Origin of the sequence: Ructibacterium gallinarum (assembly GCF_014982785.1) — a bacterium.
In the GTDB taxonomy this organism is placed as follows: Bacteria; Bacillota; Clostridia; order Monoglobales; family Monoglobaceae; genus Ructibacterium; species Ructibacterium gallinarum.
Map to the genome: position 1 here is coordinate 1 of NZ_JADCKB010000013.1, position 96130 is coordinate 96130.

Genomic DNA, 96130 nt, shown 5'->3' on the forward strand with positions numbered 1-96130 from the left:
GAAAGAATACAAATAAAAACAAAACTGACTCCGCTTGAAAAACGAAGTCAGTATATTGCTTAAATCTTTAATTTATCCTACCATCAAGGGCGTTTTTGTACTGTCCGCACAAATTGGGGCAGTCCAATAGTTCATTTCTATCCGGAGGATGTAAAATAAATTATAAAATAATACAGATCATACCGCCGCTGCCTTCGTTAATGATCTTTTGCAGTGTCTCTTGCAGCTTCATTTGGGCATCATCAGGCATACGGTAAAGTTTGTTATGAAGCCCTTCGTTAACAAGTTCATGCAAGGATTTTCCAAAAATATTGGATTCCCATATTTTTTTGGTATCATTTTCAAATTCATTAAGCAAATAATGAACCAATTCTTCCGACTGACGTTCGGTACCTACAATTGGACTAACCTCTGTTTCAATATCAGCTCGGATCATATGGATGGAAGGAGCGCTTGCTTTTAAGCGAACGCCAAACCGGCTACCTTGTTTTACAATTTCCGGTTCTTCCAGGGTCAATTCTTCAAGCGAAGGAGTCACAATTCCATATCCCTTTTGTTTTACCGCTGTTAAGGCAGGCGCAATTTTATCATATTCTTTTTTCATTTCAGCAAGCTTGCACATGAGTTGTAAGAGGGCTTCTTTGTCATTTATATCAAAACCAGACTGAGTTTTTACTGTTTCATAAAATAGTTTTTCTGGTATCATAATATGAATTTCTGCTGTGCCTTCTCCTGCGTCAATGCGAGCAACATCGGCTCGGTTGACATATTCGCATTCCTGAAGTTTGTCAGGAAGGTGCATCAGATCTGAAATTTTTATCATGTTTTCTGATGCTTGAAAAACAGCATCACAAAGGCCTGAACGAAGTGGATTGCCGGAAGGAAGCGTTAAAATCCAGCTTGGAATATCAATTCCAACTTCTTTTAATGGAAATTCGTACAGAATTTGCTGCATAACCAGGTCAATATCCTGTTCGCTTGCTTCCATACAATTTAAAGGAATAACGGTAACGCCAAATTTTTCTTTTATCTCCTGACAGCATTTTTGAGCTTGTGCGGAGTTAGGCTGCGTACTGTTTAATACTACCACAAATGGTTTATTTAGTTCCTGCAGTTCTCGAATAACGCGAGATTCGGCGTCTTGGTAGTCGCTTCGATCAATTTCCGTGATACTGCCGTCAGTTGTAACGACAATGCCTACGGTGGAATGGTCTGCAATGACCTTTCTTGTACCAATTTCGGCGGCTTCTGCAAAAGGAATGGGCTCATCCGCCCATGGGCTCATGACCATTCTAGGCATTTCATCTTCGATATACCCTCTGGCTCCTTCTACAATATAACCTACGCAGTCGATCATACGCATTTTAAAGCTGGTAGAATCTCCCACTGAAATTTCAACCGCTTCATTTGGAATAAATTTAGGTTCTGTTGTCATAATGGTGCGGCCGCCAGCACTTTGCGGAAGTTCATCCATTGCTCGGGCGCGTTTAAAGTCGTTATCCATTCTGGGCAGTACAACCAGGTCCATAAATTTTTTTATGAATGTTGACTTGCCGGTACGAACGGGACCTACAACCCCGATGTAGATATCGCCTTGTGTTCGATTGGCAATATCTCGATAAATATTATTGTAGCTATCCATACACATCCTCCTCAAAATTCGTACTTCATTTTATACCAGTATATTGTGTGCTTGTTTCCTTTATGCCATTTTTAAAAGATTTTTATCCTTTTTACTGTACTTCCTGTTTGACAAAAGACAGCCCTATACGTATAATATTATTATAAATTTGGATAAGGTATAGAGGAAGAATATATGAATAAAATCATTGGTATTACAGCGCATGTTGATGCGGGAAAAACCACTTTGTCGGAGCGGCTGTTATTTCTAAACGGAGCACTCCGCAAGGCAGGAAGAGTGGATCATGGTGATACGCTGCTTGATAGTCATTACATTGAAAAAGAACGCGGCATTACTATTTTTTCGGATCAGGCTTTATTTTCTTATGGCGGTGATACTTATACCTTGCTGGATACACCAGGACATACAGATTTTGCTGCCGAGACAGAACGGTGCCTTAAGGTTTTGGATTTTGCGATTTTGGTGATCAGCGGCGTAGAGGGAATTCAGGGACATACTTTGGCTTTGTGGAACGTATTGCGTCAATTCCATATTCCAACAGCGATTTTTGTGAATAAAATGGATCGTGAAGGGGCGGATGTGGAAAAAGTTTTTGAGGATATAAAAAACAGATTGAGTAAAAATGCATTTAAAATGTGTGAAAATGCAGCTGTATGGACAGCGCCTACGGCAGAATTTCTGGCAGAACGAGACGAAATATTGCTGGAAAAATATTTGATTGGTTCTGCTGAAGAGGAAGAGTATTTGAGTGCGGCACAGAAATTGTTTTGTGCAGGAGAAATTTTCCCCGTGTTTTATGGCTCGGCCTTGAATGGGGCTGGGGTAGAAAGTTTTTTGGGGGCATTTCATTTATTGGCACAGCCCTCCGTAATAGAAAACAAGGACGATGATTTTTCCGCGTTTGTATATAAAATACGAAATGACGGGAAAAATCGCCTTGCTTTTTTGAAAATATTGTCCGGTACACTGCAGGTGAAAGATAAAATTCTTTCACGGAATCGAGATGAAAAAGTGCATGAGATGTATCGTTTTCGGGGAAATAAAGCGGTAAGCATTTCACGGTCTGAAGCAGGAGAACTATGTGCTGTTACGGGTTTGAGCGTTAAATGCGGACAATATATAGGTAAAAATTCAGGAGAAGAAAATTGGCATTTTCGTCCGGTTCTGTTTTCTCGTGTGCGGTGCAGTGCAGCGGTTCCCGTTCAAACACTGCTCTCCTATTTGAAAATCTTGGAAGATGAAGAACCAATGCTTTCGGTGGAATATGATGCTACCCTCAATCAGTTGAGGGTTTGCTTGATGGGAACAGTGCAGATGGAAATTTTAAAAGAGTTAATGGAAACTCGTTTTGGAATGAAAATTGAATTCGAAGCGCCGGAAGTACTTTATTATGAAACCATTACAGAGCCTGTGATTGGTTCCGGACATTTTGAGCCTCTTCGGCACTATGCCGAAGTGCGATTACTGCTCGAACCCGCCCCGGCAGGAAGCGGGATTGTTTTTGAAAGCCGGTGCTCTGTGGATGTTTTGGATGTTTCTTATCAAAATTTGATTCGCACACATATCTATGAAAAAGTCCATAAAGGTGTTTTGACTGGAATGCCTTTAACAGACGTAAAGGTAGTGCTTTTGACGGGTCGGGCGCATTTGAAGCATACTGAAGGAGGAGATTTCCGCGAGGCGGTATATAGGGCAATTCGCCAAGGCCTTTTCAAAGCAAAATGCAGAGTTTTAGAACCTATATATCAATTTCGTATTGCCTGTCCATCAGAGTGCATTGGAAGAATCATGTCGGACATTCAAAAATATTGTGGTGATTTTCAGTCTCCGGAGATAGCAGGGGAGGAAGCTGTTATCACTGGAACGGCACCCGCTTCTGAATTTATGCAGTACAGCACGGAATTGGCAGAAATTACAAAGGGAAGAGGACATCTGTCTATGGAATTCGGCGGATATGTTCCATGTCATAATTCTGAAGAGGTTATAGAACGATTCCATTATGAACGGGAAAGAGATGTAGAGAATACGCCGGATTCTGTTTTCTGTTCTCATGGAGCCGGATACACGGTGAAATGGAATGAAGCGGATGCCGCAATGCATTGTCCGCTTCCTCGAATGCAAGAAGTCAATCAGAAAACGTAAAATATTTTGCTTAAGAATTCATTAAAAATTCCCCATCCATATCAATAAAGGATGGGGAATTTTCAGCCCAGGGTTTTCCAGGTTTTGAGAATGGGCATATTTTAGTTTGCAAGGGAGGTTTGGGTTTTATATAGCTTTGCATATTCTCCATCCAGTGCCAGAAGTTCTTCATGAGAACCTTTTTCTATAATTCCCTTGTTGCCAATGACCAAAATAACATCTGCAGATTTAATGGTGGAAAGGCGGTGGGCAATCACAAAAGAGGTGCGGTTTTTTAAAATTGCGGCAATACCCTCCATGATTTTGATTTCTGTTTCGGTGTCAATGCTGGAGGTGGCTTCATCCAGAACCAGAACTCTGGGGTTTTTCAGCATGGCGCGTGCCAAAGAAATCAGCTGGCGCTGGCCGGCGGAAAGCATGCTTCCGCGTTCGCTGACAGCGGTTTGATATCCGTTTGGAAGCTCTGAAATAAAGTCATGGGCATTGACTGCTTTGGCCGCGGCAATGACTTCTTCGTCTGTGGCCTCCAGTCGCCCGTATCGAATATTTTCCATAATCGTTCCGCTAAACACAAAACTGTCCTGTAACATAAAGCCAAGCTGTTCCCGAAGGGATTTGATGGTAACACTTTTGATATCAATACCGTCAATGGTGATTCTTCCGCTTTGGATGTCATAATATCTTCCCAGTAAATTGGCAACCGTAGATTTTCCGGCTCCTGTCTGTCCCACTAGAGCCACCATCGTTCCAGCAGGATAGGAAAAGGAAAGATTTTCTAAAATATTTTCGCCTTCCTCATATCCAAAAGTGACGTGCTCAAAGGCAACATCACCTTTTACGTCCGGCATCACAGTGGCGTTGGGCGCATCCTTGATTACAGTGTCTTCCTCGATTACCTCAAAGATGCGTTCCAGATATGCCATATTGGTCATAATTTGATTGTAAATGTTACTCATGTTGTTAATTGGTGTCCAGAAACGCCAGATATAGCTTATAATTGCGATAATGACACCGACACTAAGTTCTTCGCGGGCGATGGCGGCTGCACCAATAAAATAAATCACAATGACACTCAGCTCTGAAATGATGGTTGAGGTAGGCCAGATAGAAAATTCAATCAGTTTTGCACGCATCCATGCCCGTAGTGTATCGCTGGACAAGCGGGAAAAAATACGGCTGTTGGAACGCTCTTTAACAAATGCCTGTGTGATACGAACTCCGTTAATGCTTTCGTGAAGATATGCGTTTAAATTGGAATTTTTGTCGCTGTATGCCTGCCATGCCCGGCGGTGAATGGCTTTCAGTTTAATAATAAAGAATACCAAAAGTGGAAAGCCAATCAGCGAAATTAAGGTCAGTTTTACATTGATGGCAAACATGAATCCGAGAATAACAAACAAAGATACCATTTCCATCAGTGCATTGACCAGACCGTTGGAAAACATGTCGGCCAAAGAATTGATATAGTTGACAACCCGAACTAGAATTTTGCCGTGAGGACGGGTGTCAAAATATGTGACCGGAAGTTCCTGCAGATGTCCGAACATATCACAGCGCAAGTCATGAATAATGCTGTGACCCACATAATTCATCAATTTTGACCGTGCGCTTTGTGCCCAGATGGAAAAAATAAAAATGACAAAACAAAGGATCCCGATGAAAATAAGCCCTTTTACATCTTTGTTTGGAATTTTCTGATCCAGTGCGATCTGAAATAGATACGGTGTTGACATAGATGTAACTGTAGCAAGTAACATGATTCCAATGGTTAGGATAAATTCCTTTTTATATGGTTTAATATAGCTGACCGCACGATGAAGTTGCTCCTTGCTCATGTGGATTTTCAGGTCTTCATCGCTGTCGTATGTATTTACTTTTGCCATGCAGGTTCACCGCCTTTCTGTGCGTCTGCAAGTTCACTGAATTGATGTCGGAAGACTCGGGAATAGTATCCGCCAGCGTTTACCAGATCTTGATGCTTTCCTCGCTCGGTTATATCTCCATTCTCCAAAACCAGAATCTGGTCACAATCTTTTACAGAGGAAATCCTCTGGGAAATAATAAATACTGTCTTGTTTCCAAACAGTTCAGAAAGGTTCCACTGAATATCTCGTTCGGTTTCTGCATCCAATGCTGAAGTTGTATCGTCCAGTACCAGAATAGAAGGATTGTGAAGTAAAGCCCGTGCAAGCGTTAGCCGTTGTTTCTGTCCGCCGGACAAACCGACGCCGCGTTCGCCTACAATGGTGTCATAGCCTTCTGGCAGTTCCATAATAAAATCATGTGCTTTCGCTGCTTTCGCGGCTTTAATGATATCTTTATCCGTCGCCCAGCTAGTACCAAAGGCGATGTTTTCACGAATTGTGTTGGAAAATAGAAAAACATCCTGCTGTGCCACAGCGATACTGCCTCTTAAAGTATCCAAATCAATGTTTTTGATGTCTTCGCCGTCAATGAGGATAACCCCGTGATCTACATCATAAAACCGGCTGATCAAATTAATGATGGTGGATTTTCCGGAGCCGGCGGATCCAATCAATCCGATGGTTTCCCCGGCTTTGACATGGAAGGTCGCATCGTGCAGTGCGTGTTCTGCTCCGTCATAGCCGAAGCTGACACTAATGAAATCAATGTTTCCATCAATGCGTTTTTTGATTGGTGCGGCTTTGACTGGTTTAATTTCAGTATCGGTGTTTAAGAGATCAATGAGTTTGTCAGTTGAGGCCAGACAGTTTGCCACATCGTTAGCAAGAAATCCGTATTGCGTTAAAGGTCCGGTTATCATCCAGACCATGCCGTTAAACATGACAAGATCGCCCATAGACATTTTGCCTGTCATAACCAGAATGCCGCCGACTACAATATTATAAATGGTAAAAAGCATTTGAATGTTTGAAAGAAATGGCATGTAACGGCGCCAAATACGGTTTACGTTAAATTGTTCCAGTTTAAAGTTTTCACTTGCGATGCGCATTTTTTCCCGTTCCAGATCTTCCCGGACAAAAGCCCGGACGACTCGGTTTGCTTCAATGTTTTCCTGGGCAACTGTATTCAGCACAGCACGGAGTTCCCGAACTTTTCGGTATCTGGGTTTCACACTAAAAGCCAGTTTGACTGCCATGTATATTGCCAGTGGCATAACGATGGCGGCCATGACAAGAAAACTGACATCTGCCGCCGTCATCATAAAGCAAAGGGCGCCCAGAAAAAATACGGATTGCTCAATAAGTGTATAAAATACATGAGAGAAAAAATGCCGGATAAAATCTACATCGGCGGTCATACGTGTCATAAGATCTCCGGTCCTGGTTTTGTCAAAAAAACTGAATTCCATGGAAAGCAGTTTTTTAAACCCTTGATTCCGGACATCAAGCATGATTTTCTGACCGGTACGTTCAATGACATAATGGACATAATACCAAATGCTTACCCTTGCCAGTGTCAGACAAAAAAGAGCAATTAAAATGGGTATTAACAAATTATTTCGGCCTGCGACAATGACATCATCGACAATGACCTTGACCAGGTAGTTGTTGGTGAGCGGAATCAGTGAAATCACTACTCCTAAGGCAATAGCAGTGTAGTAGCGAACGCGCTGCCCTTTCAAAAGACCAAATAGAAATTTTACTGTTTTCATACCTACTTCCCTCCTCACGTAGTTATGTTACAGTTCTTCTATAGATTGTAATCACTTTGTTTTGAAAATCAATATTGAATAATTGATAATTTATATAAAAATTTTAACATTGCACAAAACTCATATTGGAATTTTAACATGATTGTAACATTCCGGTTGTTGCCGAAAGGAAGTTAGTTGCTTTTTGAAAAATTTGTGCTATACTAATAAGGAAATCAGAGAAAACCGAGGGAATGATATGGATTATAAAGAAACCATTGCTTATATTCACGCTATGCCAAAATTTAGCCGGAAATTGGGCAATACGATGTTGCGCCGCCTTCTAGAATGTTTGGGAAACCCACAGGATGAACTGCGCTTTATTCATATTGCAGGAACCAATGGCAAAGGTTCCGTTGCTGCTATGCTGGCAAAAATTTTATCCTGTGCTGGATTTAAAACTGGATTATTTACTTCACCTTATATTGAACGATTTAATGAAAGAATTCGTATTGGAGATCAGCAGATTTCTGACACAGAACTGTCCGAGATTGTAACTGGCATTCGAAATGTGATCGAGAAAGAAAAAACAGAAGTTTCAGAATTTGCTTTGGATACAGCGGTGGCATTTTGTTATTTTGCAAAAGAGAAATGTGATTTGGTTGTGCTGGAAACCGGTCTTGGAGGGCGTTTAGATGCCACCAATGTGATTTCCAAAAATCTGGTGACTGTACTGACTGCGATAGGGCTTGATCATACGCAGTATCTTGGGGATACAATTGAAAAAATTACAGCGGAAAAATGTGGTATTTTTAAGCCTGGATGCCCGGTAGTTTCTTCTCCGGGACAAGAGGTAGAGGTATGCCGCGTTATTAGACAATATGCGGATGAAAAAAATGTCCCGCTTTTTTTTGCAGCAATGCCGGAATGGGAAGATGAAAAGGTGCTTTACGGCGGCCATATATATCAATTAGGCCTGGAGGGAACTTTTCAGGCAGAAAATGCTGCGGTGGTTATAGAAGCCGTACAACAGCTTCGTAAGCAAGGGTTTATTATATCGGAAGAGGCACTTCGGCGAGGACTTGCAGAGACAAAGCATGTCGCAAGATTTGAAAGATTTGGGGGAAATATTATATTGGATGGGGGACACAATCCGCAGGCGGCTGAAAAGTTATGTGAATCCTTGCGGCAGCTTAAGAAACCGGTGTATTTTTGTACAGCAATGATGGAGGATAAGGATTATATACACTGCGCAGAAATTTTTGCCGAAATTGCCGCTGGAGCGATCACCACGCAAATTGATATGCCGCGATGCTGTCATGCCCAAAATCTGGCTTTTGCTTTTGAAAAATACGGGGTACGGGCTATTCCTGTCACTGATCCTGAAAAAGCTGTTTTAAAAGCCCTAAAAATGGCCGAAAAAAATGGAATTGTATGTATATGTGGTTCACTGTATTTGGCTGGAAATTTGCGGCCATTCCTGAAAAAAATGTTTACATAAAATGAAGAAAACCTGTCTGTTTGCTGCTTAAATACAGACAGGTTTTTTATGTAAAAATTTATGGTAAGAAAGGAAAAAAGAAACTTACTGCCCAATAAAGCAGAAGAATGGAATATCTGAGAAGAAAAGTTGCAAACTAATTTATGTAGAAAAATGAATTTAAGATGAAGGAGAAAAACAATGAAAAGATATTTCTTTCGCTTTACAGCAATTTTTATTGGTTTTTTGCTTGCGGCGTTTCCGTCTGGAGCAACCGCTGATACAAAAAAGCAACAATTATTGCAAGAAGTGCAGGTGAATGAAACGAATTTTCCAGATGCCCGTTTTCGGGAATGGATTTTAAACCGAAATAATTTAGATGGTGCCGGCACAGATGCGATTTTAACTTTGGAAGAAATTGAAAAAATTAAAAGTATTGATGTGTCGGGCTTGGCAATTGAAGATTTAAAGGGAATAGAGATATTTTCTGCTCTTACTACCTTAAGGTGCAGTCGTAATAATCTTCAGGAATTGCATGTAGATCAAAATACGCAGTTAACAGGATTATATTGCAGTTATAATCAGATCCGTGAATTAAACCTGGTTAGTAATACGCTTTTAAACAGCTTAAATTGCAGCTTTAATAAATTAAATTCTTTAGATCTTTCCGGTAACTCTCAGCTTACCGTGTTAAACTGTGAAAGCAATTATTTAGAAGAATTAAATCTTGCAAGTTGTAACTCTTTGATTAGTCTGTACAGTAGAAATAATTTGCTCAAACAGCTTGATCTAAACGATTGCATTAAGCTGGAAAGCATTGATACATCCAGCAATCAACTAACCTCTTTAGACATTCAGGCTTTATCGGAATTAAAGTTTTTATATGCAGATGTAAATCATTTGCAAGCATTGGATGCCAGTCAAAATCAAAATTTAGAGGATCAGGGTTTAGTAATTCGCGAAAATGATTTAACGGAAATCCACTTGCCAGTGCAAAATAAATTAATTATGCGCCCGGAAGATTATGCGCAGCAGAACCCTCAACAAGGATATGATTTGGTTGAATGGTATTTTGACAGTCTTGGAGGACAGAGAGTAGAAGGAGAATTTCAGGCAAATGGGCAGGTGCTTTATGGAAAACGTATGCCCAATCAATATACTGTTTATTTTTCCGGAAATAATGGAAGCGGCAATATGTCTTCCATTGCTGCCGTTTATGATCAGGAATTTACGCTTCCTCAGTGTACTTTTACTCGATATGGGCACAATTTTAGTACTTGGAATACAGTTTCTGGCGGTTTTGGCGATTCCTATACGGATCAGCAAACGGTTCATAATCTGGCAGGAAAGACGCAGGGAAGCAGAGTTACGCTTTATGCACAATGGCAGCCAATTCAATATAAAATTGCTTTTGATCCAAATGGCGGTACAGAGACTTCAGAAATGCCGGAGCAGAGTGCAGTCTATAACAGAAGTTTTACTTTACCGCCCTGTACCTTTGAGAGAGAAGGATTGGAATTTGCAGGATGGTCGCGCAGTCCTGAAGGAAAAGTACAGTATACAGATCAAAGTGTGGTTTATAATTTGACAGCAGAGGAAGGTGAAACAGTTACTTTATATGCTATTTGGCGAACACCGATATCAGAAATTCAAAAACCGTATTTAGAGCGATTGGAAACTGCATTTCGACAGTTTGCATCAGAAAATTACACTTCACAAGATTGGGAAGTTTTGTCAGAAGCATATGCTTCGGCATTAGATGATATACAAAACTCTGATGACTCGTTTATGATGAATTTATATTGTGAAACAGGAATTCGTCAAATGGAAAAAGTTATTACTAAAACCCAAAGAGTAGATGAGGTATTGCAGGGGTGGCAGACATCTCACAGTATGGTATTAAGTATGTTGGTTTCTGATTCTTTAAATGAAAGCAATGGCACGTGGACATCAGAACAGGCTCTTTTGGCTTTAAAGGAGTTGGAAGGAGAAGGATTATATCAATATTCAGATTTGACCCGGCCTGAAGATCTAGAGGAGGTCTGTGGTGCTGTGGTGAAGCGCTTGGAAGAAACCTCCAGCAAATTAATCGAGTTAAAGCAAGCGGCAGATTGGATTGTACAGCTTGGTGATGCAGCTACCAAACCAATGGAGCAGGTAACGTCATCCGAAATGAGTGTATATCAAAATTGGATGACCCAGTATGAAGCTTTTAGTGAAAATCAAAAAAAATGGATTGATGCAAAGGTGTTTGAGCGATTAAATGAACGAAAAGCATTGTCGGAAGAAAAACAAGGGGCAGCTACAGCATTGAGAACAGCTTATGAAGCTTTTGACCTTACTTTATATTCCGAACAGGGCAAAGCAGCACTGCTTTGGGCTTTTCAGGATGGTATCGAGGCTGTGGAAAAAGCCGTTTCTAAAGATGAGGTGCAAAACGTGTTGGATGCGTGCTGGAAAGCGATGAACGATGTCCCGAAGGCGGATGAAGAATCCTCCGGTGGCTCGGGCGGTTCTGGTGGTTCAGGCGGTTCAGGTGGCTCCGGTGGCTCGGGCGGTTCTGGTGGTTCGGGCGGTTCAGGTGGCTCCGGTGGATCCGGTACGGATAATGACACTACAGACATTGTTACTGATTCAGAAACTGGGGCCAAATTAGAAATAACAAAGCAGGAGAATGGAAGTCTTGCGGTTAAAATTTCAGTTCAGATACCAGAAGCTCTTCAAGGTATTTGGATTACCATACCTTGCCAGGCCAATGCAGCTTCTGCAGCATTTTTGCTGGAAGAAAATGAACAAAAAGTGATACGCAAATCGGTAGTGACACCGCAGGGACTTCGTGTGTGGATTGAAAAATCTGGAAGTATAATTATTGCTGAGAAAAAGCAAAGTTTTATTGATGTTTCAGCGGATGCATGGTATGCGGATACAGTCCAGATGGTTTCGAACCGAGAAATCTTTAAAGGAACGCATGAAACAAAATTTTCTCCTGAAGAATTTATGAGTCGAGCAATGCTTGCGGCGGTACTCTACCGCTTAGAAGGAGAACCATCAGCAGAAATAAAAAATATTTTTGAAGATGTGGTTTCTAATGCCTGGTACGCAGAGGCTGTATATTGGGCAGAGGCAAATGGCATAACCCAGGGAACTGCTCCCGAAAAATTTGAACCCGAACTTTATATTTCCCGGGAAAGTTTTGCGGTCATGTTATACCGATTGGCAAATAAACTAAATATAATAACGGAAGCAGATAGTGATATTTTAAAAGAATTCAAAGACCGGGAAACTATATCAACTTGGGCAGAAGAGGCGATTGCATGGGCATGCAATATGAAAATACTTGAGGGAAGCGATGATGGCAGATTGTACCCGGGTATGGATTGCAGCCGTGCAGAAGGCGCTGCAATGTTGATGCGATTCTTAACTGTACTCAGTGAGCAGCAGTAAAATGACATTTTGATTCAGAGGTAATGCTAGCAGTTTTGGGATTCCTTCGGGGATCCCTATTTTTATGCAAAGTAGAAGGTTGTTCATAAAATAGGCGATTGCAGAATAGATATGGACTATGAAATATTTTTGGAGGTATGAATATGGAAGAAGAAAAAAGACATTTTATTACCATGGAAAACCGGGAAAAACTTACAATTACGGAGGTGGAAGACGTAGAAAGTTTCGATGAAGAAAAGGTGGTGGTTTATACCTCTATGGGAACAATGACGGTGATTGGCAGTGAGTTTAGAATCCATAAATTAAATGTGGAGGATGGGCAGTTGGTCATTGAAGGAGAAATCGATGAAATTAAATACAGCCAAACCAGAGAAACGTCAAACCAGGGAGGATTTTTTTCGCGATTATTTCAGTAAATATATGCAGATAAAGGGGGCATCATTATGGAACTGTCCTATCATATCGGCATAGCGTATTTTTTATGGTCGCTGCTGGCTGGATCCGTTTTAGCGCTGCTCTATGATGTCCTGCGGGCAGTGAGAAAAATGGCAGGAGGTTCAGGATTTTCTGTTAATACAGAAGATATTCTTTTTTTTCTGTTTGCGGGAATTATTTTATTTTGGATGGCTTTTTATAAAAATGGCGGGCAGCTTCGCTGGCAAGGATTTTTAGGTACAGTGGCAGGATTTATTATTTATCGATGTATTTTTCGAGATTTTATTACAAATGCTATGATCCGATTCTGTGGCATTTTTATCAATATCTTGACCTGGATATTAAAAATGGTTTTATTGCCATTACGTTTGGTTTATCGTATCATAAAAAAACCATTTGTTGTTGTGGGATGGTATACTAGGCAAAGTGCACAGAAAGCAGAGGGAGCAATGCGGCTCCGTTTTGAGCGGCGGAAAATGAGAAAAAAATGCCGCAAAGCCGAAAAGAAAAAAAGATTGGCCGAGCAAAAAAGAAAAAAACAACAAAATAAAGAACAGTATTTATCAAATCCGCAACAGCGAAAAAATAAAACACGGTGAATATAAGCCAGGAAAATTAAGAAAAGAATGAATTTTTCGTTGACAAAATACCTGCTTTAGAGTATAATCAAAATATATCTTTGTATATAATTGCAGAAAGGCGGAGTTGGCGTGAGCAAGGTGCTGCATGGAAAGCAGGAGAAACATCCTTCTCAGGCAAAATCGGGAGTCGGTTCAGGAAGCAAACGCAGACTGAATTTACGGCGATTTTTGACAGTCTTATTGGTATTTGGGTTTGCGGTCTATTTTGTTTATATTATGATTTGGCAGCAGGTGACTATTTCGCGTAAAAATAAGGAGATTAATGCTCTGGAGGAAAAAATCAGCGCTGCAAACCAACAGACAGAGGAGCTGCAGCAGCAATTAGATCATTTAAATGATCCGGAGTATTTAGAACAGATCGCGCGTGAAAAGCTTGGACTGGTCCGGCCGAATGAACGGGTCTTTGTTGACGCAAACAAAAGTGAAGCTAATCAAGGGGATTAGACCCTTTGAAGGAAAGACCAAAAGAAATGGGGAGCTAGGGTTCCTGATTAGTGAGAAGAATGATTAAATTTACATAGGAGGATTTTCCTCTGGGAAGGATTATGGAGAAGCATGCAAATTGAAGTTGGTTCTATTGTAGAAGGCAAGGTTACAGGGATAGCGGCATTCGGTGCTTTTGTTGAATTGGAAAACGGAAAAACCGGATTGGTACATATTTCTGAAATTGCCTCTGAGTATGTCAGCGACATTAAACAGCATTTAAAAGAGGGACAGAAAGTAAAAGTAAAAGTCATTGGGATGGATAAAGGCAAAATCAGCCTTTCTATTAAACAGACTGAGACGGAAAGCGGCAAAAGGGAAGAACGTAGAGGTGCGCAGAAGAAACGTTCGGAAAGACGCGCGGCGCAGAATAGTGGCCCAAAACAGCCACCGGAAGAGTTTGAATTTGTCCGGAAACGTACGGGGGATATGAGTTTTGATGATATGCTCCAGAAATTTAAGCAGGACAGTGATGAAAAATTTCAGGATTTGAAGCGAAGCAATGAAGGCAAGCGTAGCGGAGGATATAAACGGGCTTATTAAACGGTAAGGATGGAGAAATAAGGTGAGTTTATGGCAGGCGCAGTAATTGTATGGCTGGTAACAGCGGTGGTTCTTGGAATTATCGAAGGCCTGACGGTTGCACTGGTTTGCATCTGGATGGCTGTGGCAGCGGTTGCGGCGGCGGTAGCGGCCGCGCTGAATGCCAGCATTATGGTACAGATTTTGGTCTTTGCGGTTGTTTCGGTTGTATTGCTGATTTTGACTGCCCCGCTCAGCAGAAAGTTCCGCCACGGAAAACGTATCCGTACCAATGCGGACAGGCTTTTTGGACAAAAAGGGGTTGTGATTCGCAAAATTGATTCGGTCGAAAACAAGGGACAGATTAAGGTCATGGGACAAGTGTGGTCTGCCTCTGGTAAAGATGGACAGTCTTTTGCATGTGGCGAGGAAGTGTTGGTGGATCACATTGAGGGTGTTCATGCTGTGGTAACGGCTGTTTCGGATAAGTAAAGCTGATATCTTCCATCAAAGGAGAATGATGTATGTTTATTTTTTTGATAGGGATTTTGATCGTTATTATTTTAGTCTTGTTGTCCTGTATTAAGATCGTTCCCCAGGCCCATTCTTATGTCATCGAACGGCTGGGAGCATTTCATGCTACATGGGGTGTAGGACTTCATTTTAAGCTTCCGCTCATTGAGCGGGTAGCAAAGCGGGTTAGCCTTAAGGAACAGGTAGTAGATTTTCCGCCTCAACCGGTTATTACTAAGGATAATGTTACCATGCAGATAGATACTGTGGTTTATTTCCAAATCACTGATCCAAAGCTTTATACTTATGGTGTGGATATGCCAATGTCTGCAATTGAGAATTTAACAGCAACTACGCTGCGTAATATTATTGGTGATATGGAATTGGATGAAAGTTTGACTTCCAGAGATGTGATCAATACGCAAATGCGTTCTATTTTAGATGAGGCTACGGATCCCTGGGGAATTAAAGTCAATCGTGTTGAGCTGAAAAATATTATTCCTCCAGCAGGTATTCGTGAGGCCATGGAAAAGCAGATGAAAGCAGAACGGGAACGTCGGGAGGCGATCCTTAGAGCTGAGGGCGAAAAGAAATCAGCCGTGCTGGTAGCAGAAGGTGAAAAAGAGTCTCGAATTTTGCAGGCAGAAGCTGAAAAGCGGTCTCAGATTTTACAGGCAGAAGCCGAAAAAGAAGCTGCGATCCGTATTGCAGAAGGTGAGGCACAGGCAATTTTAGAAGTACAAAAAGCAACAGCGGAAGGATTACGGATGCTCAATGAAGCAAGTCCCACACAGCAGGTCATTGCTATCAAGAGCTTAGAGGCATTTGCGAAAGCGGCAGATGGCAAAGCAACCAAAATTATTATTCCTTCAGAGATTCAAGGACTTGCGGGTCTGGCAGCTGGATTAAAAGAGCTTATCGTTGAGGAAAAAGCAAAAAGCGAATAACAGAAGGCAGTCTTGATTCCATGCGGGAGGGGGAATTTTCCCCTCCTGCTTTGGCGTCCCGGTTTCGGGACAGAATACAGAGAGTAAAGAGTTTAGGAGGTTTTACATTTATGTCAGGACATTCCAAGTGGGCAACTATCAAAAGGAAAAAAGGTGCCATTGATGCAAAAAGGGGTAAGATATTTACCAAATTGGGCAGAGAACTTATGGTCGCCGTGAAAGAAGGAGGACCGGATCCGGATTCCAATTCCAAGTTAAGAGATGTGATTGCCAAAGCGAAGGCAAACAACATGCCAAATGATACCATTCAGCGCAGCATTAAGAAAGCATCAGGCGAAGGCAGCACCAATGAGTACTTTGAAATGGTTTATGAAGGCTATGGCCCCAGCGGAATTGCCGTGATTGTAGAAACACTTACGGATAACAAAAACAGAACTGCCGGTGATCTTCGGCATTTTTTTGATAAGAATGGCGGAAATCTTGGACAAAATGGCTGTGTAAGTTTTATGTTTGATAGAAAAGGCGTGCTGGTGGTGGAAAAAGGCGATGGCATAGATGAAGATGCGCTGATGATGGACGCTTTGGAGGCCGGAGCAGATGATTTTAATGTGGAAGACGATTGTTATGAAATTTTGACTGCGCCGGAATCGTTTAGCGCGGTGCGTGAAGCACTGGAGAAATCAGGGTATTCTTTTGTTCAAGCGGAAATTAACTATATTCCTCAGACTACGACAGTTTTAGAAGATCCGGAATCAGTAAAGAAAATGGAAAAACTTATTGACATGCTGGAAGAAAACGATGATGTACAAAATGTTTATCATACTTGGGAGATGCCGGAAGATTCGGAAGAATAGGAAGAAAAAGGACGTTTTTTGACGTCCTTTCTTGCTTCCCAAAACAGTTGGAATAAGAGGAGGTATTGTTATGCCATCGTTTGTTCATACAGCAGATCTCCATTTGGACACTCCTTTTTCTGCCAGATTTACGCAGAGACAGGCAGAACTGCGCCGTCAGGAAATGCTGCAGACTTTTCAGAAAATTGCGCAGCGGGCGTCAGAGGCAGATCTTTTTTTTCTCAGCGGGGATATTTTTGACAGTGAATTGGTTTCTGGTGATACGATTGCGTTTTTAAAGCGATGTTTTTCAAATATGCCTCATACATTGATCTTTATTGCAGCGGGCAATCATGATCCATTTACCGAAAATTCCATTTACCACACATTGCAATGGGGTAAAAATGTTCATATTTTTTCTACTGAAATGGAATACGTTGATTTGCCCCAGTGGAATTTACGTGTACATGGACGTAGTTTTCGCGAAGAGCATGAACCACGACCGATACTGACTGTTTTGGAGAAGAAAGAAAATTGGAGTAACGTTCTTGTCCTTCATGGTGATGTCATTGCCTCCGGGGAAAGTATGTATGGGCCTATATTAAAAGACGATCTGGAACGTAGTGGAGTAGAATATGCAGCACTGGGACATATCCATCAATACAGCGGTATTCAAAGAGCTGGAGATACATTTTATGCATATCCTGGAATCCCAGAAGGCAGAGGGTTTGATGAAACAGGCCGGAAGGGATTCATTGCAGGTGAAATTTCCAAAGGAAGAGTAACGGCAGAATGGATTCCAGTGAACCGGCGTAGTTTTTGGGAAATTACCGTTGATGTAAGTATGGCTGAAGATCGGATTCATGTTTTGGAAACCGTAAGAAATAAAATGAAAGAAAAAGGCAGTACAGATGATATTTTTCGAATTATCTTAACGGGAAAGCTGGATCAAAATTTGATTCAACCTGAATTGCTGGAAGATCAGCTGAAAGACAGTGCATTTTATTTTAATATTTTGAATCGAACCCGGCCTGCTTATTCTTTGCAGGAGATCGCAGAGGAACCCACTTTGCGGGGCGCATTTGTACGGGATATGCTGGAAAAAATGAAGAATATGCCGAAAGAGGAGCAGGAAATAGGATTTTTGGCTATAGAAATCGGATTGCGGGCAATGGAGGAACGATAGTATGGTTTGCTTAACGGAGGCGGTTTTGATTCGCTTTGGGAAATTTAAAAATTGTTCCTTAAAATTTCAGCCTGGGCTGCATGTCATTTATGGAGAAAATGAAACGGGAAAATCTACCCTTCAGCTTTTTTTGAAAGTGATGTTTTTTGGTGCAGCCACACGAAAAAAAGCCGATGAAATGCTAAAAGAGCGAGAAAGAATGATTCCATGGGGTGAAAAGAATGCCGAAGGTATCTTACGTTTGCATGTGGATGACAGAGATTTGGAAATCAGACGTAGATTTGGAAAAACGGCAGCAGCGGACAAAACGGAGATCTTTGATCTGCACACCGGAGAGGTTCCGGCTGGGTTTACCGCGGATTCGATAGGAGAAAAACTGTTTGGTGTTAATGTTTCTGTATTTGAAAAAACCTTTTGGATTCGTCAAGATGGCGTTCTATTTGCGGGGAAGGATGAAGAATTAAACCGTCGACTGATGAATTTGTGTTCGTCTGGGGATGAAGAAATTTCAGCAGAACATACCATTGTGTTACTTGAAAAACAGAAACGGATGATTAAAGCAAAGGACAAACGAAGCACGCCAGGAAAACTGGATGATTTGTATGCTGAAAAAGATAATTTGCTGCTAAAATTGAAACAGATCCAAAATGATACGGATAAAAGGGAAGCCGCAGAAAGGGAATTGAAAGTTGCGCAAGACCGGCTTTGTGAAATTGAAAAGGAGATGGAAGAATTAACACTGGAAAGCAAGGCGCAGGAACGACTGAAAAATTTGGAAATACGGCTTCAAAAATGGAAGCAGGCAGAGATACTTCAGCAACGAGAAACCGAAGCAAAAAGCCGGGAGGAATATGAAAAATTTGTTGGATTAGAGGAACAGATGGTTTTGCAGGCAGAAGAACAAGAAAGACGAATAAAAACTCTTGACCAAAACGTACAGATAGGGTATGATAAAGAGAGAGCAGAGAAAACTGCTGCAGAAGAAAGAGGAAAATTATGGATTGGTCTCTTTTTTATGGCGGTTGGATTCATCGTTTTTGCCCTAGCTGTGGTACTGGCCATTCTTCAGCATTTGGCAGCCGCTGGCGGGACAGTCGTAATTAGCATTATGTTCGCATGGATCGGGGTCTGGTGGTATTTTCGTTGTAAGCAGCATAACTTGGATGCTATGCGAAAATATTATGCCTGCGAAGCCGAAATGGATAAAATGCGGAGGGAAAAGGAAGAGTGCGGCGTGCGTCTGGAAAATATACTTCGTCCATATGGATGTGGGAGCGCATCTGAACTGCGCTGTGGAATGGAGAAATGCAGAAAAGCGATTTTGGAAGCAGAAAGCTTTCATAACGCCCGTTGTACTTTGCTGGAAATGGAAGATGAGGAAGCACTTCGAAAAGATGCTGAAGAAGCTAAAGCTCTTTTAAAAAACGATTCTAGTTTGCTGCGGAAAAATATTGCAGGGCGCATAGAACAGCTCCAGCAGTCAAAGACCGATATGGTCGTGAATATTAGTGATTTGAAAACGAAAATAGATTTTGCATTTCAAAATCAACAAAGACCAGCAGACATTGAATCATGCCTGCGGTTTTTAGATGAAGATATTGCAGAACAAAAAAAGCTGCTGCGTGCTGTTGAAATGGCCCAGGAGGTATTCACGGATACCGTCCGTAGAAGAAAATCTGACTTTACTCCTCAGATTAATGCAAAAGTGAATCAATATTTGGATATACTTACAGTAGGAAAGTATCATGAAACACGTGTCTCGGAAGAATATCGAATTCAGATTTCGCCGCAGAATACAGGACTTTATTCATCGGAGTATTTTAGCTTTGGTACTCGTCAGCAGCTGTATTTAGCGCTCCGACTTGCTCTTGGCAGTTTAATAGGGCAAGGAAATGAGCCGCTGTTTTTGGATGATTTTTTAATTGCCTATGATGATGCGCGGGCAGAGGCAGCAATTACACTTTTAAAACAGATTTCATTAAAACGTCAGATTATATTATTTACCTGTCACAACAGGGATGTGGAATATGCGGCCAAGGCAGGCGCCGCAATCAGTCATTTAGAGGAGGAGATAATCAATGTCTGCTGAAGTGAAAAATGAACGTGGAGTAATTCGGATTTCCAATAATGTCATTGCAAAGCTGGCAGGTTATGCGGCAACCAAGTGCTATGGCGTGGTGGGAATGGCCACTAGAAATAGTAAGGATGGCCTTGCCAGTTTACTTAAAAAGGAAAGTATGGACCGAGGTATTAAAATTAAAGTTGTTGAAAATGCGTTGTACATCGCATTGTATGTAATTATGGAATATGGTGTAAATATCGGGACAGTAGGAGATATTGTGAAAAACAGCGTGAAATATCAGGTGGAGGAAATGACGGGGCTGGAGGTGCGTTCTGTAACCGTTAATGTGGAGAGCATTCGCGTGCACCGGTAGAAAGAAACGGGCAGAACGGCTTGCCAGAAGGAGGAAATATTGTGGAAGTGATACGCAGCGAAGAAATTCGGCAGATGATTGCATCTGCTTCAAATCATTTACAAAATAACCGTAAACATATTAATGATTTAAATGTGTTTCCTGTTCCAGATGGAGATACAGGAACCAATATGGGAATGACATTTGGTGCAGCGGCTGAAGAAGCACTCTCTTCTCATAAGGATGCGACTGCTGGAGAGATATTGGATGTTTTGGCAAAGTCCTCTTTGCGAAATGCCAGAGGAAATTCTGGTGTAATATTGTCCCAAATTCTACGCGGTCTTGCTGCTGCGCTGCATGGACATTCCAAGATAGGAAGCGCAGAAATTGCTGCAGCAATTTGTGAAAGCCGGGATACAGCATACCGCGCTGTGATGAAGCCCACGGAAGGAACTATTTTAACAGTAGTGCGGCAAACCGCTGAATTCGCAGAGGAACATGTTCAAAATTTTTCAAATCCGGTGGAATTTTTAAACGCCCTGCTTCAGGCGGCGAAAGAGAGCTTGGATCAAACTCCTGAAATCTTGCCTGTACTGAAGCAGGCCGGCGTAGTGGATGCTGGAGGAATGGGCGTTGTAACGCTTATGGAAGGCGCCGTAGCGGCTTTAAACGGCCATCCAGTGGCATTGAGTAGCGAGGCAGCTGCACAGCAGCTTTTGGCTGGGCAAACTACGAAAATACCGGATGAAGAAATTAAATTTCTCTATTGTACAGAATTTTTGATTCATAAAACACCGGAAAGGCAGACAGCGCAATTTAATGCAGCCATTCGCTCTAAAGGCGACTGTATGCTTGTGATTGAGGATGAGGAGGTCGTGAAGGTACATATTCACACCAACCATCCCGGATTTGTTATTGAACAAGCACTGAAATTGGGTGAATTGACCAATCTGAAAATTGACAACATGAAATATCAACATGAAGAGAGAATTGGAAAAATGGAACAGAAACAGGCTAAACCTCAAAAGCAAACAGGGTTTGTGGCGGTTTCGGCAGGGGATGGCTTGGATGAGGTTTTCCGCAGTGTGGGTATTGATGTGGTTGTGGAAGGCGGACAGACTATGAATCCCAGCACGCAGGATCTTTTAAATGCAGTGCAGCGTACAGGAGCGCAGACGGTGTTTATCTTTCCAAACAATAAAAATATTATTTTGGCCGCAGAGCAGGTGGATGAGCTGACGCCTCAGAAAGTAATTGTGATCCCCACCAAAAATATTCCTCAAGGTATTTCTGCTATGTTGGCATTTGACGAAGAAGCAGATATAGAAGAAAATGAAAAAGCCATGCTTGCGGTGATTGATACTGTAAAATGCGGTCAGATTACCTTTGCTGCCAGAAATTCCGCTATTGATGGGTTTGAAATTCATAAAGGGGATATTATGGGCATGTTAGGCGGAAAAATTCAAAAGATAGGCAAAGATATTAATGAGGTCACACAGGAATTGGTGCACGGTATGATCGATGAAGATAGTGGTATGATTACCATCTATTATGGTAAGGATGTTGACAGGAAGACGGCAGAAGCATTAGAAAAACTGCTGGCTGATAAGTATGAATATCTGGATATTTCTCTGATTTACGGTGGTCAGCCGGTATATTATTATTTTGTTGCGGTGGAATAAAATGAAACTGAAAGACAGTATTCGTTATTTAAAAGGAATAGGAGAAAAACGCGCCGAGCTGTTTCATAAGCTTGGCGTGTTTACTATACATGATTTGCTTCTGCATTTACCCAGAACCTATGAAGATCGCACCCGTATCTGCACGGTTGAAAATCTGGAAGAAGGAGACAGTGTTTGTGTGCAGGTGTCGCTTGCAGGAGGAATCCGGAATTTTCGCGCCAGAAACGGCGCACAAGTGATACAGGCTTCTGTAACGGATGGTACCGGTGTGCTGAAGGTCATGTGGTTTCATGCAGCATATATCAAAAAGACTTTGCAGAGTGCGGAAGAATTTGTACTGTTTGGAAAGGTGAACTTTCGTGGATTTCTTCCGGAAATGATTAATCCTGTTCTGGAGGTATCAGACAAGGCCGGGAACAGAACTGGAAAAATTCTTCCGGTTTATCCATGCACGGCAGGATTGAGCCAGAGAGATATCCGCAATGCTGTTCAGAATGCGCTTACTTTGCTTTCTGAGCCGATACCGGATGCAGTTCCGCTTTGCCTTCAAAAGAAATATCATTTGATGTCGGAAGAGGAAGCAATACGACAGATTCATGCTCCGGAAAGTTTAGAGCATTTTTGTGATGCCCGGCGGCGGCTGGCGTTTGAAGAGTTTTTGATTCTTCAAACCGGGATTGTGGCGGCAAAATCCCAGCGTAAGATGGGGTCTGCACCTTGCTTTGAAAATGTGAAATGTATTGCAGATTTTGCAAAAGGTCTTCCTTTTGCGTTGACCAATGCACAGAAACGGGTCATTAACGAGATCAGTGCCGATCTGCGCCGAGAGATACCTATGAATCGTTTGGTGCAAGGGGATGTGGGTTCGGGAAAAACGGTTGTGGCTGCTGCTGTCATGTTTGCTGCTGTGCGTTCTGGATTTCAAGCCGCCATGATGGCACCTACAGAAATACTTGCAAAGCAGCATTACGAAAATTTAAAAAAGTTGTTTGCCCCGTGGAACATTACCGTCGCATTTTTAAGCGGCGGGCAAAAACAGGTAGAGCGTAGCGAGAATCTGCAAATGATTGCAGACGGAACGGCAGGTGTCGTGGTAGGAACGCATGCATTAATTACCGACACCGTTGCTTTTTACCGCCTAGGGCTAGCAGTAACAGATGAACAACATCGGTTTGGAGTGCGCCAGAGAACTGCGCTTTCGGGGAAAAGCGATAAAATTCATACATTGGTTATGACGGCCACCCCAATTCCGCGAACTTTGTCTTTAATCCTGTATGGAGATTTGGATATTTCAATTATTGATGAACTTCCGGCAGGACGAAAAAAAATTGAAACCTATGCAGTGGGGGAAAGCAAACGCAGTCGAGTGGAACAGTTTGTTCTTAACCAGATGAACAGCGGAAGACAAGCATATTTTATATGTCCGTTGGTGGAAGAATCTGAGGTGATTGAAGCAAATGCTGTGGATGAATATTTAAAATATATGCGCAGCGGCGCATTTAGAGGAAGAAAAATTGAAGCGCTCCACGGACGGATGAAGACGGCGGAAAAAGAAGATGTGATGAACCGTTTTGCAAAGGGTGAGATTGAAGCACTGGTTGCAACGACAGTCATTGAAGTTGGAGTAGATGTTCCCAATGCCAGCGTGATGGTGATAGAAAATGCAGAGAGATTTGGCCTCTCACAGCTGCATCAGCTTCGTGGACGAGTAGGACGCGGAACATGGCAGTCTTACTGTATTTTGTTTTGCAGCAGCGGTGGCTCTGTTGCGCGGGAACGAATGAAGATTATGTGCGAGACAGAGGATGGATTTAAAATTGCCGAAAAGGATTTAGAATTGCGGGGACCAGGAGAATTTCTTGGAACCCGTCAGCATGGATTGCCGCAAATGCATGCAGGAGATTTGATGACAGATATGCAGTTGCTGAAAGAAGCACAAAAAGCTGCGGAGGAAGTTCTGGAACGGGATCCCGAATTGAAAACCCCGGAAATGGAGGAATTGCATAGGAGAGTGGATGAGAATTTTGAAAAGGCTGGCAGAATTCTAAATTAACATGCAACAATGATTGACAGCATGGTCTAGAGATGATATGATACAAAAAACACATATTATATACACAAAAAGGGGTTTATTTTATGCAAGAGAAAGAAAGAGCCAAACAACGCGCCAAAGAATTGGTGTCCCAAATGACGGTAGAGGAAATGGCAAGCCAACTGCGATATGACGCACCCGCTATTGAAAGGTTAGGAATCCCTGCCTATAACTGGTGGAATGAGGGACTGCACGGCGTTGCCAGAGCTGGAACAGCAACCGTTTTCCCGCAGGCAATTGGCTTAGCGGCAACATTTGATACACAGCTGATTCATCGGACGGCAGATATTATTGCTACGGAAGCACGGGCCAAATATAATGCGGCAGTAAAAGAGGGTGACCGTGATATTTATAAGGGACTTACTTTATGGTCGCCCAACATTAACATCTTCCGTGACCCGCGTTGGGGCCGCGGACATGAAACATATGGAGAGGATCCTTTTTTGACCGCTGCACTGGGTGTTGCTTTTGTAAAAGGTTTGCAGGGCGATGGAGAATATTTAAAGTGTGCAGCGTGTGCAAAACATTTTGCTGTCCACAGCGGTCCGGAAGCGTTGCGGCATGAATTTGATGCCCAAGCAAGTGAAAAAGATATGGAAGAAACCTATCTGCCTGCGTTTAAGGAATTGGTGACCAAGGCGGGAGTGGAAGGTGTTATGGGTGCTTATAATCGTGTAAACGGAGAGCCGGCATGTGCAAGTCCCTCTTTGCAGAAGAGGCTTCGGGGAGAGTGGAAGTTTGATGGATATTTTGTTTCAGATTGCTGGGCAATCCGTGATTTTCATGAGCATCATATGGTGACAAAAACAGCGCCGGAAAGTGCCGCTTTGGCTATTAAAAACGGGTGTGATTTAAATTGCGGCAATACCTATCTCCATTTGTTGACTGCACTCCGGGAAGGATTGATTGAAGAAGCGGATATTCGTCAGGCCGCCGAACGCGTTATGACGACTCGGTTCCGCCTTGGACTGTTTGACCGGACGGAATATGACAATATTCCTTATTCTGTGGTAGCTTGTGAAGAACATCGGGAAGCAGCATTGCAAGCTGCCAGGGAATCGATGGTGCTATTGAAAAATAACGGGATTCTTCCGCTTAAAGCGTCAGAAAAGGTAGCGGTAATCGGACCGAATGCGGATAGCCGTGATGTGTTGCTTGGCAATTATAATGGAACGCCAAAAAAATATACTACTGTTCTGGAAGGAATTTATGAGCGTGTTGGAATGGAGAGAGTACTTTACAGCCAAGGGTGTCATTTGTACAAAGAAAAGGTTGAAAATCTGGCAATGGTTCAAGATAGACTTTCAGAAGCGGTTACAACAGCAAAAGAAAGCGATGTTGTAATTCTTTGCCTTGGCCTTGATGCTGGCCTTGAAGGAGAAGAAGGGGATGCCGGAAATGCCTATGCTTCCGGTGATAAGGCAGATTTGGAATTGCCTGCCGCTCAAAGAAAACTGCTGGATGCAATATTAGCGGTCGGAAAACCAGTTATTGTTGTTTCCATGACTGGCAGTGCAATTAATTTATCTCGTGCGCAGAAGAGCGCTGACGCTGTGATTCAGGCATGGTATCCAGGGGGTGAAGGCGGTAGAGCTGTTGCTGAACTGATTTATGGAGATTATAGCCCGTCAGGAAAGTTGCCGGTTACCTTTTATGCGAAAACAGATGACTTGCCGCCATTTACTGATTATTCTATGAAAAATAGAACGTATCGGTATTTTCAAGGAACGCCGCTGTATCCCTTTGGCTTCGGTCTTAGTTATACAACTTTTACCTATGAAGCATGCATTAGGGAACATTGCCTTTACGTTAAAGTGGCTAATACTGGAAATATGGATAGCGGGGAAGTGGTGCAAGTGTATGCGGAAAATCGATTGTGCGGTTTTACGCGTATTTTTATTCCCGCTGGCACAGTTCAAACGACTTCTTTTCCTTTAGAAGAAATGAATTTGAAGACGGAAAAGCGTCTTTTGGTGGGTGGTATTGGCTATCAACCGGAAAAATTACTGTCAATTTCTCTATATTAAAAAGAGGCGTGCTGACATTTTTGTTCCTTAAGATACAATAACAGTAGAAGATACTTTTTCAGTAACACCGAATACCACATTTTCTGGTGTCAGGTCACTGCTGATAGTATCTTCTTTTTATTATATAATGAAGTATTTTTAAAAAGTGTATTGAAATTTTTTTTTAAGTATGTTAAGATTATTTGTTAGGATAAGAAAATATGGAGGAAGCACGATGAGTGAGCATCAGAAGCATATAAGAAATTTTTCAATTATTGCCCATATTGATCATGGTAAAAGTACGCTGGCAGATCGATTGCTTGAAGTAACAGGCGCTTTGACACAACGTGAAATGCAAGCGCAGATCTTGGATAATATGGACTTGGAGCGGGAACGTGGAATTACAATTAAAGCCCGTGCAGTTAAGCTTAGATATAAAGCCAAAGATGGACAGGAGTATATACTCAATTTGATTGATACGCCGGGACATGTTGATTTTAATTATGAAGTCTCCCGTAGTCTTGCAGCCTGTGAAGGAGCTGTCCTTGTGGTAGATGCGGCACAGGGAATCGAAGCTCAGACCCTTGCCAATACTTATCTTGCCCTTGAGCATGATTTGGAACTGGTTCCTGTTATCAATAAAATCGACCTCCCTTCGGCACGTCCCGAAGAGGTGAAAAAGGAAATTGAAGATGTAATTGGAATTGACGGAGAGGATGCCCCTTGTATTTCAGCCAAAAACGGAATCAATATAGAGGCTGTTTTGGAAAAAATTGTGGAGCTGATTCCGCCGCCCTCGGGAGATGAAAATGCACCGCTGAAGGCTTTGATTTTTGACTCTTATTACGACCCTTATAAGGGTGTTATTGTTTATGTGAGAATTATGGATGGAAAACTGCGCCCTGGAATGAAAATTCGTATGATGGCAGCTGGTGCAGAATTTGAAGTGGTAGAAACCGGATATTTGCATCCTGCGGGCATAGTGCCTGCACAAGAAATCTCAGCCGGAGAGGTTGGCTTTATTGCGGCAAGCATTAAAAATGTCCGTGACGTGCATGTGGGTGATACAGTAACCACAGCGGAAAACGGTGCCAAAGAACCGTTGCCTGGCTATAAAGAGGTGAAGCCAATGGTTTACTGTGGTATTTATCCGGCAGATGGCGCACGGTATGATGATTTGAGGGAAGCCCTTGAAAAGCTTCAATTAAACGATGCTTCGCTTCGATTTGATGCAGAAACATCGGTGGCGCTTGGCTTTGGTTTCCGCTGTGGTTTTTTGGGTTTGTTGCATATGGAAATTATTCAGGAGCGATTGGAACGGGAATATAATTTGGATTTAGTAACAACAGCTCCATCGGTGGAATATAAAATTATCAAAACTGACGGTTCGGAACTTTTTATTGATAACCCTACCAACCTTCCTGATCCATCTGAAATTGATCAGATGATGGAGCCAATTGTCAAAGCTTCTATTATGACTCCTAAAGAATATGTAGGCAGTATTATGGAACTGTGTCAGGATCGGCGCGGGACTTATATTGATATGACATACCTGGACGAAACACGAGTATCCCTCAATTACGATTTGCCGCTGAATGAAATTATTTATGATTTTTTTGACGCTCTCAAATCCAGGACTCGTGGATATGCTTCATTTGATTATGAATTTAAATGTTTTGTGCCCGCGGAACTTGTCAAATTAGATATGCTTTTAAACGGTGAAATGGTGGATGCTCTTTCATTTATTGTGCATAAGGACCGGGCATATGCCCGCGGTCGGAGAATGGCGGAAAAATTAAAGGAAGTGATTCCAAGACAACTCTTTGAAGTGCCGATTCAGGCCGCAGTCGGCGGTAAAATTATTGCTAGGGAAACTGTGCGCGCCATGCGCAAAGATGTGTTGGCAAAATGCTATGGTGGAGATATTACAAGAAAACGCAAGCTTTTGGAAAAACAAAAAGAAGGAAAAAAGCGTATGCGTCAGGTGGGATCTGTTGAGGTGCCCCAGGAGGCGTTTATGTCCGTTTTGAAGTTGGATTGACGCAAAATGTCGGCCTTTTTTGGCCGGCATTTTATCTTTCGAGAAAGGAAACCAAATATGTGTCTTGGAATTTATGTTCATATCCCGTTTTGTGCTTCAAAATGCAATTACTGTGATTTTAATTCTTATGCAGGCATTTTGGATAAACAGCAAGAATATTGCGAAGCTTTATCTCAGGAAATCCGTAAGTTTCACATGCGAAGAACGGTAGATACTGTGTACTTTGGCGGAGGAACACCTACGTTGCTTCAACCGGAGCGGTTGGTGAATGTTTTTTGTGTGCTAAAAGAACACTTTCCTTTCACCCAAAGTTGTGAGGTTACTGCAGAGTGTAATCCTGGTACGATAGACTTTGACGGATTAAAAAAATTGCGGGATGCTGGGTTTAACCGGCTAAGCATAGGCATGCAGTCAGCCAGTGATGAGATACTCAAGCAGTTAGGGCGGATTCATAACTTTGAAGACTGTAGATCTTGTGTTGAAAATGCCCGTAGAGCAGGATTTCAAAATTTATCCGTCGACTTGATTTTTGGACTACCGGAACAGACTAAAGAAGATTGGATGCATACATTGAAACAAGCGACCGCACTTTCTCCCCAACATATTTCGTGTTATGCACTGAAAATCGAACCTGGCACACCTTTTGCAGACATGTCATTGAAATTGCCGGATGATGATTTGTGCAGGATGTTTTATGATTATGCTGTGGAGTATCTTGATTCCATGGGATATATTCAGTATGAAATATCTAATTTTGCTTTCCCGGGATATGAAAGCCGTCATAACTGTAAATACTGGCAGTGTGATGATTTTGCCGGCTTTGGAGCAGGGGCATATTCCTGCATCAATACCAACCGGTACAATAATGTATTGGATGTCAGCCAATATTGCAAGAAAATCTTTTCGGAAGGATCTGCAGTAAGAGAAACTGTTTTATTGACACCGGAAGATCGGATGAGTGAATTCTGCTTTTTGGGGCTTCGTATGAACCAGGGAATTGATATAGGAACCTTTCAAAAACGATTTCATATGCCGCTGGAACAGATTTATGGAGAGGTATTGCAAAAAAATTATCTGCGCGGAACTTTGAGGCGGGAGAAAAACAGAATTTATATTCCGAAGCAATGGTTGTTTGTATGTAACAGTATTTTAGTGGACTTTGTATGATAAAAAAGAAATGGTTGTAATATGTGAAAGGATATTAAGGCTTGTTTTATTTCCTTTTTGACGAAGTTTCAAGTGATTAATTCGTTTTTTATGAAAAAAACAGTTGAAAAGTACAGCGTAATTTGGTATTATAATATAATAGCTGATTTATATCTTTATTCGTCCGGAAATGAGGCGGGAAAAATGGAAATTGATATTGCAAATAATATTAAGGCAGTAGAATTGCTGAAGGTGGAAATGCTTCAAAATATAACCGATCTTTTTGGAGACATTACTGCAGAAGCGGATAATGAAACACGCTTTCGTATTACACAAGATGCGGCACGTTTGATTGGGCAGGCTTATCTTTTGTGCGGCAGGCTTGGAATTGAATATGAAGAAATAGATGATGAAATAAAGGCTTTGCTGAGAGACAGTATTGCAAAGCGGCATTTGCTGGAACGCAGGTTTGGCGATTTAAGCGCATTACTTGCTTGTTTGGAAAACAGAAAGGACAGATATGAAAAATACGAAGGTTAAAATGATCATGGATACAGCGGTTTGCATCGGTATTGCATGTCTGTTTATGGTAATTTCGCTTTATGTTCCGCTGTTGGCACTTTTTTCATCTGTTCTCGGTGGAATGCCGATGATTTATCTGGGGGTAAAATATCGTGCAGGTGTTTCGGCTGTAGCTGGTATTTTAGGAGTCCTGATTCTGATTTTGCTAACGGGTAATCCTTTCTCTGCTTTGCTGGTTGGTATAGCAGCTTTGCTTCCAGGATGCGTTGTTGGATATGCTATTCCGCGTAGAGCGATGTTTAAAACCACGGTTTTTGCGGCTGCAGGCGCTGTAATGTTTGGACTTTTAATTCAATTGATTTTGCTGAATGCTTCCGGGAATGGTTCCGGAATTGAGAATGCAGTCAATGTAACGCTTGATAATGCAAAAGATATGATGCAACAACTAACAAAAAGTTTTGCGGAAGCAGGAACGCCCAATCCGTCTGTCTTTGCAGCTTTTGATGTCGCAGTCAATCAAATAAGGGAGATGATTTTTCTTTATCTACCTTCTTTTGTGATTGGTGCATCCGTTGTGCTGGGATATCTGACAGTGATGGCCGGAATCTATGTGCTGCACCGTTTTCGGATATGCAGGATATTATATCCCCCGTTTAGCAGGTTTCATGCATCGCGGGCAATGTGCTGGGCTGCAATGATTATGTTTTTGGTTGCTTCTTTTTCCAATGATTCTACAGTTTATACAGCTGCATTGAAAAATATGGTGACTTTGCTTTACGCTTTTATCGGCGTATGTGGCTTCTCCCTGATTGATGATAAATTCAGCAAAAGGCTGCCTGTTGGATTTTTGCGTGCAGTGGTTTATTTTGCAGCTTTTTTTGTTGGCTATCTTATGATTGGATTTATTGTACAAATTTTGATTCTGATTGGATTGATTGATGGCATGTTAAATTTCAGGCGTTTAGGTAAGGTGGGTGAAGATCATGTCAAACACAACTAAAGGAGTGACGGCAGCGGAAAAAAGTTTTTTGCTTAGAAACAGTATAATTGTAGCTGCATGTTTTTTTGCCTTTGGCCTTTTGACCTTTTTATTTGCTTGGAATCGTTGTACAGAAATGCTTTTCCTTGCTTTGATGGAAATGATAGCTGCCGTTATTGCTGGTGCCGCTGGAATTTTTGCAGCGAAGAAAAGGAAGCGAGTACTGGCGGAAAAACTTGAAAATTTTGCGTTTTGTATTGAAAGTACCACGAAAGCATCAATTATGAATTTCCCGTCACCTATGGTAGTTACCACTGCGGGAGGGGCGGTGCAATGGTATAATTTACAGTTTGCTGACATGGTAGGCCGAAGTAATCTTTTTGGAGAATATCTTCAAGATCTTTTTCCTGAACTTCAGTTCAGCAGATTTGTGGAGGATGAAAATCCTACGCCGGAAGAATATTCTTATAAAGATAAAGACTACATTATTACGGGTAGCGCCGTACGAATTAACCAAGAGACGGTAATCGATACCATGGTGGGTTTGTATTTTACTGACTGTACTGCAGTTCGGAATCTTCAGCGGAAGCTGGATGATAAACGTATTGTAGTTTGTTCGGTATGTATTGATAATTATGACGAAGTTTTTAAAGGGACACCAAATAGCAGTCATGGCGCCTTAATCGGATCTATTGAGCACTGTGTGAATACCTGGGTGGATCGTGGCGATGGTGTGGTGATTCGATATGAAAGGGATAAATTTATTGTTTTGTTTGAAGAAGCCCATTTTAAAGTTTTGCTAAAGGAAAAATTTAGCGTTTTAAATGAGGTAAAAAAAATACAGCAGGGAAATCGGTTCCCGGTTACTATAAGCATCGGAGTGGGGCGTGCAGGTACTGATTTGAGAGAAAATGAACAGTTATCCCGGGATGCTTTGGATATGGCACTTGGCCGCGGCGGGGATCAGGCTGTGGTGAAAACGATTCGTGGTTTTCAATTTTATGGCGCGAAAAGTAGGGAAATTGAAAAGAGTACAAAAGTCAAAGCACGCGTTGTAGCGCATGCGCTGCGTGATCTAGCGGATCAGGCTTCCAATGTTATCATTATGGGGCATCGAAGCGGAGATGCAGATAGTGTTGGTGCTGCGGTCGGAATTTTTCGTGCTCTTTTTAACCGCAAAGTGGATGTGTACATTGCGGTGGATCGAACTCGCAATAACGCTCGGATGATTCTTGACGGACTGCTGGAAAAGGAACTGTATCAAAGCCGTATTATCCATGAAGACCGTGCTTTGAACTTGATTGATAGCGGTACACTTTTAGTCATTGTGGATACGCACCGTCCCAGCATGGTGGACTTTAAAGATGTTTTGAAAAATGTCAAAGATATTGTTTTGATAGATCATCATCGGCGGAGTGAAGATTTCATTGAAAATACAGCTCTTACTTATCACGAACCTTATGCTTCGTCTTCCAGTGAAATGGTTACAGAAATGTTGCAGTATATTTCTGATGGAATGCGGCTGGAACCGTATGAGGCGGAAGCATTGTATTGTGGTATTTATATGGATACCAAAGGGTTCACTTTTAAAACCGGAGTACGGACTTTTGAAGCGGCATCCTGTCTTAGAAAACTGGGAGCAGATCCGGTAAATGTGCGTAGATTGTTCCGCAATGATTTGAATGTTTATATACAAAGATCCAGAATCATAAGCCGCGCGAAAGTATATCGGAAAAATATCGCCATTGCTGTGTGCGACGATCTGGGTGAGGACACACAGATTGTTGTAGCGCAGGCGGCGGATGAGCTTTTGAATATTCGTGGAATTGAAGCTGCTTTTGTACTTGCTTCAGTGGGAAACCGTATTATTATCAGCGGTCGTTCTTTGGATTCTGTAAATGTACAGGTGATTTTGGAAAAACTGGGCGGTGGTGGACATATTACCATTGCCGGTGCGCAGTTGAGGAATAACAGTTTGAAATTGGCCGAAATGCGGCTGTGCGCCGCTATTGATGAGGTCGTTTTTGAAGAAGCTCCTATGGTGGAAGCCTGAGGAGACTGATATTTTATGAAAGTGAGGAGCAAAATTTATGAAAGTTATTTTAACACAAGATGTAAAATCCCAAGGAAAAAAAGGGGATTTAATCAATGTTAGTGATGGATATGCCAACAACTTTTTGCTGCCGAAAGGATTGGCAAAACTAGCCACCAAGCAAGCACTTAATGAATTGGAAGGAAAACGCGGTGCAGAACAATATAAGCGTAACCAGGAAGAAATGAAAGCTGCAAATATTGCAGAACGAATGAAAGACATTAAGGTAAAGCTTACGGCCAAGGCCGGGAAAGAAGGAAAACTATTCGGGTCTGTCACTTCAAAAGATGTAGCCCAAGCCTTGAAAGATCAGTTTCATATTGAGGTGGACAAGCGTAAAATTGATTTGCCGGATGGTATCAAGGTGTGTGGTATTCGGGAAGTGTCGGTAACCTTATATCCGGGGATTGTAGGAACTTTCCGGGTGGAGGTTACGGAACAGCAGTAAACAATTAGTAAGGTCATAGGAATTGGAGGGATTACGCAGTGAAGGAAGAACCATTGTTTTCGGAACAACAAGCTGAAACAGGATCTTCTGTGGATATGGCAATGCCCTTTAGTAATGAAGCAGAACAATCGGTGCTTGGCGCTATGTACCTTGACAGGGATTGTATACCTGATGTCTTAGGAAAAGTACGTGGTGAAGATTTTTATATCAGTAGACACAGGGAATTGTTTGAAGCGATGGTGGAATTGTATAATTTGGGAACGCCCATCGATTTGGTTACTTTAAAAGAGCACTTAACTTTGCGGGGGACGCTTGAAAAAATTGGCGGGATTTCGTTTGTTGTTGAAGTGGCAAACCTTGTGCCATCTACAGATAGCGCAGCGTATTATGCCGGTATTGTAAAAGATAAGGCTGTGGGCCGACGTTTAATCCATATGGCGGACGAGATTCGGGGAAAGTGTTATCGGGGCAATGAGGAGACCGATGATATTTTAGCTACGGCACAGCAGGAAATGATCAATATCTCTCAGGACCGCAGCAGCCGTGGGTTGATTCATATTGGAAGATATTTGGATGAAAGTCTGGAAACTTTAGAGATTTTGTCAAAAAAATCAGATGTTGTCACAGGTATTCCTACTGGATTTATTGATATTGATAGACGAACTTCCGGACTTCATGCGGCGGAATTAATTATTTTAGCAGCACGGCCGGCTATGGGAAAAACCAGTTTTGCACTGAATATTGCCCAGAACGTTGCGGTTAAGGCAAAAAAGAATGTAGCAATTTTTAGTTTGGAAATGCCTGGTATTCAGTTGGCGAACCGATTGCTCAGCTGTGAAGCAAAAATAAACTCTGAAAAAATAAAAAAAGGAAATATTAAAGATGATGAATGGGGAAAAATAGGCAATGCGATTGCGGTTCTGGCGCAGGCGGGAATTTATGTTGATGATACCTCAAGCATTACCGTTGGTGAAATTGGTGCCCGATGCCGAAAGTTGATGCTTGATAAAGGCCTTGACTTGGTTGTTATTGATTATTTACAGTTGATTTCTGGTTCATCACGTGGCGCGAATCGCCAGCAAGAGATTACTGAAATTTCTCGGACTTTGAAAATTTTAGCGAATGATTTGAATATACCTATTATTGCGTTATCTCAGTTGAGCAGAGCATCAGACAAGGAAAAACGCGAACCTATTTTAAGTGATCTCCGTGATTCCGGTGCAATTGAGCAGGATGCGGATATGGTAATTTTTCTCCATAGAGATGGATATTATCATGAAGATGCAGAAGAACCTAATAAAGCAAAGTGTAATTTTGCAAAACACAGAAACGGTGAAGTCGGATATGAATATTTGACATGGATTGGAGAATATACCATGTTTACGGACTGGAGCGGCGAACATGCAATGTGATATCAATCATAAAGTAGTAAAAAAGGTGCAGAAGACAATAAGCCGGTATCAACTGCTGCCTTCGGGCAGCAGAGTACTTGTGGGTATTTCCGGTGGCGCTGATTCCGTTTGTTTGCTGCATATTTTATATTCCTTGGCGGAGGAAATGAAGCTTAAAATTTATGCTGCGCATCTGCATCATGGAATTCGTGGGAAGGAAGCAGATAAGGATGTGGCGTTTGTCCAGAATTTGTGTCAAAAATGGCAAATACCGCTTTTTATGCAGAAGACGGATGTACCCATGCTTGCACAAGAAGAAAAGGTTTCTTTGGAAACAGCCGGGCGGCTTGCAAGATATCGCTTTTTTCACCAAGTGTGCGAAGAGCAAAAACTTGATGTGATTGCAACGGCTCATAATCAGAATGATCAAGCCGAAACCATGCTGATGAGGATATTGAGGGGAACTGGAATAGATGGACTGTCTGGAATTCGGTTTCAGCGTGTTGATGGTGTGGTTCGCCCTTTGCTTGATGTTTCCAGAAGTGAAATTGAACAATATTGTAGTGATATGAGCCTGAAATATTGTCTTGACAGCACCAATGGAGAAAACAGTTATACCAGAAATCGGATACGGAATGTATTGATTCCTATGTTGGAAGAACAGTTTAATCCGCGTATTTCAGAAACGCTTTCCCGCATGGCTCAGAATATGGCTGAAGATGGTGATTTTTTAGATCATTATGCACAGCGGTTATATCGGCGTATCAATCATCCAAAACCAAAGGCAAGACCCATCGTCTTAGACATTGCATCTCTTGGTATGGTAGAGCCGAGTATCAAAACAAGGTTAATCCGTATTGCGGCAAAGGAGGCCATGGGTACAGATTATTATCTGGAGCATCGGCATATAGAGGCAATTAAGGCGCTATTGGATAAAGAAACCGGGGCTTGTACAGAGTTGCCCAACGGACTGACTGTGGCCGTTCGTTACGGCTGGCTGGCTTTTGAAACGCCGCAGGAAATCAATAAGCAGCAAGCGCAAAAAGAATGTTGTGGTGAGATTCAGTATGAGGCGGAAACTGGAAAAATATTTGATTTTCCTGAATATGCGGTAACGCTTAAAATGGGTGTTCCGGGAGAAAAGCTGAAAAAGAATGAAATGATATTGGATTACGATAAGATAAAGAATTTTACGCTTACTGTTCGGAACCGGCGGCGCGGAGATCGGATTGCGGTATACCGGGATGGAAAAACGCGGAAGCTGAAGGATTTCATGATTGATTTAAAAATCCCGGTTTGGAAACGCGGAAATATTCCTTTGTTGTGCAGTGAAAACAGCGTGTTAGCTGTTGTTGGTTACCGTATTGCAGAACCTTATAAAATAGATGAAAATTCAAAGAGAGGATTGGTGATTTCCTATGACACAATCGATGCGGGTTGGTGAAATTCTACTGACCCAGGAACAGATCAATCGCCGCGTAACGGAACTTGCGGAAGCGGTAAATCGTGACTATCCGGGCGGTGATTTAATTGTAATTGGTATTTTGAAAGGCTGCTTTGTATTTATCAGTGATTTGGTGCGCCAGCTGTCTGGTGATGTACAAATTTATTTTATGCAGGTATCCAGTTATGGAAATGGCACGGTTAGTTCGGGAACTTTAAAGATTCAAAAGGATATTGAAGTAGATATCGCTGGTAAAAATGTTCTTCTTGCAGAAGACATTGTAGATTCCGGTCATACACTTTCTCAGTTGGTGCCGCTATTAAAAAAAAGGAATCCAAAATCAATCCGTGTCTGTGCGCTGTTGAGCAAACCATCCCGGAGACAGGTTGCGTTTGAGGCGGATTATACCGGATTTGAAATTCCCGATAAGTTTATTGTAGGATATGGATTAGACTGTGGCGAACGTTTCCGGCAGCTTCCCTACATAGCAGAGGTGGAACTTGGTCCGTCGGAAGAAGAGAATTAAGACGAAACAGGTATGAAACAGTTTTGTGTCCCTTATTAGTATTTTCCGCAGATAAGGGAAGTGTTTTTTGCCGAAGCGGAACGGCAGAATGGAGATATTATGAGCAGATGGCAGGACTATAAAGAAGAAGCGATCAACTTTGCTGCTCCATATGTGCGGCAGGCGGGAGAACATGCGGAAAACGCTGCAGAAAAAATAGGAAAAAGCTATCGGAAAAACCGTAGAAAAATTAAACGCGAATTTCGCCTGCTGCGGATAAAACGAATATTGGAAATTGCAAGCAGTATTGTTATGATTGCAGCGGCAGTTGTGGCTTTGCTTTTGTTGGCGGCAAACTGGCTGAAAGAAAAGAATTAGAAATAACACTTGTGTTTATTTATGGAAATCAGATAAAGGAGATCAGATAAAATGAACGATATACAGACAAAATTTTCAGATAAGGTAAAACATTTGGAAGCATCGGCTATCCGAGAGATTTTTAAGATTTTGGCCAAACCTGGGATTATTTCTTTTGCTGGTGGCGCACCAGATCCGACTTTGTTCCCCAAAAAGGAACTCTCAGAAATTGCCGCAGATGTTTTGCTGAATCAGGGGGAGATCGCTTTACAGTATGGCGTGACAGAGGGATATGCTCCCCTTCGGCAATGGGTGAAAGATCGTTTAACCAGGCAGGGAATTTTAAACGGGCAAGACGAAACCATTATTGTCAGCGGAGGACAGCAGGGAATTGACTTGGCATCTAAATCTTTGCTAAATCCTGGTGACGGCGTAGTTTGCGAAGAACCTAGTTTTATTGGAGGATTGAATTCTTTCCGTTCCAATAATGCAGAAATTTATGGTGTGCCAGTACAGGAAGACGGCTTGGATACGGACAAGCTGGAGAATTTACTGAAAGAGCATTCTAATATTAAAGTGTTATATACCATAGCGACGTTCCAGAATCCTTCAGGAATTACTATGTCGTTACAAAAACGTAAAAAGCTTCTAGAACTTGCAGAACGTTATGACTTTATTATTTTTGAAGATAATCCATACGGCGATCTGCGTTTTGCCGGTGAAGATGTGCCAACCATAAAATCGATGGATCATGACGGACGGGTGGTTTATCTGGGATCCTTTTCCAAAATTCTTTCTCCTGGGCTACGACTTGGATTTGTAAGCTGTGACCCTGCACTAATGGAGAGAATGATTATCTGCAAACAGGTTCAGGATGTACATACCAATGTTCTTTCCCAAATGATTGCATATGAATTTGTAACGCGTTGTGATATTGATGCCCATATTGCAAATCTCCGTCAGGTTTATGGAAAAAAATGTCGTTTGATGATGGAATGTATGGATCGGTATTTCCCTGCATGTGTGAAGCATACTTGTCCGCAGGGTGGACTGTTTTTATTCTGTACGATGCCGAAACAGTATGATAGCAAAAAGGTAATGGAAAAAGCATTGGAAAAGGGAGTCGCTTTTGTGCCTGGGGCGACAACGATGATAGATGCTTCTGCGTCTTACAGTACCTTTAGAATGAATTATTCCACGGCTTCTGAGGAAGAAATCAAAATCGGAATTCAGACATTGGGTGAAGTTTTAAAGGAGATTGTGGGGGAATAAGATGAGTGATAAAAAACGTATTTTAAGTGGGATTCAGCCTTCCGGTCCATTGACTCTGGGAAACTATGTTGGAGCGCTTCGTAATTGGGTAGAACTACAGAAGACAGATGAGTATGAATGTTTTTTTATGCTGGCGGACATGCATACCATTACGGTGAGGCAGACCCCCAAGGATTTCCGAAAAAACGCCATGGATCTTTTGGCACTGTTTTTGGCTTGCGGATTGGATCCTGAAAAAAGCCCAATCTTTTTCCAATCCCATGTTCCTGCCCATGCCCAGCTGTCTTGGGTTTTGACATGTAATACTTATATGGGTGAGCTTTCGAGAATGACGCAGTTTAAGGATAAATCACGTAAGCATTCTGGTAATATCAATGCGGGCCTTTTTACCTATCCTTCGTTAATGGCAGCTGATATTTTGCTTTACCAGGCAGATTTGGTTCCAGTGGGAGAAGATCAAAAACAGCATTTAGAACTTACCAGAGATTTGGCAAATCGTTTCAATAATGCATACAGTGAAACTTTTAAGGTGCCGGAAGGATATATTCCCAAAGTAGGTGCGCGAATCATGAGCCTTCAGGATCCGAGCCAGAAAATGTCGAAATCAGACCCAAATGAAAACGGCTATATTTTGATGCTGGACGATCCGGATGTCATTGTTAGAAAAATTAAAAGAGCGGTTACTGATTCTGGATCCGACGTATGCCGCGGCGAAAACAAAGCGGGTATTGAGAATTTGATGAATATTTATTCGGCTGTCACTGGAATGTCCTTGGATGAAATAGAAAGAAATTTTGCCGGTAAAGGATATGGAGATTTTAAAAACGCTGTGGCTGAAAGCGTTGCAGAAGCGCTTCGACCCATCCAGAAACGTTACCATGATTTAATGGCAAATAAAGATTATCTGGAACAGGTATATCGAAGGGGCGCGGAGATTGCTTCCCGGACAGCAGGGAAAACACTTTCTAAAGTTTACCGTAAAGTAGGATTTATTCAGATGTAACAGGCTCCTTGGCGGGGCTTTCCGTACCATGCGGGAATACAGGAGGAAATGCTATGCTTTTCAATAACAATCTTTATGTTTTTTTGGCCTTGGCTGTTGCTTTCTTAATTTCATTTGCTGCAACGCCAATGGTCATTTCTCTGGCACATAAAATTAATGCGATTGATGTTCCAAAAGATGCCCGGCGGGTTCATACTAAACCGATTCCGCTGATCGGCGGATTAGCCATTTTTTATGGTTTTATTGTCAGTGTGCTTTGTTTTGCTACGATTGACCGTGAAACCATGGGGATTTTAATTGGCTCCGTCATCATTGTCACGGTAGGCGTGATTGATGATATGATGGATATGAAAGCAATCGTAAAATTGCTTTGCCAGATTGTGGCAGCAGCGGTGGTCGTTTATTCCGGGGTTCGTATTGAACATTTTGCAAATCCGTTTTCCGGATGGTTTGGACCGCCGTATATTGTTATGAATTACTGGATATCTGTTGCAATAACCATGTTCTGGATTGTCGGTGTCTGCAATGCCGTTAACCTAATTGATGGATTAGATGGACTTGCGGTTGGCGTTTCATCCATTGCTTCTATGTCTTTGCTTGCGCTGACCTTAATCAGTAATAATTCAAATGTTGCTATCCTCACAGCCGCAGTTGCAGGTGCAGGCTTTGGCTTTTTGCCATATAATTTTAACCCGGCCAAAATATTTATGGGAGATACCGGGGCATTGTTTTTGGGCTTTATTCTGGCATGTATTTCCGTACAAGGCTTTTTAAAATTATCGGCACTCATTTCTTTTGCAGTTCCGATTTTGGTTCTGGGCCTTCCTATTTTTGATACGATGTTTGCTATTATCCGTCGACTTTTGACTGGACGTTCTCCCATGTCCCCTGATCGCGGACATTTGCATCACCGGCTTTTGGATATGGGGTTTTCTCAGAAGAAAACGGTTGCGATTTTGTATACTATGACTGCTGCTTTGTGCCTAACGGCAGTGGTGATATCCATTAAAGGTTATATGCGCGGCCTTTTGCTGATTTTTGCTGTTCTGCTGATTATTTTAGTTTCGCTCCGCTTAATGGGAGAATTAAAAGATCCAGCACAGCACAGTGATTATATCAATGATTTATCTGCTATGGAGGAAAAAAATGATGAGCAAAATTAAAGTGATGACCATTTTCGGCACCCGGCCGGAGGCAATTAAAATGGCCCCCCTTGTAAAAGAATTGGAACGGCATTCCGATAAAATTGATTCCATTGTTTGTGTAACGGCACAGCATCGCCAAATGTTGGATCAGGTATTGGAAATATTTTCTATTCTTCCGGATTATGATTTGAATATTATGAAGGAACGCCAGACGTTGGTCGGAATTGCTACCCGTGCTTTGGAGGGACTGGATCAGGTTATGAAAGAAGCACAGCCAGATTTGGTTTTGGTTCACGGGGATACTTCTACAACATTTGCGGGCAGTTTGGCGGCCTTTTATAATCAGATTGCGGTAGGGCATGTAGAAGCTGGTTTACGAACTTATGATAAATATTTTCCCTATCCCGAAGAAATAAATCGCCGAATTACCGGTGTGATAGCAGATATGCATTTTGCCCCTACGGAACGAAATCGTCAGAATCTTCTTCAGGAGCATACTGACCCCAGTACAATTTATGTGACGGGTAATACTGTCATTGACGCACTGAAAACAACGGTACGTAATGATTATGTGTTTAAGGATGAAGGCCTCCGTTCCATGCATTGGGATACCAAACGTGTCATCGTTATGACGGCACACCGCCGTGAAAATTTGGGAGAACCTTTGCGAAATATTTGCAATGCTGTGCGGGAGCTGGTGGAGGAATTTGAGGATATTGAAGTGGTATATCCGGTTCATTTGAATCCGGCTGTTCGTGAAACTGCATATGAAATTCTGGGCGGCTTGGATAGAGTGCGGCTGATCGAGCCGGTGAATGCGGATGAGCTGCATAATGCCATTCAGCGCGGCTATCTTGTTTTGACAGATTCGGGCGGTTTGCAGGAGGAAGCACCTTCTTTAGGGAAACCGGTTTTGGTACTTCGTAATGAAACAGAACGGCCTGAGGCTGTTGAGGCAGGGACGGTCAAAATCGCAGGCGTACAAAAAGAGAATATTGTGAAATTGGCACGAGAATTGTTGACAGATGAAAATGCTTATCGAAAGATGGCAAAAGCGGTCAACCCTTATGGTGACGGATTTGCATCTGGACGTATTGTAAAGGCAATTTTGGAGAAATTTATAAAGTAGAAGAGCCTTTACAGACAAATGTCTGCGCCAAAATCATAACTTAGAATTTTCTGAAAGGGCGAGGCTCTGGAAAGGAAGTGATTCTATGCGTTGGAACGGGCGGAAAGCCTGGGCATACTCTTCCACAGCCATCGTCCTTTTGTTATGTACGCTTTTTGTTGGAATGTGGTATGCGAATGAAAGAATGTTTGATGAGATGGAAACAAAAAATTATATGGAAGCGCAGCCGGTACAGGATGTTTTTGAAGCTTCATTACCAGAAGAAACAAATGTTTCTTCAATTGAAGAACAACGGTATTGGAAAGGCACATTGGCTTCGATTGTACTGAAAAGTCCTAATATATGGACGGCGTGTGTTTGGAATCTTGAAACGGGAAAACAGGTGCCGCTGTATTCTCTTTTGGCTTTTTCTACAGAGGCAGAAGCAAGGGAATATATCCTTACTTCATTTATAACCTTAATTAACGAGGAACCAGACCGCTATTATCAGGATGCGGTGAATTTGCTGAAAGGTTTGGTAGATCAAACAGGATATTATGTTACCGAAGATGGCTTGACAATGTTTTTTAATCCTGGCATATTAGGGCCGGAAGAAGAAGGTGTAGTTGATGTGACAATAACGTATCAGGGAAATCCAGAATTATTTTCCTATAATTTTCAGACAGGAGAGAAAAAACAGTAAAAAAATGCAAGAGTAATCCTTGCATTCAATAGAAAATTATGCTAAAATAGAAACAGTTAGGGGGGATAGTATGGATACGACGGTATTATTTGATTTAAGTTATGGAATGTATCTTTGCGGAAGTGTAGATGCTGAGGGACGTAAGGCAGGGTGTATTGCAAATTCGGTTTTTCAGATCACCGCGGAGCCCATGACAGTTGGAGTTTCACTTCACAAAGATAATTATACTGAAGCCTGTGTGCGTCACAGCGGTTATTTTACGGTGTCTATTCTTTCAGAACAGATACCGCAGGAAATCATTGCCCAGTTTGGATTTCAATCCTCAAGAACAACGAATAAATATGAGAGATTGGAATGTCAAATGGTCGGATCTGGCTATCCAGTAATAAAGCAACATGTCCGGTCATGGATTTTGTGCCGCGTGGTGCAAGAAATTGATGTGGGTACTCATACGTTGTTTATTGGTGAAGCTGAGGATATGGGACGCTTGCAAGATGAGACGCCCATGACTTATGCTTATTATCATATGTACAGGAAAGGCAAGACAGCAAAAAACGCTCCTACTTATGTAGAAACTCCTGTGGAGCAGCAGGATCAAAAACACTATGTATGCGAAGTATGTGGATATGTTTTTGAAGGTTCTCCAGAGGAATTTGAAGCTTTGCCTGTGGATTGGAAATGCCCGGTTTGCAAAGTAGGGAAGGAAAAATTTTGCTTGCGTTAAGGTAGCTGAGGAGGAGAAGTATATGAAACCAAAAGTATTATTATATCAGATACCGATCGAAAAAGCAAAAGTGCTAGCACAGGCTCTTTCGGCTATGGGAATTCGTACTTGTCAGGTTGCAGCATCTGATATTGATCAGAGCGTTGGCTATTTGGCGGGTGCAGATGGGTTTGAAAGAGAGGAAACGAATACACAAAACGAAGAAAATACAAAATTATTGGCTGGAGAATTATTGGTCATGTGCGGCTTTTCGCGTATGCAGTTTGAAATGTTTATGAATTTTCTTAAACGGAAAAAAATTTGTCCTGGAGCAGTGAAGGCAATGCTGACTGACACCAATAAAACTTGGACTTTTTCTCGCTTGGTTCGTGAGGTAAATGCCGAGCATCTTTACATGTCTCAGCAGAAAAACAAAAAGTAGAATAAAAAAATTTAAAATATATATTGACAAATTTTCGTGATTGTGATATAGTAGTTCGGTAACCGCACAGAATAGGTTTGAAGTTTTCCACTTTGGAAACACCTCTTTTGGCGAGTCTTGGGTAATAGGAGGGATTACGAATATGTACGCAATTATTGAAACCGGCGGTAAGCAGTATAAGGTACAGCAAGGCGATGTTGTTTTTGTTGAAAAACTTGATGCAGAAGCCGGAAGTGATGTTACTTTTGATAAAGTGCTGGTAGTTGGCGGTGATGATTTGAAAGTGGGCGCCCCCTATGTAGATGGCGCAACGGTTACCGCTACAGTTGCAAAGCAAGGTAAGGCAAAAAAGGTCCTTGTTTATAAATACAAGCCTAAAAAAGGGTATCATAAGAAACAGGGACATAGACAGCCTTATACCAAAGTAGAAATTACTGCAATTAATGGTTAATTGTTTGTTTTGAAGATGGCTGTAAAGGAGTGAAAAAGTTATGGCTCATAAGAAAGGTATGGGAAGTACCAAAAACGGTAGAGATTCTGAGTCCAAACGTCTTGGTGTAAAAAAAGGTGACGGACAGGCCGTTTTAGCTGGAAATATTCTGGTTCGCCAGAGAGGTACTAAAATTCATCCTGGAATTAACGTCGGCAAGGGCAGTGATGACACACTGTTTGCTTTGATTGACGGTCGGGTGAAATTTGAGCGCAAAGGCAAGGATAAGAAGCAGGTATCTGTTTACGAAATCGCTCAATAATAGAAACATGATTGGGGCGGACATCAGTCCGCTCCTTTTTCGTACAGACAGGAGGAAGATATATGTTTTCTGATTTTGCGAAAATTTATATTAAAGCTGGAGACGGCGGCAGAGGTGCAGTCACTTTCCATAGGGAAAAATATATTGCTGCCGGCGGCCCGGACGGCGGGGATGGCGGCCGGGGCGGAAACGTAGTCTTTGTTGCAGACTCTAATGTAAATACATTAATGGATTTCCGTTATAAAAGAAAGTATATTGCTGAATCTGGAGAAAATGGACGTGATGCGAAACGAAACGGAAAAAACGGCCGGGATTTGGAAATTAATGTGCCTGTAGGTACATTGATCCGCGAAGAAAAAACAAATTTGGTTTTATGTGATTTAAAAGTGGATAAACAGCGATTTGTTGCCGCAAAAGGCGGAACGGGAGGATGGGGAAATACGCATTTTGCGACCGCGACCAGGCAGACACCCAAATTTGCAAAATCAGGGACACCTGGTGAAGAATATGATGTCACTTTGGAACTTAAAATGATTGCCGATGTGGGACTGCTTGGGTTTCCTAATGTGGGAAAATCTACCTTTCTTTCTATTATCAGCGATGCGCGTCCAAAAATTGCAAATTATCACTTTACAACACTGAGTCCAAACCTTGGCATGGTAGACTTAGGTGATGGTCATGGTTTTGTAGTCGCAGATATTCCAGGAATTATTGAAGGCGCCCATGAAGGTGTTGGCCTTGGCCATGCTTTTCTGCGTCATGTAGAGCGAACCCGGTTGCTTTTGCATATTGTGGATGTTTCCGGTTCTGAGGGGCGGGATCCAGTGGAAGACTTTTTGACGATACATCGTGAATTAAGACTTTATAGTGAAAAATTGGCCGAGAAACCTCAAATTATTCTTGCAAATAAGGCGGATATCCCCGGATTTGAAGAGAATTATTATATTTTTAAGGAAAAAATGGAAGACATGGGATATCCTGTATTTCCCATTTCTGCCGCAACCAAACGAGGAATACCGCAGGTTTTGCAATACACATGGAAACGGCTTGCTGAGATCCCTAAGGATATGGGAGACGAGAATTACGAAATGTATGATCCGGCACTGTATGCTCAAAAAGAGGGGATAACGGTGAAACAGGAAGGGGAAATGTTTGTTGTGGAAGGACTGCCGGTCCAAAAGCTGGTTGGGTCGACCAATTTTGATGACTATGAATCCTTACAATATTTTCAACGGTCGTTAATACGGATGGGCGTGATCCGTATGCTTCAGGAAGCTGGCGTACAAGAAGGAGATACGGTACGTATGTATGGTATAGAATTTGATTTTATCCTGTAAATTTTATTAAAAAAAGGAAAAAACTCTTGACAACTAGAGGAAAATAAGGTAGAATATTATATTGTGTAAAGGAAAATTGCTTTACAATGTGAAAATCTAGAACGCTAAGAAGGAGTGTACGATGAAAGAGCCGTTAGCTGCTGAACATATGGATAAAAATGTAGAAATTTGTCTGTTATTCTCTTTCTATCGCAATATGCTTACGGACAGGCAGGCGGAATGCGTGGATCTTTATTATAATGAAGATCTTTCGCTTTCAGAAATTAGTGAGCATCTAGGTATTACCAGGCAAGGTATCCGTGATAACATTAAACGTGCGGAGCATAGTTTGCTGGATGTTGAGGGTAGACTTGGCCTTGCACAACGTTTTCTTCAAATCAAGAAAAAACTTGCCTATATTGATGAGCTGATTCGTGATATTGAGCAATCTCCTAATGTTCGTTATTTATCTGATGATATCAAACGAAAAATAAATGAAATCCTTACGATTGTTAGCCAAATCAATGAAGAATAGCATAAGAAAGACGGAGGTGCGGTAATGGCGTTTGAAAGTTTGGCGGATAAATTACAGAATACCTTCCGCAAACTCAAAGGAAAAGGAAAAATTAGCGAAAAAGATTTAAAAGATGCTATGCGGGAAGTGAAACTTGCATTATTAGAAGCAGACGTTAATTTTAAAGTTGTCAAAGATTTTGTGCGTCAAGTCTCTGAACGTGCGTCTGGCGCTGAGGTAATGGAGTCGTTAACGCCTGCACAACAAGTGATAAAAATTGTGAATGAAGAATTGGTTCGGCTGATGGGCGGGACGGAACAAAGGCTTTCCATTTCTTCCAAGCCGCCGACGGTAATTATGATGGCAGGACTGCAGGGTGCCGGTAAAACCACCACTGCGGCCAAACTTGGAGGATTGCTAAAAAAACAAGGAAAACGTCCTTTGCTTTGTGCTTGTGATGTATATCGCCCAGCCGCGGTGAAACAGCTTCAGATTGTAGGAGGAAAACTGGATTTGCCTGTTTTTGCCGAAGAAGGATGTACGGATGCAGTGAAAATTGCTAAAGACGGCTTAGCCCATGCGCTTGCGCATGCTAATGATATTTTGATTATTGATACTGCTGGTCGTTTGCATATTGACGAGGCGCTGATGAATGAGCTCAAAGAAATAAGCAAGGAAGTCAAGCCTACAGAGATTCTTCTTGTTGTTGATGCTATGACTGGTCAGGATGCTGTAAATGTTGCCGATGCTTTTAATAAGGAATTGGAGATTGGCGGGGTTATTCTTACAAAATTGGATGGTGATACCCGTGGTGGCGCCGCATTGTCTGTGCGTGCAGTTACCAATAAGCCAATTAAATTTTGCGGTATGGGTGAAAAACTTACGGATTTGGAGGTATTTCATCCTGATCGTATGGCTTCCCGTATTTTAGGCATGGGGGATATGTTAAGTCTGATTGAAAAAGCGGAACAGGCTTTGGATATGAAAAAAGCCGAAGAACTGGAACGCAAACTTCGGACACAGCAGTTTACCTTTACAGATTTTTTGGATCAAATGGAACAGATGAAAAATATGGGGCCTCTTCAAAATGTTTTGGGTATGCTACCGGGTGTGAACGCTGCAGCACTGAAAAATGTGGATGTGGATGAAAAGCGACTGGCCCGGATTGAGGCAATTATTAAAGCTATGACTCCACGTGAACGAGATTTGCTGGATAAGTTGACTCCTTCCCGCAAAGAGAGAATTGCGCGAGGAAGCGGCACTGGAATGAACGAGGTGAATGCCTTGATAAAACAATTTGAGCAGATGCAGAAAATGATGAAACAGCTTTCTGGTGGAATGAGTAAAAAAATGAAGAAAAACAGGGGCTTTTTTGGAAAGATGCCGGGAGGATTTCCCCGATAATTGTTTTGGAAAAGAATAAGACGAGAGTCTAAATCTATATAGTAATTTATTTTTGGAGGTTTTAAAATGGCAGTAAAAATTCGTTTGAGAAGAATGGGTGCGAAGAAGGCGCCTTTTTATCGTGTTGTGGTCGCAGATTCTAGATATCCTAGAGATGGACGCTTTATTGAGCAGGTGGGAACTTATAATCCTATGACCGACCCATCTACATCTGAGTTTGATGCGGAAAAGGTTCAAAAATGGATAAAAAATGGTGCACAGCCTACCGATACGGTAAAACGTCTCTTAAAAGAAAAAGGTATTATCTAATCCTGTATAGGGAGGTATGGTCATGCGTGAGCTTTTGGAGTTTATCGCAAAATCAATGGTGAATCACCCGGAAGCTGTAGAGGTAACTCTAACGGAAAAGGAAACTTCTATCGTTTTGCAGCTGCATGTCGCAGAAGATGATATGGGCAAAGTAATTGGAAAGCAGGGCAGAATTGCCAAAGCGATCCGCACTGTTATCAAGGCTGCGGCAAGTAATGAAAGTAAAAAGGTCATTGTTGATATCGTGTAATACAGCCGTATGGCAAAAGAGGCGCGTGTTTTTTCGCGCCTCTTTTATCTTTAAAATCCGGTTTAGGACCGGTAGATAGGAGACAAGTATGAAACAGCAATATCTTGAATTAGGAAAAGTCGTCAATACGCATGGAATCCGCGGAGAAATAAAAATCCAGCCATGGTGTGATGACCCGAACCTTTTTGACCAGCTTTCTTATTTTTATATTGATGGTGTACGGTATGAAATCAAAAAAAACCGCTTGCATAAAAATTGTGAAATTGTTTTGGTTGAAGGGATTACCAATATAAATCAAGCTGAGCTTTTAAAAAATAAAATTGTCACGATTGAACGTGAGATGTTGGGTGCATTGCCGGAGGGAACTTATTATATTGCTGATTTAATAGGACTTTCCGTACGCACTAAGGATGGGCAGACTCTTGGCAATATTGTTGATGTGCTAAAAACAGGAAGTAATGACGTTTATATTTTGGACAAGCCAAAGGAAAAACCAATTCTGATTCCTGTCATTGATCAGGTTGTGAAAGAGGTCAATATTGACGGTGGCTTTGTCACTGTGGAATTGATGGAAGGACTGATTGACTGATGCGTTTTGATATACTGACGCTTTTCCCGGAAATGTTTGAGGCTGTTTTAAACAATAGCATTATCGGACGGGCGCAGGCAAAAGGAATTATAGACTTGCAATACATTCAGATACGTGATTTTGCGTATAATAAGCATCGGAAGGTAGATGATTATCCATACGGCGGCGGCGCGGGAATGGTGATGCAGGCGGAGCCTATTTTTCAGGCGTATGAAAGTGTGTGTCGCAATTTGGACTATAAGCCCAAAACGATATATTTATCTCCGCAGGGAAAGGTTTTTCGCCAGAGTACAGCAAAGCGATTGGCCAAAGAAAAACATTTGATTTTGCTGTGCGGGCATTACGAAGGTGTTGACCAGCGTGTATTAGATGAGATTGTGGATGCGGAGATTTCGCTGGGAGATTTTGTATTAACAGGTGGGGAGATTGCTGCAATGGCGGTCGTAGATGCGGTAGCCCGTATGATTCCGGGAGTGCTGAAAAGTGCAGAAGCATTTTCAGAAGAATCGCATTTTCATGGACTTCTGGAATATCCGCAGTATACACGACCTGAAATATGGCATGGTAAATCGGTACCGGAAATCCTCTTGAGTGGGCATCACAAGAATATAGAGGCCTGGAAACGCGAAACTGCCATTCGTACTACATTTCAAAAAAGAAAAGGTATGCTTGGACGTGCATCTTTGAGTGATGAGGAGAAAAAAATGGTAAATGAACTCAAAAAAACACAAAACATGTGAAAACATGGTTGTAATTCTTTTAAAATTATGGTACAATATGAATAATAATGTCTAAGTGAGAATAGACTCTTGTACAAAAAACAGCGGCATTATATAGTAAATTCACATGAGAAAGGCAGTGAAGTTTCATGAAATGTCCCAGGTGTGATATCAGTTTGCCAGATAATACGGAGGTTTGTCCTCTTTGTCACACTCCGCTAACAACAGGCAGACAAGATGGAGAGAACAAGGAGAAATCTGTCCACACACCGGTTGCTCAGGATACCGGCCGGTTCTCTGCCATAGATCCATCAAAGGATACCTATGACTTTGATCTTCAGTATACCTTAACTTTTAAAGATGCCGGAGAGATCCGGCAAGCCATTGCCGATATGGAACTCGGTATTGGAAAGGACCACGCAGAAGAGCTTTTGCATCCAGAAAAGGCTGCTGCTGCGGTCGAAAAGAAACCGGAGCACCGCCAGCGCACCCGCGAAGAGATGGAGGAAGCGGCACAGCGTGCGGCTTTGCGCCGGGAACGGCGTAACAAGCAAAGAAAGGGTGGACACAATTCAGGAAAAAGGACACATGTTGTCCGTATGAGCAGAACGGAAAGAGAAAAGGCGGCAGCGCTTCGCGCTGCAAAGGCAAAATCGGAGCGTTCCCCAGAAAAATCGATGAAAAACCGCCGGTTTGTATTTAGTGCTGGGGTGGCTGTTATTGTTGTAGCAATTATCATTGGAGCCATTAACCTGTTTGCGGGTATGATAGACGGCGATGTACACTATCCGACTGTTTACACAAAAAATAACCAGCTTTATATGGTTTACGATAAAAAACCGCAGCAGCTGAGTCAGAATTTCATTAGTGCCTATGCGGCACCGAAACCGACGGCTACTGCTACCACGAAACCTTCCAGTACGCAGAAGCCAAAGACAGAGGATCCTAAAAAATATAAAAATGAAACTGCAACGGAAAAACAGTTGATTTCAGTTTCAGCAGATGGTCTATACACTTTCTTTTTGGAAAATGTAGATTTAAATAATGGCTGTGGAGATTTGGTATATTATCAAAATGATACACCAAAAGAACGCACTGTTATTGCCTCTTCTGTATATTATAAAACAGTAATCAGCAAAGATGGGAAATCTGTTTTATACCTGAAAAATACAGATGAAACCGGCTATCATGGTGAACTTTGCTATTGGAATGCTGCCCAGAAGCAAGAAGTTTCTGTTGAGCAAAATATTTGTTCGGAGAATTTTGTATTTACGCAGGATGGGCTTGCTGTTTTATATATCAAAAATTTTAACCCTATTGTCAATACGGGAGATTTGTGCGTACGCTCTTTTGCAAAGGATGCCTCTCAGGAAAACAAGGTTATTGATGAAAAAGTCGCCTTTGTTTTCGGAAGTACGCCTAAGAGTAACATTTATCTATATGCAAAAGATTATAACACGGAAACCGGAGTATATAACCTTTATGTTTTGAAAGAAAATGAAGCCCCAGCGGTGTATGCGGAAAATGCGTTTTTGCCTCCTGTCATTTTAGAAAAAACAGAAGGAATTTATGCTTACAGCAATTACCATGATAATTTCCAAACCATTAGTTATATTGATTTTGCCACTGGGCAAACCAATCAAATGGCTGAAGATATTACACGGATTGAGCGTGTCCGCAAGGATGAAGGTGCGGTGATTTATACAAAAACATACGAAACCAATAAAAGCGATTATTATTATATTGCAGCATCGGAAACAGCCTCTCAAAAAATAGCGAACGCTGTGGTGGAAGTTCAGGAAAATCCACAGGGGAAAATTTTATTTGATGCAAGCGATGATTTTTCACGGATTGCATATATTGGCGGTTATGATGAAGAAAATTGTAAAGGAGCTCTCTTTACTTTAAACATTATTAATGGCTATGCTGGCACAGAAAAGCGGATTTCTGATGATGCTTATAGCTGCGATGTTTCAGCAGATGGTGCTATTGTGCGGTTTGCGTCAAGTTATAACCGTGATGCCGGAACCGTTAATTTGGTTTCCTATTCCAATTCTAATACTGTAACACTAACTGAAGGTGTAAGTGCGGGAGCATTTACCTATGATAAAATAGGTGAAGCTATGGTTTATGCAAGAAATGTTCAAATGACGCCAACAACTTCGGGAGACGTTGAGTGTGTGAGCAGTAAAGGAAAAATTCGTCAGGTAGATACGGGCGTTAACTCATATGGATTAAAACAGGATGGAACGATTTTGCTGCTGAAAAAGGATGGTGAAGGAGAAAATCCTGTAGGAAAACTTTATTATTCAAATCAAAAAGGCAGTAAGATTCGGTTGATGGATGAAGGCGTCAGTGCAGTGGTATTGTATTAAAAATGACAGAGAAAAACATTGGAATCATGGGCGGGACATTTGACCCGCCCCATATGGGACATTTGGTTATGGCAGAATATGTACGGGAAGCACTTTCGCTGGATGAAATTTGGTTTATTCCAGTAGGAAAAATCCCGCATAAGGATAGCAGCCATACTGCATCGGCGAAGGACCGACTGGCAATGGTACGGCTTGCTGTAGCAGATAATCCGTATTTTACCGTGAATTCTATTGAAGCAGATGTACCTGAATATAGTTATACCTGTGAAACTTTGGAAAAGTTGAAACAGCAGTTTCCGGAATATTGTTTTACATTTATTGTTGGAGCCGATTCTTTGGATTATATGGAGCGCTGGAAAGAGCCGGAGCGTATTTTTCGTGCCTGCACAGTTGCTGCGGTGCATCGAATGGGTTATAGCAATGAAGAGACAGGACGTAAGAAAGCAGAACTTGAAAAACGTTATCATGCCGTGATTTCCATAATTTCGGTACCTTGTATTCAGATCTCTTCTACGGAAATTCGAGAAAGAATTTCCGTAGGGCTTTCCGTTCGATATTTGGTGCCTGAAACGGTTTTGCAATACATGGATAGACATTTACTTTACAGAAAGAATTTTACGGAGATAAAGAGGTAATAAGGGTCATGATGGAAACAGAAAAAATATGCCGTTATTTGCAGTCTATGTTAAGTGAAAAGCGATACCGTCACTCTTTAGGGGTTGCAGAGGAAGGAAAAAGACTTGCCCAGTACTATGGTGCAAATCCGGAAAAAGCATATTTGGCAGGCTTGGTGCATGACTGTGCTAAAGAAATTGATTTTGGTCAGGCAGCGGAATTGTTGCGAAAACGATACGGTATTACCCCTGATAGTATATCGGTACAGCAGCCTAAATTGCTTCACGGTCCTCTAGGAGCTTGTGTGGCACAAAGTGAATTTGAGATCTATGATCCTGAGATACTGGATGCCATTCGCTATCATACCACAGGAAAAGCCAATATGAGTTTACTTGCAAAAATTATTTATATTGCAGATTATATTGAGCCTAACCGTGAATTTGATGGTGTGGATCAATTGAGATCAACGGCTTATTCCGATATTGATCAGGCCATCATAGACGGACTGGATTTTACTATTTGTGATTTAATAAAGAAGCATTTTACGATTCATCCTGATACAGTGCATTGCCGCAATGATTTGCTGATGGCACGGCAAAAACTTAGGAAGGATGAGACACAAAACGGAAAGGAGTATTTATGAGAATAAAATCTCCCCTTCGGTTTACGATTTTAATTGTTACAATTTTGATTGTAATCTGGATGTTTTATAATTTTATTATTGCTTTGCAGACAGGTGAGAAATTCAGCTTTTTTGGTAACGGTCTCAGCGAAAATGTACATACTTTTGTTGTTGCCGGTGTAGACGAGGACGGTTATAGAACGGATCTTATTTTACTCTGTCAGGTGAACCGAAAGGATAAAAAGGTTTCGGTGCTTCAAATTCCCCGTGATACGAAGATAGATAATAAACGAAATGATAAAAAGATTAACTCAGCGTATTATTCCGGTTTTGATGTCATGAGTGGTGAAATTGAGCAGGTAACGGGTTTAGAGCCGGAAAATTATGTTATGGTTGGATTTGATGGCTTTTGTGATATCGTGGATGCCTTGGGCGGTGTTACTGTTGATGTGCCTATTCGGATGCAATATGATGATCCCGCACAAAATTTAAAAATAGATTTACAGCCAGGAAAACAGAAATTAGACGGCGAACAAGCGGAAATGTTTATGCGGTTTAGAAAAAATAATGATGGGACAGGATACCCTGAAGGTGATGTGGGGCGTTTAGCTGCACAGCAGACATTATATGATGCTGTAGCTGATAAACTGCTATCACCGGTGGGATTGTTCCGGGCTCCGGCGGTTTTATCTGCTGTAAAAAAGAATACAGAAACAGATTTTTCCGGATTTGAAATTTTTGGAATAATGAAAGATGTAATGATAATTGGAAAGGATAATATTGAAATATTTACACTTCCTGGACAGGGAAAATATATTGGCAATATTTCTTATTTTGTTCATGATAAAGCTGCAACCCAGCAGTTGATACAGGAAAATTTTGTTTTAGATGAGGAATAAATAAAGGAGTTAGAACATGGCTTGTGAAAATAAAACCGTAAACATCATTTTTCAGGTGTTAGACAGTAAAAAAGCAAAAGATATTGAAGTCCTCGATGTACGTGGGTTGACAACGTTGGCTGATTATTTTATTATTGCAACAGGAGGTTCTGACCGACAGGTCCAGGCCTTATGTGATCATGTAGAAGAGGAATTGGAAAAACAAGATGTTTTTCCTGTTAATAAAGAGGGGTATCGTTCTGGAGAATGGGTTCTTCTGGGATATGATGACGCTATTGTGCATATTTTTCAGCAAGAACCCAGAGATTTTTATGATTTAGCACGAATTTGGAAAGATGCTGTATCTGTTGATATGTCCGATATTGCTGTACAGTAGTTTTTTAAAACAGATTTAAATAGTTTGAACGGAGGAAGGTCCAATGAGATACGATTTTAAAGAAATTGAAGAAAAATGGCAAAAAAAATGGGAAGAAGAAAATGCTTTTCACATGGAAGAGGATGCTGAAAAACCTAAATATTATGCTTTAGAGATGTTTCCTTACCCTTCTGGGAATCTGCATATGGGACACGTCCGTAACTATTCCATTGGGGATGTAGTTGCGCGTTGTAAAAAAATGCAGGGATATAATGTATTACATCCTATGGGATGGGATTCTTTTGGGTTGCCAGCAGAAAATGCGGCGATTAAACATGGCACTCCTCCTGCCGAATGGACCTGGTCTAATATTGATAATATGCGGCGGCAGTTAAAGCGCTTGGGCTTCAGTTATGATTGGGAGCGTGAAATTGCAACAGCGAAGCCTGATTATTATAAATTTACACAGTGGATGTTTTTGCAGCTTTATAAGCATGGTTTGGCTTATAAAAAGAAATCATATGTTAATTGGTGCCCTTCCTGTCAAACTGTTTTGGCCAACGAACAAGTTGTCAACGGAAAATGTGAGCGCTGTAAAAGTGAAGTCGGGAAAAAAGACTTGGAACAGTGGTTTTTTAAGATTACTGATTATGCGCAGCGTTTGCTAGATGATATTGATAAGTTGTCTGGTTGGCCGGATAAAGTAAAGGCGATGCAGGCAAACTGGATCGGCCGCAGTGAAGGTGCGGAGATGAAGTTTCAGATTGCAGGCAGTGATCAGTTTTTAACTGTTTATACAACACGGCCGGATACTATCTTTGGTGTTTCCTATATGGTTATGGCACCGGAACATCCTATGGTGGATCAACTGATCTCCGGAAAACCAGAAGAAGAAGCGTGCCGAGCCTTTATTAAAAAGGTGCAAACGCAAAGCGAAATTGTGCGTTCTGCTACCGATACGGAAAAAGAAGGCGTATTTACAGGCTGTTATATGATCAATCCTTTTACCGAAGAGAAAATACCGCTATATCTTGCAAATTATGTCTTTTTGGATTATGGTACTGGTGTTGTCATGGGTGTTCCGGCACACGATCAGCGGGATTTTGATTTTGCTAAAAAATATCATCTTCCGATTCGAATTGTGATTCAGCCAGAAGGTCAGAATATGAAATCGGAAGAAATGACAGAAGCTTTTGCTGCGGAAGGTATCATGGAAAACTCGGGCTGCTTTAATGGGTTGAGTAATCGGGATGCCCTAAAGAAAATGATTGCTTATGCTGAAGAAAAGAGAATTGGTCAGAAAAAAGTTAATTTCCGTCTGCGTGATTGGCTGATTTCTAGACAGCGTTATTGGGGTGCACCTATTCCGATTGTTTACTGTCCACATTGCGGCACGGTGGAAGTCCCGGAGGAGCAGCTGCCTGTTTTGCTTCCAGAGAATGTTAAATTTACGGGACAAGGAAAATCTCCGCTTAGCGAATGCCCTGAATTTGTGAATACTGTTTGTCCAAAATGCGGTGCTCCGGCGCAAAGGGAAACCGACACGATGGATACTTTTGTATGCTCATCATGGTATTTCCTGCGCTACACAGACCCGCACAATGATAAAATGCCATTTGATAAAGCAAAGGCAGATTATTGGATGAATGTTGACCAATATATCGGTGGTGTGGAACATGCGATTTTGCACCTATTGTATGCACGCTTTTTTACAAAAGCGCTGCACGATTTTGGCTATATCGACTGCGAGGAGCCATTTGCCAATTTGCTGACACAGGGCATGGTACTGAAAGATGGAAGCAAGATGTCCAAATCGGTGGGCAACGTGGTAAGCCCCGAAGAGATTATTGCAAAATACGGTGCTGATACAGCTCGTTTGTTTATTCTTTTTGCCGCCCCGCCGGAAAGAGATCTTGATTGGAATGACACGGCTGTGGAAGGTGCATACCGCTTCCTAAATCGTGTGTGGAGAGCGGTTGATGAATTAACTCCATATCTCTCAGAGGAACCGCTGGATAAAAACAGTTTAAATGAAAAAGAGAAAAAGCTTCGTTTTGCGGTGCACGCTTCCATAAAAAAAGTAACAGAAGATTGTGCCCGTTTCAGTTTTAATACAGCCATTAGTTCTATTATGGAAATGGTTAATGCTTTATATGTTTATAAAGAAAATACCAAAACGGCGGAGTATCATTCTGCACTTTTGACAGAAGCTGTAGAAAATTTGATTGTTCTGTTATATCCATTTGTTCCGCATATTGCAAGTGAACTGTGGGAAATCAGCGGCAGAGAGGGAAAGCTTACGGAGCGTGCATGGCCGCAAGCGGACATGGAGGCATTGCAGGTCAATGAGGTGGAAATTGTGATCCAGATTAATGGGAAAATACGTGAAAAAATGATGATTTCGCCCGAGGCTTCCCCGGAACAAATGAAGGAGACCGCCCTTTCAAATGAGAAAGTACAGGCTTTGATTGCAGGAAAAAGCATTGTAAAATGTATCGCTGTGCCGAAAAAATTGATTAATATAGTTGTAAAATAAAATTATTTATCAAAAAGGAGTGCTGATATTGAAGCACTCCTTTTTTGATGCAATTAATTCTTATGTGATTTATCATTATCTGTAAATTACAAGCACTTGGCATTCCACATATCGGGTTACAGCCAGTAGTTTGTCCGCTTGTGAAGGATTATGAATATAATTGATAATTTCATCTGCAGAAGCAGGATAAATTTTTTGTAGTGTTGAATCATAAACAACAGTAAAGGTTGGTATTTTTAGACAATAAGTGACCGTATTCATATCCTCAATTAAAGAAGGATCTATTGCTGAAGATACCAATTGCTGATTATTTACTCCATTGTACGCTGTACCAAAATAATAACGTAAGTTTTCGTTTTCTCCATTTCGGGTATAGAGCATTGTAAGTGAACTTGCATCAAAATCTTTTGCAATGTTAATAATGTTGTTTTTAGAATCAGCTACAAATCGCAGATAATCCCCCATGGCAAGAGGCAGTTCACCAGCCTCTTGGTTTTCATCTGTATACAAGTTTTCTAAAAGTGATTCATCTTCCAAATAAAAAGTTTTAAATGTACGATTTTCTGTATAAATATCAAGTTGTAATATTTTGAAACCCTCAGCGTTCATTCCGTAGGAAATGGAATTTAGAATGCCTTTGGAAGAATTGGCATCTAGTAATCCATACTTGCTCAGAATGTCAGTTTTATAAACAATTGCACGGGCTACTCCGTTAGAACTTACATTATATGCTTGCAGGGCAGATGCATTAAAAGGATAGTCATTTGTTAGTCCAGAAGAAGACGTAAGGAAGCATCTGTCTTCATCCGGTAGATCAGTATCATCTATAATAATGAAGATAGGCGCTGAAGGTGCAATGAAAAAGTGAGAGCCAACTGATTCAAGCGTAGTCTTATAATATACATATCCGGATGTAGTGTTTTTTCTCCAGGGATACAGCGTAAGATTATCGTATTCATCCATACTTTCATCCCAATATCCAGTGCTTTCTGTATCAGGCTGTTCCTGGCCATACAAAGTATCGATAAAGCGAATTTCATTTTCTGCATTCACAGAAAAACGGATAAGTTGTTCCTTTACCTGACCTCCTGGGGCAGCATATTTTTCATAAAATTGTTTTGCCTGTATATTGGGTTTGCGGTCTACGGTTACTTTGGAAGCTAAGGAATATTCATTGAGTACACCGTCCGAAGTAAATATACGTAATAGATATGTTTCACTTAATCCGCTAATTGCTGCTGCATTGATTAAATATCCATATTTCATTATACTTGTATCAGTGGTATATGCTGCTGCCCGGCCAGACGAATCCAAAAAGAGCGTAATTGTTCCGCCGCCTGGATTTGATGAGCCATACCATTGTTCAAAGTAAGGAGTGAATTCATATTTTTCTTCACCTACTGAAATTATATTTTCATCTGCGTTATAAGAAGTTAGTACTCCGCTGATATATTTATCAGATGCATCTAGATAAATATATTTTCCATCTTTTGAAACATAACATGTAATGGTCATATTTTCTGTCAGTGCAGAAAAGTCTGCTGTTTCCCCATTTAAAATGATATTTAATACAATATCATTATCAGAAGCATCAATCATGAAAGTACTATTTTTATCATATATTTGTTTGTTGCGTTGGTCAATGGATTGTACTACCATGGTTTGTGCACTTTGAATCTCCAGAACATCATAGCTGTTATTTTGACCCCGATCAATAAGCCGTAGCGCTCCATATTGAATTTGAAAATCATCTATAACAGGCTTGGGTAAGGCTTTTCCATTATACAGAACAACAGCGTTGCTGCTAAGATTTATCGTACGAATTCTTCCTTGCTCATCTAGATATTCTATAGTTGAAGAAGAGGCACTCACGATGTCTTGATAACTTATAGAGAGTTCATTGTTTTGATAAGCTTCCAGATAAACAATAGAAAACGCGCCATCTTCATCTTTGATAAATCCGCGGACTTGCTGACCAAGCAAAGAGTCGTAGCCTGACGAGGCATAAGAAATAGAATCAATTTCTATATACCCCTCTCTGCCGCCTTCTGAATCATATAAAGAAGTATACGCATTGGCTGTAACGATTCCTTTTACTTCTGAAAGGTGAAAATATTCGGTTAAGAAGGTGTGACCGGATTGTTGGGTATAAGTATAGGTGCTGCCGCCATAGGTGCGGATAACTCTAAGATCAATACTCAATGCATTGCCAAGTAAGGTCCAGAAGGTTTCAAAGGATAAGATATCCCCCGATATGTCAATATTGTTGGTAAGTCCAAGTTGTTGGGCAGTCATGCGATATCCTAAAGGAAAACCACCTTTCTCACCTGCTTCTAGTGCATAGCCGCATGCAACAACCAGCATTTTCAAGGCCTCATCTGGAGTAACGGCAACATCGGGATTGAATTGTTCGGCGGGGGAAAGAATTCCTTCACTTAATGCAGCATTGACAGCACTACATTCTTTCCGTGTAACTTCTATGTCAGAAAAGGATGATTCCGCAGCAGATGGAAAGGTATTTCCTCCGGACATTATTTGCATCAGAGTGTATACAAATTGTGCTCTTGTAACGGAATCTTCAGTACTTTCCGGCAAATCAAGGCCAAGAATGTTTAGCAATGTATAGGCATTACTTCCAGTTAAGACAAGATTGGATGCGGCAGATGCAGGCAAAATACCTAGTCCGGTCATTAAAAAGGAAAAGATAAGTATAGTGCAAATTATTTTTTTCATTATCTAACCTCTCCTTCCAAATAATCTATAAGACGACACACCAAAGCAGTGGTTTCGCCTCTGGTAATCGTATTTAAGGGACGGAATCCGTTTTCATCTCCGGTCATGATTTCAGCCTGGCTCAATGCGTTGACAGCCGATATGGCATAATCACTGATTTGAATATCATCGGTGAAAGAAGAAACTATATTCTCTTCAAGTAAAATATTGTGGTCTTGTAGAATACGCATACTTATGACGGCTGCGTCTTGCCGAGTTAAATTTCCATCCGGAGAAAACAACCCATCCGACCCAAGTATAATTTGCTTTGCAGCAAGCCCATAAACATATGGAGCGTACCATTCTGTGGCGGGGACATCTTTAAACATATCTGCATTACCTTCACTGGTGGAATATGAAAAAGCCAATGAAATTATTTTTGAAAATTCACAGCGGCTTACATTATTATCTGGATAAAAATTTCCGTCTGGAAAGCCATTTATAATACCTGTATCCCAAAGTCTGGAAATGTAGTCTCTAGCCCAATGATTTTTGGCATCTGCAGGTAAATTGTTAGAAACATTTTCTTCAGGTTTTAATATATTGGTATCAGCCTCCATCGAGGAGGGATGAATGCCTCCGCCCCCGCTGCTGCCGCCGCTTATTCCCAAATGTCCAGAACTGGAACCTGTTCCGGAAGTGGAAATGTTTTCTGTTAAATTAGATACTGCTTTATAAAACAGATTTGCTGCGTCAGAAAGAGATTGCACTGATTTCATTGAGCCGGCAATAGTGGTAAAAACTTGATTTTGTTGATTTTCTGACAATTGTAAATAGCCTGAAGAAGATAAATTGATGTTCAAAATTTCACTATTATTCAGCATTAAATCTTTTAAATATCCCCAGCCGCTGCAGGTGCGAAGTTGTGCAAGCAGACAGCAGTCTGCATATATTTGCTGCAGCGTGCCTGTTTGATATGTCTGATCAGCTAACAGAGCTGCTAAATCTGCACGAGTGTCAGCAGATAACTGATAATATTCTTCATAACTTATTCCAAAATAGGAAGCATAATTTTGAAATACGTTATCAGCAGCCATGCCACTTCTCAGCATAGCGATTGCAGTGCCTCCTAAAAATGTATTAACAAATCCAGGCAGATCGTAACTGCCGGTATTTAATTTTTCTGCAATCGAAGAAGCTTCATCTATAAAAGTGTTTACTTTCTCTAGATCAATTCCCAAAAGTTCTGCATTATTCCCATCTGTTAATATCTCGGAAATTTTCTCTCCCTGATTGATGCGGGTAATCAAAGCTGCGGTATTTGGGTCGTGTGGATTGGCGTAAAAAAAAGAATTTGATGCATGAAATAGGCCATTATTGGTTTGTGCATAAAAATAGATACCATATTTTCCACTTTTAAATTGGTCTGAAAAAGGTATTTTTTCAGAAATCAATCCATTTTTTGTTGTCAATATTAATTGAGAAACAATAGGAAGATGTTCAGGAGAAAAAGCAGGACTTTGTTCTGACCAAGAAGCAATGTTTACAGTTACGGCTGTCCCGGCTTCAGAACCTACAGAACCAGAAACTACCAAGGATTGATTTTGAACATCAAAAAACACACTAATCTCATCATTTGCATAACATGAAATCGCAAATAAGAGAAGTGTTGAAAATAAAGAAAGAAGAATAAATTTTTTCATTGTCACACCTCTTTGTTTTCAAAGAGATGATCAACTCACACCGATATAATAACGTAAAAAAATTAATTTGTCAAGAGTCAAATTGATTTTTATTATTTTTAAATTCTTTTTTTGATGTGTTTGATCCATCTTGAAAACTTTTTCTATACTCAGAAGGTGTCATATGATAAATCGATCGAAACATATTTACAAACAATGATAGGTTAGAAAAACCAACCATGGTAGCTATTTTGGAAACCGAAAAATTTGTGGCTTCAAGATAAGTACGTGCGTTATCTACGCGTATATGATTACGAAAAGCAATGGGAGAAAAGCCATATTGCTTTTTAAACTCGCGGCAAAAATGATATTTGCTAAGTCCGCACATAGTAGCATAATCATCCAAGGAAAGGTTAAGTTCTGAGTCGGTATACATACTGATTGCTATTTTTGTAACTGCATCAGAGGATAATTTAGTCTGTTTTTGATCCTTTTCATAAACAGCGCGATGCAAGGATACGAGTAAATTTATAAAATATGAAACAGCCGATACACCGGAAAATGGACCTTTAAAATAAAAATTTTCAAGAATTATACTTTCCAATTTTGCTGCTATAGACGTGGTAAAACGAATATGATAAATTGTATTGAGTTGAAATTGAAATTTTTTAAAAATCTGAGGATTTTTACATTTAAAGTTAATATAATAGTTTTCCATGGTTTCGTTATGTGTGTTGCATCTCATGGGTGATGATTTTGAATTAAAAAAGAAAAAATCACCTTCTGAAAGTGTAATGGGTTCTGCGTTATTTAAATAAAAAATTTCGTTTCCTCGTGCAATCATCATGAAGGTATAGCTATCATCACTGGGGACAAGTTGTGAAGAATGATCTGCAGGAAAAAAGCCTTGATCTTTGGGAACAACATTATGCCCTGCACTATCAATTATCAAAAAATATCCAAAAATATCTTCAAATTCCATTAATTTTTCATTCCTTTCATACATTAAATAGCAATTTATAGACGTAATTCAGCAATATCTGAGTTGACTTATTTTTATTATATCTTTAAACTATAACTAAGTCAAGAAAAATAATATAAAGAGGACGATCAACTCACAAAAAAGTCCGATGTTAGGAGATGAAAAGTATGGGAAACAAACCAATACATCGTCAAACAAAAAGGATAACAATTTTTTTTCTTGCTGTAATGTTTTTATGCACTTCTATTAATTCAATTTCAATTTACGCGGCACAGCAAACAGAAATGGTTGTCAGTTATTCTTTTAACGATTTGGTAACTAATGCAACAGCTACTTCTCTTAATATAAAGGGAGACAGTTATTACGTAAAAAAATATCAGGATCATGAGAAAGGGTTATATATCAATTTAAACGGAAGCAATACTTCCATTGAAGTGCCGGCTTCTTTAAAGGAAGATTTTTTAGTCGCTTTTGATATGCAGTCGGTAGGTACAGAGGTTACCGCCACTGTACAGCTGAAAAGCAGCTCTAAAACTTTTAATGCTCTCCAAATTAAAAATTCACATAGCGTTTGTACTTATGATAATAACAACATTGGATGTTTATCTGCTAATCAATTAAACCGTATTGAATTGCTGTTTCATGGTGGTTCGCTATCTTATGATATATATATTAACGGAAAAGCGGTTGCTGCAAATTATTATGCGGGTTCTTATATGCCATCAAGTATTGCTACGGTTGTATTTGGATTTTCTTCAGATCAGGAGGAAAGCGGTGTATTGATTGACAATATTAATATGGCACACACCAGCGTGATCCCTGATCAGTATCCATATGCTGCATGGAATGATGAAGAAATACCTCTTGATTTGTCACCGCCCAGTGTTGGAACAGCTATCATGATGCAAAATGATTTTTCAAAAACAACAAGTGGGATGGGAATTACCAAAAATGATCATATCTGGGAAATTACAGAACGGGAAGACGGAACTAGTTGCCTTTTAATCGAAAAAACAAATGATGAAAGTTCCCGTGCAGATGTTTCAGTCAGCGGAGAACAATACCGTTATATTGTTTTAGAAACTTCTATCCAATTGATTGATGCAAAGAGCAGATTGCTCCTAGGTGTTATGAAAAGCGATACATCAAAATGGGAAACACTGGTAAATATAAATGGAAAAAGTGTTTTGGCAAAAGGCAGGCAAATTGCCACTTTATCTACCAGTGAATTTACTAAATTGGCGTTTGCGTTGGATACTACTCAAATGACATTTGATGCATATGTAAACGGCGAACTGGTTTTAAAAGACGGAGATTATAATTTAGACGGCAACCTCATTCAATTACGTGTAGAGGTTCCGGCTGATGGATCCTGTAAATTGTATATGAATGAATATAATATTTATGAAGGAAAAGAACCCAGAGACTTGTCAACAGCAGGAGACGCTCCGAGTTATGATACCAGTGTAAATATGTTCCACGATTATACAGCACAGGAAATCATGTTAAAGGATAAAGTGGGATTACATATACGCAGTGGCGTTTTAACATCCAACGGATCGCGTAAAATCCTGAATCCTGCTCCCTATGTGGAGGATGGACATACAATGGTTCCAGTACGGGCGGTGAGTGAAGCATTTAATTTGCCAGTAAAATATGATGAGACAACTAGCACCGTGACAATAGATGAGAGAATTTCTTTTACTGTTGGACAAAACATTATGATTGTAGATGGAAATGAAATAACCTTAGAAATTCCAGCTGTAGAAAAAGAAGACAGAACTTTTTTGCCGTTGCGTGCTTTATGTGAGCAAGGATTAAGTAAGCAGGTATATTATGATGATACTACAACGAGTTCTGGGATGGTCATCATTAGTGATAAAAAATTTAATGCTCCTGAAGACCCTGATGCGTTGCAGCAATTAAATAACTATCTCTTTTATTATCGCCCATCCGAAGAAGAGCTCTTGGCAATTTTTAAACAGAATAATGAAACTTATGAACATCCACGACTGCATACTAACACCGAACGTTTGGAAGAGATGAAGATGGCAGCGGAACAGAGTGAAACATTACAAACATGGCTCAATACCCTAATTGCATCGGCAGATAGTCGTATTGCTGGTGAATTTGTTCCTTTTGATTATGATGTTTCTTCTGGGCGTCTTAATTATTCTACAGCTGAAGGTCTTCCTTCCATTGCAATTGGTTATCTTTTGACAAAGGATTCTAAATATATTGATCGGGCGTGGCAGATTATGAGCACATATTGTTCGTGGGATAATTGGTTTCCAGACCATTATCTTGATACTGCCATTACAGCGAATGCAATTGCAATTGCTTATGATTGGATGTATGATGGTTTTACTCCGGAACAGCGTAAAGTTATTGAAGACGGCCTATACCGTAATGCCCTGCGTGAAGCCTTGCTGTGGCAATATGGCGTTAAGAGTTCGGGAAGCAATAACAGCTGGCCATATATGTATAATAACTGGAATGAAGTATGTAATGGAAGTATGATAACAGTTGCTCTTGCTTTAATGGATGTATATCCTGAAGAGGCTAGCCGCGTTTTGGCAAATTGTTTTAAAGGTTTGGAATTCAGTCTATTTTACTATGCTCCTGATGGCGCATGGTTCGAAGGTCCAGTATATTGGGAATTTGGTACTTCATATTTGATAAGCGCATTATCAACATTAGAAACGGTAATGGGAACTACTTTTGCTCTGGATAAAGCCGAAGGAATTTCTAATACTGCTGATTATGGGCTAGATGGACAAAGCAGTCTTGGAACATTTAATTTTGCAGATGCAGATGAATATGACAGTAATACGGATTACCAATTCTGGCTTGCCAGACACTTTGATAAGCCGGAAGTTACAAACGCTGTCCTTCATAACACAAAAGGTGGTATCATTGGACTATCGCCCCTAACACCGCTATTTGCGGATTGGACTTCCTTGGAAAAAGAAACGGAGCAACGTCCATATGATGCTTATTTTGGCGGTAATACGCAAATTATTACAATGCGCGACAGCTGGGAAAGCGAAGAAACCTATTTGGCTACAAAAGGCGGAGTGGAAGCACACTCGCATGGGCATATGGATATCGGTGGTTTTGTTTTTGATTCAATGGGTGAACGATGGGCAGCCGAGTTGGGCGTGGAAAACTATAGTGTTCCTGGTTTTTGGAACATTGAAGGAGGAAAATGGAAATGTCTGCGTAATCGCGCTGAGGGGCATAATACATTAATCATCAATCCAGATGGAACCGGCATTGATCACACCTTATATGCAGAATCAGAAGCAGAATTGAGGGAATCAAAACCGAAAGGCGCGATAGGTGTTGTAGATATGTCCGAACCATTATCGGCTTATACCGAAAGCGCTCGTCGCGGATTCTTCTTGACAGATTACCGAAAGAGTCTTGTAGTTCGTGATGAATTAGAACTTACGGATGCTTCGGAAATCTATTGGATGATGTATACGAAAGCCATGGAAGGCAAAATTGATGGAAATAGTGTAATACTTACGCAAAATGGGAAAAAATTACGCATGGATTTTTTGACCAATGGTAATCTTACCTTATATTATGAAGAAGCCAAGGCAATGGAAGGAATGCCAACAGTTTTGGGCGAAACGGATAATAGCGCTTTTAGAAGGGTTCGGGCAAAAATCACAGGAAGCGGAACAATTCATATAACGGTTAAATTGACTCCAATCGGCATTTATTCGACTGATGTCTCTGAGTATAATATTTCCATTGATGACTGGCATGTACCTGATGGTGAGATCACTGAAACACCTACCATTGATAATTTGATGTTGGATGGAGTACCCGTAGAGAATTTTACTCCTTCCCAAACAACGGTGACTGCCAGTTATATTTTAGGAGATACGCATGTTCCCCAAGTAAATGCGACGAGTGAACAGTATCGCATTGCAATAGACAATGCGGAATCATTGGATGATGTTGCGGTGGTGAAAGTGTACAGTAATGAAGACGAGAATTATTATAATGCGTATATAGTTGGCTTTATTGGATTAGCTCCCGCTCCAGACTTTACGGCGGAGGGGGTACAAACCTGGCAGATTTATAATGTCACTGCCAGTGCGGAACCACAACCGGTCAATAAAAAGGAAAATGCATTTGACAATGATTTTAATACACGCTGGTCGGCACAAGGTATCGGAGATGTATGGATTCAAGCCGATTTGGGTGAGGTGCGCACTGTAAATCAAGTATATTTAGCAACTTGGCTTGGAGCAGCAAAGGATGGAAGAAAAATGTTCTTTTCAATTTCGTTGTCTCAAGATGGAGAAAATTTTGAGACCGTTTATGATGGAAGTACCAGTGGAACTACCGAAGACTATGAATTATTTGAATTCGAACAGCGTGATGCAAGGTACATACGAATTAATTGCGGCGGTACAACCACAGGAGATTGGAATAGTATTTTAGAGCTGGTAGTAGGATATAAAGGTTAGAGAAAGGAGTCGGCTTTTTGCCGGCGATGGGCAGAGCTGCTTTCATGCAGCTCTGCTGGAAAGGATGGTGGTGTTTTTTGAAAAAGTGTTGGTTTATGTTTTCAATTGCAGTTTTGTTGTTTATCGTTCTCCTCTCAGGCACTGTTTTGGCTGAGAACATCGAAAACTGGGAATTTGATGATACAGAATTGCCAAAGGAGATGACTGTAACTTTAATGCCGGATAATGATCCTTCTGCCGCAGAAGTCCGGACTGAGAATGGCAGACTTTTACTTGCAACAGATAGCACGGGAGAAAGCGGTACGTCAGCTCGCAGAATTGCGCGTGTGGATACCAATAAGGTATACACTGCTGAAAATGGCATTATGGTTTGTTTCACTATGGAAATAGATGAATCTGAGATTGGAAGAAATATAGGCTTTAGCGGTGATACAGATATTCCTGTAATAACGGCAAATGGATTGAACTTGACTGTTTTGGGACAGGAAGCTGGAACGATGAATGCTGGACAGGAATATACGATCTGTATTTACTCTGGTGAAAAAACATGTATATCAATAGATGGTGCAATCTATGAGCAGGAAGGAAGAATCTTGGATATAAGCAATGTTTGGGGGATTTACTGCAATTCTGTTGGAAGAGAAGCTGATATAGTCTCAAAAACTTACTTTGATCATTTTAATATTTACACAGGTGGAGAATACTCCTGTTCTGCCAATGTACAGGAAGGTGAAATGTTATCCGAATTAAATACATTGAATTTTTCGTTTGGGATTCCACTAATGAAACAACCACAGGTGCTGATAGAAAATGAAGATGGTACGGTTGAGACTTTTGTTAATTTTCTGTTTGACAATATCATGATTCAAAGTAGCCAAGGATTTTCAAAGGATAATTTTTATACAGTAACAATATCTGATATTATTTCTGCTGACGGTACACAACAGCCAAATGTTATTCTTCATTTTAGTATCGCTCCTGAGGGGTATAAGAAGCCCGAGGTATCATTGTCAGAAATACCTATGTTGGTTCGCCCAGGAGGTGAAATAACCGCGCAGCTACAGGCTGTGTCAACTTATCCGATTGAAGAAATGGTTGTGTATGTAAATGGAGCTTCTTCTCCTGTGACTAATGGAGTATGGAAGTATACGTTTGCACAGGAAGGAAGCTATACTATTTATGGATATGCTCGGGATACACTGGGAGGAATAGGGACAACTGAGCCTATTGTAATAACCGTTGCTAACAACAGAAATCCGGAAATTCAGCTGTTAAATGTTAGCGATAGTATGTCTGTTGAGAATATGCGTCAAATACAGTTCGACATTTCAGATGATACGGGCATTCAAAACGTTTTTTTCTGGATTAATGGTAAAGATGTGACAAACTTTGTTGTACAAGCCGAAAATATTTATATTCTTTCAGGATATGAAGCGTGTTTGGGAGATATGAAGATTGAAGCGAAGGCGATAGATGTGGATGGGGCTGAAACTGTTTTTTCAAAAACTGTTTTGGTACTGTCGGATTCCATGGAAAGTAGGCTAGGTGTTTCAACCGGGTTTGATAGTGGAATGTCAGCTTCCGGCATTGGTTATATTACCAACTCCATACTGGCAGAAGTAATCAAACTAGACGCAAATAATGTTCTTTCTATCCATCAACCCGAGAGCGGTGATGCGACAAACTTTAGAATATATATGAGTTCTTCCACCTCGGATTTAATTGGCAGTGGTATGGACATATATATTCCAGATATGGTGGATGGAATGGAAATTAGAGGAATTGTTAAAGGCGATGGCGCAACCGAGTGGCCAACGGTATATCTTGTTCAGGGTTCCTCTTTAAGTTTATCAAATGGAGCGGGAAATATAATTATTCCAAATTGCTTTCAAGCTAATACATGGTACCGATTGGAAATATGTGTAGACCCGATACAGGGAATTTACTGGTGCTGGCTGGATGGCACAATGGTAACACCTCCTGAAGGATATCATTTTGAAGGACTTGTCTCACAAAAAGCAGCAGAAATGCGGTTGGAATTTAAACCGCAAAATGGACAAAGCGTATATGTGGATAATGTAGAAACACGATGGTATTCCCGATGCCCACAAATCAGTTCAATTTGTGCCGAAGATCAAAGCATAGTTGTTTATTTGGATGCAGCAGTAAATAATCAAGATTTCAGCGGAATCATAGTCAACGGATATGGAAAAGAGCTGGAAATTGAGAGCACCGTTTATGATAGTGCAGCCCGGAGCTTAATTATTACACTAGCTGCTCCCTTGAATAGCTCGAGTGAATACCTAGTAACATTGCCGGAGGGATTAACATATGGAAGTAGTGGAGAAACAGAATATCCCATTACGAAATATTTTACAACGGAAAGTCAGGCATTTGATGTGCTGCGTGTTAATTTTACACAGAAAGATTTAAAAGTTGGAGCTTCAGCGGTGGTACAAAACCTTAGTACAGATAATCGAACGATTGTAATGGTTATGGTGGAAAAATCAGAAATCGGTGCGGTTGAAAAGGTTTTTTCGTCTCAAGTAATCAATATAGGACCTTCAGAAACAGCACAGGTAAGTATAGAGGCCTTGGCTGATATTGCTAAACAGACGGAAGTCTTTTTCTTGGAAAATTGGGAAACATGCCTTCCGGTCAAAGCGGTTGTATATAGCCGCGATTAATTTAAAAAAAAATAATTAATATAAAGGGGGAACAATTATGAAAAAGATTTGTTCGGTATGGATTATACTTTCGCTGATGATTTCAATAGTTTTGTGGGGAGTATATCCAGTTTTTGCTCTGGAAATTGTATCAACCGATGCTAACATTGAAGTGGATAATGCCGGACAGACAATTTATGTGTATGACAGTGAAACAACGGTTGCGCAATTAAAGGCTGCTTTAAGTGGATATGAGAATATTGTATACAAAAAAGGTGGAACCGTACCTGAAGTTGATACCGAAAAAGTAAGAACAGGAACGGTAGAGGCAGATGGGGAGATTTATACTGTAGCTATGAAAAAGATAATTCAGCAGATTGATATGTCCGAAGAACGCCATTCTTTAGGACTTGGTGGCACGAGGCAATCGGCTGTGGGCGGTAAAAGTGGCGACGATTTTTCTTGGGTTATTTCTACTGCGGGTGGCTATGGTATGCAGGCGACTTGGCCTGCATATGGAGATAAGAATGCGTCAACCATTCGAACTTATACTATGAGTATATATATTCCTGAAACGGTTTCGACTTCGGGAAACGAAGGGAATGATGTAGCGAATGGTATTGATAATATTAATATGATTATTCAGACAGATAGTGATAATTCTTGGAAAATTCAGCAAAAATTTTATGGCAATGGAACGGCTGGAGTGGCAAATGAAGGAAGCAGTACGGTTAATGGAATAACACTTGGAACATGGCATACGTTGGCTACAACAATTAAACCAATAAAACAAGCCGATGAAACTTACAGAGCTACTGTTTTATCCTATATTGATGGAAGCAAGGTGGGAGAATGCACTCTTGGGTCTTATAAAGGCGTCAACAATCTTAAAATAGAATTATCCATCCCATCATCAGCTGGTATGATTGCTTTAGATGATTATATGGTTTATAGTGGTTCTTATATCAATGAAGAGATTGAATCTCTGAATTCCAATGTGGTTGAAATTCAAGGTCAAACAATTTATGTGTATGATTCAGAATTGACAAAAGCTGAGTTTTTAGCTTTACTTTATTCTGGAGGAAAGAATATAGAATACTATCAAGACGGTTTTCTTGCTCAGGATAGTGATATTGTCAATGGTGGATATTTAAACGTAGATGGCAAAAAATATACTGTTTCCATGAAAAAAGTTTTCCTTGAGGAAGATTTTCAAGATGATACTATTGTATTAAGTGCAGCAGATATCTCTGCGGTGCACTCTATGAGCCGAGAAGCCGGTTTGTATGGAAAAGCTGAGGATGATTATTCATATGTTATAAAAGCTGTCAATGCAGACACAGAAACTTCACCTTATTTTCAGACATGGGCCGGAAATGGAAAAAATCAGAAAAACATTACATATGAAATTAGCGGATATCTGGTTTCGGGCAGCGGAACAATGTTGAAACTGGTTTTACCTTTATATAAAAAAGATGGAAATACAGATTGGTCTATACAACCATATTTAGACAGTGAAGGGAAAGCAGTTTTTGGGGATGTGACCACAACGATAACCAAAGATCAATGGCATACTTTATCTGTGACGATATATCCTGTTGAACAAAAAGCAGCAATGTTTCTTGATCAAATTAAGATCACAGAAATCACATTAGATAATTTTGATAGTGTTCGTGAATGTAGAATTCAGCCTACTTTTCCTGCGGCTGGAGATACTGTGAAGGAAAGCTGGGTTGCGATTGATGATTTGAAAGGTTACTATGGTGTTTGTACATCAAAAACAGTTACCCCGGTATCTAATGATGACAGCATAGAAATTGTTGGAAATAATATATATGTTTATCGCAGGAATATGACGAAGGAAGAACTTCTTTCCAAGATCACAGCAGAAGGTGTAGTTTTAAATTATTATAACGAAAAAGGAGAAATCGCATCAGAAAAGGATATAGTAAAAAACGGCACCGTGACTGTTGGAGAAAGTACTTATACTGTTTGGATGAAAAAAGACTTGTTTGATACAATAGATTTTTCTGATGAAAGTGATATCATTGATTTTTATCAATTTAATACAGCGATTTATGAACGTCAAACAGGTTTTCAAGGAAAGAAAACAGATGATTATTCCTGGATGGTGTCCACTGTAAGTGGAGAAGGTGAAAAAAGAAGCTGGCCTGTTTTTGGATCACCAGACGAGAAGAAACCAGTTACTTATGAATTGAATTTTTATGTGCCATCTGAATGTATCAATTCCGAAGGGGAATTGGAAAAGAATCAGCTGAATTATTTTAATTTTGTGGTTCGACGTTCAGGAAGCGATTGGAGATTACAGACAAAAATTATGGGTGACGGGACAGTATCTATCCCAAATGATTTATTTAACGAAGACGGAGGATTTGAGAAGAATGATGATTTAAAAGAAGAAATTGGATTAAACAGTTGGCATTTTGTGGCAGTAACAATTATTCCTGATGGAAATGGAAATGCAATGACGCATATTTACATGGACGGAACCCAGTATGGGCAGGTATACCTGACTGATTATGCAGGCGTTTCGGAAATCCAACTTCAGTTTAATGCTCCCTCATCGGTCCCTGCAGCCATTGTACTGGATAATTATTCAGGATACTATGGTGAATATGATCCAGATGCAGATACGATTCTGACCTGTCCTACCGGTGAAGGCGTGATCGCTAATAGCCTGGAAGGGTATATTGGAATTCAACAGGAATATACCGTAGCAGAATTTAAGAATTTATATAGCAATTCCATTTTGAATCTATATGATGACTCTTCTATGAGTTCTAATACAGGTGTGAATAATTTTGGCGTGTGCGGTGAGGAAGAGTATGCTTTATTTAGCAGCCCAAGCGGAAGATGCTTGCGTGGCTATAAGGTGGTTATGTTGGGAGAGGATGTTACTGCAGATCAGCCAGTAATTACAGTGGAAAATGGAAAAGCCTCGGCAGAAACAATACTGACGGGAACGTTTGAAAATGGAGGTTCGGCAATATTAGCTATAGCGCTTTATAACAAAAATGGAGCATTAACAGCATTTGAAACTGCCGAAGGAAATGTGACGGTTAGAGATAAATTGAGTGTATCTTTAAATGCAGATACATCAGATATGACTGTGAAAGCTTTTGTTTGGGATTCTCTCTCTTCCATGAAGCCGCTTAACGATACAGCAAAGAAATGAGTTCAGAATAAAAAGAAAGGATGGGTTTTATGAAAAAAATAATTGCACTGATGCTGGCTACAGTAACCGTTGTAAGTTTTACAGCTTGTGGGCAAAAACAAGCTGTAAATGATACTGAATTAAAAGAAGTGACCACCACTGGGGAATACCCGATGGATACCGATGTTGAACTGCGGTGGTGGATGCAGCTTCCTTCACAGGTGACGGCATATGGTACTAGTTTGAATGACACACCCTTTGCGCAGTATCTGTATGAAGCGACAGGCGTCAAGGTGAAGTTTGAGCATCCTGTATCTGGTGAGGAAGAGGCGGCCATGAATATTTTGTTATCTTCTGATGATATGCCGGATATTGTGGAGTGGAACTGGAATAAATATTCTGGAGGCCCTGACAAAGCAATTGAAGACGGAGTTATTCTGGAGCTTGATTCCTATATGGATCAAGTACTGCCAAATTTAAAAAAGGTATACGATGAACATCCTGATTGGGCAAAACAGGCACAGTCTGCTGACGGACATTATTATATGTTTCCCATGATTAATGAAGATGAAGAACTTTCCTCCTACATTGCTATGCTTGTGCGTAAAGATTTATTGGATAAAGCCGGTCTTGAAGCACCGGATACTTTGGAAGAATGGGAAAATGTGTTATATACTTTTAGGGATATGGGCGTAGAAACTCCGCTCAATCTCAGATTGTCCAATTATTGGCTGGAAGACGTGACGCCTTTTGGTAATTTCTTTGATTTTATTGGAACTTTTTATCATGATGAAAATGGAACCATTCATTTTGGACCTTATGAGGAAGATAAATTTACTCCATGGGTGCAATTAATGAAAAAATGGTATAATGATGGAATTTTGGATAAAGAATTTGCTGATGGGGATATGAAACGAATTAATGCAATGGTAACTAATGGAGAAAACGGTGCATTATTTGCTTCCATCGGCGGGGAACTTGGTGGTTTTCTATCCGCTATTCCTGAAGGAAGTGGAATTGAATACCAAGCGGTCAATGTTCCTACAAAAACAAAAGGCGAAATAGGAAATTGGTGGAACAAAGGCTTTGATGTTTCTATAGATAACGCTGCAACCATTACGGCCTCTTCGAAAAACAAAGAGATTGCAGCTCGACTTTTGGATTTTGGATATACACAGGAAGGATATATGCTTTATAATTTTGGTAAGGAAGGAGAATCTTATGAGATAAAGAATGGTGTTCCTACTTATCTGCCTTCCATAGTAGATCCTGATCAAAATGGAAATTTAACAATTGCACAGGGAATGTCGAAATGCAGTCGTGCAAATTACTGGGGGCCGTTTGTGAGAAGTGTGGAATATATACATCAATTTTATCCCTCAGAAGTACAAAAGGATGCATTGAAAAAAACGGCTTCTAATACGCTAAATTATAAATATCCTAATATTTCTTTGTCGGCTGAGGATAGCAAGACATATAATGACATTATGACCCCTATTGATACCTATCGCGAGGAAACAATAACAAAAATTATCTCTGGTAAAATGGATTTTTCTGAAATGGAAAATTATTATGCTGAATTAAAACGATTGGGCATTGAAGATGCGATTGCTTTGAAACAAAAAGCTTATGATGAATATATCAATGCACAGAAATAATATAACATCCTACGCCATGGATCTGCCGGGAGTCCTTATGTGCTCCCGGCAGGAAGCCATAGTGCGGCGCAGAACGGAGGAATTGAGATGAAGTCCAAACCCATCCAGGAAACAAAAACATTAGATGCTCGCCTTCGGCGTGATTTCAGAAAAAATAAAAGTCTCTATCTTATGGTATTACCTGTTTTGGCTTTTTATATTTATTTTTGCTATAAGCCAATGTATGGTGTCTTGATAGCTTTTCAGGATTTTAATTTTCGTGCCGGCATGACCGGAAGTCCATGGGTTGGACTGGAAAATTTTAGAAGATTTTTTGCGGATCCATACTTTTTTAGAAATATAAAAAATACATTGGTAATCAGTTTGGCGAGTATTGTGTTTGGATTTCCTGCGCCAATTTTGCTGGCTTTGCTGATTAATGAAGTTGGCAATCGATATTTCAAAAAAACAGTACAGACAATTACGTACATGCCTTATTTCATTTCTTTGGTGGTATTGTGTTCCATGGTAAAAAGCTTTGTAGCCTCTGACGGTATTATTACCCGGCTGGTTAATATACTTACCGGAGGAACAATAGAAGAATCCATGTTGAATTACGCCGGTTTATTTGTGCCTATATATGTCATTTCTGACATATGGCAGCAGGTAGGATGGGGAAGTATTATTTATCTTGCCGCATTATCCGGTATTGATCAGGAATTATATGATGCTGCGGATGTTGATGGCGCAGGGCATATTAAAAAATTAATACATGTTACGCTTCCTTGTTTATCACAAACCATCATTGTTTTGCTAATCCTTCGCCTTGGCGGTATTTTATCTGTTGGTTATGAGAAAATTATTTTGTTGACCAATGCGTATAATGCGGAAAGTTCAGAGATTTTATCCTATTATATTTATAAAAAAGGGATTGCTGGGGGTGAATATGGTCTGGCTACAGCAGCTGGATTATTTAATTCAGTCATTAACTGTATTTTTGTAGTAGGCGCCAATTATATTAGCAGAAAATTTTCAGATACATCATTATGGTAGGAGGCATGAGAAAATGAAAATAAAAAAAACCAAAAGCAGATTGGTATTTGAGGTTTGTAATACCATCTTTTTATGTCTGATGGTCTTTATAACTTTATACCCGCTGTGGTATGTTGTCGTAGCTTCTTTTAGTGAATCTAACGCATTAATGCGGCATGGTGGCAATTTGCTGTATTGGCCTTTAGATTTTACATTTGATGCCTATCTTAAGGCGTTTACGAATCAAAGTATTTTGTCCGGATATCGGAATACACTATTCATTGTTGTAGTTGGTGTGATCATCAGTATGATTTTGTCTTCTGTTGGGGCGTATTTTCTCTCTTGCCGGGATGTTATGTTTAAAAAACCAGTTACAATTTTAATTTTATTTACCATGTGGTTTTCCGGTGGATTGATTCCGTTTTATATCGCTGTACGGGATATAAAACTGAATGGAAGTTTGTGGTCATTGATTATTCCAACTGCAATCAGTACTTATAATATGATTATTTTACGGACTGCGTTTGATTCTGTTCCTGATAGTTTGGAAGAAAGTGCATATTTAGATGGAGCAGGTCATTGGTTGATTTTATTTCGTATTATGCTTCCGCTGTCCAAAGCTACGATTGCAGTGATTGCATTATATTATGGCGTAGGATATTGGAACGCATGGTTTAATGCATCTATTTTTTTGCAGGGTAATACTGATAAATGGCCATTACAGCTTGTCTTACGGCAAATATTAATCGCAAATGATACAAGTAGTATGACCCAGGGAGTAAGCGTAGGCGATCAGGAAAAAATTGGTGAATCTATTAAATATGCGGTGATTGTTATTGCTACACTTCCTATTCTTTGTGTATATCCGTTTGTGCAGAAATACTTTGTCAAAGGGGTAATGATTGGTGCTGTAAAAGGATAGAAGATTTTTTGAAACTTTTAAATGCGATACAGCCAGAAAGGGAAAAGAAATATGTTGAGTCAAACTTTAGTGGAAATGAAAAAAGAAATAGCTATAAATCAGGATATTTGGAACAAAATACAGAGTTTACCGCCGTTTACACGAGAAGAATGTAAGAAAATGTTAGATGAAGCAACGGCAAGGGTGAAAAAAAATTTGGATATTTTTAAAAATGATACCATGCCACGGCATTCCAGCGAAAAAAATGTATATCCGGTGGATACAAATCATGACTGGAGTTCCAGCTTTTGGTGTGGAATACTTTGGTTGGCATACGAATATACCAGCGATGAAATCTTTAAACAACAAGCATTTATACAATGTCAAAGCTTTCGGGAAAGATATATCCAACGCCGGAGCCTGGATAATCATGATACGGGCTTTTTATATACACTTTCTTGTGCAGTGGGATATCAGTTAACCGGAGAAAAATGGTTGAAAGATATCGCTGTTGGTGCGGCGGATATTCTTATACTTCGGTATAAGAAAGATGGTGGCTTTATTCAATCATGGGGAGATAATGGAGAAGAAGGATATTATATGCTGATCGTAGATAGCCTTATGAATTTATCCCTGTTATTTTGGGCAAGCGAGGTGACTGGAGATCCCAAATATGCAAAGATAGCGAACCAGCATGCAGAAACCTGTGCAAAAACGGTATTGCGCAGGGATGGTTCTACATATCATGCATTTTATTTTGATCGGGAAACTGGTAAGCCGGATCATGGAGAAACAGCACAAGGGTTTTCAGATGATTCAACTTGGGCAAGAGGACAAAGCTGGGCAATATATGGCTTTTCTATCGCATATGCACACACTGGAAATCCCAAGTTTTTAGAATGTTCGCACAGAGCTTCAGCATATTTTTTGAATCATCTCAGAGATGATTTTTTATGCTATTGGGATTTATGTTTTAAAAAAGAGGATCATCAGCTTTTAGATAGTTCGGCGTCAGCTATAGCTGCCTGTGGCTTAATGGACTATGCAGAGCGTGCACAGGATAACTTGGCGTGGTATCGTCATGCGGCCGGAATTATGTTACGCAGTCTTTATCAAGTTTGTGGTGCACATTTGGATCCGAAATCCAACGGACTTTTATTGCATGGCGTTTATTCTATTCCACATAAGCTTGGCGTTGATGAATGCTGTATTTGGGGAGATTATTTTTATATGGAAGCTCTTTTGCGAATTTGGAAAGGCGCTGGCGGTTGGAAAATCTACTGGTAAGATTTATTTCTATTTTGTTTGATTATTGCAAAACGGTCTGCTTTTCTCCTACAAGCAGACCGTTTTATTAATAATAAAAGTTAAAGTGTTATCCATTTTCACTGCATTCTGTTTCTTGTGGAATATCTAATTCTAATTCCATTTTTGAAATTGAAATTTCATATGCTGTACGTGTGACCAGCTGATCATCGTCCAGACGCTTTTGGTATTCTCTACTTTGAATTCTGCCCCAAACTTTTAAATGCGTGCCTACTTCTAAACGGCGTGCAAATTTTGCGTTGCGGCCCCAGGCAATACATGGGATATAATCAGATTTATGATAAAATCGGTTTACTGCTAGTAAAATATCTGCTATTTCTCTTTGAAATGGGGTGGTTCGGTAAATAGGGGGTTTGCAAATATATCCATTTAAAAAAATCTGATTTGGGTCTGGGTGTTCTTCCGGATGTTCTGCGTATGTTATTTCACGTGCAAAAACAGTTAGAATTAACCGGCTGCCGGTTTGAGAAAAACTATTGTAAGAACGAAATTGCCCTTCAATACGCAGAATGTCCCCCAGTTTAGGTTCCAAAACAGGAAAGAAACGTTCTGATACCGTAATATTTATAGTGTCATAATTTTCGCTTAGCCGAGGAATTTCTAACTGAAACATATAAAAGCGCTCTCCGTAAATCATATGAGAAAACGCAGGATTACTGCATACCCGGCCGATCACAGTGACCTTGTTGTTCTCAAAATAAGTATTTTCCACATCATTCACTCCCGTCAAAAAGTAACCACACGATACCGTTTTTTTACAGTATATTCACGGTATGCCAGACTTAGAACTCTAGACAGCTGATAAGTGAAATGGGTACGCCGCAAAGCAAAAGAAGGGTGACTAACGCAAGATATGGGTAGATATCATCCGGTTTTTTGTGCCAATGTACATTAAATTCCTGTGGTGACAATTCGTTTTGTTCCAGTGTAAAAATACTGCGCTGTAAACAGTAGGTAAATCCGTCATCGCTTAAACTTGATGCAGTAACGGTGGATCGCAAGGAAAGGCCACAGGTTAGTAGACATATTCCGTTCAGCTGTATTCCGGTTGTATCCGTTTCTTTGTCTCCGTTTAAAATTAAGGTATTTCCTATTTTAATCATATTATCACCCTTTCATAGGATTACCTTTTCTATAGGCAGATATTCGGACTTTGGTAAATTATCTGTATTTTTTGTATGAAAAAAAAGAACGTTTCATATACTGGAAGAAAAAGGAGGAATTAATATGAAAATATGGATTTTAACAAAAAAAACAGGCATTTTATTAGCTATTGGAGTATTTTTGTTAATATGCTTGCTATGGCTTGGAAAAAATGACGCCGTTACAGTTTCGGGAGCAAAACGCGACTTGCCTATTTACTGTGTAGATAAAGGGGAAGAAAAAGTTATCTCTATTAGTTTCGATGCCGCATGAGGAAACAGTAAATAAGGAAGGTTGTATTTTGTATTCTTCCTTCAAAATTTTCAATTCCAAGAATATATTTTTGCGAAAATAGAGAGACTGATTCTATTGGAAACCTTTCCCGGTAATTTCAGGGATTTAGTTAAAAATTCATGAAACCTCTTGAAATGTAGCTATACACTATGCTATAATTAAAAAATATGAACCCATAGAGAAAAGATAATTTGAGGTGACATATATGGAATTTCAAGTGGTATCTCAATACAAGCCTGCCGGTGACCAGCCTAAGGCTATTTCGCAGCTTGCGGATGGAATTCTTAGAGGAGATAAGTTTCAAACATTGCTTGGGGTGACCGGAAGCGGAAAAACATTTACTATGGCCAATGTGATTGAAAAAGTACAGCGGCCCACCTTGGTACTTGCGCATAATAAAACACTGGCTGCACAGCTGTGCAGCGAGTTTAAAGAAATTTTTCCGCATAATGCAGTGGAATATTTTGTATCCTATTATGACTATTATCAACCAGAGGCATATATCCCTTATTCTGATACGTATATCGAGAAGGATGCTTCTACCAATGAGGAAATTGATAAGCTGCGGCACAGTGCAACCGCTGCGTTATTTGAACGCCGGGATGTGATTATTGTTGCCAGTGTGTCATGTATTTATGGCTTAGGTGATCCAATTGACTATAATAATATGGTAATTTCTCTACGGCCGGGGATGGAAAAAGAACGAGATGAAGTAATTGATAAGTTGATTGAAATTAAATATGAAAGAAATGACATCAATTTTACTCGTAATAAATTTCGTGTCCGGGGAGATATTTTGGATATTTTTCCTTCAGATGCAATGACCAATGCCATTCGGGTAGAATTTTTTGGTGACGAGGTCGAAAGAATTAGTGAATTCAATCCGGTAACCGGGGAAATTGTTGCCCAACGTAAGCATATTGCCATATATCCAGCCTCTCACTATGTTACTACTCCGGAAAAAAGAGAAAGGGCAATTGCGAGTATAGAAGCCGAGTTAGAGGAAAGATTAGCAGAATTGCGTAAAGAAGAAAAATTAGTTGAAGCGCAGCGTTTGGAGCAGAGGACACACTATGATATTGAAATGATGAGGGAAACAGGATTTTGCAATGGGATAGAGAACTATTCTCGCCATATCAGCGGCCGTGAGCCAGGCAGCCCGCCTTTTACATTGATCGATTATTTTCCGAAAGATTTTCTACTATTTGTGGATGAATCTCATGTAACTTTGCCTCAGGTCCGGGCCATGTATGCAGGGGATCATTCTAGAAAAGAAAATTTAGTGAAATATGGTTTTAGACTGCCATCCGCATTTGACAACCGGCCTTTGACTTTTGATGAATTTTATGCCAAATTAAATCAGGCTGTTTTTGTTAGTGCAACGCCTGCCGAATTTGAACGGGAACAGTCCACCCGTGTTGTGGAACAGTTGATCCGTCCAACAGGCCTGTTAGATCCAGAAATAGAGGTAAGACCAATTGCAGGTCAGGTGGATGATTTGTACAGCGAAATTATGGATCGTGTTGCTAAGGATGAGCGGGTACTAGTGACAACACTAACCAAAAAGATGGCGGAACGCCTTACGGAATATTTTGAGGATATGGGAGTGCGTGTTCGATATTTACATTCTGATGTGCACACCATAGAACGAATGGAAATCATTCGTGATTTAAGATTAGGCGTTTTTGATGTTCTAGTTGGAATCAACTTACTCAGAGAAGGTCTGGATATTCCCGAGGTGTCTCTGGTTGCGATTTTAGATGCAGATAAGGAAGGCTTTCTGCGAAGTGAAACCTCTCTAATTCAGACCATTGGACGCGCTGCTCGGAATGCCGGGGGCAAGGTGCTGATGTATGCTGATCAGATTACCAAATCAATGGAGTTTGCTATTTCGGAAACCAACCGACGGCGTGCACTTCAGCAAACTTTTAATGAAGAACATGGTATTGTGCCGAAAACCATTCGGAAGACAGTGCATGAGGTTATCGAAGCAACACAATCAGTAGAAAAACATCAAGTTTCCAAGACTGAAAAAGATGTGACACAGACCATTGCAGAATTGACTACAGAGATGAAAAAAGCTGCTGAACTATTGCAGTTTGAACTTGCGGCTCAGATTCGTGATGAAATCCGTCGTTTGGAAAGCGAACAATAAAGGAGTACCTGATAAAATGAATAAAAATATTATTGTTAAAGGTGCAAAAGAGCATAATCTTAAAAATATTAATGTTGAAATTCCACGGGACAAGCTGGTAGTTTTGACAGGACTGAGTGGCTCAGGAAAATCTTCATTAGCTTTTGAAACTATTTATGCAGAAGGTCAGCGCAGGTATGTGGAATCCCTTTCTGCTTATGCCCGGCAGTTTCTTGGACAAATGGAAAAACCGGATGTTGAATCCATTGAGGGACTTTCACCGGCTATTTCAATTGATCAGAAAACTACAAGCAAAAACCCACGCTCAACCGTAGGTACGGTTACCGAAGTATATGATTATATCCGATTGTTATTTGCCCGTATTGGTATACCGCACTGTCCTAAATGTGGAAAAGAAATACGCCCTCAGTCAGTTGACCAGATTGTGGATGCGGTCAAAGTACTTCCGGAACGGACTAAAATACAGGTGCTTTCTCCTGTGGCACGTGGCCGAAAAGGCGAATATGTAAAGACCTTTCAGGATGCCCGGAAAAATGGTTTTATTCGGGTTCGGGTAGACGGAGAGATGCTGGAATTAAATGATGAAATTCCAAAGCTGGACAAGCAAAAGAAACATAATATAGATATTGTTATCGATCGCTTAGTCATTAAAGAAGGTATGGAAAAACGTTTGACGGACTCCGTGGAATTGGCTTTGCAAATGGCACATGGCCTTGTTGTAATTGATGTGATAGGACGCGAGGAACTGATGTTCAGTCAGAATTATGCCTGCGAAGACTGTGGTATCAATATTGAAGAATTAACTCCAAGAATGTTTTCGTTTAATACTCCGTACGGCGCCTGTCCATGCTGTACTGGATTGGGAAATATTATTAAGGTGGATCCGGATCTGGTCATACCAGACCCCACTTTAAGCATTAACGAAGGTGCAATCCTAGCCAGTGGATGGAGCGGAACAGAGGAAGGCAGCATTTCTAAAATGTATTATGAAGGTCTTGCCGCACATTATGGATTTAGTTTGGATACGCCAATTCAGGAATTGCCAAAAAACATTTTGAATAAAATATTATATGGTACGGGTTCGGAAAAAATTCGTCTTACTTATGACCGTAAATACGCCAAGGGAATGCATTTAGCACGTTTTGAAGGGATAATTAATAATTTGGAACGGCGGCACAAGGAGACAAATTCCGAATGGATGAAAGCAGAAATTGAAAGTTTTATGGTGAACATGCCTTGCCCAGAGTGTGGCGGGACCCGGTTGAAAAAAGAAACACTGGCTGTTACTGTAAACAATCTTAATATAGATCAGGTCTCCCGTTTGTCTATTGTTGCCGCGTTGGAGTTTTTTTCTAGTCTGCACCTTCATTTATCTGAAAAAGAAAATATGATTGCTCGCCATATTTTAAAAGAAATCAAAGATCGGCTGCATTTCTTAGTAAATGTAGGATTAGATTACCTTACTTTGTCCAGAAGCGCCGGTACACTATCTGGTGGTGAGGCTCAGCGCATACGGTTGGCTACGCAAATCGGTTCCAGTTTGATGGGTGTTGTATATATTCTTGATGAACCCAGCATTGGGCTTCATCAGCGGGATAACGATCGTTTAATTGCAACTTTGAAACGCTTGCGGGATCTTGGGAATACCCTGCTGGTTGTGGAACATGACGAAGATACGATGCTGGCCGCCGATCATATTATTGATATTGGCCCGGGCGCAGGAATACATGGCGGCGAGATTGTGGCACAGGGAACAGCAGAGGATATCATGAACTGTGAAAAATCTGAGACGGGGCTTTATTTGAGTGGAAAGAAAAAAATTCCTGTTCCGAGTAAAAGACGAAAAGGGAACGGAGCCAAGCTAGAAATTTTTGGCGCAGCAGAAAATAATTTAAAGAAAATTAATGTAAAGATTCCTTTGGGAACTTTTACGTGTGTAACAGGTGTTTCGGGAAGCGGAAAAAGCTCTTTCGTCAATGAAATACTTTATAAAGAACTTGCAAATCGTCTCAATGGTGCAAAAAAACATCCAGGTAAATTTGATAAAATAAAAGGCGTTGAAAATTTGGATAAAGTAATTAATATTGATCAATCGCCGATTGGAAGAACGCCGCGCAGCAATCCTGCGACTTATACTGGTTTATTTGGTGATATTCGTGAATTATTTTCCATGACGCCGGAAGCCAAAGCCCGTGGCTACAAACCTGGCCGGTTTAGTTTCAATGTAAAAGGTGGACGCTGTGAGGCCTGTACGGGAGATGGCATTATCTGTATAGAAATGCATTTTCTTCCTGACGTATATGTTCCATGTGATGTGTGTCATGGCAAGAGGTACAACCGCGAAACTTTGGAGGTACGCTATAAGGGTAAAAATATTTATGAAGTTTTAGAAATGACAGTGGAAGAGGGATGCAGCTTTTTTGAAAATATTCCTAAAATTCAACGGAAACTGCAAACACTCTATGATGTTGGTCTGGGATATGTTAAAATCGGACAGCCGTCTACGACTTTGTCCGGCGGGGAAGCACAGCGTGTGAAACTAGCAACGGAGCTGAGTCGACGAAGTACGGGAAAGACCGTGTATATTCTGGATGAACCAACCACGGGACTGCATACTGCGGATGTGCATAAATTAATTGAAGTCCTCCAGAAATTGGTGGATGCAGGTAATACGGTGATTGTTATTGAGCATAACCTTGATATCATTAAAACCGCTGATTATATTATTGATCTTGGCCCAGAAGGGGGAGATGCAGGCGGCGAAGTGGTTGTATGCGGTACGCCGGAAAAGGTTGCAAAATGTCCAGAGTCTTATACGGGAATTTATCTGAAAAAATATCTTTCTAAAAATTTAAAAAGGTCCGGGGTGTAATTACCCGGATCTTTTTTAGAGATCATACAGCATAATGACCATAGAAAGTTAGGAAAAATAGTTTTATTTTGCAATTAAAGCCAAAATTGAAAATTTATACAAATAAACAGATTCGGGAGAATATTAAACTTAATCGCTTATAATTTAGTATAATTGAAAATAATCATAAAAAACACAGGTTGATTTCTCAAGTAAATTTTTGTATTATACAATCGTTAGCACTCAATAAGATAGAGTGCTAATAACAAGGAAATATTAACCTGTAAGGAGGTCATTATTATGAATATCAAACCATTGGCGGACAGAGTTGTCATCAAGATGCTGGAAGCAGAAGAGACTACTAAAAGCGGTATTATTTTAGCCGGAACTGCAAAAGAGAAGCCACAGGTAGCTGAAGTAGTTGCTGTAGGCCCAGGCGGCGTTGTTGACGGGAAAGAGGTTAAAATGGAGCTAGAGGTCGGTGACCGCGTAATTATGAGCAAATATGCCGGCACAGAGGTTAAACTGGACGGCGAAGAATATACAATTCTGCGGCAGAGTGATATTCTTGCGAAAGTTGACTAATTGGTGATTATTCAATAGATTTGGAGGTAATGAAAAATGGCAAAGCAAATTTTATTTGGAGAAGAAGCCAGACGTGCACTGGAAAGTGGTGTAAACCAACTGGCGAATACTGTCAAAGTTACTTTGGGTCCCAAAGGCCGTAATGTTGTATTGGATAAAAAATATGGCGCTCCGTTGATTACCAATGACGGTGTTACCATTGCAAAGGAAGTGGAACTGGAAGACCCGTTTGAAAACATGGGAGCACAGCTTGTAAAAGAAGTGGCTACCAAGACCAACGATATTGCCGGTGATGGTACCACAACAGCAACTTTATTGGCACAGGCATTGGTGCATGAGGGCATGAAGAATGTTGCAGCCGGGGCCAATCCTATGATTGTACGGAAAGGCATGGCAAAAGCAGTGGAAACCGCTGTAAAAGAAATTATTTCCAACAGTAAGACCATTGATGGCAAAGCGGATATTGCTCGTGTTGCTTCTGTATCTGCTGCAAATGACACCATTGGTACTTTGATTGCTGATGCGATGGAAAAGGTTACAAGCGATGGCGTTATTACCGTAGAAGAATCCAAAACAGCAGAAACCTATTCTGAGGTTGTGGAAGGCATGCAGTTTGACCGCGGTTATATTACCCCTTACATGGTAACCGATACCGATAAAATGGAAGCGGTTATTGATGATGCATATATTTTAATTACAGATAAGAAAATCTCCAACATCCAGGAAATATTGCCTTTACTGGAGCAAATCGTACAGTCCGGTAAGAAACTTCTGATTATTGCTGAGGATATTGAAGGCGAAGCTTTGTCTACATTGATCGTAAATAAATTACGCGGTACCTTTACTTGTGTTGCTGTAAAAGCGCCTGGTTTTGGTGACAGAAGAAAGGAAATGTTGACAGATATTGCTATTCTGACCGGCGGTCAAGTGATTTCTGAAGAAATCGGTCTGGAATTGAAGGATGCTACGATAGAGCAACTGGGACGTGCTCGTCAGGTAAAGGTGCAGAAAGAAAATACAATTATCGTAGATGGCATGGGTAACAAAGATGAAATTGCAAACCGAGTAAGTAATATTCGGATGCAGATTGAAGAAACTACATCTGATTTTGATAAAGAAAAATTAATGGAGCGCTTAGCGAAATTGGCAGGCGGTGTTGCGGTAATTAAGGTTGGTGCTGCAACAGAAGTTGAAATGAAGGAAAAGAAACTGAGAATTGAGGATGCATTAGCAGCAACTCGTGCAGCTGTGGAAGAAGGTATTGTTGCCGGTGGCGGTACTGCATTTATTAATGCAATGCCTGCGGTAGAAGCGTTGCTTGAATCTACGGAAGGCGATGAAAAGACTGGTGTTCAGATCGTGCTCCGTGCTTTGGAAGAGCCGGTAAGACAGATAGCGTTTAACGCTGGTGTAGAAGGCAGTGTTATTGTCAATCAAATTAAGGGCAATGAAAAAGGAATTGGTTATAATGCGTTGACCGGTGATTATATGGATATGCTTAAAGAAGGAATTGTAGATCCAACCAAGGTGACGCGTTCTGCTCTTGAAAATGCAGCAAGTGTTGCATCTATGATTCTGACAACGGAAAGCTTGGTAGCAGATAAACCGGATCCTGCAGGTGATGCGGCGGCAGCTGCTGCTATGGCAGGTGCTGGCGGCGGTGGTATGTACTAAGCCGACTGATATGAAACTGTAATAGCAAATGCCCCTTTGACTTTCAAGTCAAAGGGGCATTGATGTTTACAAAATAAAATATATTATTTAATCCCAAAGTCAGCCGGATGGATTTCCATCAAGTCGTCATCCATAACGTAACCGCTGCCGATGTCGGTTACCAGTTCTCCGAATTTATGAAATCCTAATCTTTCATAAGCTAAAATAGCATTACGATTGCCTTTGTTGACCGTAAGCCATATTTTTTTCACACCGGTTGCGGCATATTTGGCTGCAAAGTGTCCAATCATTTTTTTTGCAATACCCTGATGTTGATACAGGGGATCCACATAGACTTTACTTAAAAAGACAGTTTCTGAATTTTCCGAATGAATACCGCAGAAACCGACCAATGTATCGTTTTGTAAAGCCATTAGATATTCATATCCATTTTCATTGACATCTTTTTCAAGGACTTCTGCGCTTTGAAACTTGTTCAGCATATAATCCACTTGAGCAGTGCCAATCAAAGTGTCATATGTGTGATGCCATATTTTTTCTGCCAGAGCAGCAATCCTTTGAAAATCATTTGTTGTTTTGGCGTTTCTTAAAATACAATTCATAGATAATTTCCTTTCTTTGTTCATATTAAGCTTTTTTAACAATGTATATTTTGGCTTGACAAACGCGGAAGAATAGAGGATAATAAAAAGACATCCGCGAGAGGAGGAAAGCATATGAAACGTCTTTGGGAGCGTTATCAGGAGTTTATTCTATACTGCGTATTCGGTGGAATGACCTTTCTAGTGGATACCGGTGTGTTTTATCTTTTTGTGCATCATACCTCGGTCTTTGAGTTGCAGTACAGCCCATTGGTTCAGCATTTCCTTGCTCCGGTTCATATTGAACCTTATAGTTTTATTCTTCATACCTGCAGCATCATTTCAACATTAACTGCTATTACGTTTGCATACATTACAAACCGGAAATTTGTTTTTCAAAGCAAATCTACTGGTTGTAAAAATATTTTAAAAGAAATGGGCAGTTTTTATGCCGCACGCATTTTCACTTTAGTTTTGGCAGAAGTCCTAATGCAGATTACGGTAGTCCATATGGGGTTCGATGAATTAGTAATGAAATTTTCTGTCAATATTATTGTAATTGCCCTAAATTATCTTTTCAGTAAAGTATGGATTTTTCGCAAACCTGCTTCGACACCTTCGAAAGAAAAGGATAGCTGACCGGAGATTTCCGGTCTGATTTTTTTATTCCTCTTTCCGCCACACCATTTTATTTACAATACCTGTATAAGATTGAATCAGTTTAACAGTTTTCACAGATACGCAGGTATCGGTATAAGTTGATACAGGATGGCCCAAATCACCATTTTGGTTCATGGATACTGCTAAATCAACGGCTTGCAGAACTTGTTCTTCGGTGATGCCTGCAAGTATAAAATCACCTGCATCTAAAGCTTCTGGACGTTCGGTGCTGGTACGAATACAAACAGCGGCGATTGGATGACCCAAGGAAAGAAAAAAACTGCTTTCTTCGGGTAGGGTACCGCTGTCACTGACAACAGCAAAAGCATGCATTTGCAGATGATTGTAATCATGAAATCCAAGTGGTTCATGCTGAATGACTCTGGAATCAAATTGAAATCCGCGCTGTGCAATGTATTTTTTGCTCCGGGGATGGCAGGAGTATAGAATTGGCATATCGTATTTTTGTGCCATGGCATTGACTGCATGCATCAACTGAAAAAAGTTTTTTTCGTTATCAATATTTTCTTCTCGGTGTGCGGAAAGGAGAATATATTGTTTTTCCTTTAAGCGTAATTTATCTAATATAGTACTGTTCTTTATTTGTTCTATATGGCTACTTAGTACTTCTGCCATGGGTGATCCAATAACATAGGTGCGCTCTTTTGGCACGCCGGAAGCATTTAGATAGCGGCGAGCATGTTCGGAATAACAGAGATTTACATCAGCAGTGACATCTACAATGCGTCGATTGGTTTCTTCTGGAAGGCATTCGTCAAAACAGCGGTTTCCAGCTTCCATATGGAAAATAGGAATATGAAGTCGTTTGGCACTAATGACGGCTAGACAGGAATTGGTATCTCCTAAGACAAGGACAGCGTCCGGCTTCAGTTTTGTCATTAACTGATATGATTTTGCGATAATATTTCCAATCGTTTGCCCCAGGTTATCTCCGGCAGCATTTAAATAATAGTCTGCTTCACGCAAATCCAGATCTTCGAAAAAAATCTGGTTTAAGCTATAATCATAATTTTGACCGGTATGGACAAGAATTTGGTCAAAGTATTTATCACAACACTTGATTGTCTCTGACAGCCGAATAATTTCCGGCCGGGTGCCAATGATGGTCATTAACTTTAATTTTCGCATTTGTGTCCGCCTCTTTCATTTATATTTCAAGAAAATAAGTATCCGGATGATTCGGATCATAGCATTCACTGCACCATATTACGGTAATCAAATCAGAGGAACCGTTGTTAACGATTTGATGTGTATATCCGGGAGGGATATCAATTACCTCCGGCTTTTCTCCGTCTACAAAATATTCAATGACATTGCTGTCTTGTATCTTACGCAGACGGATAACACCATGCCCGCTTATTACAACAAATTTTTCGGTTTTCGTATGATGCCAATGATTGCCCTTTATAATTCCTGGTTTTGTAATATTGACACTGACCTGTCCCCGGTCTGCAGACCGAAATAATTCGGTAAAACTGCCTCGAGCGTCTATGTGTGCATTTAGCGCATAGGAAAACATGTTTTCAGGTAAATATGACAGATATGTACTGTACAGCTTCTTTTCCAGACTGTTTTCTTCCATGCAGGGGATTTGTATATTATTTCTGCTTTGACGAAAAGAATGAAGAAAATGGGCAATTTCACCAACTGTTGTTTCGTAGGTTGTAGGAATATAGCAAAAAGACTGTGCACGGTGTTCTTTTCCAGTTAGCGCAAGCAAAAACTCAGTAATAACATCGTCAATATACACAAGCTGCATTTTATGCGCAGAATCATGAATGGTAATAGGAATATCCCGGGCAATTTGAAAAGCAAAAGTTGCAACTACACTGTTGTAATTGGGACGGCACCATTTGCCAAATACATTAGGAAGTCGATAAACAAAAGTTTGTACACCGTTCTCTTTTCCATATTGCAAAACCATCTCTTCTGCCACTTTTTTGCTTATGCCATAAGCATTATCGAGCTCTGCCTGAATGGAAGAGGTAATTAAAACAGGTGCTTTGTTATGGTTGTTTTTTAAATGATTAAGCAGGCTTTCGGTTAAACCTGCATTGCCTTCCATAAATTCATCGGAATTTTTGGGGCGATTGACTCCGGCCAGATGAAAGACAAAATCACACTCTTTGGTATATTCTTCCAATAACTTAGGAGAGCTTTCCATATCATATTCCATCAGATAAAGTTTTTCCTCTACATCGAAACCGGAATTCCATCCAGCTGGTAAGTTGTGCAAAGATGTAATTAAGTTTTGCCCAATAAATCCATTGGCTCCGGTAATTAGTATTTTCATAATTTTCCCCACCGTTTCGATTGACTTTGATATTATTATATTATATTTTGTTTATAATTGCAAGAAGCACAATAAAAACATAAGATAAAAAGGAAATATGTGAAAAATTTTTTTCTATCTCTTGTCAAATGCCAGTATATATTGTATAATAAATGATATTCATTGTATTCGGCCACTGTATTGACCGTAAAAATGCACACTATTAGGACAAAGGAGAGAAAAGGATGAATATTTATAAATTGTCTGAATTATCCCGGGAGAAAAAAGAGTTTATCATGAAGCGGGCAGAAATTGATATTTCAGAGCACATGAAGCTTGCACGGGAGGTATCTGAAGATATCCGCACCAGAGGAGATCAGGCTGTGCTGGAATATACTGCAAAATTTGATCATGTTACCCTGACTCAGGATAGAATAAAAGTCCGCCCGGAGGAAATCGAGGCAGGTTACGCTCGCTTAGATGCTCCCACCAGAGAAGCTATTGCATATGCGGCAAAAAATATTCATAATTTTCACGAAAAACAGCTGCCCGAAGAAATGTGGTTTACAGAAGTAGATAAGGGGCTTATGGTTGGTGAAAAAACTACTCCGATTGTAGATGTTTGCCTTTATGTTCCCAGAGGAAAGGGAAGTTTTCCTTCGGTTATGTTGATGCTTGGAGTACCTGCAAAGGTGGCGGGTGTAGAAAAAATTGTTGTAGTAACCCCTCCAAATGAAAAAGGCGATGTAGATGATGCCATTTTAGCTGCAGCTAAAATCATTGGCATTACTGAAATTTACAAAGTTGGTGGTATACAAGCAGTGGCGGCTGCCGCGTTTGGAACAGAAACCATTCCCAAATGCCATAAAATTATTGGACCAGGTAATGCGTATGCGACAGCGGCGAAAAGGGTTTTAGCAAATTATATTGATGCCGGATTGCCTGCCGGTCCCAGCGAATGTATTGTATTGGCTGACGAAAAAGCGGATCCTGAAAAGGTGGCTCTTGACTGGATGATCGAAGCAGAACACGGGCCGGATTCAGCTGCACTCTTGGTGACGCACAGTCAAGAACTGGTAGAAAAAGCTGCGGAGATTGTCAAACGTCAGTTGACGAAAATTTCAGATAAACGCCGGGAGTTTGTTACTACCAACTTTAATACTTACGGCGGGGCCGTGATTACGGAGAGTCTGGAAGAAAGTATTGATTTTGTAAATGAATATGCACCGGAGCATATGGAAGTTATGACAGAAAAGCCTTTTGATGTTTTGCCTAAGATTAAAAATGCAGGTGAGATCCTTTTGGGTGACTATACGCCGGTTACTCTATGCAATTTTGTACTGGGGCCTAATGCAATTTTACCTACAGGACAGTTTGCCAAAACCTATTCTAGTGTCTCTGTGTTTGACTTTTTAAAACGCTCTTCTGTAGGTTATGCCAGCAAAGCCGGCTTTGAGCGAGTAAGAGAATATGCTTACCGCATTGCCACTGTGGAAGGTTTTGATACGCATGGCCTAGCTGTAAAAGAAAGAAAATAAAGGAGAGAAATGCAGTGAAAAATAAAATCAGTGTGGTACGTAAATCGACCGAATCTGTTATTCGAGTAACCATCGAGAAGGGAAACCTCCGTTCTGATTATCGCAAGCATATCTGCACGCCTCTTCCGTTTTTAAATCATATGATAGAACATATCGCCTGGCGTGCTGCGCTGAATATTGATATTCACATGGAGTTTGATGAGTTCAAACTAGTACATTTGGTTACTGAAGATGTTTCCATGACTTTGGGACGTGCAGTAGGCGAATTTGTACGAATTAACACGCCTTCCGGATATGGAAGCGGCATTGGTATTATTGATGAAGCAAAGGCGGAGGCGGTTTTATCCTTTGAAGATCGATCGCTTTTCGATTTTCACAGTGCTATTACGTATGACAGTGCTGTGGAAGGAATGCCTTCTGAAGAACTCATTACTTTTCTTGACGGATTTGCGCAGGGGGCAAGATGCACTTTGCATATTGATATTGAAAAAGGAGTGAATGGACATCATATTTGGGAAGCGGTATACCGCGCCTTTGGTATTGCATTAGGAAAGGCGCTTGCGATAGATGCAGCCCGGGAAGGAATGACGTCTGGTGTTGCCGGGCAGGTGAGCTATGAAATTACAGCGGAGTAAAATTGATACATTGATTTTTGATATGGACGGCGTAATTACCAGCGAATATATTTATTGGAAAGCAGCAGCGCTAACCGTGTATGAATTACTTTACAGTCATCGGTATTTTGGGCATCAGGATCTTGACAAGCTTTGGTGCCGTAAAAATGTATCATTGATTTATGATACTGTATTCTGTGGAGGACGAACGGTAACCGCCGTAAAGCATTTAGGCGTAAACACAAATTGGGATTTAGCGTATTTGGTATTTTGTGTTTCGACTTATCTGGAGCCTGAATTAACCTCGTTTGATTTGCATCATTTTGAAGCAGTGTGTATGTTTATTGAAAATATAAAAATTGGTCCACCAGCCTTATATACGGCTGCGGAGGGTTTGGCGGCCTCTGCCTCTGTGGTGGAAATTGGTTATTTTAAGAGAACGACAGGTGGATTATGGAAATGCCTCATAGAATGTTTTCAACGGTGGTTTCATGGTGATGTAGAAATAAAAGGCTTGAAGTTGGAAGAAGAGCCTGTTTTACCCTTAAAAGAAATCGAAAAAACCCTAAGGACGTTAAATCAAGAAGGATATATTTTAGGAGTCGGCACCGGAAGGCCGAAGGAGGAAATTTTATTTCCGCTTCAAATGTGGGGTCTCGATCAATATTTTGATACTAAATATTGTGCTTCTTATGATGAAGTTTCTGCGGCAGAAAAGAGTTTGACACCAGAACAGCCGCTTGCAAAGCCGCATCCTTTTGTGTTTCAAAAAGCCGCTTTTGGACATTTGCTTTCCGACGAAGAAATTTATTATGGAAAAATTCCATTTCAGTGGCCTAAAAAATGTTTGGTGATTGGAGATGCCCCCAGTGATTTGCTGGCAGCAAGGGCTGGGGGATTTCCTTTTGCAGCTGTGTTAACAGGAATCGAAGGAAAAAATGCACGACCATATTTTGAAGAAAACCAGGCAGAACTGATTTTAAATTCTATGCTGGAGCTGATTAACAATGACAATTAAAATTACAACGCCTTTTACAAGTGATAAAGCTGCACAGCTGCATTCGGGAGACCGTGTTTTTATTAACGGTGAAATTTATACTGCTCGGGATGCCGCGCATAAGCGTATGATAGATGCCATTCAAAAAGGGGAAGAATTACCTTTTGATATTAGGAATCAAATTATATATTATGCAGGCCCTGCACCGGCCAAGCCTGGATGGGTTATTGGTTCTTGTGGACCGACTACCAGCGGACGAATGGATGCTTATGCTCCGCGTTTGATTCGTTTAGGGTTGACTGGAATGATTGGGAAAGGAATGCGTTCTGCAGAAGTGGAAAATGCCATGAAGGAATGCGGCGCAGTATATTTTGGTGCAATTGGCGGTGCGGGAGCATTGATTGCCAAGTGCGTTACGGCGGTTGAGGTAGTCGCCTATGAAGATTTAGGTACCGAAGCGATCCGGAAACTTACGGTACAAAATTTGCCTGCAGTGGTAATTATGGATCAATATGGCGGAAATCTTTATCAACAAAGATAATGCTTGACAAATATAGAACATTTGAGTATAATAACAATAACATACTAAAGGGAGTAGTTAAAAGTATTCTGTCAACATCACGGCATAAGCCTGGCAGAATACACCCATGTGGTAACAAGACTTTCGTATGGCCGTATATTTGTGCGGCCATAGGGAAGTCTTTTTTTATAGATACTTATGACCAGAGAGAGGAGAACAAAGATGGAATTTTTTAAAGAATCTAGTCAGACGGTATGCGCAGAATTAAAAACCAATACAGATGGTTTAACTGCTGCAGAGGTAGAAAAAAGGTTGTTACAGTATGGAAAAAATGGTTTGGCAGAAGAAAAGAAAAAAGGTATTTTTCAAGTTTTTTTTGAGCAATTTAAAGACCTGTTGATTGCCATTTTGATTGTTGCTGGAATTATTTCCATGATTTCCGGGGAAATAGAAAGTACGCTTGTTATTTTTGCAGTCATTATTTTGAATGCTGTTTTGGGGACTGTCCAGCATTTTAAGGCGGAAAAATCCTTGGAAAGCTTAAAACAATTATCTGCGCCGAGTGCAAAGGTTATGCGTGATGGTGTGAAAACAGAAGTACATTCTGAGGATTTGGTGCCGGGTGATATTTTGATTTTGGAAGCCGGTGATTTGATTACGGCGGATGCGCGGATTATAGAAAACTATTCCCTGAAGGTAAACGAAAGTTCTTTAACCGGAGAATCTGAGGCTGTTGAAAAAACCAACGAAGTAATTTCTGGTGATAAAATTCCTTTAGGTGACCGAAAAAACATGGTATTTTCCGGTTCTTTGGTCACATATGGGCGGGCTGAGGCCGTGATAACGGCTACTGGCATGGAAACGGAACTTGGAAAAATTGCCGGATTAATGAACAGGACAGCACAGCGAAAAACACCGCTTCAAATTAGTCTGGACCGTTTTAGCCAGAAATTAGCTATTATTATTATAGGGATTTGTTTGGTGGTCTTTGGATTGTCATTGTATCGTCAGATGCCGGTTTTGGATGCTTTGCTGTTTGCTGTTGCTTTGGCTGTTGCGGCGATTCCGGAAGCGCTCAGTTCCATTGTAACTATTGTTTTGGCAATGGGAACGCAGAAAATGGCACGGGAAAATGCGGTCATGAAGGATTTAAAATCCGTAGAAAGCTTGGGATGTGTTTCCGTTATTTGTTCCGATAAAACAGGAACGCTGACCCAAAACAAAATGACAGTGATGGAAATGTATGCTGGAGGCGATGTATTTACGCGGGAAAAGCTGGATCTTAACAATGCGGCGCATTATATGCTTTTAAAAGAAGCTATTTTGGTTAATGACGCGACTGAAACCATTGGAGATCCTACTGAAACCGCTCTGGTACAAATGGCATCTTATTTTGGAGTTGATGCGGCTTCCTATCGTTTGCAACATCCTCGAGTTGCAGAATTGGCATTTGATTCGGATCGGAAGCTGATGAGTACACTACACGAAATAGATGGTGAAAATATACTTTGCACCAAAGGTGCATTGGATGTTTTACTTCCAAGGATTACCAAGATTATGACGCAAAACGGAATTGTTCAAGCCGATGAAAATGAAAAACAAAAAATTATTGATATAAATCGGAAATTTTCAGAAAAAGGACTGCGGGTACTATGTTTTGCCATTCGTCCATTTGGGAAATGTATGGAGGTACAACAGAAGGATGAAACAGAATACATTTTTGTTGGCCTGATTTCTATGATGGATCCACCCAGAGAGGAGGCAAAAAAAGCAGTTGCAGACGCCAAGCTTGGTGGCATTACTACGATTATGATCACAGGAGATCACAAAATTACAGCTGCCGCCATTGCAGAACAGCTGGGAATTATGGAACCGGGTGACATGGCCATAGAAGGTACGGAATTAGATGAAATGTCTGATCAGGAGCTGAGTGAAAAACTTCCTTTGATTCGAGTATATGCCCGTGTGTCACCAGAGCATAAAATAAGAATTGTAAATATGTGGCAACAAAAAGGAAAGATTGTTTCTATGACCGGTGACGGTGTTAATGATGCTCCTGCATTAAAACAGGCTGATATTGGCGTTGCTATGGGAATTACGGGAACGGAAGTTGCGAAAGATGCAGCCTCCATGATTTTGACAGATGACAATTTTGCAACTATTGTGAAAGCGGTCGTCAATGGAAGAGGAGTTTATGAAAATATAAAAAACGCAATTCAGTTTTTGCTGTCAGGTAATGCAGCTGGTATTCTGTGCGTTCTTTTTACAGCGTTAGCAGGACTTGCAATGCCGTTTATGCCTGTTCATCTGTTATTTATTAATTTATTGACCGATAGCCTCCCTGCCATTGCCATTGGAATGGAACCGGCTCGTAAAGGTTTGCTTCAACGACCTCCCAGAGATGCAAAAGAATCTATTTTAAATCAACGAACTTTGATTCGCATTGGATGGCAAGGCCTTTTAATTGGTATATTTACCATGGTTGGATATTTTGTTGGATTGCAAACAGATACAGCTAAAGCAAGTACAATGGCCTTTGCTGTTTTAACTCTTGCACGCCTTTTTCATGGCTTTAATTGCAGAGGCGAAGAATCCCTGGTCAATCTAAGGTTAAAGACAAATCCATATAGTATAGGAGCATTTTTGTTAGGAGTATTGCTGCTTGCCTGCGTTCTTTTTATTCCTATTTTAAAGGGGCTGTTCATGGTTGCTGCTCTTTCATCTGTACAATGTTTATGGATTTTTGGCTTGGCGTTTTTCCCCACACTGCTCATTCAAATACAAAAGATGCTGTGTACAAAAAAATAAAAAAATCCCGGCAGATGTGAACAGGTCCAGTAAAAACGGACAATAGAAAAAATCGTCCTCCTATGGTATAATAAAAACTATCAAAGGGGGGCATTGTTATGCCAAGAAAATACATAAAAATAAGGCAACACGAAGAAGAATTGCTGAAAATGAAGGAACAGGGATTAACACATCAAGAAATGG

General features: G+C 40.6%; 77 protein-coding genes and 1 other annotated feature. Of the genes, 66 read left to right on the forward strand and 11 right to left on the reverse strand.

The window, feature by feature from the left end:
* Positions 1-160 precede the first annotated feature (160 nt).
* On the reverse strand, positions 161-1642 hold the full coding sequence (spoIVA, locus tag INF28_RS07235; protein ID WP_226392798.1) for a stage IV sporulation protein A: 1482 nt from the start codon (positions 1640-1642) through the stop codon (positions 161-163).
* Between the two features lie 174 nt (positions 1643-1816).
* Here spoIVA and INF28_RS07240 point away from each other — a divergent pair, with 174 nt between their 5' ends.
* On the forward strand, positions 1817-3784 hold the full coding sequence (locus INF28_RS07240) for a GTP-binding protein (protein ID WP_226392799.1): 1968 nt from the start codon (positions 1817-1819) through the stop codon (positions 3782-3784).
* 101 nt (positions 3785-3885) lie between these two features.
* Here INF28_RS07240 and INF28_RS07245 read toward each other — a convergent pair whose 3' ends face one another.
* Together INF28_RS07245 and INF28_RS07250 are read right to left on the reverse strand one after the other, a co-directional pair.
* The gene (locus tag INF28_RS07245) at positions 3886-5667 is read right to left on the reverse strand and encodes an ABC transporter ATP-binding protein (RefSeq protein ID WP_226392800.1); all 1782 of its coding nucleotides are present in this window, start codon (positions 5665-5667) and stop codon (positions 3886-3888) included.
* Positions 5655-7421: an ABC transporter ATP-binding protein gene (locus INF28_RS07250; protein WP_226392801.1), complete on the reverse strand. Its 1767-nt coding sequence runs from the start codon at positions 7419-7421 to the stop codon at positions 5655-5657. Before INF28_RS07250 ends, INF28_RS07245 begins: the two co-directional genes overlap by 13 nt.
* Before the next feature lie 238 nt (positions 7422-7659).
* Between INF28_RS07250 and INF28_RS07255 the strand changes: the two genes are divergently transcribed.
* From INF28_RS07255 to leuS, 47 genes are all read left to right on the forward strand, one after another.
* Positions 7660-8901: a bifunctional folylpolyglutamate synthase/dihydrofolate synthase gene (locus INF28_RS07255; protein ID WP_226392802.1), complete on the forward strand. Its 1242-nt coding sequence runs from the start codon at positions 7660-7662 to the stop codon at positions 8899-8901.
* 180 nt (positions 8902-9081) lie between these two features.
* On the forward strand, positions 9082-12324 hold the full coding sequence (locus tag INF28_RS07260) for an S-layer homology domain-containing protein (RefSeq protein ID WP_226392803.1): 3243 nt from the start codon (positions 9082-9084) through the stop codon (positions 12322-12324).
* Between the two features lie 143 nt (positions 12325-12467).
* Positions 12468-12740, forward strand: a complete 273-nt coding sequence (yabP, locus tag INF28_RS07265; RefSeq protein ID WP_226392804.1) for a sporulation protein YabP — start codon at positions 12468-12470, stop codon at positions 12738-12740.
* A gap of 27 nt (positions 12741-12767) precedes the next feature.
* A complete protein-coding gene (yabQ, locus tag INF28_RS07270; RefSeq protein ID WP_226392805.1) occupies positions 12768-13358 on the forward strand; it encodes a spore cortex biosynthesis protein YabQ in 591 nt (196 codons plus the stop codon).
* Positions 13359-13469: 111 nt separating this feature from the next.
* The gene (locus INF28_RS07275) at positions 13470-13844 is read left to right on the forward strand and encodes an FtsB family cell division protein (protein WP_226392806.1); all 375 of its coding nucleotides are present in this window, start codon (positions 13470-13472) and stop codon (positions 13842-13844) included.
* Positions 13845-13955: 111 nt separating this feature from the next.
* Positions 13956-14426 carry a S1 RNA-binding domain-containing protein gene (locus tag INF28_RS07280; protein WP_226392807.1) on the forward strand — a complete coding sequence of 157 codons (471 nt, stop codon included), beginning with the start codon at positions 13956-13958 and terminating at the stop codon, positions 14424-14426.
* Between the two features lie 30 nt (positions 14427-14456).
* Positions 14457-14897, forward strand: coding sequence for an NfeD family protein (locus tag INF28_RS07285; protein WP_226392808.1), 441 nt, complete (start codon positions 14457-14459; stop codon positions 14895-14897).
* A 32-nt stretch (positions 14898-14929) separates the two neighbouring features.
* Positions 14930-15865, forward strand: a complete 936-nt coding sequence (locus INF28_RS07290; protein WP_226392809.1) for an SPFH domain-containing protein — start codon at positions 14930-14932, stop codon at positions 15863-15865.
* 110 nt (positions 15866-15975) lie between these two features.
* The gene (locus tag INF28_RS07295) at positions 15976-16719 is read left to right on the forward strand and encodes a YebC/PmpR family DNA-binding transcriptional regulator (RefSeq protein WP_226392810.1); all 744 of its coding nucleotides are present in this window, start codon (positions 15976-15978) and stop codon (positions 16717-16719) included.
* 70 nt (positions 16720-16789) lie between these two features.
* Complete coding sequence (locus INF28_RS07300; protein ID WP_226392811.1) at positions 16790-17884, forward strand: metallophosphoesterase family protein; 1095 nt, start codon at positions 16790-16792, stop codon at positions 17882-17884.
* 1 nt (position 17885) lies between these two features.
* Complete coding sequence (locus tag INF28_RS07305; RefSeq protein WP_226392812.1) at positions 17886-19973, forward strand: ATP-binding protein; 2088 nt, start codon at positions 17886-17888, stop codon at positions 19971-19973.
* The gene (locus INF28_RS07310) at positions 19963-20319 is read left to right on the forward strand and encodes an Asp23/Gls24 family envelope stress response protein (RefSeq protein ID WP_226392813.1); all 357 of its coding nucleotides are present in this window, start codon (positions 19963-19965) and stop codon (positions 20317-20319) included. Before INF28_RS07305 ends, INF28_RS07310 begins: the two co-directional genes overlap by 11 nt.
* Positions 20320-20360: 41 nt before the next feature.
* Positions 20361-21980, forward strand: coding sequence for a DAK2 domain-containing protein (locus tag INF28_RS07315; protein WP_226392814.1), 1620 nt, complete (start codon positions 20361-20363; stop codon positions 21978-21980).
* Between the two features lies 1 nt (position 21981).
* A complete protein-coding gene (gene recG, locus INF28_RS07320) occupies positions 21982-24033 on the forward strand; it encodes an ATP-dependent DNA helicase RecG (protein WP_226392815.1) in 2052 nt (683 codons plus the stop codon).
* 83 nt (positions 24034-24116) lie between these two features.
* A complete protein-coding gene (locus INF28_RS07325) occupies positions 24117-26099 on the forward strand; it encodes a glycoside hydrolase family 3 C-terminal domain-containing protein (RefSeq protein WP_226392816.1) in 1983 nt (660 codons plus the stop codon).
* Positions 26100-26313: 214 nt separating this feature from the next.
* Entirely contained in the window at positions 26314-28119 is a 1806-nt protein-coding gene (gene lepA / locus INF28_RS07330; protein WP_226392817.1) for a translation elongation factor 4, read from the forward strand.
* A 57-nt stretch (positions 28120-28176) separates the two neighbouring features.
* Positions 28177-29286 (forward strand): radical SAM family heme chaperone HemW, encoded by a 1110-nt coding sequence (hemW, locus tag INF28_RS07335; RefSeq protein WP_226392818.1) that lies wholly within the window; start codon positions 28177-28179, stop codon positions 29284-29286.
* Between the two features lie 183 nt (positions 29287-29469).
* Positions 29470-29805 carry a MazG-like family protein gene (locus INF28_RS07340; protein WP_226392819.1) on the forward strand — a complete coding sequence of 112 codons (336 nt, stop codon included), beginning with the start codon at positions 29470-29472 and terminating at the stop codon, positions 29803-29805.
* On the forward strand, positions 29786-30787 hold the full coding sequence (locus tag INF28_RS07345; RefSeq protein WP_226392820.1) for a DUF2232 domain-containing protein: 1002 nt from the start codon (positions 29786-29788) through the stop codon (positions 30785-30787). Before INF28_RS07340 ends, INF28_RS07345 begins: the two co-directional genes overlap by 20 nt.
* Positions 30771-32819, forward strand: coding sequence for a DHH family phosphoesterase (locus INF28_RS07350; protein WP_226392821.1), 2049 nt, complete (start codon positions 30771-30773; stop codon positions 32817-32819). The genes INF28_RS07345 and INF28_RS07350 overlap by 17 nt, the downstream gene beginning before the upstream one ends.
* A gap of 37 nt (positions 32820-32856) precedes the next feature.
* Positions 32857-33306 carry a 50S ribosomal protein L9 gene (rplI, locus tag INF28_RS07355; RefSeq protein WP_226392822.1) on the forward strand — a complete coding sequence of 150 codons (450 nt, stop codon included), beginning with the start codon at positions 32857-32859 and terminating at the stop codon, positions 33304-33306.
* Positions 33307-33344: 38 nt separating this feature from the next.
* Positions 33345-34718 carry a replicative DNA helicase gene (gene dnaB, locus INF28_RS07360; protein WP_226392823.1) on the forward strand — a complete coding sequence of 458 codons (1374 nt, stop codon included), beginning with the start codon at positions 33345-33347 and terminating at the stop codon, positions 34716-34718.
* Positions 34708-36141 carry a tRNA lysidine(34) synthetase TilS gene (tilS, locus tag INF28_RS07365; protein WP_226392824.1) on the forward strand — a complete coding sequence of 478 codons (1434 nt, stop codon included), beginning with the start codon at positions 34708-34710 and terminating at the stop codon, positions 36139-36141. The genes dnaB and tilS overlap by 11 nt, the downstream gene beginning before the upstream one ends.
* Positions 36116-36667 carry a hypoxanthine phosphoribosyltransferase gene (gene hpt, locus INF28_RS07370; protein ID WP_226392825.1) on the forward strand — a complete coding sequence of 184 codons (552 nt, stop codon included), beginning with the start codon at positions 36116-36118 and terminating at the stop codon, positions 36665-36667. The genes tilS and hpt overlap by 26 nt, the downstream gene beginning before the upstream one ends.
* Before the next feature lie 99 nt (positions 36668-36766).
* A complete protein-coding gene (locus tag INF28_RS07375) occupies positions 36767-37024 on the forward strand; it encodes a hypothetical protein (protein ID WP_226392826.1) in 258 nt (85 codons plus the stop codon).
* Positions 37025-37075: 51 nt separating this feature from the next.
* On the forward strand, positions 37076-38275 hold the full coding sequence (locus INF28_RS07380; RefSeq protein ID WP_226392827.1) for an aminotransferase-like domain-containing protein: 1200 nt from the start codon (positions 37076-37078) through the stop codon (positions 38273-38275).
* 1 nt (position 38276) lies between these two features.
* Positions 38277-39278, forward strand: a complete 1002-nt coding sequence (gene trpS, locus INF28_RS07385; protein WP_226392828.1) for a tryptophan--tRNA ligase — start codon at positions 38277-38279, stop codon at positions 39276-39278.
* A 53-nt stretch (positions 39279-39331) separates the two neighbouring features.
* On the forward strand, positions 39332-40441 hold the full coding sequence (locus tag INF28_RS07390) for a glycosyltransferase family 4 protein (protein WP_226392829.1): 1110 nt from the start codon (positions 39332-39334) through the stop codon (positions 40439-40441).
* Positions 40428-41552: a non-hydrolyzing UDP-N-acetylglucosamine 2-epimerase gene (gene wecB / locus INF28_RS07395; RefSeq protein ID WP_226392873.1), complete on the forward strand. Its 1125-nt coding sequence runs from the start codon at positions 40428-40430 to the stop codon at positions 41550-41552. Before INF28_RS07390 ends, wecB (INF28_RS07395) begins: the two co-directional genes overlap by 14 nt.
* 85 nt (positions 41553-41637) lie before the next feature.
* Positions 41638-42234 carry an RsiV family protein gene (locus INF28_RS07400; RefSeq protein ID WP_226392830.1) on the forward strand — a complete coding sequence of 199 codons (597 nt, stop codon included), beginning with the start codon at positions 41638-41640 and terminating at the stop codon, positions 42232-42234.
* 70 nt (positions 42235-42304) lie between these two features.
* Positions 42305-42958 (forward strand): flavin reductase, encoded by a 654-nt coding sequence (locus INF28_RS07405; protein ID WP_226392831.1) that lies wholly within the window; start codon positions 42305-42307, stop codon positions 42956-42958.
* 22 nt (positions 42959-42980) lie between these two features.
* Positions 42981-43379 (forward strand): DUF3783 domain-containing protein, encoded by a 399-nt coding sequence (locus tag INF28_RS07410; protein ID WP_226392832.1) that lies wholly within the window; start codon positions 42981-42983, stop codon positions 43377-43379.
* Between the two features lie 50 nt (positions 43380-43429).
* Positions 43430-43507 (forward strand) — a sequence feature (ribosomal protein L21 leader region).
* A 14-nt stretch (positions 43508-43521) separates the two neighbouring features.
* Entirely contained in the window at positions 43522-43830 is a 309-nt protein-coding gene (rplU, locus tag INF28_RS07415) for a 50S ribosomal protein L21 (RefSeq protein WP_226392833.1), read from the forward strand.
* Between the two features lie 40 nt (positions 43831-43870).
* Positions 43871-44131 carry a 50S ribosomal protein L27 gene (gene rpmA / locus INF28_RS07420; protein WP_226392834.1) on the forward strand — a complete coding sequence of 87 codons (261 nt, stop codon included), beginning with the start codon at positions 43871-43873 and terminating at the stop codon, positions 44129-44131.
* A 62-nt stretch (positions 44132-44193) separates the two neighbouring features.
* Entirely contained in the window at positions 44194-45468 is a 1275-nt protein-coding gene (obgE, locus tag INF28_RS07425) for a GTPase ObgE (RefSeq protein WP_226392835.1), read from the forward strand.
* A gap of 121 nt (positions 45469-45589) precedes the next feature.
* The gene (ylxM, locus tag INF28_RS07430; protein WP_226392836.1) at positions 45590-45982 is read left to right on the forward strand and encodes a YlxM family DNA-binding protein; all 393 of its coding nucleotides are present in this window, start codon (positions 45590-45592) and stop codon (positions 45980-45982) included.
* Between the two features lie 24 nt (positions 45983-46006).
* Positions 46007-47365 carry a signal recognition particle protein gene (gene ffh, locus INF28_RS07435; RefSeq protein ID WP_226392837.1) on the forward strand — a complete coding sequence of 453 codons (1359 nt, stop codon included), beginning with the start codon at positions 46007-46009 and terminating at the stop codon, positions 47363-47365.
* Positions 47366-47431: 66 nt separating this feature from the next.
* Positions 47432-47674 carry a 30S ribosomal protein S16 gene (rpsP, locus tag INF28_RS07440; protein ID WP_226392838.1) on the forward strand — a complete coding sequence of 81 codons (243 nt, stop codon included), beginning with the start codon at positions 47432-47434 and terminating at the stop codon, positions 47672-47674.
* 22 nt (positions 47675-47696) lie between these two features.
* Positions 47697-47924, forward strand: a complete 228-nt coding sequence (locus tag INF28_RS07445) for a KH domain-containing protein (RefSeq protein WP_226392839.1) — start codon at positions 47697-47699, stop codon at positions 47922-47924.
* Between the two features lie 88 nt (positions 47925-48012).
* A complete protein-coding gene (gene rimM / locus INF28_RS07450; protein WP_226392840.1) occupies positions 48013-48513 on the forward strand; it encodes a ribosome maturation factor RimM in 501 nt (166 codons plus the stop codon).
* On the forward strand, positions 48513-49253 hold the full coding sequence (gene trmD / locus INF28_RS07455; protein WP_226392841.1) for a tRNA (guanosine(37)-N1)-methyltransferase TrmD: 741 nt from the start codon (positions 48513-48515) through the stop codon (positions 49251-49253). The genes rimM and trmD overlap by 1 nt, the downstream gene beginning before the upstream one ends.
* A gap of 128 nt (positions 49254-49381) precedes the next feature.
* The gene (locus INF28_RS07460) at positions 49382-51607 is read left to right on the forward strand and encodes a hypothetical protein (RefSeq protein ID WP_226392842.1); all 2226 of its coding nucleotides are present in this window, start codon (positions 49382-49384) and stop codon (positions 51605-51607) included.
* 2 nt (positions 51608-51609) lie between these two features.
* A complete protein-coding gene (gene nadD / locus INF28_RS07465) occupies positions 51610-52242 on the forward strand; it encodes a nicotinate-nucleotide adenylyltransferase (protein ID WP_226392843.1) in 633 nt (210 codons plus the stop codon).
* A gap of 8 nt (positions 52243-52250) precedes the next feature.
* A complete protein-coding gene (gene yqeK / locus INF28_RS07470) occupies positions 52251-52865 on the forward strand; it encodes a bis(5'-nucleosyl)-tetraphosphatase (symmetrical) YqeK (RefSeq protein ID WP_226392844.1) in 615 nt (204 codons plus the stop codon).
* On the forward strand, positions 52862-53743 hold the full coding sequence (locus INF28_RS07475) for an LCP family protein (protein WP_226392845.1): 882 nt from the start codon (positions 52862-52864) through the stop codon (positions 53741-53743). The genes yqeK and INF28_RS07475 overlap by 4 nt, the downstream gene beginning before the upstream one ends.
* Before the next feature lie 16 nt (positions 53744-53759).
* A complete protein-coding gene (gene rsfS, locus INF28_RS07480) occupies positions 53760-54119 on the forward strand; it encodes a ribosome silencing factor (RefSeq protein WP_226392846.1) in 360 nt (119 codons plus the stop codon).
* A gap of 43 nt (positions 54120-54162) precedes the next feature.
* Positions 54163-56634: a leucine--tRNA ligase gene (leuS, locus tag INF28_RS07485; RefSeq protein WP_226392847.1), complete on the forward strand. Its 2472-nt coding sequence runs from the start codon at positions 54163-54165 to the stop codon at positions 56632-56634.
* A 75-nt stretch (positions 56635-56709) separates the two neighbouring features.
* Here the strand turns inward: leuS and INF28_RS07490 are convergent, their stop codons facing one another.
* The 3 genes from INF28_RS07490 to INF28_RS07500 all read right to left on the reverse strand — a co-directional run bounded on the left by INF28_RS07490 (position 56710) and on the right by INF28_RS07500 (position 62010).
* Positions 56710-59367 (reverse strand): hypothetical protein, encoded by a 2658-nt coding sequence (locus tag INF28_RS07490; protein WP_226392848.1) that lies wholly within the window; start codon positions 59365-59367, stop codon positions 56710-56712.
* Positions 59367-61049 carry an S-layer homology domain-containing protein gene (locus INF28_RS07495; protein WP_226392849.1) on the reverse strand — a complete coding sequence of 561 codons (1683 nt, stop codon included), beginning with the start codon at positions 61047-61049 and terminating at the stop codon, positions 59367-59369. Before INF28_RS07495 ends, INF28_RS07490 begins: the two co-directional genes overlap by 1 nt.
* A gap of 70 nt (positions 61050-61119) precedes the next feature.
* Positions 61120-62010, reverse strand: a complete 891-nt coding sequence (locus INF28_RS07500; protein WP_226392850.1) for an AraC family transcriptional regulator — start codon at positions 62008-62010, stop codon at positions 61120-61122.
* A 167-nt stretch (positions 62011-62177) separates the two neighbouring features.
* On the opposite strand from INF28_RS07500, the gene INF28_RS07505 reads away from it, so the two are divergent.
* The 7 genes from INF28_RS07505 to INF28_RS07535 all read left to right on the forward strand — a co-directional run bounded on the left by INF28_RS07505 (position 62178) and on the right by INF28_RS07535 (position 77195).
* Entirely contained in the window at positions 62178-66497 is a 4320-nt protein-coding gene (locus INF28_RS07505; protein WP_226392851.1) for a stalk domain-containing protein, read from the forward strand.
* A 77-nt stretch (positions 66498-66574) separates the two neighbouring features.
* Positions 66575-69184, forward strand: coding sequence for a hypothetical protein (locus INF28_RS07510; RefSeq protein WP_226392852.1), 2610 nt, complete (start codon positions 66575-66577; stop codon positions 69182-69184).
* 37 nt (positions 69185-69221) lie between these two features.
* On the forward strand, positions 69222-72359 hold the full coding sequence (locus INF28_RS07515) for a hypothetical protein (RefSeq protein WP_226392853.1): 3138 nt from the start codon (positions 69222-69224) through the stop codon (positions 72357-72359).
* Positions 72360-72388: 29 nt separating this feature from the next.
* Positions 72389-73996, forward strand: a complete 1608-nt coding sequence (locus INF28_RS07520) for a type 2 periplasmic-binding domain-containing protein (protein ID WP_226392854.1) — start codon at positions 72389-72391, stop codon at positions 73994-73996.
* A 39-nt stretch (positions 73997-74035) separates the two neighbouring features.
* Positions 74036-75028 carry an ABC transporter permease gene (locus INF28_RS07525; RefSeq protein WP_318961737.1) on the forward strand — a complete coding sequence of 331 codons (993 nt, stop codon included), beginning with the start codon at positions 74036-74038 and terminating at the stop codon, positions 75026-75028.
* Between the two features lie 13 nt (positions 75029-75041).
* Positions 75042-75929, forward strand: a complete 888-nt coding sequence (locus tag INF28_RS07530) for a carbohydrate ABC transporter permease (RefSeq protein ID WP_226392855.1) — start codon at positions 75042-75044, stop codon at positions 75927-75929.
* 75 nt (positions 75930-76004) lie between these two features.
* Positions 76005-77195, forward strand: coding sequence for a glycoside hydrolase family 88 protein (locus tag INF28_RS07535; protein WP_226392856.1), 1191 nt, complete (start codon positions 76005-76007; stop codon positions 77193-77195).
* Positions 77196-77283: 88 nt separating this feature from the next.
* Here the strand turns inward: INF28_RS07535 and INF28_RS07540 are convergent, their stop codons facing one another.
* Positions 77284-77946 (reverse strand): single-stranded DNA-binding protein, encoded by a 663-nt coding sequence (locus tag INF28_RS07540; RefSeq protein ID WP_226392857.1) that lies wholly within the window; start codon positions 77944-77946, stop codon positions 77284-77286.
* Positions 77947-78016: 70 nt separating this feature from the next.
* Complete coding sequence (locus INF28_RS07545; RefSeq protein ID WP_226392858.1) at positions 78017-78337, reverse strand: hypothetical protein; 321 nt, start codon at positions 78335-78337, stop codon at positions 78017-78019.
* Positions 78338-78461: 124 nt separating this feature from the next.
* Between INF28_RS07545 and INF28_RS07550 the strand changes: the two genes are divergently transcribed.
* The 5 genes from INF28_RS07550 (at position 78462) to groL (ending at position 85936) form a co-directional block, all read left to right on the forward strand.
* Positions 78462-78650, forward strand: coding sequence for a hypothetical protein (locus INF28_RS07550; RefSeq protein ID WP_226392859.1), 189 nt, complete (start codon positions 78462-78464; stop codon positions 78648-78650).
* A gap of 226 nt (positions 78651-78876) precedes the next feature.
* A complete protein-coding gene (uvrB, locus tag INF28_RS07555; RefSeq protein ID WP_226392860.1) occupies positions 78877-80826 on the forward strand; it encodes an excinuclease ABC subunit UvrB in 1950 nt (649 codons plus the stop codon).
* Between the two features lie 16 nt (positions 80827-80842).
* Complete coding sequence (uvrA, locus tag INF28_RS07560) at positions 80843-83698, forward strand: excinuclease ABC subunit UvrA (protein ID WP_226392861.1); 2856 nt, start codon at positions 80843-80845, stop codon at positions 83696-83698.
* 279 nt (positions 83699-83977) lie between these two features.
* Positions 83978-84262: a co-chaperone GroES gene (locus INF28_RS07565; protein ID WP_226392862.1), complete on the forward strand. Its 285-nt coding sequence runs from the start codon at positions 83978-83980 to the stop codon at positions 84260-84262.
* A 36-nt stretch (positions 84263-84298) separates the two neighbouring features.
* Positions 84299-85936, forward strand: coding sequence for a chaperonin GroEL (gene groL / locus INF28_RS07570; protein WP_226392863.1), 1638 nt, complete (start codon positions 84299-84301; stop codon positions 85934-85936).
* A gap of 83 nt (positions 85937-86019) precedes the next feature.
* Here groL and INF28_RS07575 read toward each other — a convergent pair whose 3' ends face one another.
* Positions 86020-86538 carry a GNAT family N-acetyltransferase gene (locus INF28_RS07575; protein WP_226392864.1) on the reverse strand — a complete coding sequence of 173 codons (519 nt, stop codon included), beginning with the start codon at positions 86536-86538 and terminating at the stop codon, positions 86020-86022.
* Positions 86539-86652: 114 nt separating this feature from the next.
* Between INF28_RS07575 and INF28_RS07580 the strand changes: the two genes are divergently transcribed.
* Entirely contained in the window at positions 86653-87156 is a 504-nt protein-coding gene (locus INF28_RS07580; RefSeq protein WP_226392865.1) for a GtrA family protein, read from the forward strand.
* Between the two features lie 24 nt (positions 87157-87180).
* On the opposite strand, the gene wecB (INF28_RS07585) is transcribed toward INF28_RS07580, so the two are convergent.
* Positions 87181-88326 carry a non-hydrolyzing UDP-N-acetylglucosamine 2-epimerase gene (gene wecB / locus INF28_RS07585; RefSeq protein WP_226392866.1) on the reverse strand — a complete coding sequence of 382 codons (1146 nt, stop codon included), beginning with the start codon at positions 88324-88326 and terminating at the stop codon, positions 87181-87183.
* A gap of 19 nt (positions 88327-88345) precedes the next feature.
* The gene (locus INF28_RS07590; RefSeq protein ID WP_226392867.1) at positions 88346-89491 is read right to left on the reverse strand and encodes a polysaccharide biosynthesis C-terminal domain-containing protein; all 1146 of its coding nucleotides are present in this window, start codon (positions 89489-89491) and stop codon (positions 88346-88348) included.
* A 224-nt stretch (positions 89492-89715) separates the two neighbouring features.
* Here INF28_RS07590 and hisD point away from each other — a divergent pair, with 224 nt between their 5' ends.
* The 5 genes from hisD to INF28_RS07615 all read left to right on the forward strand — a co-directional run bounded on the left by hisD (position 89716) and on the right by INF28_RS07615 (position 95947).
* A complete protein-coding gene (gene hisD, locus INF28_RS07595) occupies positions 89716-91008 on the forward strand; it encodes a histidinol dehydrogenase (protein ID WP_226392868.1) in 1293 nt (430 codons plus the stop codon).
* A gap of 14 nt (positions 91009-91022) precedes the next feature.
* Complete coding sequence (locus tag INF28_RS07600; protein WP_226392869.1) at positions 91023-91643, forward strand: imidazoleglycerol-phosphate dehydratase; 621 nt, start codon at positions 91023-91025, stop codon at positions 91641-91643.
* Complete coding sequence (locus INF28_RS07605; RefSeq protein WP_226392870.1) at positions 91624-92640, forward strand: HAD family hydrolase; 1017 nt, start codon at positions 91624-91626, stop codon at positions 92638-92640. The genes INF28_RS07600 and INF28_RS07605 overlap by 20 nt, the downstream gene beginning before the upstream one ends.
* The gene (locus INF28_RS07610; protein ID WP_226392871.1) at positions 92630-93160 is read left to right on the forward strand and encodes a Fe-S-containing hydro-lyase; all 531 of its coding nucleotides are present in this window, start codon (positions 92630-92632) and stop codon (positions 93158-93160) included. The genes INF28_RS07605 and INF28_RS07610 overlap by 11 nt, the downstream gene beginning before the upstream one ends.
* A gap of 201 nt (positions 93161-93361) precedes the next feature.
* Positions 93362-95947 (forward strand): cation-translocating P-type ATPase, encoded by a 2586-nt coding sequence (locus INF28_RS07615; protein WP_226392872.1) that lies wholly within the window; start codon positions 93362-93364, stop codon positions 95945-95947.
* The last annotated feature ends 183 nt before the right edge of the window (positions 95948-96130 follow it).

Coding starts and splice junctions, on each gene's coding strand:
- spoIVA (WP_226392798.1), bottom strand. CDS start 1,642: ATGGATAGCTACAATAATATTTATCGAGATATTGCCAATCGAACACAA.
- INF28_RS07240 (WP_226392799.1), top strand. CDS start 1,817: ATGAATAAAATCATTGGTATTACAGCGCATGTTGATGCGGGAAAAACC.
- INF28_RS07245 (WP_226392800.1), bottom strand. CDS start 5,667: ATGGCAAAAGTAAATACATACGACAGCGATGAAGACCTGAAAATCCAC.
- INF28_RS07250 (WP_226392801.1), bottom strand. CDS start 7,421: ATGAAAACAGTAAAATTTCTATTTGGTCTTTTGAAAGGGCAGCGCGTT.
- INF28_RS07255 (WP_226392802.1), top strand. CDS start 7,660: ATGGATTATAAAGAAACCATTGCTTATATTCACGCTATGCCAAAATTT.
- INF28_RS07260 (WP_226392803.1), top strand. CDS start 9,082: ATGAAAAGATATTTCTTTCGCTTTACAGCAATTTTTATTGGTTTTTTG.
- yabP (WP_226392804.1), top strand. CDS start 12,468: ATGGAAGAAGAAAAAAGACATTTTATTACCATGGAAAACCGGGAAAAA.
- yabQ (WP_226392805.1), top strand. CDS start 12,768: ATGGAACTGTCCTATCATATCGGCATAGCGTATTTTTTATGGTCGCTG.
- INF28_RS07280 (WP_226392807.1), top strand. CDS start 13,956: ATGCAAATTGAAGTTGGTTCTATTGTAGAAGGCAAGGTTACAGGGATA.
- INF28_RS07285 (WP_226392808.1), top strand. CDS start 14,457: ATGGCAGGCGCAGTAATTGTATGGCTGGTAACAGCGGTGGTTCTTGGA.
- INF28_RS07290 (WP_226392809.1), top strand. CDS start 14,930: ATGTTTATTTTTTTGATAGGGATTTTGATCGTTATTATTTTAGTCTTG.
- INF28_RS07295 (WP_226392810.1), top strand. CDS start 15,976: ATGTCAGGACATTCCAAGTGGGCAACTATCAAAAGGAAAAAAGGTGCC.
- INF28_RS07300 (WP_226392811.1), top strand. CDS start 16,790: ATGCCATCGTTTGTTCATACAGCAGATCTCCATTTGGACACTCCTTTT.
- INF28_RS07305 (WP_226392812.1), top strand. CDS start 17,886: ATGGTTTGCTTAACGGAGGCGGTTTTGATTCGCTTTGGGAAATTTAAA.
- INF28_RS07310 (WP_226392813.1), top strand. CDS start 19,963: ATGTCTGCTGAAGTGAAAAATGAACGTGGAGTAATTCGGATTTCCAAT.
- recG (WP_226392815.1), top strand. CDS start 21,982: ATGAAACTGAAAGACAGTATTCGTTATTTAAAAGGAATAGGAGAAAAA.
- INF28_RS07325 (WP_226392816.1), top strand. CDS start 24,117: ATGCAAGAGAAAGAAAGAGCCAAACAACGCGCCAAAGAATTGGTGTCC.
- lepA (WP_226392817.1), top strand. CDS start 26,314: ATGAGTGAGCATCAGAAGCATATAAGAAATTTTTCAATTATTGCCCAT.
- hemW (WP_226392818.1), top strand. CDS start 28,177: ATGTGTCTTGGAATTTATGTTCATATCCCGTTTTGTGCTTCAAAATGC.
- INF28_RS07340 (WP_226392819.1), top strand. CDS start 29,470: ATGGAAATTGATATTGCAAATAATATTAAGGCAGTAGAATTGCTGAAG.
- INF28_RS07345 (WP_226392820.1), top strand. CDS start 29,786: ATGAAAAATACGAAGGTTAAAATGATCATGGATACAGCGGTTTGCATC.
- INF28_RS07350 (WP_226392821.1), top strand. CDS start 30,771: ATGTCAAACACAACTAAAGGAGTGACGGCAGCGGAAAAAAGTTTTTTG.
- rplI (WP_226392822.1), top strand. CDS start 32,857: ATGAAAGTTATTTTAACACAAGATGTAAAATCCCAAGGAAAAAAAGGG.
- tilS (WP_226392824.1), top strand. CDS start 34,708: ATGCAATGTGATATCAATCATAAAGTAGTAAAAAAGGTGCAGAAGACA.
- hpt (WP_226392825.1), top strand. CDS start 36,116: ATGACACAATCGATGCGGGTTGGTGAAATTCTACTGACCCAGGAACAG.
- INF28_RS07375 (WP_226392826.1), top strand. CDS start 36,767: ATGAGCAGATGGCAGGACTATAAAGAAGAAGCGATCAACTTTGCTGCT.
- INF28_RS07380 (WP_226392827.1), top strand. CDS start 37,076: ATGAACGATATACAGACAAAATTTTCAGATAAGGTAAAACATTTGGAA.
- trpS (WP_226392828.1), top strand. CDS start 38,277: ATGAGTGATAAAAAACGTATTTTAAGTGGGATTCAGCCTTCCGGTCCA.
- INF28_RS07390 (WP_226392829.1), top strand. CDS start 39,332: ATGCTTTTCAATAACAATCTTTATGTTTTTTTGGCCTTGGCTGTTGCT.
- wecB (WP_226392873.1), top strand. CDS start 40,428: ATGAGCAAAATTAAAGTGATGACCATTTTCGGCACCCGGCCGGAGGCA.
- INF28_RS07400 (WP_226392830.1), top strand. CDS start 41,638: ATGCGTTGGAACGGGCGGAAAGCCTGGGCATACTCTTCCACAGCCATC.
- INF28_RS07405 (WP_226392831.1), top strand. CDS start 42,305: ATGGATACGACGGTATTATTTGATTTAAGTTATGGAATGTATCTTTGC.
- INF28_RS07410 (WP_226392832.1), top strand. CDS start 42,981: ATGAAACCAAAAGTATTATTATATCAGATACCGATCGAAAAAGCAAAA.
- rplU (WP_226392833.1), top strand. CDS start 43,522: ATGTACGCAATTATTGAAACCGGCGGTAAGCAGTATAAGGTACAGCAA.
- rpmA (WP_226392834.1), top strand. CDS start 43,871: ATGGCTCATAAGAAAGGTATGGGAAGTACCAAAAACGGTAGAGATTCT.
- obgE (WP_226392835.1), top strand. CDS start 44,194: ATGTTTTCTGATTTTGCGAAAATTTATATTAAAGCTGGAGACGGCGGC.
- ylxM (WP_226392836.1), top strand. CDS start 45,590: ATGAAAGAGCCGTTAGCTGCTGAACATATGGATAAAAATGTAGAAATT.
- ffh (WP_226392837.1), top strand. CDS start 46,007: ATGGCGTTTGAAAGTTTGGCGGATAAATTACAGAATACCTTCCGCAAA.
- rpsP (WP_226392838.1), top strand. CDS start 47,432: ATGGCAGTAAAAATTCGTTTGAGAAGAATGGGTGCGAAGAAGGCGCCT.
- INF28_RS07445 (WP_226392839.1), top strand. CDS start 47,697: ATGCGTGAGCTTTTGGAGTTTATCGCAAAATCAATGGTGAATCACCCG.
- rimM (WP_226392840.1), top strand. CDS start 48,013: ATGAAACAGCAATATCTTGAATTAGGAAAAGTCGTCAATACGCATGGA.
- trmD (WP_226392841.1), top strand. CDS start 48,513: ATGCGTTTTGATATACTGACGCTTTTCCCGGAAATGTTTGAGGCTGTT.
- INF28_RS07460 (WP_226392842.1), top strand. CDS start 49,382: ATGAAATGTCCCAGGTGTGATATCAGTTTGCCAGATAATACGGAGGTT.
- nadD (WP_226392843.1), top strand. CDS start 51,610: ATGACAGAGAAAAACATTGGAATCATGGGCGGGACATTTGACCCGCCC.
- yqeK (WP_226392844.1), top strand. CDS start 52,251: ATGATGGAAACAGAAAAAATATGCCGTTATTTGCAGTCTATGTTAAGT.
- INF28_RS07475 (WP_226392845.1), top strand. CDS start 52,862: ATGAGAATAAAATCTCCCCTTCGGTTTACGATTTTAATTGTTACAATT.
- rsfS (WP_226392846.1), top strand. CDS start 53,760: ATGGCTTGTGAAAATAAAACCGTAAACATCATTTTTCAGGTGTTAGAC.
- leuS (WP_226392847.1), top strand. CDS start 54,163: ATGAGATACGATTTTAAAGAAATTGAAGAAAAATGGCAAAAAAAATGG.
- INF28_RS07490 (WP_226392848.1), bottom strand. CDS start 59,367: ATGAAAAAAATAATTTGCACTATACTTATCTTTTCCTTTTTAATGACC.
- INF28_RS07495 (WP_226392849.1), bottom strand. CDS start 61,049: ATGAAAAAATTTATTCTTCTTTCTTTATTTTCAACACTTCTCTTATTT.
- INF28_RS07500 (WP_226392850.1), bottom strand. CDS start 62,010: ATGGAATTTGAAGATATTTTTGGATATTTTTTGATAATTGATAGTGCA.
- INF28_RS07505 (WP_226392851.1), top strand. CDS start 62,178: ATGGGAAACAAACCAATACATCGTCAAACAAAAAGGATAACAATTTTT.
- INF28_RS07515 (WP_226392853.1), top strand. CDS start 69,222: ATGAAAAAGATTTGTTCGGTATGGATTATACTTTCGCTGATGATTTCA.
- INF28_RS07520 (WP_226392854.1), top strand. CDS start 72,389: ATGAAAAAAATAATTGCACTGATGCTGGCTACAGTAACCGTTGTAAGT.
- INF28_RS07530 (WP_226392855.1), top strand. CDS start 75,042: ATGAAAATAAAAAAAACCAAAAGCAGATTGGTATTTGAGGTTTGTAAT.
- INF28_RS07535 (WP_226392856.1), top strand. CDS start 76,005: ATGAAAAAAGAAATAGCTATAAATCAGGATATTTGGAACAAAATACAG.
- INF28_RS07545 (WP_226392858.1), bottom strand. CDS start 78,337: ATGATTAAAATAGGAAATACCTTAATTTTAAACGGAGACAAAGAAACG.
- INF28_RS07550 (WP_226392859.1), top strand. CDS start 78,462: ATGAAAATATGGATTTTAACAAAAAAAACAGGCATTTTATTAGCTATT.
- uvrB (WP_226392860.1), top strand. CDS start 78,877: ATGGAATTTCAAGTGGTATCTCAATACAAGCCTGCCGGTGACCAGCCT.
- uvrA (WP_226392861.1), top strand. CDS start 80,843: ATGAATAAAAATATTATTGTTAAAGGTGCAAAAGAGCATAATCTTAAA.
- INF28_RS07565 (WP_226392862.1), top strand. CDS start 83,978: ATGAATATCAAACCATTGGCGGACAGAGTTGTCATCAAGATGCTGGAA.
- groL (WP_226392863.1), top strand. CDS start 84,299: ATGGCAAAGCAAATTTTATTTGGAGAAGAAGCCAGACGTGCACTGGAA.
- INF28_RS07575 (WP_226392864.1), bottom strand. CDS start 86,538: ATGAATTGTATTTTAAGAAACGCCAAAACAACAAATGATTTTCAAAGG.
- INF28_RS07580 (WP_226392865.1), top strand. CDS start 86,653: ATGAAACGTCTTTGGGAGCGTTATCAGGAGTTTATTCTATACTGCGTA.
- wecB (WP_226392866.1), bottom strand. CDS start 88,326: ATGCGAAAATTAAAGTTAATGACCATCATTGGCACCCGGCCGGAAATT.
- INF28_RS07590 (WP_226392867.1), bottom strand. CDS start 89,491: ATGAAAATACTAATTACCGGAGCCAATGGATTTATTGGGCAAAACTTA.
- hisD (WP_226392868.1), top strand. CDS start 89,716: ATGAATATTTATAAATTGTCTGAATTATCCCGGGAGAAAAAAGAGTTT.
- INF28_RS07605 (WP_226392870.1), top strand. CDS start 91,624: ATGAAATTACAGCGGAGTAAAATTGATACATTGATTTTTGATATGGAC.
- INF28_RS07610 (WP_226392871.1), top strand. CDS start 92,630: ATGACAATTAAAATTACAACGCCTTTTACAAGTGATAAAGCTGCACAG.
- INF28_RS07615 (WP_226392872.1), top strand. CDS start 93,362: ATGGAATTTTTTAAAGAATCTAGTCAGACGGTATGCGCAGAATTAAAA.